Source organism: Janthinobacterium sp. GMG2 (genome assembly GCF_033949445.1).
Taxonomy (GTDB): Bacteria; Pseudomonadota; Gammaproteobacteria; order Burkholderiales; family Burkholderiaceae_D; genus Janthinobacterium; species Janthinobacterium aestuarii.
Genome location: NZ_JAXAWA010000003.1, coordinates 225,402 through 338,459, shown reverse-complemented (window position 1 = coordinate 338,459; position 113,058 = coordinate 225,402). Strand labels below are relative to the sequence as shown.

The window sequence follows — 113,058 nt, the reverse complement described above, 5'->3', positions numbered from 1 at the left end:
CATGACGATTACCCCGGAAGAACTAGCGGTGCTGATGCAGGAAGTGGAGGTGGCCGATCCCATCGATTTTGCCGACCTGCCCTTCAACGAGCAGGAATTGCGCGGACTGATCGCCAACCACCTGTGCGAGATGGCCGACGCCATGGAAAGTTTCAGCCCGGAAGACCGCAACCTGGCCCTGCTGGCCGTGGCGGCCAAGCTGGTGCTGGAAAACCTCGTCTTGCACGTGCAGCTGCTGCGCCGCCACGGCTTGCCCGTGAGCGACAGCGTGGATGCGCTGCTGCAGCGGCTCAAAAGCCCGGGCAAGCCCTAGCCGCCGCGCGGCAAGCCGCTACTGCAGGTTGATGGCGGTCAAGACCATGCTGCTGCCGGGCAAATCCGTACCTTGGCGGATGTACAGCACGCCATGGCGCGACAGTGCCAGGCTGCCGCCCATGCGGTAGGTCCAGACGGCCTTGCGGCTGGCCAGGTCGATCGCATAGGTATTGTTGCGCCCGCCAACAAACAGCAGATTGCCGGTGACGATCAGATCGCCGCCAAAGTACTCATCGAGGGCCGTATCGAGGGGCCAGCGCCACAGGAGCGCACCATCGCCGAGCTGGCGCGCCTCGAGCGACCGGCTGGCCTGGTCGCCCACGTACACGATGCCCTGCGCCACCACCGGCTGCGTGCTGAACTGTCCCTGCACCGTCCAGCGCACGGCGCGGCTATCCACGTCAACCAGGCTCAGGCTGTTATCCGCCGTCTCGCCAGCCGGCGGCCGCTGATTGAGCACCAGCACACTGCCGGCATCGGCCAGCACGGGCGCCTGGCGCAAGCTGCTCTTGTTCAAGCCCCCCAGCACCTGACCCGGCACCGCCACGCTGAAGCGGGCCGTGCCATCGGTGATATTGAACGCCGTCAATGTCCCTGCCGCATGGCTGTACACCGTGCCCCCACTGACGGCGGGCGTCCAGTCGTTGACGTTGCCCAGCTTGGGCAAGCCGAGGCTGGCAGACCAGCGGGTCTGGCCCGCCGCCGCATCGATGCCGCTGATATCGTTATTACCGCCCACATAGACATTGCCGCCAGAAAAGGTGGGCGCCGTCGCCAGGGAAACACCCAGCAGCGCGCCATTCGTATTCGGCGGACGCACGCCGAGCGGCGCACCGCCAGCGAGCGCATCGAAGACATACACGGTATCGCTGCCGGCCATGGCCAGCTTGCCGCCCGCAACGGCTGGCGCGCCCAGATAGCCATCCGACGTGAGCGACTGGGTCCAGCGCGCCTGGCTATCGCTCTCGTTGAGTGCCGTCACGGTCGAGGTGGTCACATATTTGGTGCTGCTGCCGTCCACCGGCGCGGCGGACTGCTGGCTGACATACACGAGGCCGTTGGCAGCCACCACGGGACTGCCGACGAAGCCGCGCGGGGAAGTGGGGCCCAGCCAGGTCCAGCGCCGCGTGAAGCGGCTGCTGTCGAGGGTGACCGGCACCAGGCCCGTATGCGCGGCATTGCCATTCACGCCTTCCCAGTCGCCTACGCCGGGCAAGGCCTGCAGCGCACCCATGCTGCCGGCGAGCGGCGCGACAGTGACCTTGTAATCGATGCTTTCCGTCTTGTAGAGGCCCACTGTGGCGGGCAGGGACAGCTCGATCCTGCCCGTGTACACGCCCGGCGCCAGGCTCGGCAGCGCCTTGAACGTCAGCAGCCAGCTGCCATCGGCCTGCTCCTGGCGGTCGGCCATCTGCAGCACGCTAGCCGTGCCGCTGGCCGGTTGTTCATGCGGCTGGGGACGCGCATCGGTCACGCCATCGGCCAGGCGCACGGTCACGCGGATGTCATCGCAGGTGGCGCCAGGCTGGGCCGTACAGCTGCCGCTCACTGCCGACAGGGTCATGCCGGGTTTTTCCTGCAAGCCAGGCGGCACGCCAACGCTACTGCCGGAACCGCCGCCACAGGCGGACAAGGTAGTCATGATAGCCAGCGGCAATGCGGCGGCCTGCCACAACGAAGGGAGTAATGTACGCATGCAATGTCCATGTTGAGGTTTCATTTCCTCCCCAATGGAGGTGTGCTGGAAACCTGGACTGAATGTTATAGCATGAGAAACATTGTTAAAATCTAACAGATACTCACGGCGACGCCTTACTTGCGCACGGCCCGCGCCTGTACCGTGAGATCGCTTTCAGCCACGGCCACGCAGGGCAGGATGTAGCCGTCGAGCCGTTCATCGGGGCTGATGCCGGGCCAGTCCACCGTATAGCGTACCTTGCCTTCGGGCATATGACAGAGGCAGGTGCGGCACGTGCCATTGCGGCAGGAACTGAGCAGGCGGATGCCGGCCAGCTCGGCGGCGGCCAGGATGGTCGTGCCCGCTTCGGCCGGGAATTGCCAGCCTTGCGGGACGATGGTGATGGTAAAGGTGGTCAGTGGCGCGCTCATGCGCCCAGTTTAGCAGTCCGCCAGCGCCGTCCAGCTGGCGCCCGCCGCATGGCTGCGCAGCACGGCCTCGGCAAAGGCCAGGCCCGCCACGCCATCGGCCACCGTCGGCAGCCAGCTCGCTTCCTTGGGCACGGGCGCGCCCGCCTGCAGCGCGCGGATGGCCAGGGCAGCATCCAGGTACAGCTGGGCAAACGCTTCCAGATACCCCTCCGGATGGCCGGCCGGCACGCGCGTTGCATGGCGCGCGGCGGCGCTGTCGACCCGTCCCGGACGCAGCAGCTGGCGGTTGCCGCCCTGCGGCGTACACCACAATTCGTTCGGTTGTTCCTGGTCGAAATCGAGCTGCGCCTTGCTGCCGAACAGGCGCAGACGCACCGTGTTTTCGCAACCGGTCGCTACCTGGCTGGCCCACAAGGTACCCTTGGCCCCGTTGGCATAGCGCAGCATCACCTGCACGTGGTCGTCCAGCGTGCGGTTCGGTACAAACGTCGACAGTTCCGCCAGCACAGCCTGCGGCGTCAATCCGCTGACGAACTGCGCCAGGTGGTAGGCGTGCAGCCCCACGTCGAGCAGGGTGCCGCCAGGCCCGGCTTTCAGCGGGTCGTTATGCCAGTTGCCCTCGTTCATGCCCCCCGCCGCGATGGCATCGGCCAGCCAGTCCTGCGAATACTCGACTTGCACGAGGCGCAGTTCGCCGATCTCGCCCGCCTCGACCATGGCCCGGGCGTGGCGCAGCAGCGGGTAGCCGCTGTAGGTATGCGTGAGCGCAAACAGCAGATTTTTCTGTTCGGCCAGCGCCGCCAGCTTTTGCCCTTCCGCCAGAGAAATGCCCAGCGGCTTGTCGCAGATCACGTGGATGCCCGCTTCCATGAACGCCGTGGCGACCGGTGCATGCAAGTGATTTGGCGTGACGATGGCCACGGCTTCGATGCCGTCCGCCCTGGCGGCCTCCGCCTGCGCCATGGCGCGGTAATCGCTGTAGCAGCGGTCGGGCGCCAAATGCAGCGCGGCGCCGCTGTCGCGCGCGCGGTCCGGGTCGGACGACAAAGCGCCCGCCACCAGTTCGTACTGGTCGTCGATGCGCGCCGCGATACGGTGCACGGCGCCAATGAAAGCGCCCTGCCCGCCCCCTACCATGCCCAGCCGTAAGCGTCGCTGCATGTCGTTTCCTTATTTCAAGCCAAGCAAATGACTGATTTGATGTTGATCCACCGCGCTGCCCGCGAAATCGTCGAACGCGCGTTCAGCCACGTGGATGATGTGCTCGCGGATGAAACGCGCCCCTTCGGCCGCCCCGTCCTCGGGATGCTTCAGGCAGCATTCCCACTCCAGCACGGCCCAGCCCGGGAAATCGTACTGCGCCATCTTGGAAAAGATCGCCTTGAAGTCGATCTGCCCGTCGCCCAGCGAGCGGAAGCGCCCGGCGCGGTCTTGCCAGTCGCCATAGCCGCCATACACGCCCTGGCGCCCGTTCGGCCTGAATTCCGCATCTTTTACATGGAAGGCCTTGATGCGCGCGTGATAGATGTCGATGAATGCCAGGTAATCGAGCTGCTGCAGCACGAAGTGGCTGGGGTCGTACAGAATCGACGCGCGCGGGTGGTCGTTGACGGCGGCCAGAAAGCGCTCGAAGGTCACGCCGTCATGCAAGTCCTCGCCCGGATGCAGCTCATAGCAAAGGTCGACGCCGGCGGCGTCGAACGCATCGAGGATGGGCAGCCAGCGTTTCGCCAGTTCCGCGAAAGCCGTTTCCACCAGTCCGGCCGGGCGCTGCGGCCACGGGTACAGATACGGCCAGGCCAGCGCGCCGGAAAACGTCACGTGCGCCTTGAGGCCAAGGCGCTGCGAAGCGGTGGCCGCCCACAGCAGTTGCTGCGTGGCCCAGGCCGTGCGCGCAGCCGAGTCGCCACGCACATGCTCGGGCGCAAAGCCGTCGAACAGCGCGTCGTAAGCGGGATGCACGGCGATCAACTGGCCCTGCAGATGCGTCGACAGTTCCGTCACCTGCAAACCGTGGCGCGCCAGCAGGGCGACCACGTCGTCGCAGTACTGCTGGCTGGCCGCCGCCTGCTCCAGGTCGAACAGGCGCGGCGCCGTCGGCAGCTGCAAGCCCTTGTAACCGAGGCCGGCCGCCCATTGCGCCAGGTGCTCGATCGAGTCGAACGGCGCTTCATCGCCGAGAAACTGGGCCAGGAAAATGGCCGGGCCCTGGATGGTTTTCATGTCAATGTCCTGTTAAATAAAGCCGGGGTCAGACCCTCAATGCCGCTAACGCACAGGTCATTGCTAGCGGGCGAGGGGGTCTGACCCCAGAATTTAAAAAGGCGAGTTCGGAAAGTAGAATTGCTTGGCGTTCTCGCGCGTGATCAGCACCGATGGGATGATCGTGTTGGCCGGCAATTTATCACCTTTCAGGCGCGCTTCCGTCGTCAGCTTGATGGCGTCGTACATGAACTTGGGCGAGTACGACACGTCGGCCACGATCAGCGGGTCGGAACCGTCCATGATCTTTTTCACGGCGCCCTTCGCGCCCGCGCCGCCGAACACTTGCTTGATGTCCGTGCGCTTCGCTTGCGCGATGGCTTTCTGCACGCCGATGGCCATGTCGTCGTCCGCGGCCCAGACGGCGTCGATCTGCTTGAAGCGGGTCAGATAATCCTGCATGACCTTGAAGGCATCGTCGCGGTTCCAGTTGCCATACTTGGCGTCCAGGATCTTGATCTCGGGATGGCCCTTCATCACGGCGCTGAAGGCATCATAGCGCTCGTTGTCGAGAGTGGTCGGCATGCCGCGCAGCACGACGATATTGCCCTTGCCATTCAGGCTTTTCGCCAGGTATTCGGCCGGCAGCTTGCCGAAAGCCGTGTTGTCGCCCGCGATGTAGGCATCCTGCGACTGCGTGTTCGTCAAGCCACGGTCGACCACGGTCACGTAGACGCCCTTGTTTTTCACTTGCGCGACGGGCTGCGTCAGCGAGGCCGATTCGATGGGGAAGATCACCAGGGTGTTGATCTTGTTCACCGTCAACATGTCCTGCAACTGGTTCGCCTGCTCGGGCGCCGTGGCGGCCGTCTTGACGATGATTTTCAGCCCCGGATGGGCTTTTTCCAGTTCCGCCTTGGCCTGGTTCGCCCACCAGACGATGCCCGACGTAAAGCTGTGCGTGGCCGTGGGGATGGCCACGCCGACCACCAGCTTTTCCGCCGCCTGCGCGCTCGGCAGCGCCCACGCCTGCATCACCAGCACTGCCATCCCTGCTACCCCTGCTACCCGTCTAAAGCTCTTCATGCTGCTCTCCTCCAAGGTTGTGGGCGCCCGTTGGCTGCCCTTTCAGAACGCCGCTGTGTTTTTATTTGCGGCCTCGCTGCAGGAAGGCGACGGCGATGATCACCACGCCTTGCACTGCGGCATTCAGGTAGACACTGATGATGCTGGTCAAATTCAGGATGTTGCTGATCACGGACAAGAGGATGGCGCCGATCACGGTGCCGACGATGCGTCCCTCTCCCCCCTTCAGCGCGGTGCCACCGACGACGACGGCGGCGATCGCTTCGAGTTCCCACAGCAAGCCCGTCGTCGGCGTGGCCGAACCCAGCCGCGGCACGTACAGCACCGTGGCGATGCCCACACAGACGCCCAGCAGCATGTAGGTGGCAATCTTGACTCTATCGACATTGATGGCCGCATAGCGCGCCACTTGCTCATTGGAACCAATCGCCTGCACATGGCGGCCAAAGGTCGTGCGGTTGAGGATGATGGCGCCGGCCGCGGCAACGAATAAAAAGATCCAGATCGGTATCGGCGCGCCCAGCACGCTCGTGTAGTAGACGGGGCTGTACAGCTCGGACAGGGTGGCGTCCAGGGTCAGCGCGCCGCCATCGGCCAAGTACGTCAGCACGGCGCGGAAGATGCCAAGCGTGCCCAGGGTCACGATGAACGGTTCGATATTGCCCTTGCTGATCAACAAGCCATGCATCAGGCCAAAGCCGGCGCCCAGGACCAAGGCCATGGCGATGCCCAGCACCAGCATGGTGATCGGCGCCAAGTCGCCGCCTGCCCCTTGCGCCAGCGCATTCATGAAATAGATCATGCAGCCGGCGATCAGGGCCGCCATGGAGCCGACCGATAAATCGATGCCGCCCGAGATAATCACGAAGGTCATGCCGACGGCGATGATGCCGATGAAGGCCGTGCGCGTGAGCACGTTCATCAGGTTGTCCAGGGTGGCGAAGTCGCCATTGAGCAAGGTGCCCGCGATGCATAGGGCCAGCAGGCCCAGCACGGGGCCAAAACCCTTGATGCGCGCGCCGAATTGGGCCAGGGGGGATACGCTCGTATCAGTGCGTGCCGGTTGCATGGGCAATCAACTCCTCTTCAGTCAGGTGGTCAGCAGACAGGGTGGCTTGCAAGGTGCCGGCGCGCATCACGGCGACCCGGTGGCACAGGCCAATCAATTCGATCAGTTCGGATGAAATCACGATCACGGCGCGCCCTTCGGCGGCCAGGCGGTGTATCAAAAAGTAAATGTCGCGCTTGGCGCCCACGTCCACGCCGCGGCTCGGTTCATCGAGCACGACGACACGCGGGTCCGAATGCAGGTATTTCGCCAGCGCCAGCTTTTGCTGGTTACCGCCGGACAGCATGCGCGCGCGGCTGTCGAGGTCGCCCGTGCGGATATTGAAATCCCCGACGGCCTTGGCCAGCGCCGCTTTTTCACCGGCCACATCGAGCCACGGCCGTGCATAGCGCTCCATCGTCATCATCGTGAGGTTTTCGCGCAAGCCCAGGTTCACATGCAGACCTTTTCCCTTGCGGTCTTCGCTCAGGTAGGTCATGCCGTTCTGCATGGCTTGCTTGGGGGTGCGGATGTCCACGGGCCGGCCATTGAGTTCGATCGTACCCGCGCTGCGCGGACGCAAGCCCAGCAGCGCCTCGAACGATTCCGTGCGCCCCGCGCCCACCAGGCCCGCAAAGCCCAGTACTTCACCGGCGCGCACCTCGAACGACAGGTCCTTCGACCAGCCGGGCACGCACAAGCCCTCCACTTTCAGGAGCACGGGCGCGTCCGGCGCCAGCGCCACCTTGACCGGAAACATGTCCGACAATTCGCGCCCCACCATCAGGTTCGCCATCTGCTGGCGCGTGAGGCTGGCCGTCGGTTCGCGCGTGACGAAACGCCCGTCGCGCATGACGATGACCTCGTCCGTGTTGCGCTCGACTTCATCGAGCTTGTGGGAAATGTAGAGGATGGTCACGCCATCCGCTTTCAGCTGCGCCATCACGGTAAACAAGCGCTGCGTCTCCGACGACGTCAGGGTGGCCGTGGGCTCGTCCATGATCAGGAAGCGGGCGCGGCGCGACAGGGCCTTGGCGATTTCCACCAGCTGCTTCTCGGCGACGATCAGGTCGCGGATTTTCGTGTCGGGCGACACGTCCAGGCCCACCTGTTTCAAATAGCGCGACGCTTCTTCGCGCATGGCGGCCTCGTCAAGCAGCCAGCCGCGCGTTTTTTCGTGGCCCAGAAACATGTTTTGCGCCACCGTCAGGTGTTCGGCCAGGTTGAATTCCTGGTGGATCAGCACGATGCCGGCGCTCTCCGCCGCGCGCGAACTGCCAAAGCGCTGGGGCTGGCCATCGATCAGCAGCTGGCCTTCGCTGACGGCTTCATAGCCGGCGAGGATTTTCATCAGGGTCGACTTGCCGGCGCCATTTTCGCCGAGCAAGCCATACACGCGCCCCGGCGACAGGCTGAAACTGACGCCATGCAAGACACGCACGGGGCCGAAATCCTTGCAGACCCCCTCGAAACCGACGGCAACGCTCACTATGCACTCCCTCGCAGAATTAATTGGTGTTGCAGCAGCACACCAGGCACACTGGCCGCCGGGTCCGCCAAACGCTGCAGCAATAATCGCGCCGCCGTCTCGCCCAGTTCGCGCATCGGCTGGGCAATCGTGGTCAAGCCCGGGGCGATCTGCGCGGCGATGGCGATATCGTCGAAGCCGATGACGGCCACGTCTTGCGGCACGCGCTTGCCCAGCTGCCGCAGTGCGCTCAGCACGCCAATGGCCAGGGTGTCGGACACGGCAAAGATGGCCGTCGGTGCATCGGGCTGCGCCATCATCCGCAACGTGGCAGCCGTGCCCGCTTCGTAATCGAGGCTTTGCACCGTGTGCACCCACTGCGGCTGCACGGGCAAGCAGGCCGCCGCCAGAGCGTCCAGATAGCCTTGCTGGCGTTGCCGCGCGTACAGATAGCGCTCATCGGAATTGATCAGGCCGATGCGCGTATGGCCGCGTGACAGCAGATGCGCGACGGCGTCGGACGCGGCGCGGTGGTTGTCGATGCCGACATAGGGCACGGCCACGGCGGGGTCGAACTCGCAGCACGCCACCCAGGGCAGGCTGACGGATTCATGCGACAGGGCATGCTGCACCGTGTCCGGATCGAGGCAGATGGCGCCATCGGCGCGGTGCATGCGCAGCAAGTCGAAGTAGGAGCGCTCGCGGCCCGCGTCGGCGCCCGTGTCGCACAGCAGCACGAAGTAGCCGTGTTCGCGCGCCACCGTATCGATGCCGCGCACGATCTGCGCATAGAACGGATTACCCACGTCGGGCACCATGGTGAGCAGCATGCGGCTCTCGGCCGTGCGCAGGCTGCGTGCCAGGTGATTCATGCGGTAACCGAGCGCGGCCACGGAAGCGAGCACCTTGTCGCGCGTGGGCGCCCGCACTCCCGCCTGCTCGTTCATCACGCGCGAGACGGTGGCCACCGACACGCCCGCATGCGCGGCGACGGCGCTGATGGAGACGGTTTCTGTCGGCAAAGGTGATGGAAGGGCTGCAGGCATGGCGCTTTTCAACAAAATGTAATCGATTACATTTATAAGCCAGTCGCGCGCGCGATGCAAACATTATCGATGCTGCGGTGCGCAAAAAATGAGCAAAAAGCGGCCCTGTACGGGCCGTTGGAAAAGCTATTTCTGGGGCTGCAAGGCGTTCTGCTGCACGGCAAAACCGGCGCGCACGGCGGAGAGGGCCGCCACCCACAAGATCAGCCCGGCACCGAGACAGCCGGCGGGATCGAGGGGGCCATGGCGCAGAGTCAGCGGATAACCGACGGCCCACACGCACAGGGCCATGCCGATGGCCAGGTGGCGACGCGCCTTGAACAGCCAGGCCAGCGGAAAGAAATGCAGGCCCACGATCAAAATGACGGCAGGGATGAACCACGCCTGCAAGCCCATGTTTTTCAAGACGTTGCCGACGATGAAGATGGCGATCCATTGCCCGGCGTTGACGACATTGAACAGCCGGCCCACGCGCTTGGCCTGCGGCGATTGTTCCGCCGCCGCATGCGCGGCCCGGTGGCGCCGGAACTGGCGCCACGCCAGCATGAGCAGCAAGACGGTGATTGCGGCAACCGGCAGCAACCTGAAGGGATGCGCGCCATACGTCTGCACGCACCAGCCGGCCACCCACAGGCCGCCGAACAGGGAAAAGAACATGGCGCCGATGGCGCTGCCGGCAAGGTTGGCGGGGGTCGATGGTGGCATGGTCATGGCAGCACTGGGTGAGTGAAAAAACTTACTGCATCATCGCGCAAAACGTCTCGGGATTGCCGTCAAGGATGACGCCGCTGGGCCAGCGGTGGCTGCGCTGCTGCGCGCGCAACAGCGAGGCGGCCAGGGCCGAGTCGCCATCGACGGCGTAGACGAAGACGGGCATGCTCAGGCTGGCGGCATCGCTGAGCAAATTCGGATTGGCGTCCAGGCTGCGCGCATCCACGTGCACACCCGTGGGCATGCCGATCTGCTGCTGCACGCGCTGCAGCCACGGCTTGTCGAGCTTGGGCGGGCGGGCATTTTTCGCGATATAGCGGCTGACCCGGTTGGTACCGGCCGCCTGCGCATTGCGCGCGTCAAACACGAGCAAGCCCAGGTAGCCCTGCGGATCGGCGCGGCGCGCGCACGCGAGGTTGTTCGGCACGCCCGACGTCAAGAACCAGTTGCCGTGCTTGATGTTCGCACGCAACTGCCCCACCAGGGTGGCGATCGGTGCGCACGAGGACACGACATCCTTGATTTCCGCGTTCAGGGTTTTACTTGGGAACGCCGTGGCCAGGTCGGCGACATCGCTGACGAACGGCGGCGTTTCCGCCGTGGCCACGCCACGGTTCTTCATGCTGGCGGCGCGCCAGTCGTCGGCCGTCAACTGTTTCACGGTACGGGGCGAACCCGTGTCGACGACTCTGCCCGTCAACAGGTCGTGGTGCACCACCCAGTTACCGTCGCCGAGCAGCTGCAAATCCGTCTCGACGCCGTCCCAGGTGCCGAAATACGTGTTGCGCAGCGCGCTCAGCGAGTTTTCCGGCGCATTGCCGGCGCCACGGTGGGCGTGCACCTTCATGCCCAGGCAGTCGGCCTGGACAGCCGTGCTGGCCATGGAAAGCAGCAAGGCCAGCGCGGCCGCCTTATTTTTGTCCCGGATGATAGCCATAGTGAATTCCCTGCAAAACGTGGGTGCGGATCGCTTCGTTGACGGGGTAGCTGTAGCCCTGCCCCACCGCCACGACGTGCGTGATATTGGCCAGCAAGCCCTTGCCGGCGATTTGCCAACGCGTGCTGTCGTCGGCGGCCTGGCGGTTCCAGTCCAGCATCTGGCGGAACAGCTCGCTCTTCGTGACATTATTGTCCGAGAGGGTAAAGATACCCCAGGTTCCCAGGAAGGCGCCAGCCAGCACGCCCGTGGCGATCCAGGCGGAACGGCGGCTCAGCTGGCCATCGGCGCCCGCCTGCTCGCCGCGGCGCGCCGCCAGCACCAGCAAGCCCACCGTGGCGATCAGGTACAGCAATTTCGAGAAGTGGCCGATGGCGCCCAGCAAGGAGAAGAACAGGGCGACGGGCGGCACGATGGCCGCGCGCGCCGCTTCCTTGCCCTCTTCAAAGTACTTGCCGCCCACTTCGAAGTCGTTGCGGCTGGCGCGGTATTCCACGAGCTTTTCCGCCGTTTGGCGCGCGGCGAACTGGTCGAACAGACGGCTGAATTCGGCAGGACTCGCATACGCATCCTGCACCACGGCGCCTTTGGGCAAACGCAAGCCCTTGCTCGCTTCGCTGCCATCGCCGCCATCCGGCCCGTCGCGCAGCACGGCCTGGATGCCGGGGCGCGCCACGAAGGCGGCGAAGGACAAGCCCGGCGGAATGCGGTCGCCCTTGATATGCAAGCCCTTGCTGGCCGCTTCCGACGCATAGCGGCGCTTGACGGCGGCGCGGAAGCTCAATTGGTCGGCAGGGTGCCAGTTGGCCGACACGGGCACCTTTTTGCGCACATTGTTGACAACGGCCGCCTTGCGCCGCGCCGGCACGGAATGCGGCTGCCAGCCGTGGCGCGACAGGCTTTGCCGGTAATCGTTCCACGCCGTTTCCTGCTGCTGGCGCAAGCCCGCATCATCATCGGGAATGATGCCCGAATACAGTTTCCACTTGTCGCGCACTTCGCCAATCGCCTTCTGATACTTGTCATAGTAACCGGCCGCGCCGCCGGCGATCTTGCGGACATTAAAATTGATCAACTGTTCCTTGGCCGGCTCCATGCGCTCATCGAGGTGGCCCACCGAGACGGCCAGGAAGGGGAACAGCGCGAGGAAGGCCTTGCCCTCGGGCTTGGCAAACAGGGTGGCGTCATCGACCAGGCCCTGTAATTGCAGGCTGCCGCCCACCAGCGAGCGCTGCATCAGGGTCGTGTTGAAGGCCAGGCGGCGAAATTGCGCGTCGCGCGTTTCGACCAGCACCGTGACCGTGGTCTTCAAAATACCGAACACGACCGCCGCCGTGGCAACACAGCAAAAGATGATCTTTTTCCAGCTGGGGCCGCTGCCATTGTTCTTCAGGCGGCGGCGCCACATCAGCTGCAGCACCACCAGCGCGGCGGCGATGCCAGACAGGCTGCGGCCATAGAATTCCACGCCTTCCACGTCCTGCGGCTTGACGTCGCCGCCCACCACGTCGAGCAAACGGGCATTGAAGCCCAGCTCGAAGCACAAATACATGATCGTCAGGACGATCAGGATCAGGGTCTGCCGGATCTGCAGACTGCGCAAACTCGCGGCCATCTTATTTCCTCAAATCGATGACGACGGGCTTGATCTCTTCGGCCTGGAAGATCATCGGCGCCGCCGGGGCAGCCGCTGCGGCACGCGGTGCAGGCTGGCTGAGGACGGCGGACGTTGCCGCCCTGGCTGCTGGCTCCTGGCGGCGCGGCTTGGCGCTGGCGCGGCTGCCCGTTTTCGGCGTGGCAACGGGAGCCGGAGCGGCCGCCGGCGGCGCCGGGATCACGCGCCCGCTGTCGCTGCCGGGCGTGGTGGCGATGGCCGGGCCCGTGCCGCGCAAGGCGTCGTCGGCAAACGGCTGGGCGCGCGTATCGACGCCGGGCGGCACGGCCACGCTGGCGTTGAGCAGGCGGTTGTCCGTGTAGATCATGCGCGACAGGCGGTTGTAGTTGGGGAAGTCGATATTGAGCGATTTGCCATCGGCCGCCACGTCCACGCGGGGGCGATCCTTGCAATTGCCGACCGTCCACTGCAGCACGTCCGTGCCCTGGAAAGCCAGGACTTCATAGCGGTAGGCACAGCCGCGTTCCTGCGTTTCCACGATCACCACAGTGCGCTCGCCCACGTTTTCCACGCGCGCCACGCGGGCCGTGATGGCGTTGGCCAGCGGCACGACACGAAACGCCTGCGACAGCTTGATCGAATACTTGCCCTGCGGGTCCTTGCGCAAGGTCCCTTCCGTGCCGTCGCGCAGGCGGAAGGTGGAAATCGGCGTGCCGAACAGCTCAGCCGTATCGAGGCCCATCAACACGCCGCCACGGCCGTTCGGCGTCATGGCGCAGCCCGTCAACAGGACGCCGGCAGCCACGCCGGCGATCAATTTGCGCCAGTGCGCGGATGCAAAGTTCTTATACGTTGTCATGCTTGATAACTTTCTCTTATTTCTGGGTCAGGGATTGATGACGGCCAGCGGATTGCCCGGGCCTGGCGGCGGCAAGACTTTCTGACGGTTGCGCGACAGCACGGTGAAGGCGCCCAGGGTGTCCGGTCCCGCGACGATTTCCAGCTGCTCGCGCTGCAGCCAGGTGCGGATTTCCGCCTCCGTTGCCTCGGCGCGGAACAGCACGCGCGTGCGCACGCCCGTCTCGACGCCGCTGCCGCCGCTGCGGAATTCCGCATTGCCGACGACGGCGCCCTCTTTCGGCAGGAACAGCCACGCCGATTGCACCACCATCACGCTGGCGGCCACGGCCGTGACGATCTTCAGCCAGCGGTTGGCATTGGCCGCCCGCACCGGCGTCTTCATCTGTGGCGCGGCGGCATCGGCCAAAGCGATCTGCAACTGCTGCAAGCCCTGGCGCAGCAGTTGGCGGTAGGCCACGCGGCCATCCTTGCCCAGCTCGCTCGACAGCGGTGTGCCGGTCAAGGCGTAATCATCGCCGGGCAAGGCCACGCGGGCGATCACGCCCGGTGCCGCGGTGGCGCCATTCGCGCGGCCATGCAGCTCCAGCCAGCGCGCCGCCTGCAAGCGCTCCTGGCTGAACACGCCCAGGCAGGCGCCCAGGTCCGTCACGGCCAGGGTCACCGGCATGTCGCACAGCACCAGGCCCGCGCGCGGGTCGGCGGGCGCATCGCGCTCCTCAACCACGAGGCCGCAGGCGTCCGCATACGCCGTGTCCGGCGTGACGAGCCAGCCGCGCCAGCGCTGCCGCGTGCTGTCCCAGGCGTCGAGCAGCACGGCGCCAAAGCCGGGAAGGCGCGCCAGCAGGTGGATCTGTCCACCTGCGATGGGCCGCGCGGCCAGCGGTGCGGCGTCGCTGCGGCGCGCAAAACGCTCCATCAAGTGTTCCGGCACGGCGATGCCACGCCAGTCGGGCGTATCGCCGGCCACCTCGCCGTCCAGCAATTCGGCGGAAGATGGGGGCGACGGCAGGCGCGCGGCAACGATGGCCAGCGAGGGCGTCAATGCAGTCATGCCGATGGCCTTTCATCAGTGTTCGGTTGGGTGGACACGGGATCCATGTGCAGGGATAACGCGGCCACGCACAAGATATCCAAAACTATTTGCGCCGCCTGCATATCGCGCGCGGCCAGGGCATCGCCCACGCGCAGCTTGAGCAGGTTCAAGACCCAGCTGCCCAGCAAGGTGGCGCGGTGGGCCGGCTCGACGATCTGGCGGCCCGCGCTGGCAGGATCGCCCTTCTGCCTGTGCACCAGGCCTAATTTTCCGCCGTGGTAGTGCGCGGAAGCGATCTGCTCGGCCAGTTCCTTGACGGGCATGCCGCCGCAGCCGCAATGGCGCAGCAGCACGATCAAGTCGTGCGGCAAAGTAGTGATGAACACGTCGGCCGCGTCGCGCACTTGCTGCGGCGTGAGCTGGTAGTCGCGCAGCGGTTCCGCATACGCATCGGGCGCGCGCAGCTCGCAGCCTTCTTGCGCATCGGCATCTTCGTCATCGCGCTGCTTGCGCAACTGGTCGATGATGAAGCGCTTGAAGTACAAAAACAGGGCGCCGATGTGGTGGGGGACCGCGTCGCTGTCGCCGTGCAGGACTTTTTCAATGAAGAACTGGTGGCGCAAGTCGGCCAGCGAGTCGCCCAGCGACGCCGCCTCGCGCGGACGGCACGGCGTCAGCGCGGCGATGACGCGCTGGTAAAACTCGCCCAGTTCGCCTTGTGTCAGCTGCTGGCGGCGGGTCCAGAAAGCATGAATCCGTTCAAATTGTTCCGATTGCAAAGCCGGTCCGATCGTGTGTTGGGCGGCACGCGCCACTGGCCGGCGACGATGCGCACCGTGCGCTGGCCAGACAAGAGAAACTTGTCAGTAAGGTAAAATGCATTTAAGCAATTTTCTCATATCACAGTAAAAATCGCTAACTTTTGTTACTTTCACGACAATTCCCGAGACGCCGATGCATCGCCTGATTCCCCTGTTTTTGAGCCTCATCTTTTTACTCTGCGGTAACGTCGTGCAGGCGGCCGTGGGCAACGCCGCCAGCGGCCCCGGCAAGCGCATCGCCCTGGTGATCGGCAATGCGGCCTATCCGCAGCCTCTATTGAATCCCGTGAACGATGCGCGCGCCATGGCCGAACGCCTGCGCCGGCTGGGCTTTGAAGTGCTGTTGCGCACAGACATCAATGCGCAACAGCTGCAAAAGGCGTCGGCCGAGTTTTCCACGCAGGCACGCGGCGCCGATATCGCCCTCGTGTTTTACGCGGGCCACGGCGCCCAGGCGGGCGAAGCGAACTATGTGCTGCCGCTGGGCGCGAACATGAATGCATTGAGCGCCGCCGCCATCGCCGCGCAGGGCGTGTCCGTTTCCAGCCTGGCCGGCGACTTGCAGCGCACGGGCGCGCGCGGCGCTGTGCTGATCCTTGACGCTTGCCGCCAGGAATATACTCGGGGCGGCGCCGTGGCGATTCCCGGCGGCGGCAATGCGGCCAGCCACGGCTTTGCCGATACGGCCGCGCCACGCGGCGTGGTGATCGCCTATTCGGCAGGTCCCGGCGCCCTGGCGCGCGACTTCTGGTCGCCCGATTCGCGCAACAGCCCCTACACGAGCGCCCTGCTCGACGCGCTCGATGCGCCGGGCTTGCCGATGAGCGATATGTTTTCGCAAGTGGCGGCCAAGGTTGCCGCCATGACGCACGACGTGCAAAAGCCCCGCGTGTCGTTTGGCGAAACGTCGGCGCGCCTGGTGCTGAACATGGGCAGCGGCAAGGGCGTCAGCCAGGCAACGCCGGGCGTGCTGGCCGGGGCGCAAGGCCAGGGCGGCGTGCGCGCGCCTGCCCCAACGGTGGAAAAGCCGTCCGTACCGGGCGCCAAGGTATGGCCAGGCAATGTACTGCAAGACATCAACTATGAAATCCGCATGCAGATCGCGGCCCGTCCGTTTCCCCGCCAGCAACTGGAAAAACGCGCACGGGGCGGAGATTTAGTGGCGCTGACGGCCCTCGGCTATGGCATCGGCGGCGGTGACGCCGGCATCAAGCAGCCGAAGGCCGGCATGCAGTGGCTGGAAAAGGCGGCCGCGAAAGATTTTCCGATTGCCCAGACCTATCTGGCGGAATTGCTGATGGTCAAGGGCGATCCCGCTTCGCTGAAACGGGCGGGCGTGCTGCTGGACGCCGCCTCGCAGGCGGGCTACAGCCCCGCCCATGCGTATAAATTCGACCTGGCGCGGCGCACGGGCGCGCCGCCGCAGGATGCGGCCCGGCATTTGCAGGATGCTTTCATGGGCTTGATGAAGGATTACCAGGGTGCCGCCAAGGACATGATGCAGCCGCCAAAAAATAATTCAAAATAATTTTAGATTTCCCTGAACTGCCCCCGTTATCCGTGGGTACATGCAATAGAGCATGACAGTGACCAGGGAAATCTCATGCAACCATTCACCACCACCGGCCAGCGTGGCCGCATCCTCGCCTACCAACCGAGCGGACAGGGTTCCGTCAGCGTGGCCGGCATTCAACATGCGTTCGACGTGGCCACGCACTGGCGCTCGGACGTGGCGCCCGCCATCAACGCCGTCGTCGACGTGCGCTTCGATGAGGCCGGCAGCCTCGCCACCGTCAGTGCCGTAGCGACACAGCAACTGGCGCAGGAAGAGATGGCCGGCGCGGCGAAACTGGCGCGCGACAAAAGCCAGCAGCTGTGGGGCCAGGCCGTGTCCGCCCTGGGCATCAAGGTGCTGGCCAGCCTGGGCGTCCTGATCGCCGGCGCCTTTATCTTCAACACCATCGGCATCCGTTTGTTCGCTTCCGTCTCGCGCACCTACTGGCAATTGCTGGGCCTGTCCGCCGACAGCCTGGAAAGCTTTGCCCGCGATGGCGGCGGCGGTTTTACCTCGGCACAATTTTTCTTCCTGCTGGCCATTGCCGGATGCTGCGCCACCATGGTTAGCCGCCATCCGAAAGCGGCGCTGGGCAAGTGCGCGCCGCTGCTGTTCATCGTCATCCACAGCAGCTTGCTGTTCATCAAGATCAAGGGCGCCGTCAGCGACGCGGGCAACGCCATGGGCGGCATCATGGGCACCCGCGCGGCCCGCATGGCCGAGCAGATGGCCAGCGAAATGCTGGGGCAAGTGTGGCAAGGACTCTCGTTTGGCATCGGTTTTTACCTGGTGCTGGCCTCTTCCATCGTCCTGGCCGCTTACGGCGTCGGCGAATACAAACGTAAAACCATCGGCTAAGCCACCTCTTACACATTCATTGAAGGAAATATCATGCAACGTACCCTCCCAGCCCTGCTCGCCATCGCCGTCCTGCTGTCCGCCTGCGGTAAAACAGAGACCACCACACCGGCCGCCTCCGCTCCCGTCGCCGCGAATGTCGCCGACATGGCCGCCAAGGCGCAAGTGAAGGCAGCCGCCGCCAGCCTGCCGCAAGCGGACGCTGCCACGCCAGCATCCAGCTATGTCGACATCACGAGCGGCCACCAGCTGATGTACAGCTACCTCGCCCTGTCCGGCGTGCCGCCCGACTATGCGGCCGTGGCACAGCGCATTTCGCGCGAATATGCGGGCAGCAACGACGCCTTCCGCAAGCAGGAAGTGCTCGACGCCCTGAAACCGCAGATCGACGCCAAGGTCAATGAGGCCAAGGCGAAGCGCTACCTGCGCTACCAGATCAATGGCCAAGGCGCGCTGTCGCCGTACGCCATGGACAAGGCCGCCTTCCCCGCCAAGTTCGCCGACGCGGGCACGTATTACTACATGTACGACAACGGCGACTACAAGCTGGCTTTCACGAATGGCGACGGTTATTCGCTGCTGAAAGTGGACCAGGAGGCGGCGCGCAAGATCGAAGCGGCGCGCAGCGGCTACAAGGATTTCGCCATCGTCGTGTATGCCTACGCCCAGGAAGCGGACATGGCCAGCAACCAGGTCAAGGCGCAGATCGTCAAGGTGGCGATCAAGCTGAACGGGGAAGAAATTCCCGTCAGCCAGGCACGGTAGAACGGGCTCGGTTACACTGTTCGCCACATTGCATCGGGATCGGGATCGGGACATATGGGCGAACAGACACTGGCGGAACAACATCTGGCAAACGGGCAAGGGCTGCAGCAGCAAGGCAAGCTGATCGAGGCGATCAACGCCTACCAGGCCGCGTATAAACTGAACCCGGCCCTGGCCGAAGCCCAGCATTTCCAGGGACTGGCGATGCTGGAGCTGGGCCAGGGCGCCATCGGCCTGGGTTTGCTGAAACTGTCGCTCAAGCAGCAACCGGACAACGCCCTGTTCCATTACAACCTCGGCAACGTGCTGCGCGGCACGGACAGCGAGGCGGCGCTGGCCAGCTACGCCACGGCGGCGCGGCTGGCGCCGCACGAACATGATTTCGCCATCAGCCATGCGGAATTGCTGATGGGAAAACAGCGGCTGATGGAGACCATCGCCGAACTGGAACGGGCCCACGCCCTGCGTCCGCAGCGTTGGCAAACCCTGCAGGGACTGGCCGAGCTGTACTACCGCACGGGACAGCAGGAACTGGCGTTGGAACGCTACGCGCAAGGCCTGGCGCTGCATGCGCCACTGGCGCAAACGTGCCGCATCGGCTTTGCCAGCCCCGGCACGGAAAACACGGAACGGCTGACGGCGCCCGACGCGCCGGCAAGCTTGCACGATTTCCTGCGCGAAACGGATTTGCACATCCTCGACGATTTCCTGCCCGATCCCGCCGCCTGGCGCGCGCAAGCGCTGGCGTTGCCGTTCGAGCAGCAGCGCTATGCGGGGCAAAACTATCCAGGCAGCCAGACGGCGGGCCAGCCCAGCCAGGCCATCATGGAGCGCATCGCCACGGCGCTGGGCCGCCCCATCCGTTTTATCTCGCCCGACAACGGTTCCTACCGCCTCAGCTATGCGGACGCCATGGCGCGCACCGATATCCACGTGGACAACGAGACGGGCAATAATTTCAATTTCTATGCGGGCGTGCTGTACCTGAACCCGCCCGAGCAGTGCCAGGGCGGCACCACCTTCTGGCGCCACCAGCCCAGTGGCTGGTACCGGCGATTACCCGAAGCGGACGTGAAAGCGGGCGGCTACGCCAGCTTCAAGGATTTCCAGAAACGCTGGCTGCCGAACAGTAAAGTGCAGAAATTCAACGACTTGCAGGAACAGCGCGACAGTTGGCAAGCGCTGTTGGAAGTGCCGATGCGCCACAACCGCCTGATCGTGTACAAGGGACACTATTTCCACTCGATCAGTAATGTGTTTGGCGACACGCCGGAGAATGGGCGGCTGGTGCAGTTGTTTTTCTTTGAAGTACCGGATTGAGTGTAAGGGCAATTGTCGGATTACGCCCTGCGGGCTAATCCGACCTACCATGTGGCGTAGGTCGGATTAGCGCGCAAGCGCGTAATCCGACAACACCATCACAGCACTCAATACATATCCGCCGCCGTGGCCCGCACGGCCTTGAGCAGCATATCCGCCCCCGGCGACAGCAAGTGGTCCTGCTGGCGAATAATCCCGAACGCATCCATCTTGCACGGCAGCTCGATGGGCAAGATGCTCAGCACGTTCAACGATTCGTAGTAGTGCGCCACTTCCGTCGGCATCACGTGCAGCGAGTCCGTCTGCTGCAGTAAGGACGTGATCAGGAGCAAGGCGGTGGTGTCGACCACGTCCACGGGCGGTTCCTGGCCCGCGCGGCGGAACATCATGTCGAAGCGGTGGCGCAGGATACTGCCTTGCGGCGGTAGAATCCACGGCTGGCCCGCCAAATCCTTCAATTGCAGATTCTTGCGCGACAGCAGCGGATGGCCATTGCGCGCCACGGCGCTGGCCGGCTCTTCCGTCAATTCCTCGTAGATGAGTCCCGCGCTGCTTTCCTTTTCCAGGATGCGCCCGATCATGAAATCGAGGGTGCCGTGCTGCAGCATGTCCATCAGCGTATTGCTGTGCTCCAGGTGCACGCCGATGCGCATCAACGGTGCCTGCTGCTTGATGCGGGCAATCGCGCGCGGCAGCAAGGCCATGGCCGGCGTCATGATGACGCCCACCTCCACCTGGCCCGTGAGGCCCGACTTCAAGGCGACGATGTCGTCATGCGCCAGGGACAGGCTCGTCAGGGCCATGCGCGCGTGGCGTATCATCGTCTCGCCGTAGATGGTCGGCTCCATGCCGCGCGGCAACCTGTCAAACAGGCGCACGTCCAGCATCTCTTCCAGGTCCTTGATTTGCTTGGACGCGGCCGGCTGCGTCATGTGCAATTCTTCCGCCGCGCGGTGGATGTTGCGCTGCTCATCAAGGGCGATCAACAGCAGCAATTGCCGCGTCTTCAGGCGGGCTCGCAAGAACCAGTTGGGGTTGAGGGTATCCATGAATAAATCATATCATGATCGATATCAGTTTTAATTCAATATCGATGTTATAGATATCGGTATGTCTCCTTTTTATACTTGGTCAACAAGCGTTCACAATGCCTTGCAGGCGGCGCTCGGGTTGGCGGCCGGGCCAGCCGTTTGCTGGATGAATTCGATGGTGCCGTCCGGCTTGTATTTCAGTTCTTCCACGGCCACGGAGCGCCGGTATTCCCCGCCGCCGGGCAACTTGTCGTTGTGATAGAAGATGTAGGACTTGCCGTTGAATTCGATGATGGCCTGGTGAATGGTTTTCACGACGGCATTCTTGTCCATGATGGTACCGCGGAAATGCCAGGGCCCCGTCGGTGTCGGCCCCGTCGAATACGCCGTCTCCTCGGGGAAATTGCGCGAGTACGACAAATAATACGTACCGGCATGCTTGTGCATATAGGCCGCTTCCGTGAACGCATCCATGCCGAAGGTCAGAATCGGGCCGTCCAGCTCCGTCATGTTGGCTTTCAGCTTGGCGTATTTCAAGACCGTGTTACCCCAGTAAATGTAGGCCTGCCCATCCGTGTCGATAAAGACGGCCGGGTCGATATCGTCCCAGGGAATGGCCGTCTGCTTCGTCATGTCGTTGGTGATCAGAGCGCTGCCGCGCGCATCGACGAACGGCCCGGTCGGGCTGTCGGAGACGGCCACGCCGATGGCTTTGCCGGGAATGGTTTTATGGTCGACGGTCGAATAGAAATAGTATTTATTGCCGCGCTTGACGATGTCACCTGCCCACGCATCCTTGCCGGCCCAGGCGAAGGTGGAAAAGCGCACGGGCGAGCCGTGATCCGTCCAGTTCGCCATGTCGCACGAGGAATATACGCGCCACTCGTTCATGAGGTAATCCGTATCCGTGGCGCTCGCTTCATCGTGGCCCACGTACAGGTACACCCTGCCATTGTCGACCAGCGCGGCCGGGTCGCCCGTGTAGATATCCTTGACGATGGGGTTGGCCGCCTGCGCGCCGAATGGGGCGCAGGCGAGCGCCGCCGCCATGCCGATGGTTGCGGCAAGTTTATTCTTGTGAAACATGGTATTAGCTCCGATTGGTATTCTTCTGGCCCATGGCCATCAGTCTTTGCACGACGCAAAAGACGAACAGCAAGCCGCCGATGACGATCTTGGTCCACCACGAGCTGAGCGTGCCGTCGAAGGCGATCAGGGTCTGGATGGTACCGAGCACAAGCACGCCCGACAGCGCGCCCGCCACATAGCCGTAGCCGCCGCTGAGCAGGGTGCCGCCGATGACGACGGCGGCAATCGCGTCCAGTTCCGTGCCTTGCGCATGCAAGCCATAGCCGGACAGCATGTAGAACGAAAACAGCACGCCGCCGAGCGCGGCGCAAAAGCCGCTGAAGGCATAGATAAAGACCTTGGTGCGGCCCACGGGCAGCCCCATCATCAGGGCCGACTGTTCATTGCCGCCGATCGCATACACGGCGCGGCCGAATGGCGTGGCGTGCGCCAGCCAGATGGCCAAGAGCAACGTGATCACGGCGATCACGACGCCGGGTGAGACAAAACCGCCGAGAAATTGCAATTGCGTCTGCGACATGGCCACGAACAGCGGGTCGTCGATGGTGATGGAATTGATGCTGATCAAGTAGCACAGCCCGCGCGCCAGAAACATGCCGGCCAGGGTGACGATGAAGGGCTGCAATTTGAAGTAATGAATCAGCGCGCCCATGCTGGCGCCAAAGACGGTGCCCAGTGCCAGCACCGTGACGATCACCAAGAGCGGCGGCCAGTGCGCCACGTTGAGCAGCCAGGCGGCGATCATGGTCGACAGGGCCAGCACGGAACCGACGGACAGATCGATGCCGCCGGAAACGATGACGAAGGTCATGCCGACGGCGATCACCAGCAAAAAGGCGTTATCGATCAACAGGTTAAAGATCACTTGCGTCGACAGCAGGCCCGGATAGGCGGCGCCGCCCAGGCCCAGCATCACCACCAGCAGCAGGACCGTGACGAGCGAGGTGAAATACGGGGTATGCAGCAAGCCCTTCATGCTTTTCTCCGATGCAGCAATTGCTTGAATTCCGACGATTGCGACAGGCAGACGAGGAAGACGACGACCGACTTGACGACCATGTTCACTTCCGGCGGCACGCCCAGCGAATAAATCGTGTAGGTCAGGGTCTGGATGATGAGGGCACCGATCATGCTGCCCACGAGACTGAACTTGCCGCCAGCCAAGGACGTACCGCCCAGGGTCACGGCCAGGATGGCGTCCAGTTCCAGCATCAGGCCTGCATTGTTCGCGTCGGCGCTCTTGATGTTCGAGCTGATCATCAGCCCCGACAAGCCCGCGCAGGCGGCGCAAAACACGTAGACGAAGAAGATCAGGGTCGCCGTCTTGATGCCGGCCAGGCGCGCGGCGACGGGGTTGATACCGACGGCCTGGATAAACAGGCCCAGGGCCGTCTTGCGCATCAGCACGGCCGTGATGATGAACACGGCAGCGACGAGGAACAGGGAAAACGGCAAGCCGAACAGGTAACCGCTGCCGATGAAAAAGAACGGTTGATAATAGACGGTGACGATCTGCCCATCCGTCAGCAATTGCGCCAGGCCACGCCCCGCCACCATCAGTATCAATGTCGCGACGATGGGCTGCAAGCCGAGTCCCGCCACCAGCACGCCATTCCAGGCGCCGCACAGCAGGGCCGCGCCCAGGGCGGCGGCCAGGGCCCAGCCCATCGGGATATTGCTCACGTAGGTCGGCACGCCGTTGTCCATCACCATGGTGCCGCCGATCAGCATGGCGGCCACGGTGCCGGACAGGGCCACGACGGCGCCCACGGAAATATCGATGCCGCGCGTGGCGATGACCAGGGTCATGCCCAGGGCCGCCAGCATCAGCGGGGCGGCACGGTTGACGATGTCGATCACGCTGCCGTACAGGTGGCCGTCGCGCACTTCCAGGTGGAAAAAGCCGGGGATGGCAAAGAAGGCCACCAGCAACAGCAGCAACAGCGCGGCCAGGGGCCGGCTCAAGGGGTGGTGCAGAACGGTATGCAAGGCGGACGTACCCGTAGTGGAAGCCGGACGCGCCAGGGGCGCGTTCGATGGCGTGGATAAACTCATGTGGCGTCTCCGGCGATCACTTGCAGCACGGAGCTGTCGTCGAGCTCGCCGCGCGCATAGTCGCCGCAGGCCTTGCGGTCGCGCATGACGAGAATACGGTCGCTGCAGCGCAGCACTTCCGGCAACTCCGACGAGATGAACAGGATGGCCATGCCCTTGCGGCACAGTTTGCTCACATAGCTCATGATTTCCTGCTTGGCGCGCACGTCGATGCCGCGCGTCGGTTCATCGAGAATCAGCATGGCCGGCGACGTCACCAGCCAGCGCGCCAGCAAGGCTTTCTGCTGATTGCCGCCCGACAGGCTGCCAATCGGCGTTTCGATGCTGGCCGTCTTGATGCCCAGCGCCTTGACGTACTCGTCGGCCAGCGCCTGCTGGCGTTTGAACGGGATGGCGCGCAGCAAGCCCGTGCGGGCCTGCAAGGCCAGGATGATGTTTTCACGCACGGACAGCGACAAAATCGCCCCCTCGTGCTTGCGGTCTTCCGAGCAAAAGCCGATGTCCTGGGCAATCGCGTCGCGCGGCACGTTGAACTGGCGTATCTTGCCCTGCATGACGATGCTGCCGGAATCGGCCTTGTCGGCGCCGAACAGCAAACGCGCCAGTTCCGTGCGGCCCGAACCGAGCAAGCCGGCCAGACCCAGCAATTCGCCCTGGCGGATGTGGAAATCCATGGGCAGCAGGGCGCCCTTGCGGCCCAGTCCCTGCGCTTCGAGCACAGTCGGACCGAAGCTGGCGGCGCCCGCTTCTTGCGCCAGGTCCGGCGTTTGCTCCTGCGTGTCGGCCGCCACACCGATCATTTTATTCACCAGCGCCAGGCGCGACAGTTCGCTGCACGCGTATTCGCCCTCGCGCTCGCCATTGCGCATGACGGTGATGCGGTCGGAAATGGCGTAGGTCTGGTCGAGGAAGTGGGTCACAAACAGAATCGCCATGCCCTGCTCGCGCAGGCGGCGCAGCACGGAAAACAGCAGATTGACTTCCGCCTCGTCCAGGCTGGACGTGGGTTCATCGAGGATCAGCACGCGGGCCGAAATGTTCAGCGCGCGCGAAATGGCCACCATTTGCTGGATCGCCAGCGGAAAGCTGGACAATTGCGCCGTGACATCGATATCGATCTGCAATTGCTGCAGTAAGGCACGCGCCTGCTGCTGCATGGAACGCCAGTCGATGGCGCCAAAGCGGCGCGGGTAGCGGCCAATAAAGATGTTTTCCGCCACCGACAGGTTCGGGCACAGATTGACTTCCTGGTACACGGTGCTGATGCCGAGCAACTGCGCATCCGACGTGGATGCGGGGGCGATGGGCTTGCCTTCAAACAGGATCTGGCCGCTGTCGGGCGTGTAGACGCCCGTCAGCACCTTGATCAGCGTCGATTTCCCGGCGCCGTTCTGCCCCATCAAGGTGTGCACTTCACCCGGATACAGGCGCAGGGCAACGTCGCTGAGGGCTTTGACGCCAGGAAAAGACTTGCTGATGCCGCGCAACTCCAGCAAGGGAGCTGGCGCGGCGTTGTGTTGCGCTTGCGTATTCATCATCCGGCAAGCTTAGTACTTACGGTTCGGGAATTCCTTGGCGGCCACCTCGGCAGGGAACACGCCTTCCACCGTCGTGATGCGCGCTGGCACGGGTTTACCGGCCACCACGTCGCGGGCGATCGACATCAATTGCGGACCCAGCAGCGGGCTGCATTCCACGGTGACGTTCAGCTTGCCGGCGATCATGGCTTCGAACGCGCCTTTGACGCCATCGATCGAGATGATGATGATGTCCTTGCCCGGCTTCATGCCCGCTTCTTCGATGGCCTGGATGGCGCCAATGGCCATGTCGTCATTGTGCGCGTACAGCACGTTGATCTTCTTGCCCTCGGCTTTCAGGAACGCTTCCATCACTTCCTTGCCCTTGGCGCGCGTAAAGTCGCCCGTTTGCGAACGGATGATCTTCAATTTCGGATTCTTGCCGATGACTTCCTGGAAGCCTTCCTTGCGGTCGATGGCCGGCGCGGAACCGACCGTGCCTTGCAGCTCGACGATGTTCAGTTGCGCGTCCGGGGTTTTCTTGGCGTGTTCGAGCAGCCATTGGCCGGCGCGGCGGCCCTCTTCCACGAAATCGGAACCGATGAAGGTCACGTACAGCGATTTGTCGGTGACATTGACGGCGCGGTCCGTCAGGATGACGGGAATCTTGGCAGCCTTGGCTTCGCGCAGAACCGTATCCCAGCCGGACTCAACGACGGGCGAGAAGGCGATCACGTCGACTTTTTGCGCGATGAACGAGCGCAGGGCCTTGACCTGGTTTTCCTGTTTTTGCTGCGCATCAGCAAATTTCAGCGTGACGCCATCTTTCTTGGCCGCATCCTTGATGGAGACGGTATTGGCGGTGCGCCATTCGCTTTCGGCGCCCACCTGCGAAAAGCCCATGACGAGGGGCTTGGCGGCAAAGGCGGAAGAAGTAGCGGACAGTGCCAACAACATGGCGCTGGCGAGGAGTGTGCGGCGTGTCAATTTCATTCTTGTCTCCAGTTTTTTTTGGAATACCATCACAGCCGGATGCCGGATGGGCGGTTTTTTATGAACCCATGGTAGGAGAAAGCAACATAGCCATCCAATCAATTCTTTTTCGCTTGTGATATCGATTTGCGTATCACCTGCCGCCCATCCCCTGGTCCACTTACCGTTTGGCGGCCGGCAATTGCCGGCTTTGATAGAGGTTCAAGTCGCGCGCATCGACTTGCGGCCAGCCGTCCTTGTCCCACGTCATGGGCAGGATCTTGAGCTTCTGCAAATAATTGTCCGCCGTTTCATAGGCGTGCAGCACCAGGTAATCCTTGCCGTCAAACGTATAGGCGCTGTTGTGGCCCAGGCCTTGCCAGTCCTTGTCGCCTTTCAGCACTACCGTGCCGCCGCCCTGCGCCATGTCGCGGCCCTCCCTGTCCAGGTAAGGGCCCGTCACGCTTTTTGAGCGTCCCACGGCCAGGTGATACGTGCTTTTTTCTTTCTGGCAGCACAAGCCCCAGGAAACGAAGAGGAAGTAGTCGTTGCCGCGCTGGAAGATGAACGGCGCCTCGATTTCCTCGGGCGCCGGCTTGAATTCGCCTGCACGTGGCGGCAGGGGTACGCGGCGCGCCAGCGAGTGCCACTCTTGCGGTTCCGCAATGCGGGTCCAGTCAGGCGTCAGTTTCACCAGCTTGATGCCATTCCAGAACGAGCCGAACGACATCCACGGCGTGCCCTTGGCATCGGTAATGATGTTCGAATCGATGGCATTCCACTCGTCGCGCTCGGGCACCGATTGCAGCAGCATGCCCTGGTCGACCCAGCGGTAGTCGGGCGCGCGTGGATTCAAGGTCGTGTTGACGGTCACGCCGATGCCGGACGTGTTCTTGCCGAAGCCGGACACCGAGTAGTACAGGTAATATTTTCCGTCGTGAAATTGCACGTCGGGCGCCCAGATATGGTCGTCAAAGCTGGGAGCTGCTGTTTTTGCCCAGGTAGGCTGGCCCGCGAAGACACGCCCTTCCGGTTGCCAGTCAACCATGTTTTTCGAACTGTAGAAGGTGATGCCGGGGCCCGTGCTGTACAAATAATACGTGTCGCCTTCCTTGGCCATCACGGGGTCGTGCACGCTGACCTGGGCCGCGTGCGCGGCAGCCATGATCGCCAGGGTGCTCAGGATGGCGGCCATGCCGCGTGTCAATGTGTGCATCGTCTTCTCCAAAATGGTCAGCCGGCCCGTCATGCGGGCCGGCCTGATGAGTGACAGGTGAGCGACAGCTTAGTCGACGGCCACCACCACCACGGCCTTGGCAGGCACCGACACGGTCAGCTTGCCGCCTTGCGCCTGGGCATTAAACGCCACCGGCTGCACGGCTTGCGGTTGCGCAAAGCTGTTGACGGCATCCATCTTGCCCGCGGTCAGCATGCGGCCCGTCACGCTGGCCACTTGCTTGCCGGCCAATGCCACGCTCACGTCGACCGCCTTGTGCGGGTTCGTGTTGACCAGCGACAGATACACCTTGCCATCCTTGCCGCGCGCGGCCGAGGCGCTCACTTCCGGAATGCTGACCTTGCCCAGGCTGTACTTGCCATTACCCTGGATGGCGACCGGCAGGGACGTGGCATCCTGGAACGGCACGTACATTTCAAACGCGTGATACGTAGGCGTGAGGAAATATTTGTCCTTGTCCGTGATGATCATCGCCTGCAGCACGTTGACCATTTGCGCGATATTCGTCATGCGCACACGGTCCGCGTGGGCGTGGAAAATATTGAAGTTCAAGGCCGCGACCAGCGCGTCGCGCAAGCTGTTTTGCTGGAACAGGAAACCGGTGTTGGTGCCCGGTTCCACGTCGTACCAGGTGCCCCATTCATCGACGTACAAGCCCGTCTTTTTCGAGGGATCGTTCTTGTCAATGGCGGCGATATTGTTCTTGATCAAGCTATCGATGCGCAGGGTGCGGCTCAGGGTGGAAATCCACTCATTTTCGCCAAAGCCTGTGGCCGCGCCCTTCTTTTCCCAGACGCCGGTCGGCACCGTGTAGTAGTGGAAACTGATGGCGTCCATCATGTTCGGCTTGATTTCGCGGCTTAGGGTGCTGGACCAGCTGATGTCGTCGTCATTGCCGCCGCTGGCGATGAATTTCGGGCGCGCGCTTTCCGGCGTCTTCATGAAGGTGTGATAGTGCTTGTACAGGTCGGCATAGTACTGCGGGCGCATATTGCCGCCGCAACCCCAGGCTTCATTGCCGATGCCAAAGTAATCGACCTTGTACGGCTGGGCACGGCCATTCTTGCGGCGCAGCTCGGCCAGGGTCGACTTGCTGTCCGACGTCATGTATTCGAGCCATTCGGACATTTCCTGCGGCGTGCCGGAACCGAGGTTGCCGTTGATATAGGTCTGCGCGCCCAGGAGCTCTGCCAGGTCGAAGAATTCGTGCGTGCCGACGGCGTTCGATTCTTCCACGCCGCCCCAGTTGGTGTTGACCTTGGTCGGACGCTTGTCGCGCGCGCCGATGCCGTCCTTCCAGTGGTATTCATCGGCAAAACAGCCGCCCGGCCAGCGGACCAGCGGCACGTGCAACTGTTTCAGCGCGCCCAGCACGTCGTTGCGCCAGCCCTTGGTATTCGGAATGGAAGACTCCGGTCCCACCCACATGCCTTCATAGATACCGGTGCCCAGGTGTTCTGCGAACTGGCCGTACACGTTCTTGTTGATCACGGCACCGGGCTTGGCCACGTCGATGGTGACCTTGACGGGCGCGGCAAAGGTGCTGCCGGCGGCCATGGCCAGGCTGAGGGCCACGATGCTGGTATGGATGAGTTTCATGCTGTCTCCTGTTTTTTAGTGAAAAGCAAGGGCCGGGATCAACCCGGCAATATGGATATGGCGATGCCTCTCCTGCCGCGGGGTTGAGGCGGCAAGAGGGTATTTCAAAGGAAGAAGGTGGCTGCGGGCAAACCCGCGGCCGACAAAACGCCCAGGGCTAGGCGCAGGGTCGAAGACAGTACGCTAGTACATCAGTACGATGACATCCGACCCTGCAACAACGCCCTGGACGTTTTGTCACACCCAGCCGGCGTCGACGATGAATTCCTGGGAGGAGCACATCGCGCCGTCATCGGAAGCAAGGAACAGCACCATGGCGGCGATGTCCTGTGGCATCAACTTGCTGGGCAAGCATTGGCTTTTCTTGATTTCCACTTCGGCCGCGTCGTCGACCCACAGGTCGATCTGGCGCTGCGTCATGACCCAGCCCGGTGTGACGGTGTTGACGCGGATATTGTGGGCGCCAAAGTCGCGCGCCAGGCCCCGCGTGAGGCCCACGACGGCCGCCTTGGTGGTGGCATACACAGGGTAGCCGCCCGACTTCATGTGCCAGGAAATCGAGCTGACGTTGATGATGGAACCGCCGCCCTTGCGCTTCATGCCCTCGAAGACGGCCTGGCACGTGAAGAACATGGGACGCTGATTGATCGCAATGCGCTCGTTCCAGTATTCCAGGGTGACGTCCTGCGCCTGGTGGCGCTGGTCGTTGGCGGCATTGTTGACGAGGATATCGAAGTCGCCCAGCTTGTCGGCCAGTTCGGCCATGACGGCTTGCAACGATGGAATATCCGTGATGTCGCAATGGCGGAACAACGGTGCCGTCAGGCCCGCTTCGGCCAGGCGGCGGCACAGGGCCTCGCTCGCTTCCACGGCGATATCGACAAACGCCACCAGTGCGCCCTGGGCAGCAAATTCCGCCACCAAAGATTCGCCGATGCCGCTGCCGCCACCCGTGATGAACACGCGCTTGCCCTGCAAGCTGCCATATTTCGCCAATTGCTTCATCTTGTCTCCGCCTGTTTATTTTTATTTTTTTGTGATTAAAGTTTGCCCAGCACGCCATCGTGACGGCGCCAGATGCCCAGCGGATTATCGTCGCGCAGCGACTCCGGCAGCAAGTCTTGCGGCAGGTTCTGGTAGGACACGGGACGCAGGAAGCGGTTGATGGCTGCCGTACCGACCGAGGTGCTGCGGCCATCCGACGTGGCCGGGAACGGGCCGCCGTGCACCATGGCCGTCGACACTTCCACGCCCGTCGGGAAACCGTTGGCCAGGATGCGGCCCACGCGGCGTTCCAGCACGGGCAGCAGACGGCGCGCATCGTCCACGTCGCCGGCATCGATTTGCAGGGTGGCCGTCAGCTGGCCTTCCAGACTTTCCGTGATCGCCAGCAATTGCTCGATATCGCGGCAGGCGACCAGCAGGGAAGCGGGACCGAAGACTTCGTCGCGCAGATCGTGCTTGGCCAAAAACGCTTCGCCCGAAGTGACGAACAGGGCGGCGGCACCCTTGCCTTCGTCGCCCGTGTTTTGCACCAGCGGCGTCACGTCGGCATGCTGCGCCAGGGCGGCAACGCCCTTGGCATAGCTGCTGGCTATGCCAGCCGTCAACATGGTGGCAGCAGGCGCCGGCGCCAGCGCTTCGGCGGCAGCGGCGGCAAACGCCGTAAAGTCAGGACCTTCCAGACCCAGCACGAGGCCGGGATTGGTGCAGAACTGGCCCACGCCCATGGTCAGCGAGGCGGCAAAGCCGCTGGCGATCGCCGCGCCACGGGCAGCCAGCGCTTGCGGCAACACGAAGACGGGATTGATGCTGCTCATTTCAGCATATACGGGTATCGGTTGCGCACGTTCGGCCGCCACCTTCATCAGGGCGATGCCGCCCGAACGCGAACCCGTAAAGCCGACAGCCTGGATGGCGGGATGCGCCACCAGGGTCTGGCCGATGCCATTGCCCGTGCCTGTCAACAAGGCGAACACGCCGGCCGGCAGCTTGCAGATGGCAATCGCTTTCACGATGGCGCGCGCCACCAGTTCCGACGTGCCCGGATGGGCCGAGTGGGCTTTCAGGACGACGGGGCAGCCGGCAGCCAGGGCCGAGGCAGTATCGCCGCCGGCCACCGAGAAGGCCAGCGGGAAGTTACTGGCCGCGAACACGGCGACGGGGCCCAGGCCGATCATGCGCAAACGCAAGTCAGGACGCGGCGGCGTGCGTTCCGGCAAAGCCGAATCGATGCGCGCATCCGTCCACGATCCCTCGCGCAGCAAGCCGGCGAACAATTTCAATTGACCGACCGTGCGGCCGCGTTCGCCTTCCAGGCGCGCGCGCGGCAAGCCGCTTTCCGTCATGGCGCGCACGATCAGGTCGTCGCCCAGCTCAAGGATTTGCGCGGCGATGGTGTCGAGGAAATCGGCGCGTTCCGCGTCGCTGGTGGCGCGGAACGGGTCGAATGCGGCTTGGGCCAGGCGGCACGCCGCGTCGATTTGCGCGGCATCGACCATGTGGAAAGCGGGCGCGATGTGGGCGCGCGCGGCCGGGTCCCACGCTTCGAAAGAGCCGCCATTGCCCTTGACGGCGACGCCGCCGATCAATGCATCACCGGTGATATTGAAACTCATAATGTGCTCACTTTCGCAAATTCGGTTGGGAAGACATCGAGGCGGTTGCGCAAGGCAGGGCCAAAGGCCGGCGCTTCGATTTCAAAGGTTTCGCCAGGCGCCACGCTCACGCCATCGGCAAAGCTTAACGTTGCCGTGCCAAAGAAGTGTACGTGCACGTCGCCAGGGCGCTTGAACAGCGGATATTTGAAGTGATGATGTTCCAGGTTGGCGATCGTGTGCGACATATTCTCTTCGCCGCTGACGAACGCTTTTTCCCAGCGTACATTGCCAGCCGCGTCCAGCACGCGCGAAGTACCGGCGATATGCGCGGGCAATTCGCCCACCAGCAGGGCCGGGCCCACGCTGCAGGCTCGCAACTTCGAGTGGGCCAGGTACAGATAGTTCTGGCGCTCCGTCACGTGGTCCGAGAATTCATTGCCGATGGCGTAGCCGACCCGGTAGGGCTGGCCGTCGTCGCCGATCACGTACAGGCCGGCGATTTCCGGCTCTTCGCCGCCATCGAGGGCAAAGTCCGGCATGCGCAGCGGCTGGCCGCCAGCGCGCACGATGGAGCCGTCGCCTTTATAGAACCATTCGGGCTGGGCGCCGGCCGTGCCGTCAGCCGGCTTGCCGCCTTCCACGCCCAGGCGGAACATTTTCATCGAGTCGCTCAGGGATTCCGCGTCGCCGCCGATCTTCTTGTGCATGGCGTCGCGCGCGCCGGCGCTGCCCAAATGGGTCAGGCCCGTGCCCGTCACGTAGCAGTGCGCTTCGTCGGCATGGTCGAGCGGCGGCAGCACACGTCCGGCAGCGGCCACGTCCGCATAGGAATGCGTGGTGTTGCCGACCGTGGCGTTGACCAGATCCGCCAGGCTGACTTTCTTTCGGATGGCGTCTTGCGCCAGCGCATACGTCGTGTTGTAGCCTTCGATGACGCGGATGGCGTCGTCTTGCAGCAGGCCGACGAGGCGGCCGCCATGTTCATTCGTAAATTGCAGCAACAGCATGGGATTCTCCGCTTAATGTGAGTGGCGCGGCACGGCGGAACCGCGATTGCCGACCAGGAAGTCGAAATCGCAGCCTTCATCGGCCTGCAACACGTGTTCGATGTACAGCTGCTGGTAGCCGCTCTTCGGCCCGGGCGCGCTGCCCAGTTCGCGGGCCGCCAGGCGCTCGGCGATTTCCGCGTCGCTGATGTCGATGTTCAGGCTGCCATTGTGGCAATCGAGGGCGATCATGTCGCCGTCGCGCACGATGCCCAGCGGACCGCCGGCCATCGCTTCCGGCGCCACGTGCAGCACGACGGTGCCGTAGGCCGTGCCGCTCATGCGCGCATCCGAAATACGCACCATGTCGGTGATGCCTTGCGCCAGCAGTTTCGGCGGCAAGCCCATGTTGCCTACTTCCGCCATGCCAGGATAGCCTTTCGGGCCGCAGTTCTTCATGACCAGCACGGAGTTCGCGTCGACATCCAGATCCGGATCAACGATGCGGGCCTTGTAATGTTCAAAGTCCTCAAACACGACGGCCTTGCCGCGATGCTGCATCAGGTGTGGCGAGGCGGCCGACGGTTTCAACACGGCGCCGCGTGGCGCCAGATTGCCGCGCAACACGCAAATGCCGCCATCGGCCAGCAATGGGTTGTCCAAGGTGCGTACCACCTCGTCGTTGTAAATCGGCGCTTCGACGCAGTTGTCCCACAGCGACTTGCCGTTGACGGTCAGCGCGTTCTTGTGCGGCAGCAGATCACCCTCGCCCAGGCGGCGTATCACGGCCGGCAAGCCGCCCGCATAATAAAACTCTTCCATCAGGAAACGGCCCGACGGCAGCAAGTCGACGATGGTCGGCGTGCCGCGGCCTACCTTGGTCCAGTCTTCCAGCTCCAGCGGCACGCCGATGCGGCCGGCAATCGCCTTCAGGTGGATCACGGCATTGGTCGAACCGCCGATGGCGGCGTTGACCTTGATGGCGTTTTCAAATGCTTCGCGCGTCAGCACTTTCGACAGGCGCAGGTCTTCATGCACCATTTCGACGATGCGGATGCCCGACATATGGGCCAGCACGTAGCGGCGTGAATCGACGGCGGGGATGGCCGCGTTGTGCGGCAGGGACGTGCCCAGCGCTTCCGCCATGCTGGCCATCGTCGAAGCCGTGCCCATGGTGTTGCAGGTACCGGCCGAGCGCGACATGCCCGATTCGGCCGACATGAACTGGTGCAAGGTGATCGATCCCGCCTTCATCTGCTCGTGCAACTGCCATACGGCCGTGCCGGAACCGATGTCCTTGCCATTGAGCTTGCCGTTCAGCATGGGGCCGCCGCTGACGACGATGGTCGGGATGTCGACGCTGGCAGCGCCCATCAGCAGCGCCGGCGTCGTCTTGTCGCAGCCGACCAGCAGCACGACGGCGTCCATCGGATTGCCGCGGATCGATTCTTCCACGTCCATCGACGCCAGGTTGCGCGTCAGCATGGCCGTCGGGCGCAAATTCGATTCGCCATTCGAGAAGACAGGGAATTCCACTGGAAAACCGCCCGCTTCCAGGATGCCGCGCTTGACGTGCTCGGCCAATTGGCGGAAATGCGCGTTGCAAGGGGTCAGTTCGGACCAGGTATTGCAGATGCCGATGATGGGCTTGCCGTGAAACTCGTGGTCAGGTATGCCCTGGTTTTTCATCCAGCTGCGGTACATGAAGCCGTTCTTGTCCTGCGAGCCGAACCACTCGGCAGAGCGCAGGGCAACCTTCTTTTTTGTCTCAGACATGCCATTCTCCTGGTTGTGCCATGCCGGATCTAATGTCGTCGGCCCGGGCAGCGATGTTGGAATACTAAAGAATCCTGCCATGCCTTTCCAATCAATTTTTAATGCGTTCCGATATCGAAAACGATATCCATCAGCACCAATGAAAACGCCCTGCGGGCGCGTGGCGGCAGGGCGTGGAAGGTTTTTGGGGTCTGACCCGCCGGGTCAGACCCCAGGGGGCTGCGACGATTATTCTGCGGAAAACCGATAGACCGTTTCCGTCTGATACACCTCGCCCGGGCGCAAAATGGTATTCGGGAAATGCGACTGGTTCGGCGAATCCGGAAAATGCTGCGTTTCCAGGCACAGCGCGCCGCGATAGCGGATGGCGCCCTGCTTGCCCTGCTGGCTGCCGTCGAGGAAATTACCGGAATAAAACTGGATACCCGGCTCCTGCGTGTACACCTGCATCACCCTGCCCGATTGCGGCTCGCGCACGGTGGCGGCCAGGTTCAGCCCGTGATCTGCCTGTTGATTGAGCACAAAGTTATGGTCGTATCCGCGGCCGATGCGGAGCTGCTCATGCGGCACATCGATGCTGCTGCCGATGACGGTGCTCTGGCGCAAGTCGAACGGCGTGCCGGTCACGTCCGCCAGTTCGCCCGTGGGGATCGACCCCGCGTCCACGGGCAGGTAGCGGTCCGCGTTGATGGACAACTCGTGACCGAGGATATCACCGTCCCCCGCCAGATTGAAATAGCTGTGGTTGGTCAAGTTGATCGGCGTGGCCTGGTCCGTCAGGGCGTGGTAGCGCAGGTGCAGCGCATTGTCGTTGTCCAGTTCGTACACGACGGTGACGTCCAGCTTGCCCGGATAGCCGTCTTCGCCATGCGGGCTGCTGCGCGTGAACGTGATACCGACGGCGTCGTCGCTGGCGAACGGCACGGCTTGCCACATGACCTGGTGAAAGCCCTGGTTTCCGCCATGCAGGTGATTGGGTGGGTTGTTGACGGCCAGTTGGTAATCCTTGCCGTCCAGACTGAAACGTCCCTCGGCGATGCGGTTGCCGAAGCGCCCGATGACGGCGCCCAGGAAAGCGCTGTTGTGCAGATACGGTTCGATGCGATCGAAACCCAGCACCACGTCGGCAAAGTTGCCGTCGCGATCCGGCACGTGGATTTCGCTGATGATGGCGCCAAAGTCGAGCACCTTGACTTGCATGCCCTGGCGGTTCGTCAGGGTAAATACGCTGACGTGCCGGCCATCGGGCAGGATGCCGAACGGCAATTGCGTCACTGAAACAGAATCAACTGGGGTCATGGCGTCGGGTCCAGGTTTTACAGGGTCGATGAGCGGCCAAACACGGGCATGCCTTGCGCATCCCAGCGCAACGGTTTGACAAACGTGTGGCGGTCAGGGTTCCACAAAGGGTCGCCAACGATTTCCGTGTAGGTGCGGGCATGGTACACCAGCAATACGCCGTCGCCATCGCCGGCCGTCGTGAAGCTGTTGTGGCCGGGACCGTAGATGCCGTGCTCGTAGCAGGTGGCAAACACGGGCTCGGGCGACTTGGTCCACGAGAACGGATCGAGCAGGTCGGACGTGTCATCGGCCCACAGCAAGCCCATCGCGTAGTTTTCATCGGTGGCGCTGGCCGAATAGCTGATGAAGATCTTGCCGTTACGCTTCAGCACGGACGGCCCTTCGTTGACCCAGAAGCCGCGAATTTCCCAGTCGAATTCCGGCTTGCTCAGCATCACGGGCGGACCGGCCAGCTGCCACGGCGTGGCCATCGGCGCGATGTACAGGTTCGAATTGCCCTCGATGGCGACATCTTTCTGCGCCCACAGGTAATACAGCACGCCATCGTGCTCGAACGTGGTGGCGTCCAGGCAGAAGGTGTCGATGCCCGTGTCGATCTGGCCCATGAATTCCCATTCGCCAATCAAAGGATTGGCGTTCGTATTGCGGATCGCATACATGCGGTGCTGGAACAACTTATGTTTGATCTCGCGGCTTGGCGCGGCGGCGAAATACACATACCAGGCGCCCTGGTTGAAGTGCAATTCCGGCGCCCACACCAGCTCGCTGTACGGCCCCGTTTCCGGCTTGTGCCACACGTCGACCGTTTGCGCGTCGGCCAGGCCGGCGATGCTGTCGGCGCGGCGCAGTTCAATGCGATCGTACTGGGGCACGGACGCCGTAAAGTAATAATAGCCGTCGCTGTGACGGTAGATATGCGGGTCGGCACGCTGTTCGATCAGCGGTGTCAAGATGTCTGCCATGTTGCTTGCTCCATTCAATTATTCTTACGCGGAGACAAAACCGCGCTTGTGCATTTCCGACTTCACGCCGCTGTAGTACGTATCGCTGATGCGGTACTTGAACATCAGCAAGCCCATCAGCAAGTGGAAGAAACCGGGGATGATCGACAGCATCAGGGCGATACCGTTCAGGGCGAATTGCGTTTGCTCATGGTTGGGCTGGTAGTCGAAATACGCGAGCAGCACGCCGACCAGGCCGCCCGCCACCGCCATGCCCGCCTTCTGGCAGACGGAGATGCCGCCAAAGGCGAAGCCGGAGACGCGCTTGCCCGTCTTGACTTGACCGTAATCGATGGTTTCCGCGATGGCCGACCAGAACACGGGCGCATGCAAGTCCACCACGAAGGACAGGAGGAAATACAGCGCGAAAGCCAGCACGGTGTCGCTCGGTTTCACGAAGAAATAGATCGCCAGGCTGATCAGCGCGACGCCGATCTGCGTGTAGCGGAACAGTTTTACCTTGCAGTAAAACTTGGTGATCCAGGTCGATGCGATCATGGCCAGGATGGCGGCCACCACGCCCGTCGTGAGGAAGGCGGCCACGGTTTCCGTGCTGCCGCCCAGATAGTATTTCGCGTAATAAATGGCGACCGAGCCGCGCACGACGTAACCGATGGTGCCCGTGACGCACACGCCGCACAGCACCAGCCACTGGTCGTTTTGCAGCAGCACTTTCAATTGCGCAAGCAGCGATTGCTTTTCCACCACGTGCACGACGCGCTCGGTGGTGGAGAAATAGCAGAACAGGAAAAGGGCCACACCCATGACGGCCATCACGGCCATGGCCGCCTGGTAGCCGACGGCCGGGTTGCCGCCGCCCCAGCGCTGCGACAGGATTGGCACGACGATGGTCACCATGAAGGCGCCGATCTTGGCGAAGAACAGGCGGTAACCGTTGGCCGACAGGCGGTCCTGCGGGTCGCTGGTCAGGCCGCTGATCAGGGAAATGTAGGGGATGCCCACGCCGGCCGTCATGATGGTCATCAGGATATACGTCGAGTATGCCCAGATCAGCTTGGCGTCATAGTGCCACTCGGGCGTGCTGAAGACAAAGAAGACGCTGACGCCATACGGCACGGCCAGCCACAGCAGATACGGCCGGTAGCGGCCCGAGGCAAAGCTGTAGCGGTCGGTGATCTGGCCCATGACCAGGTCGGCGATGGCGCCGATGACTTTCACAGCCACGAACAGCAGGGCCAGGTCGGTGGTTTTCAAGCCATAGATATCGGTATAAAAAAAGGTGATGATCAACATCATCGACGAGATGACGACATTGAGCGCCATGTCGCCGGCGCCGAAGCCGACCTTTTCAACGGTAGATAATTTTTGCGTCTCCATGCTTTCCGTCCATTCTTTTTATGATGAATCGTGCGTGACTGCCCAACTGACAGGGGCGTTGCAGGCCGAAACCATGGCAACGCCCTTGATTTTTTACTGTGCGACCAACTTACATTTTCCAGCGCAGTGATAACCCTACCGTGCGGTCATAGCGGCGCGTATCGCGCGGATACACGCCCGCTGTGTTCCAGTAATCCTTGAACTTGGTGTCGAGCAAGTTATTCCCATCGAAGGTCACGGTGAACTGGTCGTTGATCTTGTACGACAGCGAACCGTCAAGCTGGGCCGTCGGCGCCACTTTCAAGTCCAGGCCTGGGCCGCCCTGGTTGTAGCTGTCGATGAATTTCGAGCGCCAGTTGTAGGCCAAACGGCCCGACCATGCGTCTTTTTCGTACAGCACGACCAGGTTGTAGGCATAGCGCGACACGCCCGTGATGGCATGGCTGCCCGTCTCGTCGTCCGTGGTGCCGCTCATGTAGGTGCCGTTCGCTTGCAAGCCCAGGCCGCTCAACAGGCCAGGCAAGCCGTCATAAAACTGCTGGTAGCCAATTTCCAGGCCCTGCAGCTTGCCGGCGGCCGTGTTGTACGGGCGGTCCACGTCATAGGTCTTGCCGGCGATGGTTTCGCTGGAAATGCGTTGCTGGATATAACCGTCGAACTTGTGGTGGAACACGGTAGCCGTGACGGAACCGGCGGGCGCGAAATACCATTCCAGTGCCGCGTCAACATTGTCGCCCGTGACTGGTTTCAGATTCGGATTGCCGCCCGCGCCCGTCGCCTTCACCGTTTCCGTCGAGTTGACCAGGGCCACGCCCGGGTTCAGCTGGGAAAAGCCGGGACGGCTGATGGTGCGGCCTGCAGCGAAGCGGCCGACCAGGTCCGAGCGCAGCTTGATTTTCAGGGCCACGCTCGGCAGCACATCGGTACTGGCCGTGTCGCTGATGACAGGCGTGTAGACGCCATCTTGCGAACTGTTGCCTTGCAAGCTTTGTTCGGTGCGCACGACGCGCACGCCCAGGGTGCCGTCGACGGGGTAGGCGCCCAGCTTGAAGGCAACCTTGGCCTTGGTATAGATCGAGTACGTCTTTTCCGTATCCTTGAAGAACGAGCCCGGGTCCATTGCCCGCGCCGCGCTGCTGCCCGTGACGGCTTCGCGGATGGTGCCCGTGTTATTGAGCAGGAAGCTGGCGCACGGCGTGTACCACTGCTTCAAGCCATAGTCGGGGCCGCCGCTGGACATCGGTTCCGACAGACAATTGAGGCCCGGAATCGACGTCACACTCTGGCGGCCGAACGGAAACGCGGCGCCGGACACGTCCGGTGCTTCCGCATTGCCCTCGAAACTCTTGATCGATTCGGCTTCGCGCTTCACGCCGCGCAGGCCGACGCTGATTTCCTTGAAGATGCCGCCCGCGCTGGGCGTGTACGCCAGGTCGGCGCGCACGTCGTTCGAGCTGCCCTGGTCCTTGCCGTAGCGGTCGAAGAAACCCTTCAGATAGTAGTTCGACGGGTCTTGCAAATCGCTGCCCGTGTAGTCCACGTGCAAGGTGCCGTTCTGGTTGGTATTGATGCGGGCATTCGGCACGACGGTAATCGCATCGAGAATCGGGTTGCGCCAGGCATAGGTGCTTTTGGTGCTGGCCACTTCCGACGTGAAACGCCATTCCGGGTTGATATCCCACAAGCCGCCCACGGCAAATTGATGCGTCTTCGTCTCGTTCTTGTTCGCCTGCGTCGACATGATGGTGTTGACGTTGGTGGACGTGAGCGTTTGCAGCTGGTTGGTGCCAGGAATTTTTGTAGCCGACACGGGCGTGCCCCACCACGGCAAGCCGACAAAGTAATCGGACTCGGCATCGAGCAGGAAGCGCGTGGCCATGCCTTCGGCGTACAGCTCGACGTCGGCGTTCGGGCGCCATTGCAGCACGGCATTGGCGGTGGTGCGGCGGCGGTCGCCCTTGATCGGCAGCAAGCCCACCTGGTCCGGCCCCGTCAAACCGGGCGACAGGAAACTTTTATCCACGGGCGCCGTATTGAACGCGCGTTCCTCATGGTAGCGGTGCTGCTGCTGCGACAAGCCCAGCAGCGCGCCCACTTCGCCGATGCCCGTCTTCCAGCGGTTCGACAGCATGCCGCTGATGTTCGGGTCGGTGGCCTTGGATTTGTCGCTGTAGACGGCGCGCGTATTCACGCTGGCCGTGAAATCCTTGAAATCGAACGGGCGGTTGGTGCGCACGTCGATGATGCCGGCCACGCCGCCTTCGACCTGGTCCGCACCCTGCGATTTGTACACGTCAACGCGCTGCAGCATCGTGGCAGGAATGTCGGCCAGGTTGACATAGCGGCCCGTGGTGGTGAACAGTTCGCGGCCGTTGAGCAGGGTCGTGACATCGCGCAAGCCGCGGATCATGACGGCGCTCGCCTCGCCCGAATCGCGGCGGATCTGGATGCCGGAAATGCGCGCCAGGGTTTCAGCCACGTTGTTATCGGGGAATTTGCCGATGTCGTCGGCCACGATGGAATCGATGACCTGGTCCGAGCGCATCTTGATCTGTTGCGAATTCTGCGCCGAGCGGCGCACGCCGCTGACGGTCACGACCGACACTTCCGCAGCCGGCTCGGCACCGGCGTCGGCCGCCACCGCATCCTGCGCCCAGACCGAAGCCGTGCTCAGCAAGCCAATACCGGCCAATGCAGCAACGGCTGCCTTCAAGGTGAATGGACGAGGGGAAGTGGCCGCGAGCGGGCCGGTGGCGTTGCGCATCATGAATCTCCAGATATTGTATTGATATTTTTTGTATCGCTTGCATGTCGTTCGCATGCTCGGCGTTTATCTTAGGGGCTGGGCGATAATCTCTCCAATCAATTTTTCCACTGTTTCGATATCAATATTGATATCAGCGGCTGGAGGACTTTGGAGGTTGTAAACAGGCAACGGCAGGGGCGTCAGGGACGTTTCAGTCAGGGCGGTGCCTGAAAAAAGCAGTTCAAGCCTCAGAAAAACGCAGGCAGGTATTTCAAGGGTGGCGGAGCGGTGGAGCGGAGGCTAGAGCAAGGCAATCGCGGAACGCAGCAACTTGCCCAGTTGCGGCAAGCCTTGCGCTTCGTAGGTGGCAATCAGTTCGGCGGCGGATCTGGGCGGTTTTCGCAAGCGTGCCCGGTTTTCCTTGACGACACTGAGCATGCGTATCGGCGCCAGTTCATACTGCGCTACCAAAAAATCATCGGGGTGCAAGACTTCAATGTTGTGCCCTCGCATGATCGCGTCCGGGAAGTCTTTGAGATTGAATGTGACGACGGCGTCCGCATGTCCCACGATGGCTGCCGCCAGCACGTGCCGGTCGTCGGCATCGGGCAAGACCAAGGCATCAATCAGGTATTCGTACGACTCGATCAGGCCGTCCTCCACTGCCTCGGCCATCAGTACGCTGGTGCGTGCCAACGCCGAAGGGTCGAGATCAGGCCGCTTGAGCAGCAAGTTGCGTTGCCACTCCTCCTGTATCTGCGCTGTCCAGCGTGCGCTGAAGATACCGTCCGCCGCCAAACTCAGCAATAGGTCACGCAAGGGTGCCGGATACAGCACACAGGCATCGAGGACGGCGGTGTAACGGTAGTATCCGGCCATCAGTACCCCAGTTCAAGCTCCTGCGCCTGATCTGCCAAGGCCTGCAAAGCCTGTTGCGAACGCCGTTTGCGCTCATCCTTGTACTGCACCACATCCTCAAAGCGCAGCCGGCGGTGCGTACCCACCTTATGATGGGGAATCTTCCCAGCCTCGAGCAGGCGCACCAGATAGGGCCGCGACATATTCAAATACATCGCCGCTTCCTGCGTCGTCACATCATGTTCCTTCGGCATGACCGTCACGGCTTTGCCTTGCGCCAGGGTGCCCAGGACATCGGCAAACAGACGCAATACATTCGGCGGCAAGCGCAGCAAGGGGGCGTCGCCCAAGTCTTGCGCGCCCTCTTCCAGAACGGCAATCTGCACGGCACGCGAATGATCCAGCGCACTGACCAGGCAGCGCTGCGCCGCTTTCGCCAGTTCCAGGTCTTCTTTATTTTCCAGACGATCGATTACATTCGACATGGCATTCCTCCCTGCTTTCCATTCAAGCTTACGAGCCAAACGCAATAAACGCAACCAAAATAGTATAACAATTTGTGCAGGGACAAGCACAGGGCTACCCATCAACTGCGAACAGAGGGGGAATAATTGAGGGAAACGACGGAGGACATCTTGGTGCGGCTGGCGGGGATCGAACCCACGACCCTTGGCTTCGGAGGCCAATACTCTATCCACTGAGCTACAGCCGCGTAGGGGGAATTTCTGAAGTGATGCGAAGGATACCGTTTTTCTTTACCTACGTCTACGGAAACTGTCGTATCGCTGGCAATTGCATGTCACTGCTCAATTTTTGTGCCTATAATTGTGGGTTTCATAAAGGTTTACATCCAAGCATGTAAAAATGCTACCTTACACGGCCATCAGTTTCAAATCTGGACTAAGGACATCATGAGCGACGCACATAACGAACAACAATCAGCGATCAAAACGCCTAAACAATTGCTTGCCGCCGTAGCTGGCTTCTTCCTCGTCACCGTCATCGGCATCATCTTGCTGGTGCAGTTCGTCACAGCGCAAAAACTGACGGGCGCCGGTACGGACAGCCAGTCGCCGGAAGCCATTGCCGAGCGCTTGAGCCCAGTTGCCAATGCTGGCTTTACCTTCAAGGATGCCAGCGGTCCGAAAGTGCTGCAAAGCGGCGAAGCCGTCTACACGGCGACCTGCGTGGCTTGCCATGGCGCCGGCGTGGCCGGTGCACCGAAATTTGGCGACGCGGGTAGCTGGTCGGCCCGCCTGGCCCAGGGCTACGATACGGTCCTGAAACACGCCATCGAAGGCTTGCGCGCGATGCCGGCCAAGGGCGGCAATCCGGACCTCGACGATGTGGAAGTGGCGCGCGCCGTCGTCTACATTGCCAACGCGTCGGGCGGCAAGTTCAAGGAACCGGAAGTGCCGGCACCGGCTGCGGCCGCTGATGGCGCTGCTCCTGCAGCCGAGCCTGCCAAATAATTCAGCCAGCGCGCTGAACCAGGAACCGCCCGGATGGGCGGTTTTTTTTCGTCCGCAGTTTGTGCCAGATCACACGGCGTGAAAAAGCCGCCCGGCTTGATAGCGGGGCGGCCCGGTGCTAGCGCGTCAGCACTGCTGTTACCACATGATGACGCGGTCTTTCGGCGGCAGATACATCTTGTCGCCCGGTTTCACGTCGAAGGCTTGATAGAAGCCGGGCTGGTTGCGCATGGTGCCGTTGGCGCGGAACTGGCCTGGCGAGTGCGGGTCCGTTTTCAGCAAGACCAGTTGCTGCGCTTCACGCATCTTCATGCGCCATACCTGGGCAAAGCCCGCGTAGAAGCGCTGTTCACCCGTGAAACCGTCGATGACGGGGGCTTTCTTGCCGTTCAGCGACAATTTGTATGCTTTGTACGCGATTGCCACGCCGGAATTGTCGGCGATGTTCTCGCCCAGGGTCAGTTCGCCGTTGACGAAGTGGCCTTTCACCGGGCTGAAGCCGTTGTACTGCGCCACCAGCTGCTTGGTTTTCTTGGCGAAGTTTTTATGGTCAGCCTTGGTCCACCAGTCGCGCAAATTGCCGTCGCCGTCGTACTGGGCGCCCTGGTCGTCGAAGCCGTGGCTGATTTCATGGCCGATCACGCCGCCGATGGCGCCATAGTTGACGGCATCGTCCGCGTTGGCGTCGAAGAACGGTGCTTGCAGGATGGCGGCCGGGAAGACGATTTCGTTCAGCTCAGGATTGTAATAAGCGTTCACGGTCTGCGGCGTCATGCCCCACTCGTCGCGGTCGATCGGCTGGCCCAGCTTGTTCAGCTCGCGGTTGTAGTTGAGCAGGTGCGAACGCTGGATGTTGCCGATCAAGTCGTCCGGCGCCACCGTCAGGCCCGAGTAATCGCGCCATTTGTTCGGATAGCCGATCTTGGTGGTGAACTTGGCCAGCTTGATTTGCGCCTGTTTCTTGGTGACGGGGCTCATCCAGTCGAGCTTGTCGATGCTTTGCTTGTAGGCCGTCATCAGGTTTTTCACCAGCGCTTCCATGCGCACCTTGCGCTCGGCCGGGAAATACTGCTCCACGTACAGCTGGCCCACGGCTTCACCCAGCGCGCCTTCGACGGCGCCCACGCCGCGTTTCCAGCGCGGACGCATTTCCGTCACGCCCGTCAGGGTAGTGCCATAAAACGCGAAGTTTTCATCGACATACGCTTTCGGCAGGTAGCCGGCGTTCGCGTGCAGCAAATGCCACTGGAAGTATGCTTTCCACGTTTCCAGCGGCGTCTTGTTGGCGATCTCGGCAAAACCCTTCAGGTAGCTGGGCTGGCTGACGATCACATAATTGACCTTGCCGGCGATACCCGTGTCCTTCAGGTAGCGGGCCCAGTCGTAGCCTGGCGCCACGCTGGCCAGTTTCGCCAGTTCCACCTTGTTGTAGGTTTTGACGGGGTCGCGGTTCTGCACATTGCTCCATTGCGCCTTGGCCAGTTCCGTTTCCAGCGCCAGGATAGCCTTGGCATTGGCGGCCGCGTTCGCGTCGCCAGCCAAACTGAGCATTTTTTCCACGTGGGCCAGGTATTTGGCGCGCGTATCGGCCTTGCCTTCTTCCAGGTAGTAATCGCGGTCAGGCAAGCCCAGGCCGCTTTGCACGATGTCGGCCACGTATTTGGTGGAATCCTTGGCGTCCTGGTGGATGCCGAAGTCGTAAGGCGAGGTCACGCCCAGCTTGCTGAAATGGGCGATCACGGCCGGCAATTCCGCCTTATCCTGCAGCGCGGCGATCTTCGCCAGCTCCGCGTTCAATGGGCTCAAGCCCAGGCTTTCCAGCTTGGCTTCATCCATGAAGCTGTTATAGAAATCACCGATTTTCTGGGCATTCGAACCGGCCGCGCGTGCCTTGTCGGCGGCAGCGCCTTCGACGATGCCGCGCAGCTGCGTTTGCGTATCGTCGGCCAGCTTGGCAAAACTGCCCCAGCTTGACTTGTCGGCAGGAATGACAGTTTCCGCCAGCCATTTGCCGTTCAGGTGCTGGAACAGGTCGTCCTGCGCGCGCACGGCAGGGTCGACGTATTCGACGGCGATGCCCGACGTCAGCGCCGCAGCGGCGACGGCCGTGGCGGGAGCGGCGGCGGCTTTCTTGGCACTATCAGCGGCGCCAGCCATGCCGGACACGCCGGCCAGCAAACTCAGGGTCAAAGCACTTAACAAATAACGATTCACGGTTGTCCTCTATATTATATTGTGTGGAATATAAGGGTCAGAAGGCCCAAGGCTTCTGGCCCGGTTTTTGACTGTAGCATACCGGCCGAAATGACAGAAAAAACTTTGGCCAGAATGCAAAAAAGACCACGCAAGTGGTCTTTTTTGTTGTGACAAGATAACGTTTACATGGGTACGGCGTTTACCAGATGATCACGCGGTTTTCCGGCGCGACATACATCTTGTCGCCCGGTTTCACGCCAAACGCTTCATAAAAACCTGGCTGGTTGACCATGGTGCCATTGGCGCGGTACTGGCCCGGCGAATGGGGATCGGTCTTGATCTGCACGATCTGCTGCGCTTCGCGCATCTTGCTGCGCCACACTTGGCCAAAGCCCATGTAGAAGCGCTGGTCGCCCGTCAAACCGTCCAGCACGGGCGCCGGCTTGCCGCCCAGCGAGATTTTATAGGCTTTATAGGCGATCGCCACGCCCGAGTTGTCGGCGATGTTTTCGCCCAGTGTCAGCGCACCGTTGACGTGGTAGCCAGGCAATGGGCTGTAGCCGTCGTACTGCTTGGTCAGCGCGTCGGCCTTGGCCGCAAAATTCTTGCGGTCGGCCGGGGTCCACCAGTCGCGCAGGTTGCCGTCGCCATCGGACTGGCTGCCCTTGTCGTCGAAGCCATGGCTGATTTCATGGCCGATGACGGCGCCGATGGCGCCATAGTTGACGGCGTCGTCCGCGTTGGCGTCAAAGAACGGTGGCTGCAGGATCGAGGCGGGGAAGACGATTTCATTCATCGTCGAGCTGTAATAGGCGTTCACCGTTTGCGGCGTCATGCCCCACTCTTCGCGGTCGATCGGCTTGCCCAGCTTGGCCACCTGGCGCGCGGAGCCGAAGTTGGCGGCGCGCATCATGTTGCCCACCAGGTCGCCCTGGACGATTTGCAGCTTCGTGTAATCGCGCCATTTGTTCGGATACGCGATTTTCGGCGTGAACTTGGCCAGCTTGGCTTGCGCTTCCTTCTTGGTCTCCGGGCTCATCCAGTCCAGGGTGTCGATGCTGTCCTTGTAGGCGGCCAGCACGTTTTTCACCAGTTCCTGCATGTGCGCCTTGCGCTCTGCCGGAAAATATTGCGCGACATACAGCTTGCCGACGGCTTCGCCCAGCACGCCTTCGACGGCGCCCACGCCACGCTTCCAGCGCGGCTGGTTTTCCTTCACGCCACTGAGTACCGTGCCGTAGAAGGCAAAGCTTTCATCGACGAAGTTTTTCGACAGGTAGCTGGCATAGCTGCGCAGCAACTGCCATTCGAAATACGCTTTCACGGTGTCCAGGTCGCTTGATGCCAGCACCTTGTTGTAGCCGGCCAGGTAGCTTGGCTGGTTGACGATGACGTAATCGACCTTGTTGGCGATACCGAGCGCGGCCAGGCCCGACTTCAGGTCGTAGCCCGGGGTCAGGTCGTTCAGCTTATTGATATCGGTCTTGTTGTAGCGTTTGACGGGATCGCGGTTCTCGACCTTGGTCCATTGCACTTCGGCCAGGGCCGTTTCCAGCGCAACGACCGCCTTGGCGCGCGCGGCAGCGTTCTTGTCGCCGGCCATGGCCAGCATTTTTTCCACGTGCGCCTGGTATTTTTCCTTGACGCCAGCCTGCTTGGCTTCCAGGTAATAGTCGCGGTCTGGCATGCCCAGGCCGCTTTGGCTTACATATGCCGCATATTTCGTCGAGGCACGCGCATCCTGGCTCACGTAGACGGCATAGGGAGTCGACACGCCCGTCTGGCTCAGGTGGGCGATCAGGGCCGGCACGCCCTTCTTGTCGCGCAGCGAACGGATGCGGTTCAGTTCGCCGGCCAGCGGCTTCGTGCCCAGCGCATCGAGCTTGGCTTCATCCATGTAGCTGGCGTACAGGTCGCTGATTTTCTGCGCTTCGGAACCGGCCTTCTTGTTTTTATCCTGTTGCGTCGCTTCGATGATGCCGCGCAATTGCGGCGTCGTGTCATCGCGCAGCTTGGCGAACGAACCCCAGCTCGACTTGTCGGCAGGGATCTCGGCCGTCGCCAGCCACTTGCCGTTCAAATGGGTAAAGAAATCGTCCTGCACGCGCACGGCGGGGTCGATGTACTGCACATCGATGCCGGAAACGACGCCAGCGGCGGCAGGCGCGGCGCTTGGGGCCACGGTCGGGGCGGCAGCGCCGGATACGGGTTCGGCGGCATGGGCAAACGCAGCCAACAGGGTCAGGGTCAGACTGCTCAAGAGATAGCGATTCACGAATTGTCCTTATGGGGCATGTCAAAAAGACCGGGCAGATAGCTGCGGGCGGATAGCCCGCCGCGCCAGGCGCTGCAGGAATGTAGCACGCGCCGCTCAGTTCGGCCAAGCTCAAGGGGCTTTCATTGTCCAGTCCGGCGAGCATGGCGTGGGCTGGAACAGCGCATGCAGCGTTTATCCATACAGATAAAGCAGGTCGTCGATCAGCGCCAGTTCCTGTTGCGTGAACTGCGTGTGGTTGAACTGCCCGATAGCTTCGAGCACACCTCTAATCGGCACTTGCCGTGACGGATCCTGAACGATGTCGATCAGCAGGCCGACATCAGGATCCCGCCCCCTCAGATACTTTTCGATCAGCGCTTCGAGCGAGACACGTGCCTGCAAATCAGTTAACATTTTTTATCTGCTGGGAAGAAAGAAGCTCCAGTCTAAATGAGCCGCAGCCCGCAGATAAAAAAAAGCCTGCGTCCGCGGACGCAGGCAAAACCACTTCGGGTCGAGAATGCGAGTCCACTATAGGGCCGCCGCACACGCTTTTTTTCGACTCTTACAAATGCTTACTCCCCTCAAGACTCCCTATACATCGCATACAAAACCGCAACATATGGCAAGCTGGCGGCCCCGTTTTCGCGCGTAGACTGGGTCCAGGCACGCTTTTTCCACGGCCGGCCCACGCCGGCAGAGATTCAGGTCTATACTTTCAACAAAGCGCCACTCCACGGGGACTGGCGCTTGTGCAAGACACGCTAGCTGCAAAGGTGCAATGATGGGCAAACTCAAAAATACCGGCTTGATCGGCCTGGGCGTGGTGGCCGGCGTCGCCGTGTCGCTGCAATTTTCCGCCATGGCGCAAAAGACCGTCGAGCCGCCCCTGCCGCTGGAAGAGCTGCGACAGCTGGCCGACGTGTTTGGCCTGATCAAGTCCGATTACGTCGAGCCAGTGGAAGACAAGAAACTGCTGGAAGACGCCATTTCCGGCATGGTTGCCTCGCTCGACCCCCATTCCGCCTACCTGGACAAGAAAGCCTACGCCGAGCTGCGCGAAGGCTCCGAAGGCAAGTTCGTCGGCCTCGGCATTGAAATTGGCCTCAGCGAAGACGGCTACATCAAGATCGTCTCGCCCATCGAGGATTCGCCCGCCTACCGCGCCGGCATCAAGGCTGGCGATCTGATCACCCGCCTCGATGGCCAGCCCGTGAAAGGCGTCAGCCTCGACGACAACGTCAAGCGCATGCGCGGCGAACCGGGCACCAAGGTGTCGCTGACCATTGCCCGCAAGGATGAACCGCAGCCGCTGGCCTTCACCATCACGCGCGAGGAAATCCATCAAAAAAGCGTGAAGGCGAAGATGGTCGAGCCGGGCTACGCCTGGCTGCGCGTATCGCAATTCCAGGAACCGACCGTCGACGACATGGCCGCGCAGATCACGGCGCTATATCAACAAGATCCGAACATCAAGGGCATGGTGCTGGACCTGCGCAACGATCCGGGCGGCGTGCTGCAGGGCGCCATCGGCGTCTCGGCCGCCTTCCTGCCGAAGGACGCGGCCATCGTCTCGACCAACGGCCAGCTGCCGGACTCGAAACAGGTGTTCTACGGCCGCGCCGAATACTATACCTTCCGCTCGGAAGGCGATGCGCTGGCGAAATTGCCCGCCGCCATCAAGAAAGTGCCGCTCGTAGTGCTGGTCAACACGGGGTCGGCCTCGGCCTCGGAAATCGTCGCCGGCGCCCTGCAGGATTACAAGCGCGCCACCATCATCGGCACGCAAACCTTCGGCAAGGGTTCCGTGCAAACCATCCGCCAGCTGACCGCCGACACGGCCGTCAAGCTGACGACGGCCCGCTACTATACGCCGAACGGCCGCTCGATCCAGGCCAAGGGCATCGTGCCCGACCTGCTGGTCGATGAAAATGCGGACGGCGACGGCTTGAACGGCTTGCGCATCCGCGAAGCGGACCTGACCAAGCATCTGAGCAACGACCGCGACAAGGAAAGCGCCAAGGCGGCCCCCGTCAACGACGAGATGGAAGAGCAATTGCGCATCATCGCGCTGGAAAAGACTCGCAAGCCGCTGGAATTTGGCAGCAAGGACGATTTCCAGTTGCACCAGGCGCTGAACCACCTGAAGGGCTTGCCGGTGCAGCTGGCCAAGGCCGAACCGGTGGTGGTGCAAGCCGACGTCAAGAAAGAACAGAAGAAGTAAGCAGTTTGGGGTCAGACCCGGCGGGGCTGCCCCCATCACACGCAATACCCCCAGCACCGCTCCACGCGACAAAAATCAATCTTCCGCCACACATCGCCCTGCCCCGCAACACGAAACTCTCTACAGTCGAGCCTGTTTGTGTAAAATTTGCTTCACTTATCGGCGCCACGTCGATTGCCAAATTTGAAAGTTTAACCATGAAACAAGTCGTCATCAGCGGTACCGGACTGTACACGCCGCCATTTTCGATCTCCAACGAAGAGCTGGTCACCTGCTTCAATGCCTACGCGGAAAAGTTCAATGCCGACAACGCCGACGCGATCACCGCGGGCACGGTGACGGCGCTGGACCTGTCGAGCGTGGCCTTCATCGAAAAGGCGTCCGGCATCAAGTCGCGCTTCGTGATGGAAAAGAAAGGCATCCTCGATCCGGCGCGCATGGTCTCGCGCATCCCGGAACGGGGCGATGACGAACTGTCCCTGCAGGCGGAAATGGCGGTCGCCGCCGCGCGCGACGCGCTGGCGCGCGCCGGCCGCACGCCAGCCGATATCGACATGGTGCTGGTCGCTTGCAGCAACATGCAGCGCGCCTACCCGGCCATGGCCGTGGAAGTGCAGGATGCGCTGGGCATCGATGGTTATGGTTTTGACATGAACGTGGCGTGCTCGTCGGCCACCTTCGGCATCCAGCAAGCCGTGGCCGCCGTGCAAAGCGGCCAGGCGCGCGCCGTGCTGGTCCTGAATCCCGAAATCACCAGCGGCCACCTGAACTGGCGCGACCGCGACAGTCATTTCATTTTCGGCGACGCCTGCACCGCCATCATCGTCGAAGCGAAAGACACGGCCGTGTCCCAGCACCAGTTCGAGATCATCGGCACGGAACTCAAAACGCGTTTCTCGAACGCCATCCGCAACAATTTTGGCTTCCTCAACCGTTTTGACGAGTCCGGCGTGGGCCAGGCCGATAAATTGTTCCGCCAGCAAGGCCGCAAGGTTTTCAAGGAAGTGTGCCCGATGGCCGCCGAGATGATCAAGGCGACCCTGGCCAAGGCCGGCGTGGAAGTGGCGCAAGTCTCCCGCTACTGGCTGCACCAGGCCAACCTGAACATGAACTTGCTGATCGCGCGCCTGATCCTGGGCCGCGACGCGCAAGCCAATGAGGCGCCCGTGATCCTCGACACCTACGCCAACACCTCGTCGGCCGGTTCCATCATCGCCTTCCATAAATATCAGGATGACATGGCGGCAGGCAGCACCGGCGTCATCTGCTCGTTCGGCGCCGGCTATTCCATCGGCTGCGTGGTCGTGCGCAAGCTCTGAGCGCATGGGTGTAACATCGCCTGACTCCTGAATTAGGCGATGTTCAAGGTGGATAGGCATGCGTTCGTGGCCACCTGGACGAAGATATAGCACAGGTTTTTTGCAATAAAGCCGCAGGAAATTTTCCGGCAGGGGCTTTGATGCGTTTATACTTGGTCGCTGAGCAACATCTTTTTCTACCCGCACGTCCCCATAAGGAACCCCACACGCATGCCCCATGACATCAGCCTGATCACCACCATCGCCGCCGCCCTCGGGTTTGGCCTCATCTTCGGCTTCATCGCCGCGCGCCTGAAACTGCCGGCACTGGTCGGCTATCTGGCCGCCGGCATCATCATCGGACCGGCCACGCCCGGTTTTGTGGCGGATGCGGAAATAGCGGGACAATTGGCGGAAATCGGGGTGATGCTGATGATGTTCGGTGTCGGCCTGCACTTTTCCATCGAAGATTTATGGGACGTGCGCAAGATCGCGCTACCCGGCGCCATCCTGCAGATCGGCGTCGCCACGGCGATGGGCATGGGCCTGGCCCACTGGTGGGGCTGGACCCTCGGTGGCGGGCTGATCTTCGGCCTGGCCCTGTCCGTGGCCAGTACCGTGGTGCTGCTGCGCGCGCTGGAAGAGCGGGGCATCCTCGACTCGCTCAATGGCCGCATCGCCGTCGGCTGGCTGGTGGTAGAAGACCTCGTCACTGTGCTCGTGCTCGTGCTGCTGCCGGCGTTTGCCGGCGCGCTGGGCGGCAAGGTCGCCCCTGGCGCCGAATCCGTCAGCCTGTGGCAGACCCTGGCCGTGACCCTGGGCCAAGTGGCCGGTTTCATCATCTTCATGCTGGTCGTCGGCCGCAAGCTGTTCCCGTGGATACTGTGGCAAGTGGCGCGCACCGGCTCGCGTGAACTGTTTACCCTGTGCGTGATCGCGGCCGCCGTCGGCATCGCCTATGCTTCCACCAAGCTGTTCGGCGTGTCGTTCGCGCTGGGCGCCTTCTTCGCCGGCATGGTGCTGCGCGAGTCCGAACTCAGTCACCGCGCCGCGGAAGAATCCTTGCCCCTGCGCGACGCGTTCGCCGTGCTGTTCTTCGTTTCCGTCGGCATGCTGTTCGAGCCGAACATCCTCATCGACAAGCCCCTGCAAGTGCTGGCCGTGTGCGCCATCATTATCTTCGGCAAATCAATCGCCGCCTTTTTGCTCGTGATGGCGCTACGCTATCCGCCGAAGACGGCCATCATCGTCTCGGCCAGCCTGGCGCAGATCGGCGAGTTCTCGTTCATCCTGGCCGCGCTGGGCCTGTCCCTGGGCCTGATGCCGCAGGAAGGCCAAAGCCTGATCCTGGCCGGCGCCATCCTGTCGATCGCCCTCAACCCGCTCGTCTTCAGCATGGCCAAGCCGCTGCTGCGCGTGATGAACAACAGCGATTTCGCCCGCAAGTTCGAACGCACGACAGACCCGCTGGCCGAGCTGCCGATGACGGTGCCGCAGGAAAAACTGTCGGGCCAGATCGTGCTCGTCGGCTATGGCCGCGTGGGCCGGCGCATCGCCGCCGCCCTGATGGAGCGGGGCATCCACTTTGTCGTGGCCGAGGAAAACCGCGAAATCGTCGACCAGCTGCGCAAGCAGGGCATTCCGGCCGTGGCCGGCAATGCGGGCGAACCGGCCGTGCTGATCCAGGCGCACATCACGCACGCCACCATGCTCGTCATCGCCACGCCCGACACCTTCCACGTGCGCGCCATGATCGAGACGGCGCGCGCGCTGAACCCCGCCATCCTGACGGTGGTGCGCACGCATAGCGAGGAAGAGGCGGAATTGCTGCGCGCGGAAAACGCGGGCAAAGTCTTCATTGGCGAGCACGAGCTGGCCAATGGCATGGCCGAGCACGTGCTGCAAAGTTTTGAGACGGCGAAGAAGGGGCATGGCGGGCATTAAGCAAGCGCCCTTTCCGTCCAGCAAGCCTGCCCGCTACCCAGCCGGCAGGCTTTCTTTTTACAGGCTGGCGGCCAGCTCCGCCCCTTCCCGTATCGCCCGCTTGGCATCGAGTTCCGCCGCCAGCGCGGCGCCGCCGATTTTATGGAAGCGCGGACCTCCCGACGCCAGCGGTTTGCCATCCTTGTCGGTTGGCGGCATGAGTTCCGTGAGACTATCCTGCCCCGCGCAGATGACCACGTTGTCCACCGCCAGCAGGCGCTGCTCGCCGCCCACGGTGATGTGCAAACCCTGCTCGTCGATCTTGTCGTAGCTTACGCCAGCCAGCATGGCCACGCCGTTTCTCGCCAGCGCCGCGCGGTGCACCCAGCCCGACGTCTTGCCCAATCCGGCACCCACTTTCGACGTCTTGCGTTGCAACAGGAAGATTTGCCGTACGGGATGGGGGGCTGCGGGCGGCACCAGGCCGCCACCGGTCGCCGCGTTCAAGTCCACGCCCCACTCGCCCGCCCACGTCGCCACGGCTTGCGGCAATGGATGCGCCGGGTCGTGCAGCAGATACTCTCCCACGTCGAAACCGATGCCGCCCGCGCCGATGATGGCCACGCGCGCGCCTACCGGTTTCTTGGCTTGCAGCACGTCCAGGTACGACAGCACCTTCGGATGGTCGATGCCGGGAATGGCCGGCAGGCGCACCTTGATGCCCGTGGCGACGATGACGTCGTCGTAGCCGCCGGCCAGCAATTGCTCGCGCGTCACGCGCTGGCCCAGGCGCAGCTTGACGTCCAGCAGCGCCAGACGGCGCGCAAAATAGCGGATGGTTTCCGTGAATTCTTCCTTGCCGGGAATCTGCATGGCCACCTTGAACTGGCCGCCCACGCTATCGCTGCTGTCGAACAGGGTCACCGCGTGCCCGCATTCGGCCGCCACGCAGGCGGCGGACAAGCCGGCCGGGCCCGCGCCGACGACGGCCACCTTGCGCGGCACGGCCTTTTTCGCGTACACGAGTTCCGTTTCATGGCAGGCGCGCGGGTTGACGAGGCAGCTGGCGCGCTTGTTGGCGAACGTGTGGTCGAGGCATGCCTGGTTGCAGCCGATGCAGGTATTGATTTCGTCGGCGCGTCCCGACGCGGCCTTGGCGACAAAGAAGGGGTCGGCCAGGAAGGGGCGCGCCATCGACACGAGGTCGCAGTCGCCCCGCTCGAGGATGGCGTTGGCTTCGTGCGGCATGTTGATGCGGTTCGAGGCCACCACGGGAATCGTCACTTCGCGGCGCAGCCGGCCCGCCACGGAAGCAAACGCGGCGCGCGGCACCGAGGTGACGATGGTGGGCACCCTCGCCTCATGCCAGCCGAAGCCGGTATTCAAAATCGTCACGCCCGCGTGCTCCAGCGCCTTGGCCACCGCCACCACGTCCTCCCAGGTATTGCCGCCCTCGACCAGGTCGAGCAGCGAGTGGCGGTACATGATGATGAAGCTGGGGCCGACGGCGGCGCGGATGCGGCGCACGATCTCGACGGGCAGGCGCATGCGGTTCTCGATGCTGCCGCCCCAGCGGTCCTGGCGCAGATTCGTGCGCGCACACAGGAACTGGTTCAATAAATATCCTTCGCTGCCCATCACTTCGATGCCGTCGTAGCCCGCCTTTTGCGCCAGGCGCGCGCAGCGGACGTAATCGCAGATGGTGCGTTCGATGCCGCGCTCGCTCAGGGGCCGGGGACGGAATGGCGAGATCGGCGATTTCTTGGCCGACGCCGAGACGACGAACGGCTGATAGCCATAGCGGCCCGCATGCAGGATCTGCATGACGATCTTGCCGCCCTCCTCGTGCACGGCGCGCGTCACCTTGCGGTGGTTGGGCACGTCGCCGAGGAAATTCAAGGTTCCGCCAAACGGCAGCAGCCAGCCCTGACGGTTCGGCGAGATGCCGCCCGTGACGATCAGCCCCACGCCGCCGCGCGCCCGTTCGCGGTAAAAGGCGGCCAGCTTGCCATAATGATAAAAGCGGTCTTCCAGGCCCGTGTGCATGGACCCCATGATGACTCGGTTGCGCAAGGTGGTAAAACCCAGGTCGAGCGGGGCCAGCAGATGGGGATAGGCAGTCATGGTGATCGGTCCGGTAGAAGTGGTTGCAGGCCGTACGGTAGCAAGCATTGCCGATCGCCGCAGCGACTTTCTCTAGACCGGGAGTTCTAAATCGCCCGGCGCGCGGGCCGGCGACGGGTACAGCTTGTGCCTGGCGGTACTTTCCCGTAGGCTAGCTGGCATGAAGCGACTCTTCCTCTGCCTGCTGATGCTGTGCGCCGTCCCCGCTACCGCGCTGGCACAGGCGATACGCCTGGACAAGCTCAAGGTCGAGGTCAAGCGCATCGAGGTCGACGGGCAGCGCATGTATGAAGTCGATGCCAGCGCCAGCGTGCAGGCGCCGCCGGCGTCCGTGTGGAAGACCCTGACCACCTACGAGCGCATGAGTGAATTCGTGCCCGACCTCAGCTCCTGCCGCGTGCTGTCGCGCAACGGCAATGAAGTCATCATCGAGCAGCAGGGCATGGCGCGCTTCCTGTTCATGAACCACCCCATCCACCTGGTGGTGCGGGCCACGGAAACGCCGTTGACGTCCATCGACATCGCCCTGATCTCCGGCGACATGCGGCACTACGAATCGCGCTGGAATTTGTATCCCGTGCCCGAGACGGGCGGCACGCGCATCGTCTTTTCCAGCCGGCTGATGCCGGGCTTCTATGTGCCCGGCATGCTGGGCACGACCATGATACGCGGCGATATCGAGCGCATGATGGCCGCCGTGCTGGCCCGCATCGACAGCCAGTACGCTGACAAATCCAGCTGAATTACGCCAAGTAGGTATCGCGGTCGCGGATTTCCGCGAAATTTTCCAGGCTGCCCAGCTTCACCGTGACGGGATTCAGGCTCGCCTGCGGCTGCATCGAGCGCCAGGCGAACAGCCATTCCTGCTCGGGCGCTTCGGCGCGCGTCTTGGTAAAGGCGGCGCCCAGGGCGGCGCGCTGGCCGTATTCGACCAGGCCATCGATGCCTGCCCAGCTGGGCAAGGTGCGCTGCACGGCGCGGTGCAGGCGTTCGCCGAATTCTTCCGTATTGTGGATGATCAAACAAGCGTCGGCCGGAGCGAACAGGTCGAACAGTTGCTTGTCCCACACTTGCGAAAAGCTCAGGGTCAAACAATTGCCCGCAGGCGCCAGGCGGAACTGGCCCAGGCTCAGCGCCAGCTCGAGTTCGCTGCGCTGGCCGTAGCGGTGCAGGGTGGGGGGACGTTTGTAATCGTGCATGCTGGACTCGTTCTTCAATAGTAGGGTAAAACCGGCGCGCCGCTTAACGTGGCGGGCGGATATGGCGCCGGATGCGCTGGGCCGTCGCGGCCAGATAAATTTCGCGCAGTAAATAAATAAAACAGCCGATCAGGCAAATCACGGCCAGCACAAAGAAGGCCGCGATGTATCTGTCCAGGGTCAGGTTCAGAATATCGCCCAAAAACAGCATGGCGATGATGACGCAGACGAAGAAACCGCACGCCGTGCTCAGCGAAATCGAGTAATTGATCAGATGAGTACGCCGATACAGGGTATCTAGCTCATCCATATAGAAATCGTTGTAGCCGATGTCGAGCCGGTCTTCCAGCACGCGCGTGCGGTCGATGATGCGGCCCAGGCGATTGGTCAGCACCACCAGCATGGTGCCGATACCGGTCAACAGGAAAACCGGCGCAATCGCCAGCTGGATGATATGGCCGATGTCGCCGATCTGTATGTTCATGGATAAAAAGTCGTGGGTTCACACCGGCGCCCGACCGTGGCGCCAGCACAGGCCATAGTGTAGCAGGTGGCGCACGCCGGCTGGCCGCTTTGCCAACCGGCATGTTGCAAGATCATGCGAAGCCGCGTCCCGGTACGAAGCGCTCGGTGGCGCGTACCAGCGCCGAAGCGATGCCGTGCTCGAGCGCGCCATGGCCCGCGTCCGGGATCATTTCCAGCTGCGCACCTGGCCATGCCTGCTGCAGGCGGTAGGCCGACAGCGGCGGACAGATGGCGTCGTAGCGTCCTTGCACGATAACGGCCGGCAAATGCGCGATGCGCCCCATGTTGCGGATCAGCTGGTCTTCCTCGAAGAAACCGAGATTGGCCATGTAATGCGATTCGAGCCGGCCCACGCCCAGGTCGAGCGCATCGTTCGGCGCATCTTCCGGCTGCGGCATCAGATAGACGCGGCGCCCTTCGAAGCGGCTCCAGGCGCGCGCGGCCGGCCAATACACGGCAGGGTCGCTGCTGAGGATGCGTTGCACATAGGCCGCCAGCAGGTCGCCCCGCTCTTCCGGCGGTATCGGCGCGGCGAATTCCGCGTACAGTTCCGGATAGAACCAGCGCACGCCCTCGATGAACCAGTCGATTTCCGCCTGCGTGCACAGGAAAATGCCACGCAGCACGAAACCGAGGCAGGCTGCGGGATGCGCCTGGCCATACGCCAGCGCCAGGGTCGAGCCCCACGAGCCGCCAAACACCAGCCATTGGGCGATGCCGAACTGGGTGCGCAGGCGTTCGATGTCCTCGATCAGCAACTGCGTCGTGTTGTTGCGCCATTCGCCCAGCGGCGTGGACTTGCCGGCGCCGCGCTGGTCGAACAGGATCACGCGGTAGCGCTGCGGATCGAAGAAGCGGCGGTGCTGCGGCGACAGGCCCGCGCCGGGGCCGCCATGCAGGAACAGCACGGGAATGCCGTCGGGATTGCCGCACTCTTCCCAATAAATGGTGTGGATGTCATCGACCGCCAGCATGCCGTGCCGGTTCGGCGACAGGGCGGGAAACAAAGGAGACAGGGAATCGGGCATGGCGGTCCTTGGAGTGGCGGTCAGGGCGCCAGGCACGAGTCCTGGCAACTGTTCCAATTATAGTGCGCGCCCGGCGCCTCAGGCCAGCAGCAAAGGCAGGCGGTTCGACGACTTGATTTCGCGCATCGACAGGCTGGACTGGATTTCCGCCACGCCAGGCAGGCGGCGCAGCACGGTCGAGACGAATTCGCCATACGCTTCCAGGTCGCGCGCCACCACTTGCAGGAAATAATCGGCTTCGCCCGCCACGTTGTGGCACGACAGAATTTCGGGAATCGTCGCGATCGCTTGTTCGAACTGCGATGGCTGCTCGCCGCCATGGTTGGCAAACACGACCCGGACAAACGCGACCAGGCCGATGCCCAGCTTCTTGCGGTTGAGCAAAGCCTGGTAGCCGGTAATAAAACCTTCCTCTTCCAGACGGCGCAAGCGGCGCCAGACGGGGGTTTCGCTCAGTTTCAAGCGCTCGGCCAGGCGCGCATTCGACAGCCTTCCTTCATCCTGCAACAGCCTGAGTATCTGCAAATCGGTGGCGTCGAGACTAACTTCTGAAATTTTCATCTAATTTTTGTTTTTATACGAGTGGAATCTACCCGAATACTAGGGCATGCAAGGCAGGAAAAGCAAGCACATTTCATCGCCGCAAGAACATAATGGGGGCCGGCGAGCAGGCTGCACCGTGCGCATGCTCCCGCTTTTCTTTTCGACTGGCCCATGTCCGATTCTACCTTCCTGATGTACCTGCTGGCACTGGCCGGCGCCTTTTTATTACCGGGTCCCGACATGGCGCTGGTGCTGGCCACGGGCGCCGCGCGCGGCGTGGCCACGGCGCTGGTGACGGCGCTGGGCATCGCCGGCGCGCGCGCCGTCCACGTGGCGCTGTCGGGCGCGGGCCTGGCGGCGCTGATGGTGACGCATCCGCAAGCGCTGCAGTGGGTCAAATGGGCGGGCGCCGCCTACCTGCTGTATCTGGCGCTGCGCTTGCTGCAGTCGGCCCTGTCGAGCAAAACGGCGCAGGAAGAAGCGGCACCCGCCACGGCGCACAGCGCCCGTGCCAGCCTGGTGCGCGGCTTCCTGACGAATCTGCTCAATCCGAAGGCACTGCTGTTTTGCAGCATGTTCCTGCCACAATTCGTCGCCGGCAGCGAACAGGTCGGCATGCAATACCTGCGCCTGGGCGCCGTCCTGGTGCTGATGGGCTTGCTGTTCGACGCCATCTACGCCGTGCTGGCCGCACGCCTGGCGCGCCGCCTGCGCGGCAAGCCTTCGCCTTACGGCAAGTTCGTGCTGCCCTCCGTCTTCGTGCTGCTGGCCGGACGGCTGGTGCTGGGCTGAACTGCTTTAGCGTCGGCAAAGAAGGCAGGATAATCGTTCAGCAGGCTGCGCTCAAGGTCGTTGACCTTGCGAAATTGCCGTAGCGACGGCGCCATGGCCCGGCCCGCATTCCAGCTGCGCCAGGCATTCGGCGCATCGAACTGCGCCAGCAGGGCGTCGCCCAGATCCTGATACACGGCCGCCATCTGCGGCTTTGCCTGCAGCACTTGCAGATACAAGGCCGTCGCTTCCGACCATTGCCCCAGCTTGGCGCGCAAATTCCCCTCGAACAAGGCCAGCACGGGTTGCTCCAGCCCCGTTTGCTTCCTCAATTCCTGCACGGTGGCCAGCGCGTCCGCGATGCCCTCCTTGTCCTTGGCCTGCAATCCCCGCGTCAAATCGTGGATGGGCTGGCACTCCTGCATGGCCCGTTGTTGCTGAAGCGACAGTTTTTCGACCAGCGCGCCCGTGGAAAAATGGTCTTCCAGCATGGTCAAGAAAGCTTCGAAGGGCTTTTCCGCGGCAAAGAGCTTTTCCGCTTCGGCGCGCAGCGCGGGATGCGCCTGGGGGCTCAACGGCGGCAACAGCGCCGCCTGCGCCAGCACTCTTTCGAGCGGCGGCGCGTCGGCCGCCAGCGGACGGGGCCGGTAGGCGGCCAGCGAATACGTGGCGGGCGCCCCCGCCGTCAAGGCGCTGACGCGGAAATGGCGCGCGACCTTGCCGCCCACTTCCTCATAGTGCAAGGTGAAGTCGGCGGGAATACGCTTGCCGTCGGCCAGCAGCTTCAGTACCAGCGGATGGCCGCCCCAGCTGTAGCGCAAGTACTGGGCAAACGCCGTCGCGTCGTCGCCGCTGACAGGGCTGCCGGCAATGCCCAGGCGCAGCAGGGGCTGTTCGTCAAGCGACCACAGCACGGCGCCGTCGAGCAGCTGGGGCTGCAGCGCGCCGCGCCGCTTGTTGTCCAGCACCGACAAAGCTTGCTCCTCATACACGGGCAGCGTTGCGTGCTGCTCAAGGCCGCCCGCCTTCAACATGCCGGCGATCCCCTGCCGGTGGCGCAGCTCGAAGACGCGAAAACCCGCCACGTCGAACAGCGAATACGTGTCGTAGGTGGACGCCGCCATATCGATGACGTGGCGCCGGCGCGTGGCAAAGTCCAACACGGACAAGGCCTTGCCATCGCGCACGCTCAGGTACTGTTCGCCCAGCACGACATCGCTTTCCTGCGTAGTGCGCGCGGGCAGGCTGGTTTTCACGCCGGGCTTGTTGACGCGCTCGGTGGTCACCGTGACGTGGAACGCGACGCTGGCCTGGGCCGCGCTGGCGCCCAGGAAAAGGATGGCGGCCACGCTGGCGCGGCGCAAGGCGGAAACAAGGGTCATGGAAATGATGCAGTGGAGAAATGCTGATTCTAAGGCAAATCCGGCCATCCCCTTGTTTTGCTGGCAAGCATAAAAAAAGACAGCCGAAGCTGTCTTTCTGTTTTACCTCAACAACGATTACGACATGTGCTGGCCGCCGTTGATCGAGATGTTGGCGCCCGTGACGAACGCGGCTTCATCGGAGGCCAGGTAAGCGACCAGGCCGGCCACTTCTTCCGGCTTGCCCAGGCGCGCCATCGGAATTTGCGGGATGATTTTGCTGTCGAGCACTTCCTGTGGAATCGCCATGACCATCTTGGTGCCGATGTAGCCTGGCGAAATGGTGTTGACGGTGACGTTCTTGCGCGCCACTTCCAGCGCCAGCGACTTGGTGAAACCATGCATGCCGGCTTTCGCGGCCGAATAGTTGGTCTGGCCGAAGGCGCCCTTCTGGCCGTTGACGGACGAAATATTGATGATACGGCCCCAGCCGCGTTCCACCATGCCGTCGCAGACAGGCTTGGTCATGTTGAAGACGGAATCGAGGTTGGTGCTCATCACGGCATCCCAGTTCGGCTTGTCCATCTTCTTGAACGTCATGTCGCGCGTGATGCCGGCGTTATTCACCAGCACGTCGACAGGACCGATTTCCGCTTCCACGGCCGCCACGCAGGCAGCCGCCGAATCGTAGTCGGCCACGTCGCACGGATACGCCTTGAAGTCATAGCCCATGTCCTTCGTCGTCGCCAGCCATTCCGCGACCTTCGGATTGCCTGGGGAATATGTGGTCACCACGCGATAGCCGAGGGCCGCCAGCTTGAAACACACCGCTTCGCCCAGACCGCCCATGCCACCAGTTACCAATGCAACTCTTGCCATTTTCATCCCCTCAGTGTCGTTCTATTGCTAAAAAGTTAATTATTTAGTGAAATTAGTCCACAACCGTTGAACCACAGCGCCGTACCGCACCGTATCCAAGCGTAGCGAGCGGCGATGATTTGTGGCTAAGAAGCGCAACCGTGCTCTAGCACGGTGAGCATCGCAGGCCGCAAAGCGCGCCGCGCAGTAGCTTGGGTGCGGTGCCAGCTACTTAATCCCGCTCGATCGCTAAAGCGACTCCCATGCCGCCGCCGATGCACAGGGCTGCCAGGCCTTTCTTGGCGTCGCGGCGTATCATTTCGTGGATCAAGGTGACCAGGATGCGCGCGCCGGACGCGCCGATCGGGTGGCCGATGGCGATCGCGCCGCCGTTCACGTTGATCTTGCTGGTATCCCAGCCCATTTCCTTGTTGACGGCAATCGCTTGCGCGGCAAACGCTTCGTTGATTTCCATCAGGTCCAGCTCTTCATGCGTCCAGCCGGCTTTTTTCAGGCACAGACGCGATGCGGAGACGGGGCCCATGCCCATGACGGCAGGGTCCAGGCCCGACGATGCATAAGCCTTGATGCGCGCCAGCGGCTTCAAGCCCAGTTCTTTCGCTTGCGAAGCCGACATCATGATGACGGCGGCGGCGCCGTCATTCAGGCCCGAGGCATTGCCAGCCGTGACAGTGCCGTCCTTGGCGAACGCGGGGCGCAGGCCGGACAGCGACTCCAGGGTCGAGCCCGGCTTGATGTATTCATCGCTGTCGAAGACCACGGTGCCTTTTTTGTTGGCGATTTCCAGCGGCAGGATTTCATCCTTGAACTTGCCCGCTTTTTGCGCCGCTTCAGCCTTCAGTTGCGACTGCAGCGCGAATTCATCCTGCTCGGCGCGCGTCACTTCGTATTTCTTGGCGACGTTTTCCGCCGTGATGCCCATGTGGTACTGGTTGTACACGTCCCACAGGCCGTCGACGATCATGGTGTCGATCATCTTGAAGTCGCCCATGCGGAAACCGTCGCGCGAGCCGTTCATCGCGTGCGGCGACGCGCTCATGTTTTCCTGGCCGCCGGCGATGATGATGTTGGCGTCGCCGCACTTGATCGCTTGCGCCGCCAGGTGCGTGGCCTTCAGACCGCTGCCGCAAACCTTGTTGATGGTAAATGCCGGGATGGCGCTGGGCAGGCCAGCCTTGATGACGGCCTGGCGCGCGGCGTTCTGGCCGACGGCGGCCGTCAGCACCTGGCCCAGGATCGCTTCGCCGATCAGGTTCGGGTCGATGCCGGTTTGAGCCATCAAGCCCTTGATTACATGCGCGCCCAGTTCGGACGCAGGAATCTTGGCCAGGCTGCCACCGAATTTGCCGACTGCGGTACGGCCAGCGGCCACGATTACGACATCATCCATTTATTTCTCCGATATGCAGGCCACGAGGGCCAAGGTCAAGGTGTTAATAGAATCCAATGAGAATCCGGGAAGACACAGCAAGCTGCGTTTCATTCTAGCGCGGCATGCGCCGCAGTTCCAGCGCCGCACCGCAGGCGGCGGCGATGACAGCCTGCTTGCGGTGGCGGCGGGCGGCCAGGCGCGGCGGATAGCCGCTGCCGGGCCGCAAAACGCTTACGCCTGGCGCGCAGGACGCGTGTTTTTATTTTTATCATACCCTTCATCTGCGCTGCCGAAAGTGGTTTTTAGAAAATTATTGAAGGGAATAATCAGGGGTACGGGGGTTTGCTTTACCACCTGCAACAGCTCGCCAAATTTTTGACGCGATGCAGCAAACTCACCCTTTGTCACAGTCTCGAATTTCTCCTGGGTTTCTTGGGCAACATCCTTTGCCTGGCGGCCATATGCACCGATGCGCTCGATGGCCAGTTGCGACTGCGTGCGCGACAGTTGCAGCAGCGCTTGCGGGTCCTTCACGGACAGCAGCTGATTGCCCGCCACCGTAGCGGCGGCCAGCGCTGCGCGGGCCGCATCGAGCTGCAAGTCCAGCACGCTGGCGCCGCTGTCGACGGCGGCCTGGGCATACGCTTGCGCGCTGATCAACTGCGCTTCCACCACGGCCTTGCCAGCCAGTGCCCATTGTTCGGAAAATGAAAACATGTCGTTCCTCCCCAAAGAGTAGGCAGCGCCATGTTGCGCCGCACAGTGCTCAACTGTAAGCGGTGGTTCATTGCTGAACCTTGATATTTATCAAGCTTTGCTGTTGGTTTGTTTCCAACTCAACGTTGATCAAGACAACAACTTGATACCATCGAGCGAGGCCGCGCACTGCTCGCGTATCACGCTGACGAAATCGCGCACGTACGCCTTGTCCTGCAGATGGTCGGGCACGGAGACATACAGGTCGCTCCACAGGCCATGCTCGCCCACCGGGCGCGCCACCACATAATCGTAATCGACGTAATTCTTGATGGCCCAGTTCGGCAAGGCGGCGATGCCGCGCCGGCTCGCCACCAGTTGCAGCACGGCGACCGTCAATTCGGCCGTGCGGCGCTCGAACTGGATGCCGGCCGGCCGCAGCACTTCGCGGATCAGGTCGATGCGCTCTTCCGGTACGGGATAGGTAATCAAGGTCTCGCCCGTAAAGTCGGCCGCCGCCAGCCGGCGCTGCGCCTGCAGCCGGTGCTTCTGCGCCATCACCACCAGCATTTCAAAGCGGAACAGGGGAAACACAGTGAAATCGGGGCCATACGGCGAGCCGATGACCAGGTCCGCCTCGCCCGAGCGCAGCAAGTCGGCCGGTTCGCTGTGAAAGCCGGAAACAAGATCGATTTCCACTTCCGGCCAGCGCTGGCGGAACGCATCCATCACGGGCATCAGCCAGTCGAAGCAGGTATGGCATTCGAGCGCCACGCGCAGCTGTCCCTGGTCGCCCTGCGACAGGCGCGCCACGTCGCGCTCGGCCAGTTCGATCTCGGGCAGCAGCTTGTCGGCCAGCTCCAGCAGCCGGCTGCCCGTGGCCGTAAAGGCGATCGGCATCGACTTGCGCTCGAACAGGGGCGCCTTGTAGCGCTCTTCGAGCAAACGGATCTGGTGCGACAGGGCCGACTGGGTCAGGTTGAGCAGCTGCGCGGCGCGCACCAGGCTGCCGGACGAACGCAGGGCACTCAGGGTGCGCAGGTGGCGGATTTCTAGCATCGGGAAATTGGGGGCTGTACGTGAATTATTTTCATGTTATTCGTCAAAATGTTTCGTTTTGATTATAGACCAAGTTGCCGCACACTCTAGCGCATTCACATTAAATCTCGATGACATCATGACCATTCGTACCCACATTCTTGGCTTTCCCCGTATCGGCGCCGCGCGCGAACTGAAACTGGCACTGGAAAGCCACTGGCGCGGCGAGCTGACCGAGGCGGCGCTGGAAGCGACGGGCCAGCAATTGCGCGCGCGCCACTGGGCGCTGCAGCGCGACGCCGGTCTCGACTACGTTACCGTGGGCGACTTCGCCTTTTACGACCAGGTGGCCAGCCATATCCAGCTGCTGGGCTGCGAACCGCCCCGTTTCAGCTTCGCCCCAGAGCAGTCGCCGTTGTCGCGCTATTTCACGATGGCGCGCGGTGCAGAGACCGGCACGCATGCGGAGCACGCGGACTGCGGCCACGCGCCCCCTGCACACGCCGCAGGCACTGCCGCGCTGGAAATGACCAAGTGGTTTGACACCAATTACCATTATCTGGTGCCCGAATTGTCGCCGCAGACCCGGTTTTCTCTCGCTTGCGAGCGCTTGCTGGCGGAAGTGGCCGAGGCGCAGGCGCTGGGCCACCAGGTCAAGGCGGCCCTGATCGGCCCCCTCACCTTCCTCTGGCTGGGCAAGGAAAAGACACACGGCTTCGACCGCCTGTCCCTGCTGGAACAATTGCTGCCCGTCTACGGCGCCCTGCTCGACCGCCTGAAACAGCAAGGCGTGGCGTGGGTGCAGGTCGACGAACCGATCCTGGGCCTGGACTTGCCCACCGCGTGGCGCAGCGCCTTCGAGAGCGCCTACTGGCAACTGAACCAGGTAGGCGTGAATATCTTGCTGGCCACGTATTTCTCGCCGCTGGAAGAAAACCTCAGCCTCGCCTGCCGCCTGCCCGTGGCCGGCCTGCATGTGGACGGCATCCGCGCGCCGCATGAACTGGTCAGCGTGACGGACTGGCTGCCCGCGCATAAAGTCTTGTCGATCGGCATAGTCGACGGGCGCAACATCTGGCGCACCGACCTTGACGCGGCCCTGGCCGTGCTGCAGCCGCTGGCGGCCAAGCGCAACGGCCAGCTGTGGCTGGCGCCGTCGTGCTCCTTGCTGCACGTGCCGTTCAGTCTGGAAGCGGAAACAGAGCTCGACGGTGAAATCCGGACCTGGCTGGCGTTCGCCACGGAAAAACTGGCGGAAATTGCGCTGCTGAAGGACGCGCTGACGGGCCATCCCGATGAGGCCGCACTGGCTGTGTCTCGCCTGGCCATTGCCGGCCGCCGTGCCAGCGCCCGCGTGCATCGTCCGCAAGTGGCGCAGCGCCTGCAAGCGCTCACACCCACCGTGGACCGCCGCGATTCCAGCTTCCCGCTGCGCCAGGCCGTGCAGCGCGCGCGTTTCCAGCTGCCCGACTTCCCGACGACAACCATCGGTTCCTTCCCGCAGACGACAGCCATCCGCGCCGCCCGCGCCAGCTATAAACGGGGCGAACTGGCCATCGCCGATTACGAACAGCAGATGCGCGCCGAAATCGCCCACGCCGTGGGCCGCCAGGAAGCGCTGGGCCTGGACGTGCTCGTGCATGGCGAAGCGGAACGCAACGACATGGTCGAATACTTCGGCGAGCAGCTGGACGGTTTTATCTTCACGCGTCACGGCTGGGTGCAATCGTACGGCTCGCGCTGCGTCAAGCCGCCCGTCATCTATGGCGACGTGCAGCGCCCGGCCGCCATGACGGTGGCCTGGACGGTGCACGCGCAAAGCCTGACGCATAAACCGGTGAAGGGCATGCTGACGGGGCCGGTGACAATCTTGCAATGGTCGTTCGTGCGCGACGACCAGCCGCGCGCCACCACGGCGCTGCAGATCGCCCTGGCCATCCGCGACGAGGTGGCCGACCTGGAAACGGCCGGCATCGGCATCATCCAGATCGACGAGCCGGCCATCCGCGAAGGCTTGCCGCTGCGCCGCGGCCAGTGGGATACTTACCTGGCCTGGGCCACACGCGCCTTCCGCATCGCCGCGTCCGTCGTCAGCGACGCGACGCAGATCCACACCCACATGTGCTATGCCGAGTTCAACGACATCCTGCCGCAGATCGCCGCCATGGATGCCGACGTGATCACGATCGAGACAAGCCGCTCGGACATGGAGTTGCTGACGGGCTTTGGCCAGTTCCAGTATCCGAACGAAATCGGCCCCGGTGTGTATGACATCCACTCGCCGCGCATCCCCTCGACACCCGACATGGTGGCATTGCTGCAAAAAGCCAGCGCCGTGATTCCAGCGGCCCATTTATGGGTCAACCCGGACTGCGGCCTCAAAACGCGGGGCTGGGTGGAAACGGAAGCGGCTTTAAAGAATATGGTCGCGGCGGCGCGGCAGATGCGCGCGGCGGCATGACATAAGCCGACCCAGGCCGCATGCAGGGCTGCTTTCAGGGCGGCGCACCGGTTTTCCGGGGCGCCGCCCGTTTTTTTTGACATGAAGTAGGTGTTGCCCTGCGGAATAGCACGCGCCAGGCCCCTGACGCCGATTTTTTTGCAGTAGAATGCAAGAAATTTACTGCTCCCATTGTTGCCGTACGGAACATCTGGCCTGCCGCAGTTTCACTTTGATAAATGTTTATGTCCAAAAGCCCGTCGCAGAAGCCTATCGAAATCAAGATTTCCACCGTCGTTGCTGTCTCCGCCATCATGCATAGCGCCGATACACAGGCACTCGATGCCGCCTTGCGCGACATGACGGGAGGCGTGGCCGACTTTTTCGAGGACGACCTGGCCGTGCTGGACGTGGCCGCCTTGCCGCCCGGCAGCGTGCCCATCGACTGGGCCGCCCTCGTGGCCCTGCTGAAGAAATACCGTTTGAATGCCGTGGCCGTGCGCAATGCGCCGGCCGACATGCATGACGCCATCCTCGCGCAAGGCTTGAGCCTCGACAGCGGCAAGACGCGCGACGATGCGCCGCCCAAGGATGGCCCCAAGGATACGCCCACGGCGGCGGCCCAGTCGGGCGCCGACGCCCAGGTGATGGTGATCGACACGCCCGTGCGGGCCGGCCAGCGCATTTATGCGCGCGGCTGCGACCTGATCATCACTGCTGTCGTCAACAATGGCGCCGAAATCATCGCCGACGGCAGCATCCACGTGTACTCCTCGCTGTACGGCCGCGCGCTGGCCGGCGCCTCGGGCAATGCCCAGGCGCGCATCTTCGCGCTGGCCATGGAACCGGAACTGGTCTCGATCGCCGGCGTGTACCGCACGTTCGAGGATGGTTTCCCTGCGGAAATGGCGCGCGGACCCGCGCAAATTCGTTTGGCTGGAGACAGAATCGATATACACTCTGTCAATCCGGTCACTCCCGTGAACCGCTCTTAAGCTGCACAATTCAAGAGATATCTGAAAAGGATTATTTGTGGCAAGAATTATTGTTGTGACGTCCGGCAAGGGCGGTGTCGGCAAGACGACCTCTAGCGCCAGTTTTTCCACTGGCCTGGCCATGCGCGGCCACAAGACAGCCGTGCTCGACTTCGACGTAGGCCTGCGTAACCTCGACCTGATCATGGGTTGCGAGCGCCGTGTCGTCTACGACCTGATCAATGTGATCAATAAAGAGGCCACGCTGAACCAGGCCCTGATCAAGGACAAGCACTGCGACAACCTGTTCATCCTGCCCGCGTCGCAAACGCGCGACAAGGATGCCTTGTCGGAAGAAGGCGTGGAACGCGTGTTGAACGACCTGATCAACATGGGTTTCGAGTTCATCATCTGCGATTCGCCGGCCGGTATCGAGCATGGCGCGCTGATGGCGCTGACGTTCGCCGACGAAGCCATCATCGTCACCAATCCGGAAGTGTCGTCTGTGCGCGATTCGGACCGCATCCTCGGCATCCTGCAAGCCAAGTCGCGCCGCGCGCAGACGGGCGGCGAGCCGGTCAAGGAACATTTGCTGATCACCCGCTACTCGCCGAAACGCGTGGAATCGGATGAAATGCTGTCCTACCAGGACGTGCAGGAAATCCTGCGCATCCCGCTGGTGGGCATCATTCCGGAGTCGGAGCAAGTGCTGGCCGCCTCGAACCAGGGCAACCCGGCCATCCATTTCACGGGCACGGACGTGGCGCAAGCCTATGAAGACGTGGTCTCGCGTTTCCTCGGCGAAGAAGTCGAGTTGCGCTTTACCAACTATGAAAAGCCTGGATTACTCCAGCGCATTTTTGGGGCGAAGTGATATGGCCTTGCTTTCTTTCCTCTTCCCCCCCAAGCCGAAGACGGCCACCGCGGCCAAGGAACGCCTGCAGATCATCATCGCCCGCGAACGCAGCGGACGCGATGGTCCGGACTTCCTGCCCGCCCTGCACAAGGAATTGATCGCCGTCATTTCCAAGTACACCAAGGTCAACGCCGACGACATCAAGATCTCGCTGGACCGCCAGGGCAACCTGGAGGTGCTCGACGTCAACGTGGTGCTGCCGGACGCGTAATATTTAATCCGGCCTGACCGCGAGCAATTCCTGCGCCACCGCGGCGCAGGCGTTTACGTGCTGGTTGCCGATCTGGCGGAACACGGCGTAGCCGATGGCTGCCGCCACCGCCTGGCCGGCAAACGGCACGAAGCGCGCCACCTGCTTGGTGGCAATCTTGACGCCACTGCGCTTGAGCAGGTGGAGGATCAGTTCGCGCGACACCAGCTTTCCTACCAGCATGCCACCCATGCCCACCGCCGCGCGGTAGGCCATCATCTTGAACTGCGGGTTCAGGCGCTCGATCTGCTCGGGCGTCAGGCCGAATTCGTGGTTGATATCGTTGATCAGCATGGAAAACAGGCCCACGTCGGACATCAGGTCGACGCCGGGAATGGGAATGGCCGAGGCGCCCGCCGACATCATCGCGCGCCGCTGCACCAGGCGCCGGCAACGCTCGCGCACTTGCTCGATTTCCGCACGACTGGCCGGTATCAGTGTCCAATCGGTAGTGCTCTTGTCTGGCATGGCCGCTTCTCCACAGTAGGGGGTAGATGAACAAGTGTAACGTAAAGGCTCCGCCCTCCGATTTCACTGGACACAGTTGCAATCTCTGTTATATTTCACTTGAGCATTCCTTAACATTACGATAAGCAGAGCAGACCGTCTGTTTGTTGCTACACACTCCAGCCAATTATGCGAATTGCCGTACTCGATAGCGACCATAGCCAGGCAGAGCTGATCTGCCAGGTGCTCACCGCCGCCGGCCACGCTTGCCACGAGTTTCAGAGTGGTAAGGAAATGCTGGGGCAACTGCGCAAGGACAGTTGCGACATGCTCATCCTCGACTGGCATGTGAGCGATCTGGACGGTGCGGAAGTCTTGCGCCGTGCCCGCGAAAAACTGGCGCCGAAGGCGCCCGTGTTGTTTATGACCAACAGTTCCGGCGAAGACGATGTGGTGGCGGGTATGACGGCAGGCGCCGACGACTACATGATCAAGCCCCTGCGGCGCAGCGAACTGACCTTGCGCACCCAGGCGCTGTTGCGTGTAGCCTACCCAGCCCAGAATGGCGCCGAGTACTTGCAATTCGGGTCCTACACGTTTGAAACCCGCCCCGGCCGCCTGCTGCGCGATGGCGAAGTGCTCGACGTGACGCACAAGGAATTCGCCCTGGCGCTGCTGTTTTTCCGCAACCTTGGCCGTCCCCTGTCGCGCGCCTACATCCACGAAGCCGTGTGGCAGCGCGACACGGCCCTGCCTTCGCGCACCATGGATACCCACGTCTCGCGCGTGCGCAACAAGCTGCAGCTGAAACCGGAACACGGCTACCGGCTCGTGCCCGTCTACAGCTACGGTTATCGCCTGGAAAAACTGGGCGGCTGAATGGCGGCAAATGGCTGACCTGCTCAAAGCGCGGGCACAAAGCGCTATAATGTCGGCATAAGTCACCCCAACAGCCCTGAAATGCAACTGCTCGCCGTCGGCCTCAACCATACCACCGCTCCAGTGTCGCTTCGCGAACAGCTGGCGTTTGCTCCTGAGCACTTGGGTTCGGCGGTGATGGCGGCGCGTACCTGGTTCCAGCGCATCGACTTGCGCGACAACGACGAAGCGGCCATCCTGTCGACGTGCAACCGCACCGAGCTGTATGCGGCCAGCCATGTGCCCAATCCGCTCGACGCGGGCGCGCATTTCCTGGCCGACTACCACCAGCTCAACTACAGCGAGCTGCGCCCGCACTTGTATATGCTGCCGCAGCACGATGCCGTGCGCCACACCTTCCGCGTCGCCTCCGGGCTCGATTCGATGGTGCTGGGCGAAACGCAGATCCTCGGGCAGATCAAGGACGCCATCCGCACGGCCGACGAGGCGGGCGGCCTGGGCACGTATCTGCACCAGTTGTTCCAGCGCAGCTTTTCGGTGGCCAAGGAAGTGCGCAGCAGCACGGAAATCGGCGCCCACAGCGTGTCCATGGCGGCCGCCGCCGTGCGCCTGTCGCAGCGCATCTTCGACAAGATCGCCGAGCAGAACGTGCTGTTCATCGGCGCCGGCGAAATGATCGAATTGTGCGCCACGCACTTCGCGGCGCAAAACCCGAAAAGCATCACCATTGCCAACCGCACCATGGAGCGGGGCGAGGAACTGGCGCACCGCTTCAACGGCAAGGCCATCCGCCTGGCGGACTTGCCGGAGCAGCTGCACCAGTTCGACATCGTCATCTCGTGCACGGCCTCATCGTTGCCGCTGCTGGGCCTGGGCCTGGTCGAGCGCGCCATCAAGGCACGCCGCCACAAGCCCATGTTCATGGTCGACCTGGCCGTGCCGCGCGATATCGAAGCGGAAGTGGGCCGTTTGAACGACGTTTTCCTGTACACGGTCGACGACCTGGGGAAGGTCGTGCAGACGGGCCTGGAAAGCCGGCAAGCGGCCGTGGCACAAGCCGAAGCCATCATCGAGACGCGCGTGCAATCATTCATGAGCTGGGTCGACGACCGCGCCATGGTGCCCGTCATCCAGCATTTGCATGAAAACAGCGAATCGTTGCGCCTGATGGAAGTGGAACGGGCGCGCAAGATGCTGGCCAAGGGCGCCGACATTGACGCCGTCCTCGAAGCGCTGTCGAAAGGCTTGACGGCCAAGTTCCTGCACGGCCCGCAGCAGGCGCTGCACCACGCGCAAGGCGACGAGCGCAAGCAGCTGGTCACCCTGCTGCCGAAACTGTTCCGCCCCCGCCGTTAGCGCAGCCCCGCTGGCCGCCCGCGCGCGGCCACCCCTGCCCGCCTGCCGTAGTTGCAGAACCTGCACCATCCCTACACTCTTTTACCGCGAATCGCTATGAAACCATCCATGCTGGCCAAACTCGATCAACTGGCGAACCGCCTGGTCGAACTCGACGAACTGCTGATGCATCCGGACGCCACGTCGAACATGGACAGCTACCGCAAGATGACGCGCGAGCACGCCGAACTGGGCCCACTGGTGGCCCTGTACCGCTCCTACCAGGAAGCGGGCAACGATATTACGACGGCACAAGAGATGCTCGGCGATCCGGACATGAAGGAATTCGCCCAGGAAGAAATCGAGGCGGCGAAAACCACCATGGCGCGCCTGGAGCGCGAACTGCAGACCATGCTGCTGCCGAAGGACGTCAATGACGAGCGCAATATCTTCCTGGAAATTCGCGCCGGCACGGGCGGCGACGAATCGGCCCTGTTCGCCGGCGATTTATTACGCATGTACACGCGCTTTGCCGAGCGCAACCGCTGGCAGGTGGAACTCGTGTCCTCGTCCGATTCCGACCTCGGCGGCTACCGCGAAGTGATCGTGCGCGTGGTGGGCAATGGCGCGTATTCAAAGCTGAAATTCGAATCGGGCGGCCACCGCGTGCAGCGCGTGCCGGCCACGGAAACGCAGGGACGCATCCACACGTCGGCCTGCACGGTGGCCGTGATGCCGGAAGCCGATGAAGTCGAAGACGTCAACATCAACCCGGCCGACTTGCGCATCGACACCTACCGCGCCTCGGGTGCCGGCGGACAGCACATCAACAAGACGGATTCGGCCGTGCGCATCACCCACTTGCCGACCGGCATTGTGGTCGAATGCCAGGATGACCGCAGCCAGCACAAGAACAAGGCGCAGGCGATGAAAGTGCTGGCCGCGCGCATCAAGGACGTGCAGTTGCGCGAACAGCAGTCGAAGGAAGCGGCCACGCGCAAGAGCCTGATCGGCTCGGGCGACCGCAGCGAGCGCATCCGTACGTATAATTTCCCGCAAGGCCGGCTGACGGACCACCGCATCAACCTGACGTTATATAAGCTCGACTTCATCATGGATGGGGATTTGACGGAGTTGACGAATGCGCTGGCGGCTGAGCATCAGGCGGAATTGCTGGCGGCACTCGGTGACTAAACGCTGACGCCGCTGTGTCGGCTTACGCTGCGCTAAGCCGACCTACGCCAACCTACGCCGCGATTTGTAGGTCGGCTTGGCGCGCAGCGCGTAGGCCGACAGCTTTAAGTAGCGGCTAAGCAATAAAAATCGGCCCTTGTGCGAAAATGACCAGCTCGATTCCATCCACCTCACCGTGTCGCCCATGAAAAATTCACGCACCGTCCTCCTGTTGACCGCCGCCCTGTGTTTCCTGATGCTGGGCGTGGCCATGTATTTGCAGCATGCCATGAACATGGCGCCGTGCCCGCTGTGCGTGATCCAGCGCTACCTGTTCCTCGCCATCGGCATCGCCTGCCTGGCCGGCGCGGTGGCCAACCGGCCGAAAATTGGCGCCAGCGCCGGCTTGCTGGCAGCCCTGGGCGGCCTGGGCGTGGGCGCCAAGCATTTGTACGTGCTGGCCAATCCCGGCTTCTCGTGCGGCATCGATCCGGTGGAAACGGCGCTGAACAAGGTCTTCACGGCCGAACTCATGCCCTTCATGTTTGAATCGTACGGCGCCTGCGAAAGCGCTGGCGAGCCGTTTTTCGGCCTGTCGATCCCGCAATGGGCCTTCGCCTGGTTCGCCATCTTCGCCATCGCCATGCTGTGGACCTTGCTGCGCCGTCAGAAATAATTGAAAGCACCATGCCAGAAACCTTGATTCCCGCCGGCAGCACTGTCGGCGCCCTGCAAATCCGTCCGCTGCTCGATCCGCTCGATAACCGCATTTTGCTCGGCCACGCGCTGGGCCTGTCGCGCGTGAGCCTGATCACGCAATCGGAGCGTGTACTCACTCCCAACGAAACGGAACGGCTGTCGAGCTTGCTGGCGCGCCGCCTGCAGGGCGAGCCGATCGCCTACATCGTCGGCCAGCGTGAATTTTTCGGCCTGCCGTTCGAAGTGAACGACGCCGTACTGATCCCCCGCCCCGACACGGAAGTGCTGGTGGAACTGGCGCTCGAACGCCTGCCACCGGGCGGACGGGTGCTCGACATGGGCACGGGCAGCGGCGCCATCGCCGTTGCGCTCGCGCACACGCGGCCCGACGCCGTCGTCACGGCCCTGGACGTGAGCAGCGCGGCGCTGGCCGTGGCGCGCCGCAACGCCAGCGCCAACGGCGTCAACATCACCTTCATGGCCAGCGACTGGTTCGAAGCGCTGGGCACGGAAAAATTCGACCTGATCGTCTCGAATCCCCCCTACATCGCCAGCGGCGACCGCCACCTGGCCGAAGGCGATCTGCGCTTCGAACCGACGGGCGCGCTGACCGACCACGCGGACGGCTTGTCGGCCCTGCGCACCATCGTTTCCGGCGCCGCGCGCCACCTGGCTTCAGGCGCCTGGCTGCTGATGGAGCACGGCTACGACCAGGCGGCGTCCGTGCGCGGCTTGCTGGCCGACGCCGGCTACAACAAAGTGCAAAGCTGGCGCGACCTGGCCGGCATCGAACGGGTCAGCGGCGCCCGCCTGGGCTGACGGCCGCCACGTGCGCAAAGCTTGACCCGGCAGCGCGCCAGATCCCCCCGCAGTTTGTTAAACTATCAAGCGAATTCCTGACCGAAGCGCCGTCCCCGTTGCCCGGGACGGACGCTGGCGACGCGGCGTTTTTTGGGCCGGCGCCGACGCATTTGCCAAAATTCGGTTAATCTCAGCACAAATTATTTATATGCTGCACAAGAAAGGAAGCTCAAATTGCCCAACCTGTTGACTCGCCGCCTGGCATTGCTGACCGAAGATGCCAACCGCGCGCTGCTGGGCGGCTTGCGCGGCATCGAACGTGAAACCCTGCGCGTCGACCACGCCGGCCATCTGGCTTCCACGCCCCATCCCGCCGCTCTGGGCTCGGCGCTGACGCACCCTGAAATCACCACCGACTACGCCGAGGCGCTGCTCGAATTCATCACCCCGGCCGAAGCCGACATCGGCGTCACGCTCGACAAGCTCGACACCGTGCACCGCCACGCCTACAGCCGCCTCGGCGACGAGTTGCTGTGGAGCCAGTCGATGCCGTGCCAGCTGCCGCCCGAAGCGGACATCGAGATCGCCAACTACGGCACCTCGAACATGGGCATGCTCAAGCACGTCTACCGGCGCGGCCTGGCCTTGCGTTACGGCAAAGCCATGCAATGCATCGCCGGCATCCATTACAACTACTCGCTCGACGAGCAGCTGTGGCAAGTGCTGGCCAGCAATCCGGACACCAGCGCCAGCGCCACGCAAGCAGCAGCCACGCCGAAAGACGTGCAGTCGGAAAGCTATCTGGCAACGATCCGCAATTTCCGCCGCTACAGCTGGCTCCTGATGTACCTGTTCGGCGCTTCGCCGGCCCTGTCCGCCGGTTTCCTGCGCGGCCGCGCGCACAAGCTCGACACCTTGTCCGACGACACCCTGTTCCTGCCGTACGCCACCAGCCTGCGCATGAGCGACCTCGGCTACCAGAACGACGCCCAGTCGGGCCTGCGTCCGCACGAAAACAGCCTGGAAGACTACGTCAACGCGCTCACGCACGCCGTCAACGACCCGTATCCGCCATATGCGGCGCTGGGCACCAAGAAGGATGGCGAGTGGATTCAATTGTCCACCAACGTGCTGCAGATCGAAAATGAATACTATTCGACCATCCGCCCGAAGCGCGTGATCCGCACGGGCGAGCGCCCGATCCAGGCTCTGTGCCTGCGCGGCGTGCAATACATCGAAGTGCGCTGCATGGACGTCGATCCGTTCGAACCGGTCGGCATCAGCCTGGAAACGGGCCGTTTCCTCGACGCGTTCCTGCTGTTCTGCGCGCTCGACGACAGCGGTCCCATCTCGGCCGAGCAAAGCGCCTGCTACACGAACAATTTCGCGCGTACCGTCAAGGAAGGCCGCAAGCCGGGCTTGACCCTGCGCCGCGATGGCGAGGACATCGGCTTGCAGGCGTGGGGCGAGGAATTGCTGGCGCGCATCGCACCGGTGGCAGCCTTGCTCGACTCTCGCCATGGCGGCACGCAGCACGCGGACAGTCTGGCGGCGCAAGCCGTCAAACTGGCCAACCCCGATGCGACGCCATCGGCGAAGGTATTGGCCGAGCTGCGCGCCAACGGCGGCTCGTTTGCCGCCTTCGGCCTGCAGCAAAGCGAACGCCACGCGGCGTTTTTCCGCGCGCATCCGCCCACACCCGAGCAAAGTGCGTATTTCGACGCGATGGCCGCCAGCTCGCTGGCCGAGCAGCGCGCCATGGAAGCGGCACCGGCCGGCAGCTTCGACGATTTCGTCGCCGCCTACCGCGCCAGCACCCTGTGTTCGCACACCTGATCCTGCCCGACTTTCCGCCTGGCGCCCCATGCTGACCTTCTACAATGAATTGCACGGCCAGCACCGGGGCCGCTTCGAGATGTTTCGCGGCGCCATGGTGCCCTGCTTCGAGACGCCCGAGCGGGCCGACATGGTGGTGGCCGAGCTGGGGCGGCGCAACCTGGGCCGCATCGTCACGCCGCATGGCGTGCCGCTGACATCGCTCGAGCGCATCCACACGCCCCGCTACCTGCATTTCCTGCGCCACGCCTGGCACGACTGGCTGGCGCTCGACCCCGACAACGCGGGCAAGGATGCGCTGCCATCCGTGTGGCCCGTGCGCACCCTGCGCAGCGACATCGAACCGGACGACTTCACGGCCAAGCTGGGCCTGTACTCGATGGACAACGGCACGCCGCTGACGGCCGGCACATGGACGGCGGCCAAGACGGGTGCCGACTGCGCCGTCAACGCGGCCCACGCGCTGCGCCTGGGCGAACGGGCCACGTTCGCCCTCACGCGCCCGCCGGGCCACCACGCGGGCAGCGACTTTTTTGGCGGCTACTGTTTTCTGAACAACGCGGCCCTGGCCGCACAGCATCTGCTCGACGATGGCGCCCGCAAGGTCGCCATCCTCGATATCGACTACCACCACGGCAACGGCACGCAAAGCATCTTTTACCAGCGCGACGACGTGCTGTTCGCCTCCATCCACGCCGACCCGCGCAATGAGTATCCGTTTTATCTGGGCCACGCCGACGAGACGGGCAGCGGCGCGGGGCTCGGCTACAACGTCAACCTGCCGCTGCCGGCCGGCAGCACCACGGCCAGCTGGTTCGCCGCGCTGGAAACGGCCTGCCTGCGCATCAATATGTACGCGCCCGACGCGCTGGTGGTGTCGCTCGGTGTCGACACCTTTGCTGGCGACCCGCTGTCGCACTTCGCCCTGCAAAGCGGCGACTATCTGCGCGTGGGCGAGCGCCTCGCGCACCTGAACCTGCCCACCGCCTTCATCCTCGAAGGCGGCTATGCTGTGAAGGAAATCGGCATCAATGTCGTCAATGTGCTGGAAGGCTTTGAAACGGCGGAGTAATTCTGGGGTCAGACCCCCGTCCACGTTGACGGTGAGCCTGGCGTTAGCGGTGTTGAGGGTCTGACCCCGGCTTTAGCAGCTCTACATATTCCGGAACAGCGCCATGAACGGCTGGCTCACGGCCAGCGTTTCCGGCCGTGTCTTCAGGCGCAAGGCGCCGCGCCCGACCTCGTCGCGCGTCACCGACGCTACCATCTTCATGTTGACGATGGTGGAACGGTGGATCTGCTTGAAGATGGCCGGGTCGAGCACGTCGAGCAGTTCGCGGATCGGCTTGCGCAGCAGCGCCTCGCCGTCCGCCGTCATGACGGCCGTGTACTTGGTGTCGGATTGAAAATAGGCGATGTCTTCCACCATGATCAGCCGCGTATCCTTGCCGCTGCTGGCCGTCAGCCACACCAGCGGCGGCGACTTGGCCGCCGCCGGCAAGGCGCTGCTCAATTGCTGCAGCAGGCCGGCCAGCCCGCCGTCGCCCGCCCGGGCCTTGCCGGCCCGCGCCTGCACGCGCTGCAGGGTCGCTTGCAGGCGCTCGCGGGCGATCGGTTTCAATACATAATCGACGGCGCCCTTGTCGAAGGCATCGATCGCGTACTGGTCGTAGGCCGTGACGAACACCACCTGCGTGGCGGGACTCGCTTCGAGCGCGCCGGCCGCCACTTCCAGCCCCGTCAGGCCCGGCATGCGGATGTCGAGGAAGGCGACGTCGGGCTTGTGCGTGGCGATGGCCTCGAGCGCCGTGCCGCCGTCGTCGCAAGCGGCGACGATGCGCAAGTAGGGCCACTCTTCGGCCAGCAGAGCCACGAGCGCGTCACGCAGCAGGGTTTCATCTTCGGCGATGACGCAAGTCATCTCAGGCTGATGCATACGACACTCCTTGCGCCGTGCTGTCCGGCACTGTAATGGTGGCTGTCACGCCATCGGGAAAATTGGCGACGATGGCAAACGCGGCGGCATTGCCGTAGGTCAGGCGCAAGCGTTCGCGCACATTGCGCAGACCGATGCCCGTACCGGCACCATCGTCGCTGAAACCCTTGCCATCGTCGGCCACCGTGACGATCACCGTGCCGTCGCCGCTGCGCGCCATGATCCAGATGGTGCCGCCGCCGCTTTTCGGCTCCAGGCCATGCTTGATGGCGTTTTCCACCAGGGTTTGCAGCATCATCGGCGGCAGCTCCACCTGGCGCAGGTATTGCGGCACTTCGATCTGCAGGTTCAAACGCCCGCCCATGCGGATTTTCAAAATATCGAGATAGGCGCGCGCCCGTTCCAGCTCCGTGCCCAGGGTCGACATCGCTTGCTCCGTGCGTGGTAGCGAGTGGCGCAGGTACAAAATCAGGTTGCCCAGCATTTCATCGGCGCGCACGGGGTCGCTGCGCGTGAGCAGCTGCGCGCTGGCCAGGGTGTTGTACAGGAAGTGCGGCTCGACCTGCGCATGCAGCAGGCTCAGCTTGGCCACCGTGAGTTCCTTTTCCGTCACCGTCTGGCGCGCCTCGGCCTGCTCGCCGCGCCGGCGCTGCGCCACGCGGCGCGTCAACGCCCGCGTCACCGCTTCCGCGTTTTCCAGGTTGCTGCCATGGTCGACGAGGAACCAGTCGGTCCAGGCGTTGCGCGCCGGCTCGCAGATCAGGGTCACGCTGCCCGCCTCGCCATTCGGCGTGACGGTGGCGAGGATCTGGTTCGGCCGCGGCTCGAGGAAACCAAGCACGCGCATGCGGGGCAAGCCCGTGTGCGTGTACGGCGCGGCGCGGCGCACTCTAGCCTGCACCTGCAGGCTGTCGCGCGCGCTTTCGACCACTTCGCTGCCCGGCAGTTCGCGGATGGCCGCATCGATCATGTCGAACGCCTCGCCCGCCTCGAACGGGATCTCGATCTGGCGCCGCTGGCGGCTCGACAGGGTGCCGGCGTTGACGGCGCCGGCGATCAAGCGCACGCGCCGCACGTGCGAAAACGCATTCGTGATGACGGCGCTGGCCAGCAGCGCGCCGACGATGACAAAGAAGCCTTCCGTATTCCCGAAGATATAGCGCAGGAAGTTCTCGACCAGGATCGCCGTGGCGATGATGTAAGTGAGCATCGTGGCCACGGTGATGCGCAGGATAAAGAAGAGGCTAGTCATGATTTTTCCTTGGGGGTGTGAAGTGGGCCAAGCATAACCATCGGCCCCGGCGGCGGTGGCCATTATGCGATGGAAGCCAGGTAGTGGCGACAAAGGCTGCAAAATAAAGCATCAATTCGCGCCACCCCGAAATAAAATCGCTTGCAATTAAATAGCACGCGATATATATTGTGTACATGGACGCCGGCAAGTGCTTCTGCAGACGGAGATCCTGGGGCGAGAGCCCACGAAACAAGTAGCACGCTATTTAGTAGTCACCTATTTATATACCTAAAGGAAACCATCATGTCGATCAAACAAGTCCTGTACCGCGCTCAAGCCACCGCCACCGGAGGCCGCGAAGGCCGTGCCGTGTCGTCCGACAATGTGCTGGACGTCAAGCTGACCACGCCAAAAGAACTGGGCGGCAATGGCGCCGTCGGTACCAATCCGGAACAACTGTTCGCCGCCGGCTACTCGGCCTGCTTCATCGGCGCCATGAAATTCGTCGGCGGCCGCGACAAGATCGCCGTACCAGCGGACCTGTCCATCGAAGGCAACGTCGGCATCGGTGCCATCGAAACGGGCTTCGGCATCGAAGTGGAACTGAAAATCTCGCTGCCAGGCATGGAACGCGCCGCCGCCGAAGCACTGGTCGCCGCCGCCCACATCGTCTGCCCATACTCGAACGCCACGCGCGGCAACATCGACGTCACCCTGACGATCGTGTAATCTCCGCTGCATGCACTCTACCTCCCCGGACGCGCCACTTGGCGCGGCCGGGGATTTTTGCTTTAGCGCAGCGCCTGCAGCAGCTTGTCCGCCAGGGCCGGCGCCGAGGCGGGATTCTGTCCCGTGATCAGTTCGCGGTCGACCACGACGTTGCTGGTCCACGGAGTCTGGTTCTGCACATACCGCGCGCCGGCCGCCTGCAAGCCCGACTGCGGGTAGAACTTCATCGTCCCGCCCTTCAGCGCGCCTTGCGCAGCCAGTTCTTCCTGATTGCTGATCACCGTCATGCGGTAGCCGCTGTAGATCCAGTCCGCCGGCTTGGGCGGCGTGCGTCCCGCTTCCAGCGCGGCCGCAAACGCGCCCGCCTGCGGCAAGGCCGACAGCAGGGCGATGGGGCCGTGGCACAGCAGCGCCGTCGGCTTGCCATCCGCGTGGAACTGGCGCAGCAAGGCGCCCAGGCTGGCGTCCTTCAACAGATCCTGCATCGGCGCGTGGCCGCCCGGCACCAGCACGGCCGCGTAGTGTCCGTAACCGATCTGTTCCACACGCTTCAGGCTGATCACGGGCGAGCGGCCCGGTACCGTCAGCGCCAGCTGGTCCAGCAGCGCCTTGTGCGCCGCGTGCGCGGTGGCGTCGCCGCCAAAGTAATCGACCGTATCCGAGCTGGCGTCCAAGGTGGGCGCCTGGCCCTGCGGCGTGGCGAACGTCACCGTGTGGCCCGCGTCGAGCAGCTTTTTCACGGGCTGCATCAGTTCATTCAGATAAAAACCCGTCGAAAAGACCTTGCCGTCGCGCAGCTCGAGGTGATTGGCGTCCGACAGCACGACGAGGACCTCGGCCGCCTGGGCCGTGGAAAAGGCGGCGAGCAACAGGCTGCTGATCAGTAATTTTTTCATGGTGTGGCCTTTCTGTAGAGAGGTCACCAGCATATTCCGAATCAAAATAGGAAAAAATGATGAATAATGCACAGCACTGATGCAGAATAAGACCGAATAGAAGCGCCGAATAGGAATGAAATGGACAAATTGCAGGCAATGCAGCTGTTTCGCCGCGTGGCCGAGCTGGGCAGCTTTCGCCGCGCCGCCGATGAACTGGACCTGTCGGCTTCGTATGTGAGCCGGCGCATCGGCCAGCTGGAGCAGGAACTGGGCGGGCGCCTGATGACGCGCACCACGCGCCAGCTGGCCCTGACGGAAACGGGCGCCGCCTACCTCGAGCACTGCCGCAAGCTGCTCGACGAGCTGGCGCAGGCGGAAGACATGGTGGCACACTCGACGGCGCACGTGACGGGCCGCCTGCGCATCAACGCGCCGCTGACCTTGGGCGTGGGCGAGCTGGCCGAGGGCCTGGCCGATTTCATGGCCGACTGGCCCGCGCTGCGCCTGGACGTCGACCTGAAGGATGAATACGTCGACCTGGCGGCCGCCAACTACGACCTCGGTTTTCGCGTCACCACCGCGCTCAACGATTCGAGCTACGTGGCGCGCCATATCCACGACTACCGCCTGCACATCTGCTGCGCGCCCGCCTATCTGGAACGCCACGGCCCCCTGCGCGAACCCACGGACCTGACGCGCCAGCGCTGCTTCATCTACAGCCACGCGCTGTTCGGCAGCCGCTGGCCGCTGCGCCATGCGGGACCGCACAGCGACATCGAAGTGCCGAACTGGGTCCGCACGAACAACACGCTGTTCATGCGCAGCCTGATCCTGCGCGGCCTGGGCATCGGCATCCTGCCCACCTTTGTCTGCCGCGAGGAACTGGCCAGCGGCGCCCTGGTCGAGCTGTTTCCGGACATCGAGCGGCCCAGCCTGGCGCTGTTCGCCATCTATCCGTCGCGCCAGCTGGTCGCGCCCCGCGTGACGCGCTGCATCGAGCACCTGAAGCAGTGGTATGCGCAGCGCTATCCCACGCCGGCTGCGTGAAGCCGGTAAAATCACGCCACTCTCAATCAAGGATGACCCATGATCAGCTGGCAATGGAACACGTTCGACGAACTCGGCCCCCACGATTTGTACCAGGTGCTGGCCTTGCGCCAGCGCGTGTTCGTCATCGAACAGCAGTGCATTTATCCGGATCTGGACGGCCATGACCAGCAAGCCATGCATTTGCTGGGCTGGCAAACGGTCGATGGCCAGCGCCGTCTGGCCGCCTACCTGCGCGTGCTGGCACCGGGCGCCAAGTATGTGGAAATGTCGCTGGGCCGCGTGCTGACGGCGCCCGAGGCGCGCACCACGGGCGCCGGCAAACAGCTATTAACGGAAGGCATCGCCCGCGCCGTACGCCAGCATCCTGGCCACGCCATCCGCATCGGCGCACAGCAGTACCTGGAGCGCTTCTACCAGTCGTTCGGCTTTGTCACCGTCAGCGCACCGTACGACGAAGACGGCATACAGCACGTCGACATGCTGCGCGCGGTGGAGCAAGCGGCATGACGACGGCCCTGATTTCCTGGAGCGGCGGCAAGGATTCCTGCCTGGCCCTGTGGCGCGCGCGCAACGCCGGCATGGACGTGCCGCTGTTGATCACGGCCATGGATGAAGATGGCCGCAAATCGCGCTCGCACGGCGTGCCGCCCGAGCTGCTCGCCGCGCAGGCGGCCAGCCTGGGCGCGCGCCTGCAGCGCTATCACGCCAGCTGGGCCAGCTACGAAGAGCAATTCATCGCCATGCTGCGCGCGGCCAAGGCCGAGGGCATCGATCACGCGCTGTTTGGCGACATCGACCTGCAGCCGCACCGCGACTGGGAAGAAAAAGTCTGCGCGGTCGCCGGCCTGACGGCGCACCTGCCCCTGTGGGGCGGGGATCGCCGCGCGCTGGTCGACGAATTTCTCGCCGCCGGCTTCAAGGCCATCGTCGTGTGCATCAATGGCCAGCACCTGCCGCGCGCATTTTGCGGACGCGAGTTCGACGCTTCCTTCCTCGCCGACCTGCCGCCCGGCGTCGACGCCTGCGGCGAAAACGGCGAATTCCACACCTTCGTCTACGACGGTCCCGCCTTCAGCGCACCGGTGGCGCTGCGCCGCACGCAAGTGCTGCAATATGACGCGCCGGCCAACCTGGGCGGCGCCACGTATTACTTCCAGGAGCTGGCCCCGCCCGAGGCGTAAAGGGCCCGCCAAAGCAAAAAGGGCGATTCCGTGGAATCGCCCTTTTGCTTTGCTGCCCTGCGCGTGCCTACTTTTTCGTCACGCTCACCAGCTTGATCTCGAACAGCAAGCCGGCATAGCCAGGAATCTTCGGCGCGCTGCCCGCCTTGCCATAACCGAGGTCATACGGAATGGCCAGCACGCGCGTGCCGCCGACCTTCATGCCGACCAGGCCGCGGTCCCAGCCCAGGATGACCTGGCCGATACCGAGAGGGAAACTAAAACCGGCGCCAGTCTGGTTCGCATCGAACTGCACGCCCTTGTTGCCCGGCTTGCTTGCGTCATACAGCCAGCCCGTGTAAGTCACCAGCAGGGTGTCGCCCGCTGCCGCTGCCGTACCGGTGCCGACCACCGGATCGGTAATGGTCAGTTCTTTCACTTGCGTATTCGGGTCGAGCACGACCGGCTTCTCGGTGTTGGCAGCAGCACCGCAAGCGGTCAGGGCCACGGCACAAGCGAGGGTGGCGATCATTTGAAATACCGATTTCATGGTTTCCCTTTAAATATTGGTGTGTGGCTGAGGCCCGTACGGTGCGGACCGGTGCGAGCAGCAGTTTAACAGGAGTCGCGCAGCCAATTTGTAAGCAGACGTAAGCGCGGCGGAAGATTACGCAACAATACAACATTGCCAAAATAATCATTCCGCCCCATTGTCACGTCTAGATTTCCACCTGCGTGCCCAGTTCGATCACCCGGTTGCTCGGGATCTGATAGTAGTCGGCCGCCGTGCGCGCATTGCGCGACATGGTGACGAACAGGTGCTCGCGCCACGGCATCATGCCGGCGCCCGGCGTCGAAATGATGGTCTGGCGCGCGATGAAGAACGACGTTTCCATCATCTCGAAATCCAGTCCCTGCTGCGCGCACTGGGCCAGCGCGGACGGAATGTCCGGTTCATCCTTGAAACCGTAATGCACATTGACCTGGTAGCACTGATGGCCCAGGTCCACCACGCGCACGCGCTCCAATGGCGCCACCCACGGCTCTTCATGCATGAAGACGGTGAGGAAAATGACGCGCTCATGCAACACCTTGTTGTGGAGCAAGTTATGCAGCAGCGCATGCGGCACGCCATCCGTTTCGCCGCGCAGGAAGATGGCCGTGCCCGGCACGCGCAGCGGCGGCGCGATGAACAGCGACGAAAGGAAATCGTCGAGCGGGATCGCATGCTTTTCCAGGTTCTGAAACACCAGCTGGCGGCCGCGCTTCCAGGTCAGCATGACGATGAACAAAATCGAGCCCAGCAGCAGCGGGAACCAGCCGCCATGGAACAGTTTCAGCGCAGTTGCCGACACCAGGTTGACGTCGATAATCAGGAAAAAGCCCGTGGCGGCCCAGCACAGGGCCAGGTTCATCTTCCAGCGGTAGCGGATGACGAAGAACGTCAGGATCGTGGTCGACAGCATGGTGGCCGTGACGGCGATACCGTAGGCGGCGGCCAGGTTTTCCGAAGAACCGAAGCCGATGACGGCCAGCAGCACCACGGCCAGTTGCAGCCAGTTCACGGCGGGGATGTAGATCTGCCCGATTTCGCTTTCCGACGTGTGGCGCACGCGCATGCGCGGCAAGAAGCCCAGCGCGATCGCCTGCTTGGTCATCGAGAAGGTGCCGGAAATGGTCGCCTGCGAGGCGATCACGGTGGCCATGGTCGACAGGATCACCAGCGGGTACACGCTCCACGCGCCCAGTTGCTGGTAAAACGGATTCGTGACGGCTTCCGGATGCGCGAGCAGCAAGCCGCCCTGGCCCAGGTAATTCAGCGCCAGCGCGGGAAAGGCGATCAGGAACCAGGCCAGGCGGATCGGCTTCTTGCCGAAGTGGCCCATGTCGGCGTACAGCGCCTCGGCGCCCGTCAGCGCCAGCACCACGGCGCCCAGGGCAACGAAGGCAACGAAGCCGTTATTCATCAGGAAAGTCGCCGCGTGCAGGGGATTGAGCGCAGCCAGGATGGCGGGCGACTTGATGATGTTGACTACGCCCATGCCGGCCAGCGCGGCAAACCACAGCACCATGATGGGGGCAAAATAGCGGCCGATGCCGGCCGTGCCGTGCGATTGCACCGAGTACAGCGCCACCAGCACGACGATGGTCAGCGGTACCACGTACGGACTGAAGGCGGGCGTGGCCACTTCCAGGCCTTCGATGGCCGACAGCACGGAAATGGCCGGCGTGATCACACTGTCGCCATAGAACAGGGTGGCGCCGAAGACGCCGATCACCATCAGCGGGAAATGCCAGCGCGACAGGCGGCTGACGGACGACAGCACCAGCGCCATCAGGGCCATGATGCCGCCCTCGCCGCGGTTATCGGCGCGCAACACCAGGGTCACGTACTTGAGCGAGACGATCAGGGTCAGGCCCCAGAAGATCAGCGAGACGATGCCCAGCAAGTTCTCGGGCGACAGCATCAGGCCGTGGGCCGGATCGAAGACGGTCTTCAAGGTGTACAGCGGACTGGTGCCGATATCGCCGTAAACGATGCCGACGGCCGCCAAGGTCAGGCCAGCCAGGCCGCTTTTTTTATGTTCCGACGTCAAGATTGCACCCGTTTTTGTTTTGTTGCATCGCACAATATGATAGGTATTAGCAAATAGCAAGAGTATTTTTGCATGGTTCCGCAGCTGCCCCAAAGTCGTGGTTTTGTGCCGCTCCGCCTTGCTGCGCGGGCTTGCGGCCATTGATTTGTTGCCATTCTACGCCTCGCCAGCGGCGCCGGGCAGCCCCCGATGTTTTCAGCCATAATGACAGACTGTCTACTCTCCTGCGAAGCCCATCATGAATCCAGGCATGTTGTACGCCTCCCTCGCCTTCCTGTGCTGGGGCCTGTTCCCCCTGTACTTTCATGCCATCGGCGAGATCGCGCCGCAGGAAATCCTCGCGCACCGCATGGTCTGGTCGCTCTTGTTCCTCGGTATCGTGCTGACCGTGCGCCGGCAGTGGAGCTGGCTGGGCAGCCTGAAAGCGCAGCCCAGGGTCGTGGCCAGCTTCGTCGCCAGTGCGTTTTTGCTCTCGGCCAACTGGTTCATCTATATCTGGGCTGTCAACAACGGCCACGTGGTCGACGCCAGCCTCGGCTACTTCATTACGCCCCTGATCAATGTCATGCTGGGCTTTCTGCTGCTGCACGAACGCCTGCGCCGCCTGCAGTGGCTGGCCATCGGCCTGGCCGCCTGCGGCGTGGCCTGGCTCACCTGGCAGGCGGGGCAAGTGCCCTGGATCGCCCTGCTGCTGGCGGCCTCGTTCGGCGGCTATGGCTTGCTGCGCAAAACGGCCGCGCTGGGCGCGCTGGAAGGCCTGTCGTTCGAAACATTGATTCTGTTCCCCCTGGCGCTGGCCTACATGCTGTGGCTGGCCTGGCATGGCCAGAGCGGCTTCGTCAATACAGATTCCACCGCCACGCGCGCGCTGCTGCTGGCGTCCGGCCCCATCACGGCCATTCCCCTGCTGCTGTTTGCCGCCGGCGCACGCCGCCTGCCGCTGGCCGTGCTGGGGCTATTGCAATACATCGCGCCCACGGGCCAGCTCCTGATCGGCGTGTGGGTCTTCCATGAATCGTTCACGCCCGAGCGCATGCTGGGCTTCCTCGTCATCTGGACGGCGCTGGGCCTGTATGCGGCCGAAGGCCTGTGGAGCAGCCGCCGCGCGCGCGTGGCCGCCTGACCGGCCCGTTCCGTCAGCGCACAGCGCTGGCCGGAAGCGGGCGTTTACCGTATCCTGTCCGTCTTTGTATATCACCCGAGATTTCTAATGGCAAATTACGTCTACACCATGAATCGCGTGGGCAAAATCGTCCCGCCCAAGCGCCAGATTCTGAAAGATATTTCCCTCTCATTCTTCCCAGGCGCGAAGATCGGCGTGCTGGGCCTGAACGGCTCCGGCAAATCGACCCTGCTGAAAATCATGGCAGGCATCGACACCGACATCCAGGGCGAAGCCGTGCCGATGCCGGGCCTGAACATCGGCTATCTGCCGCAGGAACCGCAGCTGGACCCGGCAAAAACCGTGCGCCAGGAAGTGGAATCGGGCCTGGGCGAAGTGTTTGAAGCGCAAGCCAAGCTGGAAGCCGTGTACGCCGCATATGCCGAGGAAGACGCCGATTTCGACGCCCTGGCCACGGAACAGGCACGCCTGGAAGCGATCATCTCGACTTCCGACGGCGGCAATTTGAATCTGCAGCTGGAAATGGCCGCCGACGCACTGCGCCTGCCGCCATGGGACGCCACCATCGGCGTGCTGTCCGGCGGTGAAAAGCGCCGTGTGGCGCTGTGCAAGCTGCTGCTGTCGAAACCCGACATGCTGCTGCTGGACGAACCGACCAACCATCTGGATGCGGAATCGGTCGACTGGCTGGAACAATTCCTGCTGCGCTTCCCCGGCACCGTGGTGGCCATCACCCATGACCGCTACTTCCTCGACAACGCGGCAGAGTGGATTCTGGAGCTGGACCGCGGCCACGGCATTCCATGGAAGGGTAACTACTCGACCTGGCTGGACCAGAAGCAAGCCCGCCTGAAGCAGGAAGAGGCAACGGAATCGGCGCGCCAGAAAGCGCTGCAGAAGGAATTGGAATGGTCGCGCCAGAACCCGAAAGCGCGCCAGGCCAAGTCGAAAGCCCGCCTGGCCCGCTTCAACGAGCTGTCCGAGCACGAATACCAGAAGCGCAACGAAACGCAGGAGATCTTCATTCCCGTGGCAGAGCGCCTGGGCAATGAAGTCATCGAGTTCAAGAACGTGTCAAAAGCGTTCGGCGACCGCTTGCTGATCGATAACCTGAGCTTCACCGTGCCGCCAGGCGCCATCGTCGGCATTATCGGCCCCAACGGCGCCGGTAAGTCGACCCTGTTCAAGATGATCACCGGCAAGGAAACGCCGGACAGCGGTGAAGTGGCCATCGGCCAGACGGCGCGCGTATCCATCGTCGACCAGAACCGCGATAGTCTCGCTGACAACAAATCCGTGTTCGAGGACGTGTCCGGCGGCGCCGACATGCTGACGGTGGGCCGCTTCGAAATGCCGTCGCGCGCCTACCTGGGCCGCTTCAACTTCAAGGGCTCGGACCAGCAAAAGCAAGTGGGCAACCTGTCCGGCGGTGAACGCGGCCGTCTGCACCTGGCGAAAACCCTCTTAATGGGCGGCAACGTCCTGCTGCTCGATGAACCATCGAACGATCTGGACGTGGAAACCTTGCGCGCGCTGGAAGACGCCCTGCTGGAATTTGCCGGCAGCGTCATGGTCATTTCCCATGATCGCTGGTTCCTCGACCGTATCGCCACGCACATCCTGGCGTTCGAAGGCAACTCGCAAGTCACCTTCTTCGACGGCAACTATCAGGAATATGAAGCCGACAAGAAGAAACGCCTGGGTGAAGAAGGCGCGAAGCCGAAACGTATCCGCTACAAGCCTTTGACCACGTAATTTCGGTCTGGCCATGCAAAAAGGCAGTTACCTCATGGTAACTGCCTTTTTTTTCAGCAAACTTCCAGGTGATTAGAAGTTGTAGCGTGCACCTAAAGCGAGGCCCGTAGCCTTGCGGCCCTGGTCGGCGCTCTTGCCGAAGTGTTCCACTTCCGCCGTCAGCGAGACTTTCTCGTTGATCGCGTACTGGGCGCCGACGGAAGCGTACACGCCCGTCTTGTCGTTGCCGCTGATGCCGGTCGACAGGCCCGTGCCGCTCAGGCTATTCTTGACCTTGGCCACACCGAGCTTGCCGAACACGCCGACCTTGTCGGTCACGGGCATGGTGGCCTTGCCGGCCAGGTAGTAGCCGTGCGAATCGCTTTTCACGGAACCGTTGCCGGCGCCGGTGACATAGCTGTAATCCTTGCTGCCGAAATCGGCATAGCCACCCTCGACCGCCCAGGTTTTATCGAAATCGTAACCGGCGAAGATCTTGGCGCCAGCCTTGTAGCCGCTGTGATTATCGGCGCTGGTGGCGCCAGGAATATCGAAGTTGTAGCGGTTGCCCGTGACACCGGCACCCACATAGGCGCCCTCGGCGTGTGCGGCGCTCATGCCGGTCAGTGCGGTAACGGAAGCGATCATTGCAAACAGGATTTTCTTCTTCATCATGTTCTCTCTCTTAATTGGTGGATGTTCCTAGATTCATGCCTGGATTCGCAGTTCAGCGAAGTGCGATGAGGACACAATAACAGCCGAAAAAAGCTACGTCTTTCTCCATTCCGTAAGAACTGTGACAAGATGTAAGCCAACATACCAAACTGACAATAACCGTAAAATGCGCACCGTTGAGCGAACTTAAGATAGACTTAAGAACATTATCGATTTTCAGTCAGAGGAGAAGTGCATGCATAAACGCCAGTTTCTCGCCGCCGCCATGGCCGGCGCGGCCTTGCCCACCATCGCCCGGGCGGCACCCGCCGGCCTGCGCGGTCCGGCCTTGCTGACCGTCACAGGCAGCATCGACAAGCCGAACCGCGGTCCGTTCGACGCCGTGCGCGACCAGATGATGCACAAGCAAAAGATCAGTTTTGAGCGGGCGCGGGCATTCGACTTTGCGGCGCTGGCGAACTTGCCGGCGCGCACGATTCACCCCACCCTGGAATACGACGGCAAGGCGCATGCCTTGCGCGGGCCGTTGCTGGTCGATGTATTAAAGGCGGCGGGCGCGCCCGAGGAAGGTGAGATTCGCTTGCTGCTGCGCGCCGTCGATGGCTATGCGGCGGCGCTGACCATGGCGCAGGCGCGCGCACAGCGTTTTATTGTCGCCACCCACCTGGACGGGCAAGCGATGGCGCTGGGCGGGCTGGGGCCGCTATGGGCGATCCATGACGCGGACCGCATCGCGGCCGTGGCGGCGCTGCCCCTGGCCGAACGTTTTGCCAGCTGCCCATGGGCGCTGTATCACATCGGCGTGGAGACAGGCTGACGCGGTTGAGGCAGATTAAGCGTAGGCTTCCGCCATCGACATCACCCGTGGGGAGATCGTGATGCCATGCTCTTCGAACAGCGCCGTGATGGCCGCCACGTTCTGCGTGCACTCCTCGGTTTTCCAGCCCTTGAAGATATCCGTGCCATCCTTCTGGAAATGCAGGTCCAGCACTTTGCCCCCATCCTTGTGCAGGTAGGGCGAGCTATAGGTGTTCTCGAAGCCCAACGCCTTCAATTGCCCCAGCAAGGCTGATGGTGGATGGTCGGGATCGGTGGCGAGAAAAATGCCGAAGGTCTTGCCAGGTGGCTTGGCGGCGATGTCGACCTCGTAAATGCCGGGGGCCTTGCTGACGGACGTACTCTTTAAAAATAACATGCAACACTCCCTGCGCGTAATATCCTGCGCCTGAAACGGGCGGCAAGACAGGGGCGGTGCGCAATGATTCCCCTCATCAAATCTTATTGCTAATTGGCATCTTTGTCGACAAATCGGCACTTTTATTTGGTAAGTCGTGGTTATCTTGTCGCGTTCGCCAGGGTAAATTATCAATAAAACCAGTTATCATTGCGCCAATACCCGCCCTGCTGCATACTTTTGGCTTGCGTCACGATAGCCTTCCCGCCGGCCACTCCCCGTCTCCATGCGTCTTCTGTCGATCAAATACCGCCTGCTCATCCTCCTGACCCTGATCCTGGGGGCGGGCTTCATGGCGACCAGCCTGGCCAGCTACCTGGCCTCGCGCCAGGCCATCGAGCACGGCATCGCCGACCAGACCCTGCCTTTGACGGGCGACAATATTTATTCGGAAATCCAGAAAGACATGCTGCGCCCCGTCTTCATCTCCTCGCTGATGGCGCACGACACCTTCGTGCGCGACTGGATACTGGCCGGCGAAAACAAGCCGGAACAGATCGTGCGCTACCTGGCCGAGGTCAAGAAGAAATACGGTGCCATCACCAGCTTTCTCGTCTCGGACAAGAGCAGCAAATATTATTACGCGGAAGGCACCTTGAAATCCATCAGCCCGCAAGAGACGCGCGACATCTGGTACTACCGCGTGCGCGCGATGGACAAGACCGATTATGAAACGAACGTCGATATCGACATGGCCAACCGCGACAGCATGACCATCTTCATCAACCACCGCGTGGTTGACTACGACGGCCGGTTCATCGGCGCCACCGGCATCGGCCTGACCCTGGACACCATGAGCCACATCATCGACCGCTACCAGGCGCGCTTCCACCGCAACATCTATTTTGTCGATGCCGCCGGCACGCTGGTATTGGCGGGCAAGACCATGCGCAACGGGCGCGGCAATATCCGCAGCCTGCCAGGCGTGAACGCCATTGCCGAGCAGATCATCAACCACCGCAGCGAACCGACGCATCTGTCGTACCAGCTGGGCCGCGCGGAAATCCTCGTCAATTCGCGTTTCATTCCCGAACTGGGCTGGTACCTGGTGGTCGAGCAGAATGTCAGCGACGAAGTCCAGTCACTGCAGCGCGTGTTCATCTTCAACCTGGCCATCAGCTTTGGCGTCACCCTGCTGGTCCTGGGCTTGACCCTGCTGACGGTGAACCGCTACCAGCGCCGCATCGAGCGCATCGCCTCGACGGATGCGCTGACCGGGCTATTGAACCGCCAATCGCTGGAATTGCTGTTCCAGCGCGCCATGCTCTTGTCCAGACGCAACGAGCAGCCGATGTCCGCCATCCTCTTCGACATCGATTTCTTCAAGCGCGTCAACGATACCCACGGCCACCTGTGGGGCGACAAGGTCATCCGTGGCGTGGCCGACGTGGCGCGCGCCACCGTGCGCGAAAGCGACGTCATCACGCGCTGGGGCGGCGAGGAATACCTGGTACTGCTGAATAACTGCAGCCTGGCGCAAGCGGCGGAAGTGGCGGAAAACCTGCGCGCCGCCATCGAAGGCCACGATTTCGGCCTGCCCGCGCCGCAGCTACCCGTGACGATCAGCCTGGGCGTGGCCGAGTACCGGCCGGAGGAAAGCGAATCGGCCTTTTTTTCACGTGCCGACAGCGCCTTGTACCAGGCCAAGCATCACGGCCGCAACGGCGTGCACGCGGCCTGAGTCATCCACCGCGCTTGCGCCTGGCCAGGTCCTGCGTGGGCGCCACCAGCGCGCGGTACAGCTCGCCAGTGGCGGCATCCCAGCTTTGCACGGCCAGCTGCTGGCGTTGCACGGTGGCCGAATCACCGCGTGCGATGGGACCGGAAAGTGCGGGCGCGGCACCCAGGCGGAATACATTGGCCACCGCTTCCGTCACCAGCGGCTGCGCCAGTTCGCGCGCCACCGGCTCGGGAATGCCGGCCGCCTGATACGCGCGCAAGGCCGCGTCGAGCACCGTCACCAGGTAATTGCTGGCGAAGACGGCGGCGGCGTGATACAGGGTCTTGGCGGCCGGATCGATGGGCACGGGGCGCGCGCCGATGGCATTCAAGGCCGGCGTGAGGAAGGCCAGCGCCAGCGGGTCGCCTTCGACGCCGCAAAACGTGCCGTCAAAGGTGGCGGCCACCTGTGCCGGGTCGGCAAAGCTGCGGATCGGGTGGGCGCTGGCGACAAACGCGCCGGCCTGCGTGGCCGCCAGCAGCACGTTCGAGGCCAGCGCGCCGCTGCAGTGAAACACGATGGCGCCCGCCTGGCGTCCCTCGGCCACCAGCGCCGCGCAGGCCGGGCCGATCTGGTCGTCGGAGACGGCCAGCATGGTGACGTCGGCGTGGCGCAAGGCAGCATAGCTGTCGACGGGCGTACCGGCGCCGATGAAAGCGACGGCCGCTTGCGCCGAGGCCATCGACCGCGTCAGCACATCCTGCACCAGGATTTTTCCACCATGCGTCCCCTCGGTTTGCGCAAACAGCCTGCCCAGCACGCGGCCCACGTGGCCGGCGCCGATGATATTGAGTGTGACGTTCATGATGATTTTCTAAAAGCTCGATCCCGGCTGGCGCAAAAATTCCAGCTCTTGCGGCGTGGACGCGCGGCCGAGGATGGCGTTACGGTGCGGGAAGCGGCCAAAGCGGGCGATCACTTCCTGGTGGCGCTCGGCATAGTCGAGCATGCCGTCAAAACCGGGCTGCGCCTGCGACAGCAGCTGGAACAGCTCGACGGCGCGCGCCTGCATGGCCAGGTCTTCCGCGTGTTCGAACGGCAGGTAGGCAAAAGCGCGCAGCATCGGCGGCAGTTGTCCATCCTGCCCCGCTTGCGTCAAGGCGATGGCCAGCGCCAGCGCCTGAGCGTCGCCGGCAAAGGCGCGCGACGTGCCGCGATACACATTGCGCGTGAACTGGTCGAGCACGATGAGGCGCGCCAGCGCGCCGTGCGGCGTCGCATCCCATTCGCGCAAGCCGCCGTCGATGGCGGCATCGATCAGCGCGCCGAAACGCGCGCGTATCTGCGCGTCGAAAGCATCATCCTTGCGGAACCATTCCGCGCGCGATTGGCCATAGTCTGGGTTATCCGGCGGCAGGAACCAGAAATCGAGTACCTCTTTGGCCTGTGCATCCATGTCCATCCTCTCAGCATCCATGTCAATTGCGGGCATGCGACAGCTGGAAGCCGGCGATGCCTTCGAAGGCGGCCAGTTCGGCCGACATGGCCGACAGGCTGGCGCCCGTGTTCTTGCCATGCGCGATGGCGACAAAGCGCCATTCCTGCATGCCTTCGTTGCTGCCGATGGTCAGCGAGCCGCCGGCAATGTCGTAGCCGCGCTTGGCGGCCATGCGCCGCAGCGCATCTTCACGGGGAATGAATCCTTGCTTGAAGCGCATGGTGATGGCCACGGCGTGGCGCGACGGCAGCCAGTTCTCCAATTTTGACAGAAAAATCATCGCCATCGCGCACAAAAAGGCCAGGCCCATGGCCGACAGATAAAAGCCGATGCCGACCATGATGCCGATCACGGACGAAGCCCAGATCGAGGCGGCCGTCGTCAGGCCGCTGATATTGAACCCCTCGCGCATGATGACGCCGGCGCCGAGGAAACCCACGCCCGTGACGATGCCCTGGATCACGCGCGTGGGGTCGCTGCCGACGATGGCGCCATGGCCGCCGTACCAGAACTCCGGATAGCCGCCCAGCACCGTCAGCGCGGCCGAGGCCATGCAGACAAGGCTGTAGGTGCGCATGCCCGCCGCACGCCCGTGATACGAACGCTCGTAACCCACCAGCAAGCCCAGCAGCAGCGCGCCCAGCAGGTTCAGCAGGATCACGCCATTCGTCGCCAGCTCGGCCGGCGACCAGTAGGCGCGCAGGAAGTCGATGGTCGGCATTTAGGGCTTTTTCGTCAGCTGCTTTTCAAACGCCACATCGAGCTTGCTGACGCGGCGCGCCTTTTGCGGTCCCAGGCCATTGACGAAGGCGACAAAGGCATCGAGTTCCAGCGGCGGGCACAAAGGCGGCAAGCCGGGGCCTTCGGTGAGGAAAAACAGTTCATCGCCCGTGCGCGCCATCGTGTAGAGGCGGTTGCCGGTGCGTTCCTTGAGCCGTTCGATGGCGGAGGTGGCGCGGGTCGAGCGCATCAGATGGCTCCCGTGCGCTGTTCCAGCCACGCCAGCGCACCGCCGGCCAGGTGCGGCGCCAGGCGCGCGCGCACGGTGGCGTGATAGTCGTTGAGCCAAGCCGCCTCGTCATCGCGCAACAGCGAGCGTTCCACGCAGCGCGTGTCGATCGGGCACAGGGTCAAGGTTTCGAAACGGAGGAATTCACCGAACTGCGTCGTCCCTGCGGGAACGTTGAGAACCAGGTTCTCGATGCGGATGCCCCACTGGCCAGGGCGATAAATGCCCGGTTCGATGGAGGTGATCATGCCCGCTTCCATGGCCGTCTGCGGCTCCGGCATGGCGGACTGCGAAATCGATTGCGGTCCTTCATGCACGTTGAGGAAAAATCCCACGCCGTGGCCCGTGCCATGGCCAAAGTCGATGCCTTCTGCCCACAGCGGTGCGCGGGCAATCGCGTCCAGCATGGGCGACTTCGCGCCGCGCGGGAACTGCGCGCGCGACAGGGCGATCATGCTGCGCAAGACCAGGGTGAAATCGCGCTTGTGCTGGGCCGTGATCGTGCCGACGGGGACGACGCGCGTGATATCCGTGGTGCCGCCCCAATACTGGCCGCCCGAGTCGATCAGCAACAAGCCGTCGCCTTCGATGGTCGCTGCCGTATCCGCATGCGCGTGGTAATGCATGATGGCGCCATGCGCATTGAAGCCGGCGATGGTGCCGAAGCTGGGACTGACAAAACCGGCGCGGCGGGCGCGGGCGGCCGTCAGGTGTTCGTCAACGCCGATTTCCGTCAACGGCGCGCGCTGCGGGTCGGCCAGGGTGGCGTCCAGCCAGCTGAAAAACTCGCACAGGGCGGCGCCGTCCTGCTCCATGGCGGCGCGCACGTGGGCCGCTTCGCCGTCCGTCTTGCGCGACTTGGCCAGGGTGGTCGGGTTGATGGCTTCCACCACCCGCACGCCCTCGGCCACGGCCTGGCGCGTGCCGAACGTGATGCGGCGCGGGTCGAGCAGCAAGGTGGCGCCAGCCGGCAAGGCGGCCAGCGCGGCCGCCGTACGGTCATACGCGGCCACGTCCACGCCTTCGCTTTCCAGGGTGGCGCGCAGCGCGGCGGGCAGCTTGCCGTCGGCGACGAACAGGGTGGCACGCTCGGGTCCCACCAGCGCATGCGCGAGGAAGACGGGGTTGTAACTGACGTCGGCGCCGCGCAGGTTGAACAGGTACGCGATATCGTCGAGGGTGGAAATCACATGGTGGCTGGCGCCGTGGGCCGCCATGCTGGCGCGCAGGGCCGCCAGTTTCTGCGTGCGCGACAGCGACGGATAGGCGGCCGCATGCTCAACCACGGGCGCGGCCGGCATGGCCGGGCGATCGGGCCAGACGGCTTGCAGCACGTCGGTGTCCGTGCGCAGGGTCACTTGCTCACCCAGCGCCTGCTGCAGCAGGCGCGCATTGGCCAGGCCCAGCACGGCACCGTCGACGGCCACCGTTTGCCCCGGCTGCATGGCCTCGCCCAGCCAGTCGATATACAGCACGCTGGCGCCGGACGGGATTTTCTTGAGGACGATGCCGCTGCCGGCCAGCTCGTCTTCCGCCTGTTCCCAGTAGCGGCCATCGGTCCACACGCCAGCGACATCCTGCGTCACGACCAGGGTGCCGACGGAACCCGTAAAGCCCGACAGCCACTCGCGGCCCTGCCAGCGCGCCGGCAGGTACTCGGACAAATGCGGGTCGGCCGATGGCACGATCAGGGCATCGATATGCTGCGCGCGCATGGCGGCGCGCAGCAAGGTCAAACGGGAGGCGGGATTACTGTGAACGGATGTCTGCATGGCGGCGAAAAGGTGCTGTGCTGGGAAGCGATCATGATACTCCGATTGCCGGCAATGCAGTACTCACACAGCCTCAGGGCCAGGATCAGACAGGATGCGGGGTCATCTTCAACGCTTGAGCAGCTGGCCGGCGAGGCCGACGATTTTTTCCAGCAGTGCCTCATCGTGCGGCAGCCACGGCACGGCGCCCAGCTTGTTCCCCTTCGCAAGCACCTCGGTCGCCACTTCGGCGCCGTCCAGTGTGACCCTGCCGGTGACCAGGTGAATCGCGTGCCTGCCTACCGTCAGGTGACGCGGTTCGAGCGCCATGCGCCCGGCTTCGATCTGCTGGGCAAATACCTGACACAGCACGGTGCGCCGCATGCCCGCCATCGGCCCCGGTGCCAGATTGGCCAGGTAAAACAGGCGCTCTTCGCGCTGCGCGCTTTGCTCTTCTTCCACCAGCGCCAGGGCGCTGGCGCTGACCAGCAGGTCCACCGCGCGGCACGCTTCCGAATACGCCACCGGCGCCATCGGCATCATCTGCGCGGGCGCCAGTCCGTTGGACGTGCAGGCGCCGCCCGCGCCTGGATATATGCGTCCTCCGAGGCGCAGCAATACGCGCCAGACGCCGAACTGGCGCGACAAGCCTTCATCGTCATCCAGCCGCCAGCCTTCGCGGCGGGCCAGTCCCAGCAAGGTAGGCAGCGACAACTGGTAACCGGCAAATGGGGCGCTATCGTCGCCGGACGGTGCATATATTTCACGATACACCTGGCGCAGCGGCTGGCGCACGCGCCGCTGCGCGAGCAGCGCCTGCCAGGCGGCGCGCTGCTCCCCGCTGCCGTGCAGCGGATGCCACAGGCCGATGTCGCCTTGCTCAGGCAATTGCACTGGCTGCCCCTGCGCATCGATGGCGCCCTTCCCGTCGAGCATGAAAGCCTGGCCGTCGCCCGTGCGCCAGACCAGCGCGCGCGCCACTGTCTCGATATCGGCATCGTCGCGCAAGGCGCGCCATTGGTCCAGACCAAACCACACCTCGCTGGCGTAGCCCGCTTCCAGGCGGCGCGCCAGCATGGCCTGGCGCCGCTTGCCCATGGGGCCGGGCATGCCGATCCTCCAGGCGATATCGGGCCGCTCGGCCAGCGCCCGTTCGGCCGGTTTCAGATTGCGTTCCAGCTTCTTGCGGATGCCCGCATGGCGCACCTGCGCCAGCGCCGTGCGCAGGGCCAGCAAGCTTTCGGGCGTGGGGATGGTTTCCACCGCATGGCCCAGCGCCATCGCCAGCGATTGCGATGGCGCGCTTTTTGCCGCGCCGGGCGCCACGCATGCCAAAGGCAGCAAGACGGCGATCACGGGCCGGAACCAGGCATCATCGCGATAGGCGGCGACCCGCGCGGCGCGCGCCAGCACCGGAGAGTCTGCCGTGGCAAAGGCGGCATCGGCTGCATACGGCACGCTGCCGTCATGGATGGCGGCGATATGGCGCGCCGCCTGTTCCAGTATCGTGCGCGCAAAATCGACATACGCCGCATCGTCGGCCAGCACCTCGGCGGGATCCGCCTCGCCGATACTGTCGCGGTTCCAGAAGCTGCTATGGGGCGAGCCGGCCAGCGCCAGCAGGGACGCTTGCGCCAGCTGCGGCAGCAGTGCCAATTCCTGCAAGGTCAATGGCATCGGATAACGGGCGTGGCGCTCCTCCATCAGCTGCGCAAATTGGACAGGGGTGTCGTCACCCGCCAGGCGCGCCAGCAGCCAGGCCTGGTAGGGCCGCTCGGCCCAGCCCGAGGTTTCGCCGAGAATGCGCCGCGCCTGCGCCGCCGTGCCTGCCGGTGCCTCGCCCTGCAGGCAGGCCAGGCAGCCGATGACATACTCCCATTCCCCGTTGTACTCAGCGGCCGCGTCGAGTGCGTCGAGGAACACGGCGCCAGCCAGCTGCGGCGCCAGTCCGGCCTCAGTCACCTGTTCCAGCAGCGTGCGCGCCAGATTCAACCGCGCAATATCATCATGGCCGAAGCGCGCCGCGCGGTGCAACGCCCCCCAGATGGCGCCCAGTTCCTCCGGTGTCCAGTCGTTGAAATCGACCGGCGGCCCCGTGAAACGCGCATGGTCGACGGCAGCACCCTCGAGGCGTGCACGCAGCGCTGCGGCACGGCTGGAGACTTCAGTCTCCATCATCGGCCTCGTAGCGGCGCAAGCCTTCCAGGTCCAGCACGCGGATGCCGCCGTAATCGAGGCGCAATAACCCCTTTTTTTCCAGCACCTGCAAGGCCTGGTTGGCGCGCTGGCGCGAGGAACCGGACAGCAGGCCGATTTCTTCCTGCGACAGTTGCACCAGGGTGTCCACGCTCGGGTACAGATGCGAATGGAACATCGACGCCAGGCAGCGCGCCACACGCGTGTTCAGGTCGAGCAGGCGCTCGTTTTCCATCATGCCGATGAACTGGCCCAGGCGCTCGTTGAGCTGCATCAGCAGGAAGCGCGTGAATGGCAGGCTTGTCTCCAGCAGCCAGTGGAAGGTGCTGGCAGGCAGGCGCGCCACGCGCGTGTCGCGCACGGCGATGGTGTCGTATTTGCGCATCTCGCGCTTGAGCAGCGAACCTTCGCCAAACCAGCTGCCCGGTGACAAGCCCGTAAACGTCATGGCCTTGCCGGAAGCGGAAAAATTATTCATCTTGACCATGCCGCTGATGACGCCGATCCAGTTGTCCACCGGCTCGCCCTTGCGGCAGACAAAGCCGCCTTTCGGCACGAAAGTCTCGAACACATCGGCCTCGACCCGGGCCATTTGCACGGGGTCGAGCAGCTGCGCCCAGTGGGCCGCGCGCACGGCATCCTTGAGGCTGATATCAGGATTGATCATTGTGCGATGCACCATCGAAAAGTGGGTAAATGTCCCCGAAAAGACAACTTGGCAAACTAACGCAAGCTACTATCATTGCACAAACGCCTTACACATAAAAAACACAGAGCGCCATCCAACGAGGTGGGGCCTGAGACAAGCAACAGGGAGACACTGGTGCAAACGAATACCACAGCAGCAATGCCGACTTTTCCGCGGCGCTTATTGCAACACGGGACAGTACGATCCGACAAGCCCGCCTTTCGCGAAAAATACCTGGGCATCTGGCAAACCTGGACCTGGTCCGAGGTGAACGAGGAAGTGCGCGCGCTGGCCTGCGGCCTGGCCGCCATCGGCTTCCAGCGCGGCATGAACCTGGCCATCATCGGCGACAACCGTCCCCGCCTGTACTGGGCCATGCTGGCCGCGCAAAGCCTGGGCGGCGTGCCCGTGCCACTGTACCAGGACGCGCCGGCCGCCGACATGGCCTACGTGCTGCAGGATGCGGAAATCCGCTACGCCATCGTCGAAGACCAGGAGCAGGTCGACAAGCTGCTCGAACTCAAGGCCCTGTATCCGCACGTCGCCCACATCGCCTATGACGATGAACGGGGCATGCGCCATTACCGCCAGCCGGAGCTGACGTCCTTTGCCGCCCTGCAGACGCTGGGCCGGGCCTATGACCGCGAACACCCGGGCTTTTTCGACGCCGCCGTGGCAGCGGGCCAAGGCAGCGACTCGGCCGTGATCCTGTACACCTCGGGTACCACGGGCAAGCCGAAGGGCGTGTGCCAGAGCCATACGGCGCTGCTGGCAGCCGGCGAAGGCGGCGTCGCCTTCGACAAGCTGACCGACAATGAAGACATCCTGTCCTACCTGCCCATGGCGTGGGTCGGCGACTGCCTGTTCTCGCTGGCGCAAGCCATGGTGGCCGGCTTCACCGTCAACTGCCCCGAATCGGGCGACACGGTGATGATCGACATGCGCGAAATCGGCCCCACCTGCTACTTTGCGCCACCGCGCGTGTTCGAGAACATGCTCACCAGCGTGATGATACGCATGGAAGACGCGAGCAGTATCAAGCGCCACATGTTCAGCCATTTCATGGACGTGGCCAAGCGCTGCGGCGCGCAGATTTTGGACGGCAAGCCCGTGCCACTGGCGGACCGCATCAGCTACAAGCTGGGCGAACTGCTCGTCTACGGCCCCCTGAAAAACGTGCTGGGACTGTCGCGCGTGCGCGTCGCCTACACGGCCGGCGCCGCCATCGGCCCCGACCTGTTCCGCTTCTACCGCTCCATCGGCGTCAACCTCAAGCAGCTGTACGGCTCGACCGAAACCTGCGCCTATGTGTGTCTGCAACCGGACGGCAATATCAAGTTCGACAGCGTCGGCTTGCCCGCGCCGGGCGTGGAAGTCAAGCTGGCGGCCAATGGCGAAGTGCTGGTCAAGTCGCCCGCCACCATGAGCGGCTACTTCAAGCGTCCCGACGCCACGGCCGAAGTGATCGACGATCACGGCTACTTCCATACGGGCGACGCGGGCGTGTTCGACAGCGAAGGCCATCTGAAAATCATCGACCGCGCGGCCGACGTGGGCAAGATGAATTGCGGCGCCATGTTCGCGCCCAACTACATCGAAAACAAGCTCAAGTTCTTCCCCTTCATCAAGGAAGTGGTGGCCTTCGGCCATGCGCGCGACCAGGTGTGCGCCTTCATCAACATCGACATCGAAGCGGTGGGCAACTGGTCCGAGCGGCGCGGCATCGCCTACTCCGGCTACACGGATCTGGCGGCGCGCGCCGAAACCTATGGCTTGATCCGCGACTGCATCGAGCAGGTCAACGCGGAACTGGCGGCCGACCCGCTGATGGACCGCACGCAGGTGCACCGCTTCCTCGTGCTGCACAAGGAACTCGACCCGGACGACGACGAGCTGACGCGCACGCGCAAGGTGCGCCGCAAATTCATCGCTGAAAAGTACGCGGTGCTCATTTCTGCCCTGTATGAAGGCAAGACAACGCAGTACATCGAGACCCAGGTGAAATTCGAGGATGGCCGCACCGGTTCGACCAGTGCCGACCTGCAGATCTGGGACAGCAAAACGTACCGGCCCCAGGGCCTGGCCGCATGATGGAGCACAGCACGATGCAAATGAACGAACCCGACGCCCATTTCGGCACGGCCCGCAAGGCGGGCCCCGTGATCCTCGACCTGAAGAACATCTCGCTGTCGTTCGGCGGCGTGAAAGCGCTGACCGACATCTCGTTCGACGTGAAGCAGCATGAAATCCGCGCCATCATCGGCCCGAACGGCGCCGGCAAAAGCTCGATGCTGAACGTGATCAACGGTGTGTACCGCCCGCAGCAGGGCGAAATCATCTACCGGGGCGAGCACCGGCGCGGCATGGACTGCTATGCGGCCGCCAAGTCCGGCATCGCGCGCACCTTCCAGAACATCGCCCTGTTCAAGGGCATGACGGTGCTCGACAACATCATGACGGGGCGTAACCTCAAGATGAAGTCGAATTTCCTGCTGCAAGCCCTGTACTGGGGCCCGGCGCGGCGCGAGGAAATCGAGCACCGCAAGAAGGCCGAAGAGATCATCGACTTCCTGGAAATCCAGGCCATCCGCAAGACGCCCGTGGGGCGCCTGCCCTACGGCCTGCAAAAGCGCGTGGAACTGGGCCGCGCGCTGGTGGCCGAACCGGAAATTTTACTGCTCGATGAACCGATGGCCGGCATGAACGTGGAAGAAAAGCAGGACATGTGCCGCTTCATCCTCGACGTCAACGACCAGCTGGGCACGACCATCGTGCTGATCGAGCACGACATGGGCGTGGTGATGGATATCTCCGACCGCGTGGTGGTGCTCGATTACGGCAAGAAGATCGGCGACGGCACGCCCGACGAGGTGCGCAGCAACCAGGATGTCATCAACGCCTATCTCGGCGTGGCGCACTAGACGAGGAATAGCAATGAATATCAATTTTTTCTTTGAAGTGCTGATCGGCGGCCTGCTGTCGGGCGTCATGTACGCGCTGGTGGCGATCGGCTTCGTCCTGATCTACAAGGCGTCGGGCGTATTCAATTTTGCGCAGGGCGCGATGGTGTTTTTCGCCGCCCTCACCTGCGTCGGCATCATGGACAAGTTCGGCCTGTCGCTGTGGCTGGCCATCCCGCTGACGATGGTAACGATGATCGTGCTGGGCATGGCGATTGAAAAAGTCGTGCTGCGACCCCTCGTCAACCAGCCTGAAATCACGCTGTTCATGGCCACCATCGGCCTGACCTTCTTCATCGAAGGCCTGGCGCAGCTGATGTGGGGCTCGCAGGTGCACAAGCTGGACCTGCCCATCGAAGACGTGCCGATGCCCTTCCTGATGGACCATTTCAACATCATCATCTCGCAGTTCGACGTGGTGGCGGCCGGCATCTGCGCGCTGCTGGTGATCTGCCTGGCCTTGCTGTTCTCGAAAACCAAGGTGGGCCGCGCCTTGCGCGCCGTCGCCGACGACCACCAGGCGGCGCTGGCGGTCGGCATTCCGCTGCAGCGCATCTGGGCCGTCGTGTGGGGCGTGGCGGGCCTGGTGGCGATGGTGGCCGGCTTGCTGTGGGGCGCGCGCAATGGGGTGCAGTTCGCCCTCACCTTCATCGCCCTGAAAGCGCTGCCGGTGCTGATCCTCGGCGGCTTTACGTCGGTGCCGGGCGCCATCGTCGGTGGCCTGATCATCGGCGCGTCGGAAAAGCTGGCCGAAGTCTACCTCGGTCCCATGGTGGGCGGCGGCATCGAAGGCTGGTTCCCGTATGTGCTGGCCCTGCTGTTCCTGCTGGTGCGCCCGGAAGGCCTGTTCGGCGAGAAGATCATCCGACGAATATAACGCCACCGTCACAGCACCGTAGGTCGGGTTAGCGCATGGCGCGTAACCCGACAACAGCCAAAACAGCGAGCAAAGGACCATCCCATGATTTACCGTGAAGCAGGACAATTCAAGACCAGCTACCAGGCTGACAACCAGATTTTCCCGATCAGGCAAGACCGCCTGGCGCTGACGGCCACGCTGCTCGTCGCCGTCTTCCTCCTGCCGTATTTCGCCTCGCCCTACATGCTGTCGGCGATCCTGATCCCCTTCCTGATCTTTACCCTGGCGGCGCTGGGCCTGAACATCCTGACCGGTTACGCGGGCCAGCTGTCGCTGGGCACGGCCGCCTTCATGGCCGTGGGCGCCTTTGCCTCGTATAACTTCATGGCCCGCCTGCCTGGCTTGCCGCTGCTCGTGTCCTTCATCCTCGGCGGTCTGTGCGCAGCCATGGTGGGCATCGCCTTCGGCCTGCCGTCCTTGCGCATTCGCGGCTTTTACCTGGCCGCCTCCACCCTGGCGACGCAGTTCTTTGTCGTCTGGTGCCTGACCAAGATCCCGTATCTGACCAACTACAGCTCCTCGGGCGTGATCACGGTGCAGAAGATGACCATCCTCGGCTACCAGTTCGACACGCCGCAAAGCAAATACCTGCTGGTACTGGCGATTGTCGCCGGCATGGCGCTGCTGGCCAAGAACATGATCCGCTCGAACGTGGGCCGCTCGTGGATGGCCGTGCGGGACATGGACATGGCAGCCGAAGTGATCGGTTTCAGACTGATGCGCACCAAGCTGCTGGCGTTTGCCGTCAGCTCCTTCTACTGCGGCGTGGCCGGCGCCCTGTATGCGTATGCCTACCTGGGCACGGTGGAGCCGGAAGCGTACAACCTGGACCTGTCCTTCCGCATCCTGTTCATGATCATCATCGGCGGCGTCGGTTCGATTCTCGGCTCCTTCCTCGGCGCGGCCTTCATCGTACTGCTGCCCGTCTTCCTGAACACCATCGCGCATGGCCTGGCATTGCCGACCAGCGTGGCTTCGAACCTGGAACTGATGGTGTTCGGCGCGCTGATCATTTTCTTCCTGATCGTCGAGCCGCACGGCCTGGCCAGGCTGTGGCAGATCGCGAAGGAAAAGCTGAGACTCTGGCCCTTCCCCCATTAAGTTTTTGCAGTCGATGTCGGTTCACTTGAATACCAAATAAAACAAGAGGAGACACACAATGAAACACATCAAATCGCTCATGCTGGCCGCCGCCATCGCCAGTGCCGCACTCACCATGGCCGGCAGCGCGCAAGCGCAGGACAAGGAACAGTACATCGCCCTGCCGTCCTATCGCGTGGGTCCTTACGCGGCCGGCGGCTCCGGTTTCTACGGCGGCATCATCGATTACTTCAACCTGGTCAACCAGGCCGGCGGCGTCAATGGCGTGAAAATTAGCTGGGAAGAATGCGAAACCGAATACAACCCGTCGCGCGGCGTCGAATGCTATGAACGCCTGAAAACCAAGCAGGGCGGCGCCACCCTTGTCGAAACCCTGTCCACGGGCGTCGCCTACGGCATCCTCGACCGCGTGGCACAGGACAAGATTCCCATGACGATGATCGGCTACGGCCGCTCGGACGCCGCCAACGGCAAGGTCTTCCCGTATGTGTATCCGCTGATCTCCAGCTACTGGAGCCAGGCCGCCGCCATGATCAAGTACCTGGGCGACAAGGATGGCGGCATGGACAAGCTGAAAGGCAAGAAGATCGTCCACCTGTACCACGATTCTGCCTTCGGCAAGGAGCCGCTGCCCGTGCTCGAAGCGCTGTCGAAACAGTACGGCTTCGAGCTCGTGAAAATTCCCGTCGCGCCGCCAGGCAGCGAACAGCAATCGCAATGGCTGCAAATCCGCCAGGCCAAGCCGGACCACGTGATCCTGTGGGGCTGGGGCGTGATGAATTCCGTTGCCATCAAGACGGCGCAGCGCAACGGCTTCCCGCGCGACAAAATGCTGGGCGTCTGGTGGGCCGGCTCCGAGGAAGACACGATTCCATCGGGCGACGCGGCCAAGGGCTACACGGCGATGACGTTCAATACCCCGGGCAACTACCCCGTGCTCGACGACATCCGCAAGAAACTCTACGCGTCCGGCAAGGGCAACCTGTCCGACCAGTCGCGCATCGGCTCCGTCTACCACATGCGCGGCGTGACGGCCGGCATCCTGTGGGTGGAAGCGATCCGCGTGGCGCAGGAAAAATTCGGCAAGGGCAAACCGATCACGGGCGAGCAGATGCGCTGGGGCCTGGAAAACCTGAACGTCGACGATGCGCGCCAGAAGGCCGTGGGCGCGCTGGGCATGTTCCCCACCGTGAAAACCAGCTGCGACGACCATGAAGGTTCGGGCGCCGTGAAAGTGCAGCAGTGGGATGGCAAGAAGTGGACCGCCATCACGCCGAAATGGATCGTCGGCGACAAGGCCCTGGTGCGCAAGCTGGTCGAGGAATCGTCGGGCAAGTACGCCGAAGAGAAAAAGATCACGCCGGCGTGCATGAAGTAAGCGGCTTTCGGGGTGGTGTCGGATTACGGCCTGCGGCCTAATCCGACCTACGCCGCATCCACGTAGGTCGGATTAGCGTAGCGTAATCCGACAAGCACCAACATCACATGAAAACGAAGCAGCCATGACACCCACTGCCACGCAAACACCGGACACCGCGCCGCCCTACCTGTCGGTCAACAACATCGAAGTCATCTACGACCACGTGATCCTGGTCCTGAAGGGCGTGTCACTGCAAGTCCCGCAGGGCAAGATCGTGGCGCTGCTGGGCGCCAACGGCGCCGGCAAGTCGACCACCCTGAAAACCATCTCGACCCTGCTGCGCGGCGAACGGGGCGACGTCACCAAGGGCGAAGTCCAGTTCAAGGGCGAGCGCGTGGACCAATTGACGCCGAATGAACTGGTCAAGCGGGGCCTGTCGCAAGTGATGGAAGGGCGCCACTGTTTCGGCCACCTGACCATCGAGGAAAACCTCTTGACCGGCGCCTACACGCGCAGCCTGTCGCGCGGCGAACTGAAAGACGCGCTGGACAAGGTCTACCACTACTTCCCGCGCCTGAAAACGCGGCGCAGCAGCCAGGCCGGCTACACCTCGGGTGGCGAGCAGCAGATGTGCGCCATCGGCCGCGCGCTGATGGCCAAGCCGTCGATGATTTTATTGGACGAGCCCTCGATGGGCATCGCACCGCAGATCGTCGAAGAGATCTTCGGCATCGTCAAGGATTTGAACCACAAGGAAAACGTCTCTTTCCTGCTGGCCGAACAGAACACCAACGTGGCGCTGCGCTACGCCGACTTCGGCTACATCCTGGAAAACGGCAGAGTCGTGATGGAAGGGCAAGCGCAGGACCTGGCCAGCAACGAAGACGTCAAAGAGTTTTACCTGGGCGTGTCCAGCGCCGGGCGCAAGAGCTTCCGCGACATGAAGTTCTACCGCCGCCGCAAGCGCTGGCTGGCCTGATATCGGAGCTGCCGTCATGGACCTGGAACGGGCGAAGCAAGTGTGCCGCGGCTTTCCCGGCGCGACAGAAGACATCAAATGGAGCAACGTGCTGGCGTTTTCTGTCGGTGGCAAGCTGTTCGCGCTATGCGGCGCGGAAGCGCACAGCACGCGCGGCATGAGCTTCAAGGTCGATGCGGAGCGCTTCCTGGAATTGACGGACCGTCCCGGTTTTCGCCCGGCACCCTATCTGGCGCGGGCCAAATGGGTGCTCGTCGCCAGCCCCGACGCCCTCGACGACGACGAAATGGCCGCCCTGCTGCACCGCTCATACAGCCTGATTTTTGCGGGGCTGACGAAAAAAATGCAACGTGACATTGGAGAATCCGCAACATGACCGATACGCTCGACAGTCTGGAAGCACGCGCCCCCGAAGCGCGCGAACGCGAATTGATGGCCGGCCTGCCGCAGTTGATCGCGCGCGCGCAACAGGCGCCGGGCTGGGCCCGCATCCTCGATGGCGTCAACGCGGCCGACATCACCAGCCGCGCCGCGCTGGCGCAGCTGCCCGTCACGCGCAAGTCCGATCTCAAGCAATTGCAGCACGGCGCGCTGCCGTTCGGCGGCTTGAACACGACGCCGAAGAACGCCCTGTCGCGCGTCTTCGTCTCGCCCGGTCCCATCTTCGATCCGGAAGGCCGCGGCCCCGACTGGTGGCGCTTTGCGCGGCCCATGTATGCGGCCGGCGTGCGCGCCGGCGGCTTGTTGCAGAACTGCTTTTCGTATCACTTCACGCCGGCCGCCTTCATGGTCGAAGGCGGCGCCGCGCGCATCGGCTGCACCGTCATCCCGGCCGGCATCGGCCAGACGGAAATGCAGGTGCAGGCGATGGTCGACCTGAAACCGGATACGTATATCGGCACGCCGTCGTTCCTGAAACTGATCATCGAGAAGGCGCGCGAAATGGGCGCCGACATCAGCAGCGTCACCAAGGCCGTGATGGGCGCCGAAGCCTTGCCCGAATCCCTGCGCAACTGGTTTGCCGCGAACGGCGTGCCGCACGTATTCCAGACCTATGCCTCGGCCGATATCGGCAGCATCGCCTATGAGACGGCCAGCAATGGCAAACTCAATCCGGGCATGGTCGTTGATGAAAACATACTGCTGGAAATCGTCCATCCGGGCAGCGGCATTCCCGTGGCGCCGGGTGAAGTGGGCGAAGTCGTCGTCACCGTCTTCAATGCCGACTACCCGCTGATCCGCTTTGCCACGGGCGATCTGTCGGCCGTGCTGGTCGATACGCCGGAGTCGCCGTGCGGACGCACGAATACGCGCATCAAGGGTTGGATGGGGCGCGCCGATCAAACCACCAAGGTGCGCGCCATGTTCGTGCATCCGTCGCAAGTGCATGAAATCGCGCGCCGCCACCCGCAAATCAAGAAGGCGCGGCTGGTGGTATCGGGACGCATGGCCAACGACGAGATGGCGTTGCATTGCGAAGTCGACAATCCCCATGACGCCAGCGGCACCGAGGCCATCATCGGCTCGATCCGCGAACTGACCAAGCTGCGCGGCGACGTGGTGCTGGTGGCCGTGGGCAGCCTGGCGAAGGATGGGAAAATAATCGACGACGTGCGCGATTACAGCTAGGCGTAGCGCACGGATGGCGTTTGCGGGATAATACCCGCATTCATCATCAGCCCCATTCATCGCCATGCAAGAGTCCATGCAAGAATTTCATCACAATCGTGCCCGTGACCTGATCAAGAACGCGGAACTGCTGTTCGACCAAGACGCCGTGCAGGCGTCGATCACGCGCATGGCCGATGTGCTCAACACGCGCTTCAACGCCGAGGACTCGAAAGAGTTCCCGCTGGTGCTGGGCGTGATGGGCGGCGCCGTCGTATTTACGGGCAACCTGCTGCCGCAACTGAGCTTTCCGCTCGAATTCGACTACATCCACGTGAGCCGCTACGGCGACGACGACAAAGGCGGCGAAGTGGTGTGGAAAGTCATCCCTCGCTCGAACGTGGCGGGCCGCACCGTCATCGTGCTCGACGATATTCTCGACGAGGGCGAAACCCTGGCGCACGTCAAGCAGCGCTTGCTGGACATGGGTGCTTCGGAAGTGATCCTGGCCGTGTTCGCCGACAAGGCCATCGGCAAGAAGAAGCCCGTACAAGCCGACATCGTCGGCCTGGTGATCCCGAACCGCTTCGTCGTCGGCTTCGGCATGGATGCGTATGGCTACTGGCGCAACCTGCCGGGGCTGTGGGCCATCAAGCCTGAGGATCTGAAGCAGGAGTAATTGTGGTGTTGTCGGATTACGCGCTGCGCGCTAATCCGACCTACCAGTGCCCGGTGGCGTAGGTCGGATTAGGCCAAAGGCCGTAATCCGACAACTACCACCAGCGTTACAGCTTCAACCGCGCGCGCGCCGCATCGTATTCGGCTTTCAGGCGCGCCACCATCTCTTCCACGCTCGGCACGTCATCCATCAAGCCCACGCCCTGGCCCGCGCCCCAGATGTCGCGCCAGGCCTTGGCGCTGCCCGAGCCGAAATTCATCGCGCTCTTGTCCGCTTCGGGCAAGGCTTCCGGATCGAGTCCGGCCGCTTCGATCGATTTTTTCAGGTAATTGCCGTGCACGCCAGTAAACAGGTTCGTGTAGACGATGTCGGCCGCGCTGGAATCGACGATGGCGTCGCGGTAGCCGTCGCTGACGTTCGATTCCTTGGTTGCCAGCCAGCGCGAGCCGATGTAGGCAAAGTCGGCGCCCATCGCTTGCGCGGCCAGTACGGCGTCGCCCGTGGCGATGGAGCCGGACAGGGCCAGCGGACCGTCGAAGAATTTGCGCACTTCGCCCACCAGCGCGAACGGCGACAGGGTGCCCGCGTGGCCGCCGGCGCCGCTGGCCACCAGGATCAAGCCATCGACACCGGCTTCCAGCGCCTTTTTCGCGTGGCGGATCGAGATCACGTCATGCAGCACGATGCCGCCATAGCTGTGGATGGCGTCGAGCATTTCCTTGGGCGGAGCGCGCAGCGAGGAAATGATGATGGGGATCTGGTGTTTCACGCACACTTCCACGTCATGCGCGAGGCGGTCGTTCGACTGGTGCACGATCTGGTTGACGGCGATCGGCCCCACTTTTTTATCGGGGTTGGCGGCCTGGAAGGCGGCCAGTTCAGCCTGCAGCTCCGTGAGCCACGTGTCGAGCAATTCAGCGGGACGCGCGTTCAGGGCCGGGAAGGAACCGACGATGCCGGCCTTGCACTGCGCCGCGACGAGGGCCGGGCCGCTGGCGATGAACATCGGCGACGCGATAACGGGTAAGGAGAGGTTTTGCAACGCAACAGGCAATGCCATGGCGGACTCGCTGGAAAGTTGATCGGGATGAGAAACACACTGAGCTTGATTATAGTTCAGAAAAAGTACGATCGTGCTGAATTTATCACGCCTACTCCTCAACCCTCGTTAAGCAAGTACTCACCCTCGACGCGCGCCGCCGTGGCCCGCATCAACTGGGAAACAGCCCACTCGGCCAGCGCGGCCGCCTCCTGGCGCAGGAAGCGCCGGTTGGCCTCTTCGAAGACGGGCATGCCGCGCAGCAGGGCCGGTATCTCGGCGAGGGCGATGCGCTGGCGTTCCAGCAGCAGGAATTTCAGCAGCACTTTCACGGCGTTCTGCGCATTGCGCACGGGGTCGGACGCCAGGTAATCGAGGCGCGAATAGGCGCGCTGCAGGGCGCCGGCCGCATCCTGAAACGGCCGCCCGTGGCCGGGGATCACCACGCGCACGTCCAGGCCGGCGATCAGATCCAGGGTGGCGCGCGCTTCCAGAAAGCCGGAGCCGCCATCGAGTTCGGGAAAGATCACGCCAAAGCCGTTTTCCCACAGCGCGTCGGCGGAGATCAGAATGCCCTCGTCGGCGCAGTAAAAAATCAGCGAGTGCGGATCATGGCCCGGCGCGCCCAGCGCTTGCCAGTGCATGTCGGCCAAGGTCAACGTGTCGCCGGGCGAGACGGTGGCGTCAAAGCCGAAGCGCGGACATTGCTGGCCCGTTGCCTGGAAACTCAGGGCGTCGACATCCCAGGCGCGCACCTTGTCCGCTTCCGACACGGGAATGGCCGTATGGCAGCCGTATTCCTCTTGCAGCAGCGCGTTGCCGCCGCAATGGTCAGAGTGCAGGTGGGTGTTGAACAGGCGGTCAAGCGGACGGCCAGCAAGGCTATGGCGCAGCAGGGCCAGGGTTTGCGGCGCATGCGTGACATAGCCGCTGTCGATCAGGGCCGTGTCGTCCCGGCCCAGGAACAGGATGTTGTTCGACGACAGCCAGCCGCGTTCGAACACCTGCATGGCATCGGGGAACAGCGCTGGCGATCGCGGCATGGCTTCCTCAGTAGTCGGGCTCGAAATCGAGCAGGGATTCGCGTCCTGGCAATTCGGCCCACACGGCGCGCTTGAAGTCGTCGTCGGCCTTGCTCCAGGCGATGATCTCGTCGAGCGTGCGCAAACAGCCTTCGCACAAGCCGCTGTTGCGGTTCATCTTGCACAGGCTGACGCAGGGCGACGGTACCGGCGACGGCAAGGGAAGCGGAACGGCTGGCGGAGGTGGGGTAGCGACCATCATGAAGCGGCATCGGTAAACGTGGAGGCTTCATTATGCCGCGAAACGGCGCCGGCGAGTCGGCGGCGTCGGCATGCAATATTTCTGTGGATATATTTTCCAGAGTAAAAATGATCAAAAACGCATCTTCGGGAAATTTATTTTGCGCTGCATTCTCACTCTGCGGGTGCCCGTCCTACAACACGATCAGGCCAGATCCTGCTTGACTTGAGATATTACACAACTATACTACCATCCATACAGATGGCAAATGGATGCCACGTGGAGTTTATGGAGAGATATGGCCAAGCAAGACAGCAAGCCCAAAATTGGGGAATCCGAAAAAATCACGATCAACCTCGGCTTGATCGACCTGGGGCAGATCGATCTGCTGGTCCAGGAGGGATTTTATTCCAACCGCACGGATCTGATCCGTACGGCCATACGCAACCAGCTGGGTACGCACGCCGACGTGGTGAAACAAACCGTCGCCCGTAAAAGCCTGGTATTGGGCATGCAGCATTACTCGCGCGCCGACCTGGAGGCGATCCAGGCAGCCGGCCAGCGCCTGCAGATACAGGTGCTGGGACTGGCCAGCATCGCCAGCGACGTCTCCGTGGAACTGGCACTGGCCACCATCGAGTCGATTTTCGTATTAGGTGCCCTGCACGCCAGCACCGTCGTCAAGACGGCGCTCGCAGGGCGAATTCACTAGCGTATTGGTTCGCGGCGATGACCCGGCCGATGCGCTGCACCGTTAAGGATGGTCATGAAACTACCTCTCAACATGCTGGCGCAGATGCGCGCCGCAACCCGCAACCTGATGGGCAGCGGTCCCGCCGCCGCCACCGAAGCGATCCAGCAGGCGCTGTCCGCCGCCGGCCTGGCGCCGCAGGCTGCCGCCACGCAAACGCCGCCACCGCAGCCGATGCGCGACATTAATCCGCCACCTGCGCCGCCACCTGCGCCCTCCCCAGCGCAGGCCCGGGCCGAGCAGCCGGAAGCGGCATCGGTGCCCCCCACGCCCGCACAGGCGGCGCAGGACTTCGCGCAGGATTTCATGTCGCGCCTGGGCGTGCCGGCCGGCCTGGGCCAGCACAGCTTCGACATGCCCAGCTTCGAACTGCCGAATTTCCACCCGCCCGGTTTCAACGCGCCGGCCGTCACGCCAGCGGAGATCCCCGCTGGCGCGCAGTTCATCGACGGCGTGTACCGCAACCATGCGGGCACGCGCTCGTACAAACTGTATATCCCCAGCAGCTATCACGGCCAGGCCATGCCGCTGATCGTGATGCTGCACGGCTGCACGCAAAATCCCGACGACTTCGCGGCCGGCACGCAGATGAATGCGCTGGCCGAAGAAAAGGAGTGCTTTGTCGTCTACCCGGCACAGACGCAGGGCGCCAACAGTTCGCGCTGCTGGAACTGGTTCAACGCCATCGACCAGCAGCGCGACCAGGGCGAACCGTCGCTGATCGCCGGCATCGC

General features: G+C 62.9%; 104 protein-coding genes and 1 tRNA gene (1 of these 105 cut by a window edge). 41 read left to right on the top strand and 64 right to left on the bottom strand.

The window, feature by feature from the left end; genetic code table 11:
- Window position 1 precedes the first annotated feature (1 nt).
- Window positions 2-313: a hypothetical protein gene (locus SKZ59_RS13585; RefSeq protein ID WP_046681950.1), complete on the top strand. Its 312-nt coding sequence runs from the start codon at window positions 2-4 to the stop codon at window positions 311-313.
- Window positions 314-331: 18 nt separating this feature from the next.
- Here SKZ59_RS13585 and SKZ59_RS13580 read toward each other — a convergent pair whose 3' ends face one another.
- The 14 genes from SKZ59_RS13580 to SKZ59_RS13515 all read right to left on the bottom strand — a co-directional run bounded on the left by SKZ59_RS13580 (window position 332) and on the right by SKZ59_RS13515 (window position 15,210).
- On the bottom strand, window positions 332-2,011 hold the full coding sequence (locus SKZ59_RS13580; RefSeq protein ID WP_319992066.1) for a PQQ-binding-like beta-propeller repeat protein: 1,680 nt from the start codon (window positions 2,009-2,011) through the stop codon (window positions 332-334).
- Window positions 2,012-2,127: 116 nt separating this feature from the next.
- Window positions 2,128-2,424: a 2Fe-2S iron-sulfur cluster-binding protein gene (locus SKZ59_RS13575; protein WP_319992065.1), complete on the bottom strand. Its 297-nt coding sequence runs from the start codon at window positions 2,422-2,424 to the stop codon at window positions 2,128-2,130.
- 9 nt (window positions 2,425-2,433) lie between these two features.
- On the bottom strand, window positions 2,434-3,585 hold the full coding sequence (locus SKZ59_RS13570; RefSeq protein WP_319992064.1) for a Gfo/Idh/MocA family oxidoreductase: 1,152 nt from the start codon (window positions 3,583-3,585) through the stop codon (window positions 2,434-2,436).
- A gap of 9 nt (window positions 3,586-3,594) precedes the next feature.
- Entirely contained in the window at window positions 3,595-4,647 is a 1,053-nt protein-coding gene (locus tag SKZ59_RS13565) for a sugar phosphate isomerase/epimerase (protein ID WP_319992063.1), read from the bottom strand.
- A 93-nt stretch (window positions 4,648-4,740) separates the two neighbouring features.
- Window positions 4,741-5,676: a substrate-binding domain-containing protein gene (locus SKZ59_RS13560; protein ID WP_223278972.1), complete on the bottom strand. Its 936-nt coding sequence runs from the start codon at window positions 5,674-5,676 to the stop codon at window positions 4,741-4,743.
- Between the two features lie 97 nt (window positions 5,677-5,773).
- Complete coding sequence (locus SKZ59_RS13555) at window positions 5,774-6,781, bottom strand: ABC transporter permease (protein WP_058049290.1); 1,008 nt, start codon at window positions 6,779-6,781, stop codon at window positions 5,774-5,776.
- Window positions 6,762-8,249 (bottom strand): sugar ABC transporter ATP-binding protein, encoded by a 1,488-nt coding sequence (locus tag SKZ59_RS13550; RefSeq protein ID WP_319992062.1) that lies wholly within the window; start codon window positions 8,247-8,249, stop codon window positions 6,762-6,764. Before SKZ59_RS13550 ends, SKZ59_RS13555 begins: the two co-directional genes overlap by 20 nt.
- A complete protein-coding gene (locus tag SKZ59_RS13545) occupies window positions 8,249-9,274 on the bottom strand; it encodes a LacI family DNA-binding transcriptional regulator (protein ID WP_319992061.1) in 1,026 nt (341 codons plus the stop codon). Before SKZ59_RS13545 ends, SKZ59_RS13550 begins: the two co-directional genes overlap by 1 nt.
- Before the next feature lie 126 nt (window positions 9,275-9,400).
- Entirely contained in the window at window positions 9,401-9,979 is a 579-nt protein-coding gene (locus SKZ59_RS13540) for a DUF7010 family protein (RefSeq protein ID WP_319992060.1), read from the bottom strand.
- Between the two features lie 31 nt (window positions 9,980-10,010).
- Entirely contained in the window at window positions 10,011-10,922 is a 912-nt protein-coding gene (locus tag SKZ59_RS13535; protein WP_319992059.1) for a glycerophosphodiester phosphodiesterase, read from the bottom strand.
- Window positions 10,897-12,537, bottom strand: a complete 1,641-nt coding sequence (locus SKZ59_RS13530) for a hypothetical protein (protein ID WP_319992058.1) — start codon at window positions 12,535-12,537, stop codon at window positions 10,897-10,899. Before SKZ59_RS13530 ends, SKZ59_RS13535 begins: the two co-directional genes overlap by 26 nt.
- A gap of 1 nt (window position 12,538) precedes the next feature.
- Entirely contained in the window at window positions 12,539-13,396 is an 858-nt protein-coding gene (locus tag SKZ59_RS13525; protein ID WP_081368314.1) for a hypothetical protein, read from the bottom strand.
- Between the two features lie 27 nt (window positions 13,397-13,423).
- Window positions 13,424-14,449 (bottom strand): hypothetical protein, encoded by a 1,026-nt coding sequence (locus SKZ59_RS13520; protein ID WP_319992057.1) that lies wholly within the window; start codon window positions 14,447-14,449, stop codon window positions 13,424-13,426.
- A complete protein-coding gene (locus SKZ59_RS13515; protein ID WP_139248448.1) occupies window positions 14,446-15,210 on the bottom strand; it encodes a hypothetical protein in 765 nt (254 codons plus the stop codon). Before SKZ59_RS13515 ends, SKZ59_RS13520 begins: the two co-directional genes overlap by 4 nt.
- A gap of 175 nt (window positions 15,211-15,385) precedes the next feature.
- Here SKZ59_RS13515 and SKZ59_RS13510 point away from each other — a divergent pair, with 175 nt between their 5' ends.
- The 4 genes from SKZ59_RS13510 (at window position 15,386) to SKZ59_RS13495 (ending at window position 19,750) form a co-directional block, all read left to right on the top strand.
- A complete protein-coding gene (locus tag SKZ59_RS13510) occupies window positions 15,386-16,780 on the top strand; it encodes a caspase family protein (protein ID WP_319992056.1) in 1,395 nt (464 codons plus the stop codon).
- Between the two features lie 75 nt (window positions 16,781-16,855).
- A complete protein-coding gene (locus SKZ59_RS13505) occupies window positions 16,856-17,665 on the top strand; it encodes a hypothetical protein (protein WP_319992055.1) in 810 nt (269 codons plus the stop codon).
- Window positions 17,666-17,698: 33 nt separating this feature from the next.
- A complete protein-coding gene (locus SKZ59_RS13500) occupies window positions 17,699-18,430 on the top strand; it encodes a hypothetical protein (protein WP_319992054.1) in 732 nt (243 codons plus the stop codon).
- A gap of 54 nt (window positions 18,431-18,484) precedes the next feature.
- Window positions 18,485-19,750 carry a DUF6445 family protein gene (locus tag SKZ59_RS13495; RefSeq protein WP_072455896.1) on the top strand — a complete coding sequence of 422 codons (1,266 nt, stop codon included), beginning with the start codon at window positions 18,485-18,487 and terminating at the stop codon, window positions 19,748-19,750.
- 107 nt (window positions 19,751-19,857) lie between these two features.
- On the opposite strand, the gene SKZ59_RS13490 is transcribed toward SKZ59_RS13495, so the two are convergent.
- The 19 genes from SKZ59_RS13490 to SKZ59_RS13400 form a co-directional block, all read right to left on the bottom strand.
- A complete protein-coding gene (locus SKZ59_RS13490) occupies window positions 19,858-20,799 on the bottom strand; it encodes a LysR family transcriptional regulator (RefSeq protein ID WP_034752932.1) in 942 nt (313 codons plus the stop codon).
- A 93-nt stretch (window positions 20,800-20,892) separates the two neighbouring features.
- On the bottom strand, window positions 20,893-21,867 hold the full coding sequence (locus SKZ59_RS13485; protein ID WP_413774552.1) for a glycoside hydrolase family 43 protein: 975 nt from the start codon (window positions 21,865-21,867) through the stop codon (window positions 20,893-20,895).
- 4 nt (window positions 21,868-21,871) lie between these two features.
- Entirely contained in the window at window positions 21,872-22,846 is a 975-nt protein-coding gene (yjfF, locus tag SKZ59_RS13480) for a galactofuranose ABC transporter, permease protein YjfF (RefSeq protein WP_035823670.1), read from the bottom strand.
- The gene (locus tag SKZ59_RS13475) at window positions 22,843-23,925 is read right to left on the bottom strand and encodes an ABC transporter permease (RefSeq protein ID WP_070304473.1); all 1,083 of its coding nucleotides are present in this window, start codon (window positions 23,923-23,925) and stop codon (window positions 22,843-22,845) included. The genes yjfF and SKZ59_RS13475 overlap by 4 nt, the downstream gene beginning before the upstream one ends.
- On the bottom strand, window positions 23,922-25,463 hold the full coding sequence (locus SKZ59_RS13470; protein ID WP_051991334.1) for a sugar ABC transporter ATP-binding protein: 1,542 nt from the start codon (window positions 25,461-25,463) through the stop codon (window positions 23,922-23,924). Before SKZ59_RS13470 ends, SKZ59_RS13475 begins: the two co-directional genes overlap by 4 nt.
- 9 nt (window positions 25,464-25,472) lie before the next feature.
- Complete coding sequence (locus tag SKZ59_RS13465) at window positions 25,473-26,435, bottom strand: ABC transporter substrate-binding protein (RefSeq protein ID WP_034752929.1); 963 nt, start codon at window positions 26,433-26,435, stop codon at window positions 25,473-25,475.
- 160 nt (window positions 26,436-26,595) lie between these two features.
- Window positions 26,596-27,630 (bottom strand): arabinan endo-1,5-alpha-L-arabinosidase, encoded by a 1,035-nt coding sequence (locus SKZ59_RS13460; RefSeq protein ID WP_319992053.1) that lies wholly within the window; start codon window positions 27,628-27,630, stop codon window positions 26,596-26,598.
- A 69-nt stretch (window positions 27,631-27,699) separates the two neighbouring features.
- Window positions 27,700-29,250 carry an alpha-N-arabinofuranosidase gene (locus SKZ59_RS13455; RefSeq protein ID WP_319992052.1) on the bottom strand — a complete coding sequence of 517 codons (1,551 nt, stop codon included), beginning with the start codon at window positions 29,248-29,250 and terminating at the stop codon, window positions 27,700-27,702.
- 237 nt (window positions 29,251-29,487) lie between these two features.
- A complete protein-coding gene (locus SKZ59_RS13450; protein ID WP_139091365.1) occupies window positions 29,488-30,255 on the bottom strand; it encodes an SDR family NAD(P)-dependent oxidoreductase in 768 nt (255 codons plus the stop codon).
- A 35-nt stretch (window positions 30,256-30,290) separates the two neighbouring features.
- On the bottom strand, window positions 30,291-31,868 hold the full coding sequence (locus SKZ59_RS13445) for an aldehyde dehydrogenase (NADP(+)) (RefSeq protein ID WP_219328534.1): 1,578 nt from the start codon (window positions 31,866-31,868) through the stop codon (window positions 30,291-30,293).
- Window positions 31,865-32,857 (bottom strand): AraD1 family protein, encoded by a 993-nt coding sequence (gene araD1, locus SKZ59_RS13440; RefSeq protein ID WP_319992051.1) that lies wholly within the window; start codon window positions 32,855-32,857, stop codon window positions 31,865-31,867. Before araD1 ends, SKZ59_RS13445 begins: the two co-directional genes overlap by 4 nt.
- A 12-nt stretch (window positions 32,858-32,869) precedes the next feature.
- The gene (locus SKZ59_RS13435) at window positions 32,870-34,612 is read right to left on the bottom strand and encodes an IlvD/Edd family dehydratase (protein WP_034752921.1); all 1,743 of its coding nucleotides are present in this window, start codon (window positions 34,610-34,612) and stop codon (window positions 32,870-32,872) included.
- A 228-nt stretch (window positions 34,613-34,840) separates the two neighbouring features.
- A complete protein-coding gene (locus SKZ59_RS13430; protein WP_319992050.1) occupies window positions 34,841-35,911 on the bottom strand; it encodes an aldose epimerase family protein in 1,071 nt (356 codons plus the stop codon).
- A 17-nt stretch (window positions 35,912-35,928) separates the two neighbouring features.
- Entirely contained in the window at window positions 35,929-36,876 is a 948-nt protein-coding gene (locus SKZ59_RS13425; RefSeq protein ID WP_319992049.1) for a glycoside hydrolase family 43 protein, read from the bottom strand.
- A 24-nt stretch (window positions 36,877-36,900) separates the two neighbouring features.
- Window positions 36,901-38,253, bottom strand: a complete 1,353-nt coding sequence (locus tag SKZ59_RS13420) for an MFS transporter (RefSeq protein WP_070304467.1) — start codon at window positions 38,251-38,253, stop codon at window positions 36,901-36,903.
- 109 nt (window positions 38,254-38,362) lie between these two features.
- The gene (locus SKZ59_RS13415) at window positions 38,363-41,020 is read right to left on the bottom strand and encodes a TonB-dependent receptor (protein WP_319992048.1); all 2,658 of its coding nucleotides are present in this window, start codon (window positions 41,018-41,020) and stop codon (window positions 38,363-38,365) included.
- A gap of 279 nt (window positions 41,021-41,299) precedes the next feature.
- Entirely contained in the window at window positions 41,300-41,878 is a 579-nt protein-coding gene (locus SKZ59_RS13410) for a PIN domain-containing protein (protein WP_034752913.1), read from the bottom strand.
- Window positions 41,878-42,432: a helix-turn-helix domain-containing protein gene (locus SKZ59_RS13405; RefSeq protein ID WP_319992047.1), complete on the bottom strand. Its 555-nt coding sequence runs from the start codon at window positions 42,430-42,432 to the stop codon at window positions 41,878-41,880. The genes SKZ59_RS13410 and SKZ59_RS13405 overlap by 1 nt, the downstream gene beginning before the upstream one ends.
- Before the next feature lie 61 nt (window positions 42,433-42,493).
- A tRNA-Arg gene (locus tag SKZ59_RS13400) sits at window positions 42,494-42,569 on the bottom strand.
- A 199-nt stretch (window positions 42,570-42,768) separates the two neighbouring features.
- On the opposite strand from SKZ59_RS13400, the gene SKZ59_RS13395 reads away from it, so the two are divergent.
- Window positions 42,769-43,329, top strand: coding sequence for a c-type cytochrome (locus SKZ59_RS13395; RefSeq protein ID WP_070304465.1), 561 nt, complete (start codon window positions 42,769-42,771; stop codon window positions 43,327-43,329).
- A 138-nt stretch (window positions 43,330-43,467) separates the two neighbouring features.
- On the opposite strand, the gene SKZ59_RS13390 is transcribed toward SKZ59_RS13395, so the two are convergent.
- From SKZ59_RS13390 to SKZ59_RS13380, 3 genes are all read right to left on the bottom strand, one after another.
- The gene (locus SKZ59_RS13390; RefSeq protein WP_319992046.1) at window positions 43,468-45,543 is read right to left on the bottom strand and encodes a M13 family metallopeptidase; all 2,076 of its coding nucleotides are present in this window, start codon (window positions 45,541-45,543) and stop codon (window positions 43,468-43,470) included.
- Window positions 45,544-45,724: 181 nt separating this feature from the next.
- The gene (locus SKZ59_RS13385; RefSeq protein WP_319992045.1) at window positions 45,725-47,800 is read right to left on the bottom strand and encodes a M13 family metallopeptidase; all 2,076 of its coding nucleotides are present in this window, start codon (window positions 47,798-47,800) and stop codon (window positions 45,725-45,727) included.
- A 174-nt stretch (window positions 47,801-47,974) separates the two neighbouring features.
- On the bottom strand, window positions 47,975-48,196 hold the full coding sequence (locus SKZ59_RS13380; RefSeq protein WP_070304462.1) for a hypothetical protein: 222 nt from the start codon (window positions 48,194-48,196) through the stop codon (window positions 47,975-47,977).
- A gap of 367 nt (window positions 48,197-48,563) precedes the next feature.
- Between SKZ59_RS13380 and SKZ59_RS13375 the strand changes: the two genes are divergently transcribed.
- The 3 genes from SKZ59_RS13375 to ybaL all read left to right on the top strand — a co-directional run bounded on the left by SKZ59_RS13375 (window position 48,564) and on the right by ybaL (window position 53,248).
- A complete protein-coding gene (locus SKZ59_RS13375) occupies window positions 48,564-50,006 on the top strand; it encodes a S41 family peptidase (protein WP_219328542.1) in 1,443 nt (480 codons plus the stop codon).
- Window positions 50,007-50,203: 197 nt separating this feature from the next.
- On the top strand, window positions 50,204-51,325 hold the full coding sequence (locus SKZ59_RS13370) for a beta-ketoacyl-ACP synthase III (RefSeq protein ID WP_319992044.1): 1,122 nt from the start codon (window positions 50,204-50,206) through the stop codon (window positions 51,323-51,325).
- A 210-nt stretch (window positions 51,326-51,535) separates the two neighbouring features.
- Window positions 51,536-53,248: a YbaL family putative K(+) efflux transporter gene (ybaL, locus tag SKZ59_RS13365; protein WP_034752902.1), complete on the top strand. Its 1,713-nt coding sequence runs from the start codon at window positions 51,536-51,538 to the stop codon at window positions 53,246-53,248.
- A gap of 57 nt (window positions 53,249-53,305) precedes the next feature.
- On the opposite strand, the gene SKZ59_RS13360 is transcribed toward ybaL, so the two are convergent.
- Entirely contained in the window at window positions 53,306-55,351 is a 2,046-nt protein-coding gene (locus SKZ59_RS13360; RefSeq protein ID WP_070304458.1) for an NADPH-dependent 2,4-dienoyl-CoA reductase, read from the bottom strand.
- A gap of 160 nt (window positions 55,352-55,511) precedes the next feature.
- On the opposite strand from SKZ59_RS13360, the gene SKZ59_RS13355 reads away from it, so the two are divergent.
- A complete protein-coding gene (locus SKZ59_RS13355) occupies window positions 55,512-56,093 on the top strand; it encodes an SRPBCC family protein (protein ID WP_254671738.1) in 582 nt (193 codons plus the stop codon).
- A gap of 1 nt (window position 56,094) precedes the next feature.
- On the opposite strand, the gene SKZ59_RS13350 is transcribed toward SKZ59_RS13355, so the two are convergent.
- From SKZ59_RS13350 to SKZ59_RS13335, 4 genes are all read right to left on the bottom strand, one after another.
- Window positions 56,095-56,550 (bottom strand): hypothetical protein, encoded by a 456-nt coding sequence (locus SKZ59_RS13350; protein ID WP_034752899.1) that lies wholly within the window; start codon window positions 56,548-56,550, stop codon window positions 56,095-56,097.
- Window positions 56,551-56,593: 43 nt separating this feature from the next.
- Window positions 56,594-57,034: a DUF2721 domain-containing protein gene (locus tag SKZ59_RS13345; protein ID WP_034752898.1), complete on the bottom strand. Its 441-nt coding sequence runs from the start codon at window positions 57,032-57,034 to the stop codon at window positions 56,594-56,596.
- A 112-nt stretch (window positions 57,035-57,146) separates the two neighbouring features.
- A complete protein-coding gene (pip, locus tag SKZ59_RS13340; RefSeq protein ID WP_072455924.1) occupies window positions 57,147-58,103 on the bottom strand; it encodes a prolyl aminopeptidase in 957 nt (318 codons plus the stop codon).
- Window positions 58,104-58,181: 78 nt separating this feature from the next.
- A complete protein-coding gene (locus SKZ59_RS13335) occupies window positions 58,182-58,664 on the bottom strand; it encodes an Lrp/AsnC family transcriptional regulator (RefSeq protein WP_034752896.1) in 483 nt (160 codons plus the stop codon).
- A 153-nt stretch (window positions 58,665-58,817) separates the two neighbouring features.
- On the opposite strand from SKZ59_RS13335, the gene SKZ59_RS13330 reads away from it, so the two are divergent.
- Window positions 58,818-59,438 carry a LysE family translocator gene (locus SKZ59_RS13330; protein ID WP_034753583.1) on the top strand — a complete coding sequence of 207 codons (621 nt, stop codon included), beginning with the start codon at window positions 58,818-58,820 and terminating at the stop codon, window positions 59,436-59,438.
- Here SKZ59_RS13330 and SKZ59_RS13325 read toward each other — a convergent pair.
- The 5 genes from SKZ59_RS13325 to SKZ59_RS13305 all read right to left on the bottom strand — a co-directional run bounded on the left by SKZ59_RS13325 (window position 59,375) and on the right by SKZ59_RS13305 (window position 64,784).
- Window positions 59,375-60,799 carry a hypothetical protein gene (locus tag SKZ59_RS13325; protein WP_319992043.1) on the bottom strand — a complete coding sequence of 475 codons (1,425 nt, stop codon included), beginning with the start codon at window positions 60,797-60,799 and terminating at the stop codon, window positions 59,375-59,377. The two genes, SKZ59_RS13330 and SKZ59_RS13325, sit on opposite strands and share 64 nt — an antisense overlap.
- Window positions 60,800-60,916: 117 nt before the next feature.
- Window positions 60,917-61,657 (bottom strand): acetoacetyl-CoA reductase, encoded by a 741-nt coding sequence (gene phbB, locus SKZ59_RS13320; RefSeq protein WP_034752894.1) that lies wholly within the window; start codon window positions 61,655-61,657, stop codon window positions 60,917-60,919.
- Between the two features lie 211 nt (window positions 61,658-61,868).
- Complete coding sequence (locus SKZ59_RS13315; RefSeq protein WP_034752893.1) at window positions 61,869-63,047, bottom strand: acetyl-CoA C-acetyltransferase; 1,179 nt, start codon at window positions 63,045-63,047, stop codon at window positions 61,869-61,871.
- Between the two features lie 213 nt (window positions 63,048-63,260).
- On the bottom strand, window positions 63,261-63,746 hold the full coding sequence (gene phaP, locus SKZ59_RS13310) for a TIGR01841 family phasin (RefSeq protein WP_051991330.1): 486 nt from the start codon (window positions 63,744-63,746) through the stop codon (window positions 63,261-63,263).
- A gap of 129 nt (window positions 63,747-63,875) precedes the next feature.
- Window positions 63,876-64,784 carry a LysR family transcriptional regulator gene (locus tag SKZ59_RS13305; RefSeq protein ID WP_219328547.1) on the bottom strand — a complete coding sequence of 303 codons (909 nt, stop codon included), beginning with the start codon at window positions 64,782-64,784 and terminating at the stop codon, window positions 63,876-63,878.
- Between the two features lie 118 nt (window positions 64,785-64,902).
- On the opposite strand from SKZ59_RS13305, the gene metE reads away from it, so the two are divergent.
- The 4 genes from metE to minE all read left to right on the top strand — a co-directional run bounded on the left by metE (window position 64,903) and on the right by minE (window position 69,304).
- Window positions 64,903-67,224, top strand: coding sequence for a 5-methyltetrahydropteroyltriglutamate--homocysteine S-methyltransferase (gene metE, locus SKZ59_RS13300; RefSeq protein WP_319992042.1), 2,322 nt, complete (start codon window positions 64,903-64,905; stop codon window positions 67,222-67,224).
- 224 nt (window positions 67,225-67,448) lie between these two features.
- A complete protein-coding gene (gene minC, locus SKZ59_RS13295; RefSeq protein WP_034752890.1) occupies window positions 67,449-68,198 on the top strand; it encodes a septum site-determining protein MinC in 750 nt (249 codons plus the stop codon).
- A 37-nt stretch (window positions 68,199-68,235) separates the two neighbouring features.
- Entirely contained in the window at window positions 68,236-69,051 is an 816-nt protein-coding gene (gene minD, locus SKZ59_RS13290; protein ID WP_034752889.1) for a septum site-determining protein MinD, read from the top strand.
- Between the two features lies 1 nt (window position 69,052).
- Window positions 69,053-69,304: a cell division topological specificity factor MinE gene (minE, locus tag SKZ59_RS13285; protein WP_034752886.1), complete on the top strand. Its 252-nt coding sequence runs from the start codon at window positions 69,053-69,055 to the stop codon at window positions 69,302-69,304.
- A gap of 3 nt (window positions 69,305-69,307) precedes the next feature.
- Here the strand turns inward: minE and SKZ59_RS13280 are convergent, their stop codons facing one another.
- Window positions 69,308-69,811 carry a YcjF family protein gene (locus tag SKZ59_RS13280; protein WP_219328549.1) on the bottom strand — a complete coding sequence of 168 codons (504 nt, stop codon included), beginning with the start codon at window positions 69,809-69,811 and terminating at the stop codon, window positions 69,308-69,310.
- Between the two features lie 168 nt (window positions 69,812-69,979).
- Here SKZ59_RS13280 and SKZ59_RS13275 point away from each other — a divergent pair, with 168 nt between their 5' ends.
- From SKZ59_RS13275 to SKZ59_RS13245, 7 genes are all read left to right on the top strand, one after another.
- Window positions 69,980-70,669: a response regulator transcription factor gene (locus SKZ59_RS13275; protein WP_034752882.1), complete on the top strand. Its 690-nt coding sequence runs from the start codon at window positions 69,980-69,982 to the stop codon at window positions 70,667-70,669.
- Between the two features lie 81 nt (window positions 70,670-70,750).
- Window positions 70,751-72,025, top strand: a complete 1,275-nt coding sequence (gene hemA, locus SKZ59_RS13270) for a glutamyl-tRNA reductase (RefSeq protein WP_034752880.1) — start codon at window positions 70,751-70,753, stop codon at window positions 72,023-72,025.
- Window positions 72,026-72,121: 96 nt separating this feature from the next.
- Entirely contained in the window at window positions 72,122-73,198 is a 1,077-nt protein-coding gene (gene prfA, locus SKZ59_RS13265) for a peptide chain release factor 1 (RefSeq protein WP_034752877.1), read from the top strand.
- A 184-nt stretch (window positions 73,199-73,382) separates the two neighbouring features.
- Window positions 73,383-73,853, top strand: a complete 471-nt coding sequence (locus SKZ59_RS13260) for a disulfide bond formation protein B (protein ID WP_319992041.1) — start codon at window positions 73,383-73,385, stop codon at window positions 73,851-73,853.
- A gap of 11 nt (window positions 73,854-73,864) precedes the next feature.
- A complete protein-coding gene (gene prmC, locus SKZ59_RS13255) occupies window positions 73,865-74,695 on the top strand; it encodes a peptide chain release factor N(5)-glutamine methyltransferase (protein ID WP_034752875.1) in 831 nt (276 codons plus the stop codon).
- A 216-nt stretch (window positions 74,696-74,911) separates the two neighbouring features.
- Window positions 74,912-76,513: a glutamate--cysteine ligase gene (gshA, locus tag SKZ59_RS13250; protein WP_319992040.1), complete on the top strand. Its 1,602-nt coding sequence runs from the start codon at window positions 74,912-74,914 to the stop codon at window positions 76,511-76,513.
- A 28-nt stretch (window positions 76,514-76,541) separates the two neighbouring features.
- Window positions 76,542-77,585, top strand: a complete 1,044-nt coding sequence (locus SKZ59_RS13245; RefSeq protein ID WP_070304450.1) for a histone deacetylase family protein — start codon at window positions 76,542-76,544, stop codon at window positions 77,583-77,585.
- A gap of 81 nt (window positions 77,586-77,666) precedes the next feature.
- Here SKZ59_RS13245 and SKZ59_RS13240 read toward each other — a convergent pair whose 3' ends face one another.
- On the bottom strand, window positions 77,667-78,449 hold the full coding sequence (locus tag SKZ59_RS13240) for a LytTR family DNA-binding domain-containing protein (RefSeq protein WP_319992039.1): 783 nt from the start codon (window positions 78,447-78,449) through the stop codon (window positions 77,667-77,669).
- Window positions 78,436-79,701, bottom strand: a complete 1,266-nt coding sequence (locus SKZ59_RS13235) for a histidine kinase (RefSeq protein WP_319992038.1) — start codon at window positions 79,699-79,701, stop codon at window positions 78,436-78,438. Before SKZ59_RS13235 ends, SKZ59_RS13240 begins: the two co-directional genes overlap by 14 nt.
- Before the next feature lie 285 nt (window positions 79,702-79,986).
- On the opposite strand from SKZ59_RS13235, the gene SKZ59_RS13230 reads away from it, so the two are divergent.
- Window positions 79,987-80,412, top strand: a complete 426-nt coding sequence (locus SKZ59_RS13230; protein ID WP_034752862.1) for an organic hydroperoxide resistance protein — start codon at window positions 79,987-79,989, stop codon at window positions 80,410-80,412.
- Between the two features lie 62 nt (window positions 80,413-80,474).
- Here the strand turns inward: SKZ59_RS13230 and SKZ59_RS13225 are convergent, their stop codons facing one another.
- Complete coding sequence (locus tag SKZ59_RS13225) at window positions 80,475-81,308, bottom strand: type 1 glutamine amidotransferase domain-containing protein (protein ID WP_319992037.1); 834 nt, start codon at window positions 81,306-81,308, stop codon at window positions 80,475-80,477.
- 120 nt (window positions 81,309-81,428) lie between these two features.
- On the opposite strand from SKZ59_RS13225, the gene SKZ59_RS13220 reads away from it, so the two are divergent.
- From SKZ59_RS13220 to SKZ59_RS13210, 3 genes are read left to right on the top strand one after another with little or no spacing between them, the layout of a single operon-like run.
- Window positions 81,429-82,337, top strand: coding sequence for a LysR family transcriptional regulator (locus SKZ59_RS13220; RefSeq protein WP_058049329.1), 909 nt, complete (start codon window positions 81,429-81,431; stop codon window positions 82,335-82,337).
- Window positions 82,338-82,376: 39 nt separating this feature from the next.
- Complete coding sequence (locus tag SKZ59_RS13215; RefSeq protein WP_219328556.1) at window positions 82,377-82,847, top strand: GNAT family N-acetyltransferase; 471 nt, start codon at window positions 82,377-82,379, stop codon at window positions 82,845-82,847.
- Entirely contained in the window at window positions 82,844-83,521 is a 678-nt protein-coding gene (locus SKZ59_RS13210; protein ID WP_319992036.1) for a diphthine--ammonia ligase, read from the top strand. Before SKZ59_RS13215 ends, SKZ59_RS13210 begins: the two co-directional genes overlap by 4 nt.
- 67 nt (window positions 83,522-83,588) lie before the next feature.
- Here the strand turns inward: SKZ59_RS13210 and SKZ59_RS13205 are convergent, their stop codons facing one another.
- Window positions 83,589-84,050: an FKBP-type peptidyl-prolyl cis-trans isomerase gene (locus SKZ59_RS13205; RefSeq protein WP_034752853.1), complete on the bottom strand. Its 462-nt coding sequence runs from the start codon at window positions 84,048-84,050 to the stop codon at window positions 83,589-83,591.
- A 169-nt stretch (window positions 84,051-84,219) separates the two neighbouring features.
- Window positions 84,220-86,097 carry a potassium transporter Kup gene (locus SKZ59_RS13200; RefSeq protein ID WP_319992035.1) on the bottom strand — a complete coding sequence of 626 codons (1,878 nt, stop codon included), beginning with the start codon at window positions 86,095-86,097 and terminating at the stop codon, window positions 84,220-84,222.
- 238 nt (window positions 86,098-86,335) lie between these two features.
- Here SKZ59_RS13200 and rarD point away from each other — a divergent pair, with 238 nt between their 5' ends.
- Both rarD and ettA read left to right on the top strand, forming a co-directional pair.
- Complete coding sequence (gene rarD, locus SKZ59_RS13195) at window positions 86,336-87,220, top strand: EamA family transporter RarD (RefSeq protein ID WP_219328558.1); 885 nt, start codon at window positions 86,336-86,338, stop codon at window positions 87,218-87,220.
- An 87-nt stretch (window positions 87,221-87,307) separates the two neighbouring features.
- Window positions 87,308-88,975 carry an energy-dependent translational throttle protein EttA gene (gene ettA / locus SKZ59_RS13190; RefSeq protein WP_034752850.1) on the top strand — a complete coding sequence of 556 codons (1,668 nt, stop codon included), beginning with the start codon at window positions 87,308-87,310 and terminating at the stop codon, window positions 88,973-88,975.
- Between the two features lie 72 nt (window positions 88,976-89,047).
- Here ettA and SKZ59_RS13185 read toward each other — a convergent pair whose 3' ends face one another.
- The gene (locus SKZ59_RS13185; protein WP_034752848.1) at window positions 89,048-89,629 is read right to left on the bottom strand and encodes a porin family protein; all 582 of its coding nucleotides are present in this window, start codon (window positions 89,627-89,629) and stop codon (window positions 89,048-89,050) included.
- A 235-nt stretch (window positions 89,630-89,864) separates the two neighbouring features.
- Between SKZ59_RS13185 and SKZ59_RS13180 the strand changes: the two genes are divergently transcribed.
- Window positions 89,865-90,446 carry a molybdopterin-dependent oxidoreductase gene (locus SKZ59_RS13180; RefSeq protein ID WP_319992034.1) on the top strand — a complete coding sequence of 194 codons (582 nt, stop codon included), beginning with the start codon at window positions 89,865-89,867 and terminating at the stop codon, window positions 90,444-90,446.
- A 15-nt stretch (window positions 90,447-90,461) separates the two neighbouring features.
- Here SKZ59_RS13180 and SKZ59_RS13175 read toward each other — a convergent pair whose 3' ends face one another.
- Complete coding sequence (locus SKZ59_RS13175; RefSeq protein WP_034752842.1) at window positions 90,462-90,824, bottom strand: hypothetical protein; 363 nt, start codon at window positions 90,822-90,824, stop codon at window positions 90,462-90,464.
- A gap of 265 nt (window positions 90,825-91,089) precedes the next feature.
- Between SKZ59_RS13175 and SKZ59_RS13170 the strand changes: the two genes are divergently transcribed.
- The gene (locus SKZ59_RS13170; RefSeq protein WP_319992033.1) at window positions 91,090-92,544 is read left to right on the top strand and encodes a sensor domain-containing diguanylate cyclase; all 1,455 of its coding nucleotides are present in this window, start codon (window positions 91,090-91,092) and stop codon (window positions 92,542-92,544) included.
- 1 nt (window position 92,545) lies between these two features.
- Here SKZ59_RS13170 and SKZ59_RS13165 read toward each other — a convergent pair whose 3' ends face one another.
- The 7 genes from SKZ59_RS13165 to SKZ59_RS13135 all read right to left on the bottom strand — a co-directional run bounded on the left by SKZ59_RS13165 (window position 92,546) and on the right by SKZ59_RS13135 (window position 99,644).
- A complete protein-coding gene (locus SKZ59_RS13165; protein ID WP_070304440.1) occupies window positions 92,546-93,388 on the bottom strand; it encodes a Rossmann-like and DUF2520 domain-containing protein in 843 nt (280 codons plus the stop codon).
- 9 nt (window positions 93,389-93,397) lie between these two features.
- Window positions 93,398-93,985, bottom strand: coding sequence for a DUF924 family protein (locus SKZ59_RS13160; RefSeq protein WP_319992290.1), 588 nt, complete (start codon window positions 93,983-93,985; stop codon window positions 93,398-93,400).
- Window positions 93,986-94,001: 16 nt separating this feature from the next.
- A complete protein-coding gene (locus SKZ59_RS13155; protein WP_034752834.1) occupies window positions 94,002-94,742 on the bottom strand; it encodes an MgtC/SapB family protein in 741 nt (246 codons plus the stop codon).
- Window positions 94,743-94,991, bottom strand: coding sequence for a hypothetical protein (locus SKZ59_RS13150; RefSeq protein ID WP_034752831.1), 249 nt, complete (start codon window positions 94,989-94,991; stop codon window positions 94,743-94,745).
- Window positions 94,991-96,802: an aminopeptidase P family protein gene (locus SKZ59_RS13145; RefSeq protein WP_319992032.1), complete on the bottom strand. Its 1,812-nt coding sequence runs from the start codon at window positions 96,800-96,802 to the stop codon at window positions 94,991-94,993. The genes SKZ59_RS13150 and SKZ59_RS13145 overlap by 1 nt, the downstream gene beginning before the upstream one ends.
- A gap of 108 nt (window positions 96,803-96,910) precedes the next feature.
- Complete coding sequence (locus tag SKZ59_RS13140; protein WP_319992031.1) at window positions 96,911-98,959, bottom strand: DUF4132 domain-containing protein; 2,049 nt, start codon at window positions 98,957-98,959, stop codon at window positions 96,911-96,913.
- Entirely contained in the window at window positions 98,946-99,644 is a 699-nt protein-coding gene (locus tag SKZ59_RS13135) for a Crp/Fnr family transcriptional regulator (RefSeq protein ID WP_034752824.1), read from the bottom strand. The genes SKZ59_RS13140 and SKZ59_RS13135 overlap by 14 nt, the downstream gene beginning before the upstream one ends.
- A 180-nt stretch (window positions 99,645-99,824) precedes the next feature.
- Between SKZ59_RS13135 and SKZ59_RS13130 the strand changes: the two genes are divergently transcribed.
- The 9 genes from SKZ59_RS13130 to SKZ59_RS13090 all read left to right on the top strand — a co-directional run bounded on the left by SKZ59_RS13130 (window position 99,825) and on the right by SKZ59_RS13090 (window position 109,271).
- On the top strand, window positions 99,825-101,756 hold the full coding sequence (locus SKZ59_RS13130) for an AMP-binding protein (protein WP_139091327.1): 1,932 nt from the start codon (window positions 99,825-99,827) through the stop codon (window positions 101,754-101,756).
- A 14-nt stretch (window positions 101,757-101,770) separates the two neighbouring features.
- Entirely contained in the window at window positions 101,771-102,586 is an 816-nt protein-coding gene (locus tag SKZ59_RS13125) for an ABC transporter ATP-binding protein (RefSeq protein ID WP_034753577.1), read from the top strand.
- Window positions 102,587-102,605: 19 nt separating this feature from the next.
- Window positions 102,606-103,502, top strand: coding sequence for a branched-chain amino acid ABC transporter permease (locus tag SKZ59_RS13120; protein WP_175444594.1), 897 nt, complete (start codon window positions 102,606-102,608; stop codon window positions 103,500-103,502).
- 84 nt (window positions 103,503-103,586) lie between these two features.
- Window positions 103,587-104,645: a branched-chain amino acid ABC transporter permease gene (locus tag SKZ59_RS13115; protein WP_319992030.1), complete on the top strand. Its 1,059-nt coding sequence runs from the start codon at window positions 103,587-103,589 to the stop codon at window positions 104,643-104,645.
- Between the two features lie 58 nt (window positions 104,646-104,703).
- Window positions 104,704-106,023, top strand: coding sequence for an ABC transporter substrate-binding protein (locus SKZ59_RS13110; protein ID WP_034752814.1), 1,320 nt, complete (start codon window positions 104,704-104,706; stop codon window positions 106,021-106,023).
- 124 nt (window positions 106,024-106,147) lie between these two features.
- A complete protein-coding gene (locus SKZ59_RS13105) occupies window positions 106,148-106,984 on the top strand; it encodes an ABC transporter ATP-binding protein (protein WP_070304436.1) in 837 nt (278 codons plus the stop codon).
- Window positions 106,985-107,000: 16 nt separating this feature from the next.
- A complete protein-coding gene (locus SKZ59_RS13100; RefSeq protein WP_319992029.1) occupies window positions 107,001-107,360 on the top strand; it encodes an MmcQ/YjbR family DNA-binding protein in 360 nt (119 codons plus the stop codon).
- Window positions 107,357-108,613, top strand: coding sequence for a phenylacetate--CoA ligase family protein (locus tag SKZ59_RS13095; RefSeq protein WP_319992028.1), 1,257 nt, complete (start codon window positions 107,357-107,359; stop codon window positions 108,611-108,613). The genes SKZ59_RS13100 and SKZ59_RS13095 overlap by 4 nt, the downstream gene beginning before the upstream one ends.
- 76 nt (window positions 108,614-108,689) lie before the next feature.
- On the top strand, window positions 108,690-109,271 hold the full coding sequence (locus tag SKZ59_RS13090; protein ID WP_099377742.1) for a hypoxanthine-guanine phosphoribosyltransferase: 582 nt from the start codon (window positions 108,690-108,692) through the stop codon (window positions 109,269-109,271).
- Between the two features lie 106 nt (window positions 109,272-109,377).
- Here SKZ59_RS13090 and SKZ59_RS13085 read toward each other — a convergent pair whose 3' ends face one another.
- The 3 genes from SKZ59_RS13085 to SKZ59_RS13075 form a co-directional block, all read right to left on the bottom strand.
- On the bottom strand, window positions 109,378-110,331 hold the full coding sequence (locus tag SKZ59_RS13085) for an NAD(P)H-dependent flavin oxidoreductase (protein WP_034752807.1): 954 nt from the start codon (window positions 110,329-110,331) through the stop codon (window positions 109,378-109,380).
- A gap of 98 nt (window positions 110,332-110,429) precedes the next feature.
- The gene (locus tag SKZ59_RS13080) at window positions 110,430-111,353 is read right to left on the bottom strand and encodes an MBL fold metallo-hydrolase (RefSeq protein WP_319992027.1); all 924 of its coding nucleotides are present in this window, start codon (window positions 111,351-111,353) and stop codon (window positions 110,430-110,432) included.
- 7 nt (window positions 111,354-111,360) lie between these two features.
- Window positions 111,361-111,594: a DUF1289 domain-containing protein gene (locus SKZ59_RS13075; protein ID WP_070304433.1), complete on the bottom strand. Its 234-nt coding sequence runs from the start codon at window positions 111,592-111,594 to the stop codon at window positions 111,361-111,363.
- 277 nt (window positions 111,595-111,871) lie between these two features.
- On the opposite strand from SKZ59_RS13075, the gene SKZ59_RS13070 reads away from it, so the two are divergent.
- Both SKZ59_RS13070 and SKZ59_RS13065 read left to right on the top strand, forming a co-directional pair.
- Complete coding sequence (locus SKZ59_RS13070; protein ID WP_034752801.1) at window positions 111,872-112,285, top strand: CopG family transcriptional regulator; 414 nt, start codon at window positions 111,872-111,874, stop codon at window positions 112,283-112,285.
- A 54-nt stretch (window positions 112,286-112,339) separates the two neighbouring features.
- Window positions 112,340-113,058, top strand: the 5' portion of a protein-coding gene (locus SKZ59_RS13065) for a PHB depolymerase family esterase (protein ID WP_319992026.1). Its footprint extends 553 nt past the window's final position; only the first 719 of its 1,272 coding nucleotides appear in the window; it begins with the start codon at window positions 112,340-112,342; its stop codon lies beyond the right edge, outside the window.

What these genes read in the sequence shown, in the direction of transcription:
- SKZ59_RS13585 (WP_046681950.1), top strand. Translation starts at nt 2, where the DNA reads ATGACGATTACCCCGGAAGAACTAGCGGTGCTGATGCAGGAAGTGGAG.
- SKZ59_RS13580 (WP_319992066.1), bottom strand. Translation starts at nt 2,011, where the DNA reads ATGCGTACATTACTCCCTTCGTTGTGGCAGGCCGCCGCATTGCCGCTG.
- SKZ59_RS13575 (WP_319992065.1), bottom strand. Translation starts at nt 2,424, where the DNA reads ATGAGCGCGCCACTGACCACCTTTACCATCACCATCGTCCCGCAAGGC.
- SKZ59_RS13570 (WP_319992064.1), bottom strand. Translation starts at nt 3,585, where the DNA reads ATGCAGCGACGCTTACGGCTGGGCATGGTAGGGGGCGGGCAGGGCGCT.
- SKZ59_RS13565 (WP_319992063.1), bottom strand. Translation starts at nt 4,647, where the DNA reads ATGAAAACCATCCAGGGCCCGGCCATTTTCCTGGCCCAGTTTCTCGGC.
- SKZ59_RS13560 (WP_223278972.1), bottom strand. Translation starts at nt 5,676, where the DNA reads ATGGCAGTGCTGGTGATGCAGGCGTGGGCGCTGCCGAGCGCGCAGGCG.
- SKZ59_RS13555 (WP_058049290.1), bottom strand. Translation starts at nt 6,781, where the DNA reads ATGCAACCGGCACGCACTGATACGAGCGTATCCCCCCTGGCCCAATTC.
- SKZ59_RS13545 (WP_319992061.1), bottom strand. Translation starts at nt 9,274, where the DNA reads ATGCCTGCAGCCCTTCCATCACCTTTGCCGACAGAAACCGTCTCCATC.
- SKZ59_RS13540 (WP_319992060.1), bottom strand. Translation starts at nt 9,979, where the DNA reads ATGCCACCATCGACCCCCGCCAACCTTGCCGGCAGCGCCATCGGCGCC.
- SKZ59_RS13535 (WP_319992059.1), bottom strand. Translation starts at nt 10,922, where the DNA reads ATGGCTATCATCCGGGACAAAAATAAGGCGGCCGCGCTGGCCTTGCTG.
- SKZ59_RS13530 (WP_319992058.1), bottom strand. Translation starts at nt 12,537, where the DNA reads ATGGCCGCGAGTTTGCGCAGTCTGCAGATCCGGCAGACCCTGATCCTG.
- SKZ59_RS13525 (WP_081368314.1), bottom strand. Translation starts at nt 13,396, where the DNA reads ATGACAACGTATAAGAACTTTGCATCCGCGCACTGGCGCAAATTGATC.
- SKZ59_RS13520 (WP_319992057.1), bottom strand. Translation starts at nt 14,449, where the DNA reads ATGACTGCATTGACGCCCTCGCTGGCCATCGTTGCCGCGCGCCTGCCG.
- SKZ59_RS13510 (WP_319992056.1), top strand. Translation starts at nt 15,386, where the DNA reads ATGCATCGCCTGATTCCCCTGTTTTTGAGCCTCATCTTTTTACTCTGC.
- SKZ59_RS13505 (WP_319992055.1), top strand. Translation starts at nt 16,856, where the DNA reads ATGCAACCATTCACCACCACCGGCCAGCGTGGCCGCATCCTCGCCTAC.
- SKZ59_RS13500 (WP_319992054.1), top strand. Translation starts at nt 17,699, where the DNA reads ATGCAACGTACCCTCCCAGCCCTGCTCGCCATCGCCGTCCTGCTGTCC.
- SKZ59_RS13495 (WP_072455896.1), top strand. Translation starts at nt 18,485, where the DNA reads ATGGGCGAACAGACACTGGCGGAACAACATCTGGCAAACGGGCAAGGG.
- SKZ59_RS13490 (WP_034752932.1), bottom strand. Translation starts at nt 20,799, where the DNA reads ATGGATACCCTCAACCCCAACTGGTTCTTGCGAGCCCGCCTGAAGACG.
- SKZ59_RS13485 (WP_413774552.1), bottom strand. Translation starts at nt 21,867, where the DNA reads ATGTTTCACAAGAATAAACTTGCCGCAACCATCGGCATGGCGGCGGCG.
- yjfF (WP_035823670.1), bottom strand. Translation starts at nt 22,846, where the DNA reads ATGAAGGGCTTGCTGCATACCCCGTATTTCACCTCGCTCGTCACGGTC.
- SKZ59_RS13475 (WP_070304473.1), bottom strand. Translation starts at nt 23,925, where the DNA reads ATGAGTTTATCCACGCCATCGAACGCGCCCCTGGCGCGTCCGGCTTCC.
- SKZ59_RS13470 (WP_051991334.1), bottom strand. Translation starts at nt 25,463, where the DNA reads ATGATGAATACGCAAGCGCAACACAACGCCGCGCCAGCTCCCTTGCTG.
- SKZ59_RS13465 (WP_034752929.1), bottom strand. Translation starts at nt 26,435, where the DNA reads ATGAAATTGACACGCCGCACACTCCTCGCCAGCGCCATGTTGTTGGCA.
- SKZ59_RS13460 (WP_319992053.1), bottom strand. Translation starts at nt 27,630, where the DNA reads ATGCACACATTGACACGCGGCATGGCCGCCATCCTGAGCACCCTGGCG.
- SKZ59_RS13455 (WP_319992052.1), bottom strand. Translation starts at nt 29,250, where the DNA reads ATGAAACTCATCCATACCAGCATCGTGGCCCTCAGCCTGGCCATGGCC.
- SKZ59_RS13450 (WP_139091365.1), bottom strand. Translation starts at nt 30,255, where the DNA reads ATGAAGCAATTGGCGAAATATGGCAGCTTGCAGGGCAAGCGCGTGTTC.
- SKZ59_RS13445 (WP_219328534.1), bottom strand. Translation starts at nt 31,868, where the DNA reads ATGAGTTTCAATATCACCGGTGATGCATTGATCGGCGGCGTCGCCGTC.
- araD1 (WP_319992051.1), bottom strand. Translation starts at nt 32,857, where the DNA reads ATGCTGTTGCTGCAATTTACGAATGAACATGGCGGCCGCCTCGTCGGC.
- SKZ59_RS13435 (WP_034752921.1), bottom strand. Translation starts at nt 34,612, where the DNA reads ATGTCTGAGACAAAAAAGAAGGTTGCCCTGCGCTCTGCCGAGTGGTTC.
- SKZ59_RS13430 (WP_319992050.1), bottom strand. Translation starts at nt 35,911, where the DNA reads ATGACCCCAGTTGATTCTGTTTCAGTGACGCAATTGCCGTTCGGCATC.
- SKZ59_RS13425 (WP_319992049.1), bottom strand. Translation starts at nt 36,876, where the DNA reads ATGGCAGACATCTTGACACCGCTGATCGAACAGCGTGCCGACCCGCAT.
- SKZ59_RS13420 (WP_070304467.1), bottom strand. Translation starts at nt 38,253, where the DNA reads ATGGAGACGCAAAAATTATCTACCGTTGAAAAGGTCGGCTTCGGCGCC.
- SKZ59_RS13415 (WP_319992048.1), bottom strand. Translation starts at nt 41,020, where the DNA reads ATGATGCGCAACGCCACCGGCCCGCTCGCGGCCACTTCCCCTCGTCCA.
- SKZ59_RS13410 (WP_034752913.1), bottom strand. Translation starts at nt 41,878, where the DNA reads ATGGCCGGATACTACCGTTACACCGCCGTCCTCGATGCCTGTGTGCTG.
- SKZ59_RS13395 (WP_070304465.1), top strand. Translation starts at nt 42,769, where the DNA reads ATGAGCGACGCACATAACGAACAACAATCAGCGATCAAAACGCCTAAA.
- SKZ59_RS13380 (WP_070304462.1), bottom strand. Translation starts at nt 48,196, where the DNA reads ATGTTAACTGATTTGCAGGCACGTGTCTCGCTCGAAGCGCTGATCGAA.
- SKZ59_RS13375 (WP_219328542.1), top strand. Translation starts at nt 48,564, where the DNA reads ATGATGGGCAAACTCAAAAATACCGGCTTGATCGGCCTGGGCGTGGTG.
- SKZ59_RS13370 (WP_319992044.1), top strand. Translation starts at nt 50,204, where the DNA reads ATGAAACAAGTCGTCATCAGCGGTACCGGACTGTACACGCCGCCATTT.
- ybaL (WP_034752902.1), top strand. Translation starts at nt 51,536, where the DNA reads ATGCCCCATGACATCAGCCTGATCACCACCATCGCCGCCGCCCTCGGG.
- SKZ59_RS13360 (WP_070304458.1), bottom strand. Translation starts at nt 55,351, where the DNA reads ATGACTGCCTATCCCCATCTGCTGGCCCCGCTCGACCTGGGTTTTACC.
- SKZ59_RS13355 (WP_254671738.1), top strand. Translation starts at nt 55,512, where the DNA reads ATGAAGCGACTCTTCCTCTGCCTGCTGATGCTGTGCGCCGTCCCCGCT.
- SKZ59_RS13350 (WP_034752899.1), bottom strand. Translation starts at nt 56,550, where the DNA reads ATGCACGATTACAAACGTCCCCCCACCCTGCACCGCTACGGCCAGCGC.
- SKZ59_RS13345 (WP_034752898.1), bottom strand. Translation starts at nt 57,034, where the DNA reads ATGAACATACAGATCGGCGACATCGGCCATATCATCCAGCTGGCGATT.
- pip (WP_072455924.1), bottom strand. Translation starts at nt 58,103, where the DNA reads ATGCCCGATTCCCTGTCTCCTTTGTTTCCCGCCCTGTCGCCGAACCGG.
- SKZ59_RS13335 (WP_034752896.1), bottom strand. Translation starts at nt 58,664, where the DNA reads ATGAAAATTTCAGAAGTTAGTCTCGACGCCACCGATTTGCAGATACTC.
- SKZ59_RS13330 (WP_034753583.1), top strand. Translation starts at nt 58,818, where the DNA reads ATGTCCGATTCTACCTTCCTGATGTACCTGCTGGCACTGGCCGGCGCC.
- SKZ59_RS13325 (WP_319992043.1), bottom strand. Translation starts at nt 60,799, where the DNA reads ATGACCCTTGTTTCCGCCTTGCGCCGCGCCAGCGTGGCCGCCATCCTT.
- phbB (WP_034752894.1), bottom strand. Translation starts at nt 61,657, where the DNA reads ATGGCAAGAGTTGCATTGGTAACTGGTGGCATGGGCGGTCTGGGCGAA.
- SKZ59_RS13315 (WP_034752893.1), bottom strand. Translation starts at nt 63,047, where the DNA reads ATGGATGATGTCGTAATCGTGGCCGCTGGCCGTACCGCAGTCGGCAAA.
- phaP (WP_051991330.1), bottom strand. Translation starts at nt 63,746, where the DNA reads ATGTTTTCATTTTCCGAACAATGGGCACTGGCTGGCAAGGCCGTGGTG.
- SKZ59_RS13305 (WP_219328547.1), bottom strand. Translation starts at nt 64,784, where the DNA reads ATGCTAGAAATCCGCCACCTGCGCACCCTGAGTGCCCTGCGTTCGTCC.
- metE (WP_319992042.1), top strand. Translation starts at nt 64,903, where the DNA reads ATGACCATTCGTACCCACATTCTTGGCTTTCCCCGTATCGGCGCCGCG.
- minC (WP_034752890.1), top strand. Translation starts at nt 67,449, where the DNA reads ATGTCCAAAAGCCCGTCGCAGAAGCCTATCGAAATCAAGATTTCCACC.
- minE (WP_034752886.1), top strand. Translation starts at nt 69,053, where the DNA reads ATGGCCTTGCTTTCTTTCCTCTTCCCCCCCAAGCCGAAGACGGCCACC.
- SKZ59_RS13280 (WP_219328549.1), bottom strand. Translation starts at nt 69,811, where the DNA reads ATGCCAGACAAGAGCACTACCGATTGGACACTGATACCGGCCAGTCGT.
- SKZ59_RS13275 (WP_034752882.1), top strand. Translation starts at nt 69,980, where the DNA reads ATGCGAATTGCCGTACTCGATAGCGACCATAGCCAGGCAGAGCTGATC.
- hemA (WP_034752880.1), top strand. Translation starts at nt 70,751, where the DNA reads ATGCAACTGCTCGCCGTCGGCCTCAACCATACCACCGCTCCAGTGTCG.
- prfA (WP_034752877.1), top strand. Translation starts at nt 72,122, where the DNA reads ATGAAACCATCCATGCTGGCCAAACTCGATCAACTGGCGAACCGCCTG.
- SKZ59_RS13260 (WP_319992041.1), top strand. Translation starts at nt 73,383, where the DNA reads ATGAAAAATTCACGCACCGTCCTCCTGTTGACCGCCGCCCTGTGTTTC.
- prmC (WP_034752875.1), top strand. Translation starts at nt 73,865, where the DNA reads ATGCCAGAAACCTTGATTCCCGCCGGCAGCACTGTCGGCGCCCTGCAA.
- SKZ59_RS13245 (WP_070304450.1), top strand. Translation starts at nt 76,542, where the DNA reads ATGCTGACCTTCTACAATGAATTGCACGGCCAGCACCGGGGCCGCTTC.
- SKZ59_RS13240 (WP_319992039.1), bottom strand. Translation starts at nt 78,449, where the DNA reads ATGCATCAGCCTGAGATGACTTGCGTCATCGCCGAAGATGAAACCCTG.
- SKZ59_RS13235 (WP_319992038.1), bottom strand. Translation starts at nt 79,701, where the DNA reads ATGACTAGCCTCTTCTTTATCCTGCGCATCACCGTGGCCACGATGCTC.
- SKZ59_RS13230 (WP_034752862.1), top strand. Translation starts at nt 79,987, where the DNA reads ATGTCGATCAAACAAGTCCTGTACCGCGCTCAAGCCACCGCCACCGGA.
- SKZ59_RS13225 (WP_319992037.1), bottom strand. Translation starts at nt 81,308, where the DNA reads ATGAAAAAATTACTGATCAGCAGCCTGTTGCTCGCCGCCTTTTCCACG.
- SKZ59_RS13220 (WP_058049329.1), top strand. Translation starts at nt 81,429, where the DNA reads ATGGACAAATTGCAGGCAATGCAGCTGTTTCGCCGCGTGGCCGAGCTG.
- SKZ59_RS13215 (WP_219328556.1), top strand. Translation starts at nt 82,377, where the DNA reads ATGATCAGCTGGCAATGGAACACGTTCGACGAACTCGGCCCCCACGAT.
- SKZ59_RS13210 (WP_319992036.1), top strand. Translation starts at nt 82,844, where the DNA reads ATGACGACGGCCCTGATTTCCTGGAGCGGCGGCAAGGATTCCTGCCTG.
- SKZ59_RS13205 (WP_034752853.1), bottom strand. Translation starts at nt 84,050, where the DNA reads ATGAAATCGGTATTTCAAATGATCGCCACCCTCGCTTGTGCCGTGGCC.
- rarD (WP_219328558.1), top strand. Translation starts at nt 86,336, where the DNA reads ATGAATCCAGGCATGTTGTACGCCTCCCTCGCCTTCCTGTGCTGGGGC.
- ettA (WP_034752850.1), top strand. Translation starts at nt 87,308, where the DNA reads ATGGCAAATTACGTCTACACCATGAATCGCGTGGGCAAAATCGTCCCG.
- SKZ59_RS13185 (WP_034752848.1), bottom strand. Translation starts at nt 89,629, where the DNA reads ATGATGAAGAAGAAAATCCTGTTTGCAATGATCGCTTCCGTTACCGCA.
- SKZ59_RS13180 (WP_319992034.1), top strand. Translation starts at nt 89,865, where the DNA reads ATGCATAAACGCCAGTTTCTCGCCGCCGCCATGGCCGGCGCGGCCTTG.
- SKZ59_RS13175 (WP_034752842.1), bottom strand. Translation starts at nt 90,824, where the DNA reads ATGTTATTTTTAAAGAGTACGTCCGTCAGCAAGGCCCCCGGCATTTAC.
- SKZ59_RS13170 (WP_319992033.1), top strand. Translation starts at nt 91,090, where the DNA reads ATGCGTCTTCTGTCGATCAAATACCGCCTGCTCATCCTCCTGACCCTG.
- SKZ59_RS13165 (WP_070304440.1), bottom strand. Translation starts at nt 93,388, where the DNA reads ATGAACGTCACACTCAATATCATCGGCGCCGGCCACGTGGGCCGCGTG.
- SKZ59_RS13160 (WP_319992290.1), bottom strand. Translation starts at nt 93,985, where the DNA reads ATGGACATGGATGCACAGGCCAAAGAGGTACTCGATTTCTGGTTCCTG.
- SKZ59_RS13155 (WP_034752834.1), bottom strand. Translation starts at nt 94,742, where the DNA reads ATGCCGACCATCGACTTCCTGCGCGCCTACTGGTCGCCGGCCGAGCTG.
- SKZ59_RS13150 (WP_034752831.1), bottom strand. Translation starts at nt 94,991, where the DNA reads ATGCGCTCGACCCGCGCCACCTCCGCCATCGAACGGCTCAAGGAACGC.
- SKZ59_RS13145 (WP_319992032.1), bottom strand. Translation starts at nt 96,802, where the DNA reads ATGCAGACATCCGTTCACAGTAATCCCGCCTCCCGTTTGACCTTGCTG.
- SKZ59_RS13140 (WP_319992031.1), bottom strand. Translation starts at nt 98,959, where the DNA reads ATGATGGAGACTGAAGTCTCCAGCCGTGCCGCAGCGCTGCGTGCACGC.
- SKZ59_RS13135 (WP_034752824.1), bottom strand. Translation starts at nt 99,644, where the DNA reads ATGATCAATCCTGATATCAGCCTCAAGGATGCCGTGCGCGCGGCCCAC.
- SKZ59_RS13130 (WP_139091327.1), top strand. Translation starts at nt 99,825, where the DNA reads ATGCCGACTTTTCCGCGGCGCTTATTGCAACACGGGACAGTACGATCC.
- SKZ59_RS13125 (WP_034753577.1), top strand. Translation starts at nt 101,771, where the DNA reads ATGCAAATGAACGAACCCGACGCCCATTTCGGCACGGCCCGCAAGGCG.
- SKZ59_RS13115 (WP_319992030.1), top strand. Translation starts at nt 103,587, where the DNA reads ATGATTTACCGTGAAGCAGGACAATTCAAGACCAGCTACCAGGCTGAC.
- SKZ59_RS13110 (WP_034752814.1), top strand. Translation starts at nt 104,704, where the DNA reads ATGAAACACATCAAATCGCTCATGCTGGCCGCCGCCATCGCCAGTGCC.
- SKZ59_RS13105 (WP_070304436.1), top strand. Translation starts at nt 106,148, where the DNA reads ATGACACCCACTGCCACGCAAACACCGGACACCGCGCCGCCCTACCTG.
- SKZ59_RS13100 (WP_319992029.1), top strand. Translation starts at nt 107,001, where the DNA reads ATGGACCTGGAACGGGCGAAGCAAGTGTGCCGCGGCTTTCCCGGCGCG.
- SKZ59_RS13095 (WP_319992028.1), top strand. Translation starts at nt 107,357, where the DNA reads ATGACCGATACGCTCGACAGTCTGGAAGCACGCGCCCCCGAAGCGCGC.
- SKZ59_RS13090 (WP_099377742.1), top strand. Translation starts at nt 108,690, where the DNA reads ATGCAAGAATTTCATCACAATCGTGCCCGTGACCTGATCAAGAACGCG.
- SKZ59_RS13085 (WP_034752807.1), bottom strand. Translation starts at nt 110,331, where the DNA reads ATGGCATTGCCTGTTGCGTTGCAAAACCTCTCCTTACCCGTTATCGCG.
- SKZ59_RS13080 (WP_319992027.1), bottom strand. Translation starts at nt 111,353, where the DNA reads ATGCCGCGATCGCCAGCGCTGTTCCCCGATGCCATGCAGGTGTTCGAA.
- SKZ59_RS13075 (WP_070304433.1), bottom strand. Translation starts at nt 111,594, where the DNA reads ATGATGGTCGCTACCCCACCTCCGCCAGCCGTTCCGCTTCCCTTGCCG.
- SKZ59_RS13070 (WP_034752801.1), top strand. Translation starts at nt 111,872, where the DNA reads ATGGCCAAGCAAGACAGCAAGCCCAAAATTGGGGAATCCGAAAAAATC.